The organism is Caballeronia sp. J97, assembly GCF_905220305.1.
Lineage (GTDB): Bacteria > Pseudomonadota > Gammaproteobacteria > Burkholderiales > Burkholderiaceae > Caballeronia.
In genome coordinates this window covers 338,742-451,325 of record NZ_CAJMZL010000002.1, presented here as the reverse complement: position 1 = coordinate 451,325, position 112,584 = coordinate 338,742, and the positions used below count along the sequence as shown (strand labels likewise).

Here is a 112,584-nt window from a genome sequence, read left to right as displayed (position 1 = left end):
GGCGGCGACCAATAGTCGGCTTGCGCCGCCTCTGGCGCGGCGCAACATCGAAATCCCCACGTTGCTCTCGCACGAATGTGCGATGACAGACGGAGCCGGCAGGCGCCCGTTGCGTACATTTTTGCTAACGATCGAAACCGCTTAGACGGGCAACGATCGGTCATCCGAAGAAAAGAGCAAGGGCCACCCGCTTAGCCACAAAAATATGCGCGGGTGAACGGGGTGCCTGAACGGCGCGCGTGTCCGATGTCGGGACCCTGCGCCGTATGGCCGAGAGGAAGACCAGAAAATGAAGAAGAAAAACGAGACCAAGGGCAGCCTTTTGCCCTCGGCGATGGCGGATGTCGAGCTTCAACACATCGAACGCGCGCTCGCGCAACTCCGCACGATGCACAAACAATCTTCCGGCACGCTCAACGTCGAATACTGGCGCGAGCGGCTTGCTGCCGTGCTGAAGGGCTACGCGCTCGTGCCGGCGCAAAAGCAGCGTATCGAGGCGCTGCGCATCGCCCTCGACACGGTCGACAGCGGCCCGCGCGACGGCTCCGGCAGCCGCAGGAAGTCGACCAACAGGCTTTGGGCGAAAGCGGCCTAAATCACCGCTTTCGCCGCTCGCGCCACGGCGCGATTCCCTCGTTCACGCCCGTGTCTCGCGACGAGCCGGGCGCGCAACGGTCTTTTGAACTTCCGACGATTCACGGCACGCGCGCAGTTCGAACGCGTTCGCCTCGCCGCCAGGCACCGTTCATGCTCGAACTCAGTTTTTCGATCATGCCGGGAGCTTGTCATGTCCTCTCATCGTCACGACCACGCGCGCGCGTCGCGCCGGCCCTGGCCGATGCTCGCGAATGCGATCCTCGCCAGCCTCATCGCGGCGTTCAGCACATACGGCGTCGCGCAGATCACGAACGACGGTGGCTCCGGACGCCAGGAAAGCCGCCAGTCCGATTCGAGCGCGCGCGCCGATCCGTCGGGCACGGCGGTGGTGGAGTCGCACAAGCCGCAATCGAAGGATGCCGCGCAGGGCCGCGCCGCGAAGGCGGACAAGCATCACACGCCGGAAGGCAGCAGCGGCTTCAACAATGGGCTGTACGGCACGGGCGCGGGCACCAACAAGTGATGCGCCGCCCGCTCATTCGCGGCGCTCTCGCGACACGCTCATGATCTCCGGCGCGATGGCCGCATGATTGACGATCGCGACGAGCGACACGCCGCCGATCACGTTGCCGATGAACGTGGGCACGAGGAACACGAAGAAGTAGTCGGAGACGCCGGCCGCGCCGATCATCACTGCGTACGCCGCTTCGACCGATCCCGCGATCACGTGCGTCAGCTTGCTCACGGCGACGGTATAGGTCACGAGCAGGATCGTCAGCAGACGCGCCGAACGCGCGCTCGGCAGCAGCCACACCATCAGCGCGATGAGCCAGCCGGAAAACACGCCGCGCACAATTGTCACGCCGAAGTCGGCGGAAAGCGGCGTCATCGCGACGCGGGCGAGCGCCTCGCTCACCTCCGGCGAAAAGACCCCGCGAATCTGCAGGATGGCGGCGAAGATCGTCGTGCCGATCAGATTGAAGAAGAGCACGATCGCCCAGAGCCGAAGCGCCTTGAACAAGGTCGTGCGATCGCGCCGCGTGAGCACCGGGAGCACCGCGGTCAGCGTGCTCTCCGTGAAGAGTTGCTGACGTCCGAGGATCACGAAGACGAAGCCGATCGTGTACCCGAAGCTCGATATCAGCCCGCGCCAGTGCGTCATCGGCAGCGCGCTTTCGAGAATCGACTGGACGAGAAAGGAAAAACCCATCGAGAGGCCCGCGGCCAGCGCCGACCACATCAGCGCGGCGAAGGTGCGTTCCATCGCGACTTCGCCTTCCTCGCGCACGATCTCATGGATCACGAGCGGATGCGGCGCGGAATGCTCGGCGGCCTGCTGCTGTTCGGCGCTATCGAGGTGCGGCGACTCCGCACCGGCTTGCGGCTCGTTCATGATCGTTCTCCCTGAACGCCGCTCGATACGGAAAGTGGATGAGCGGCTGGCGCATCCACGAAGCAGGAAGAATGCCCGAAGGCTTATCGGACGATGCCGCCATCGAGGGACTCGTAACCGCGCCACTTGTAGATGAGCGCGGAGACGATCCAGCACGCGGCGAAGATCGCGACGATCGCGTAGCCGAGCATCCCGAAGTGCTCGGAGAGCGACGCGGCCACGTCCCACAGCCCGCCCTTCAGTTGCAGCCGGTCCGCGATCAGCCCGAGCGCCTCGATGCCGCCGACGAGCACCGCGATCAGCACCGACACGAGCGTGACCGTGAGGTTGTAGTAGAGCTTGCGGACCGGCCTCATGAACGCCCAGCCGTACGCGCCCGTCATCAGCAGGCTGTCGGCGGTGTCGATGAGCGACATGCCCGCCGTGAACAGCACCGGAAACACGAGAATCGACCACACCGGCATGCCGCGCGCCGCTTCCGCTGCCGCGATGCCCATCAGGCCGATCTCGGTCGCCGTGTCGAAGCCGAGACCAAACAGGAAGCCGAGCGGATACATATGCCAGCTCTTGCCGATCAGCCTGAATAGCGGCCGCGCGATGCGCGCGAGCGGGCCGCCGCCGAGCGCGAGCATGTCGATGTCCTCGTCGCGGCAGATTTCGCCGCGTCGCACGCGTCTGAATGCGCGCCACACGCCGCGCAGCACGAACAGGTTCATCGCCGCGATGGCGAACAAAAAGAGCGACGACACCGATGTGCCGATGAGCCCGCCGGTTTCGCGATACTCGGCGAAGCGGCCCTGCACGGCCATCGCGGTCGCGGCGATGAGCGCGGTGGCCGCGACGACGATCGTCGAATGCCCGAGCGAGAAGAAGAACCCGGCGCAGTGCGGCCGCTTGCCTTCCTGCATCAGTTTGCGCGTGACGTTGTCGATGGCGGCGATATGGTCGGCATCGACCGCATGACGCAAGCCGAGCGAATACGCGAGCAGCGACGTGCCGAGCAGCAGCGGATAGTGGCGGAACGCGACGAGCGCCCAGAGCCACGCGAGCACGTTGAGCGCGATCAGCCCGGCGATGAGACGCGCGGATTTGCGCGGCAGGAAGCGATGCGCCGGATTCGGCGCGGAAGCGGGCTCGATCGGTTCGGTCATGTGCGCGCGCACGCGTTGAGGGAGGGACCAAGGATACCGTACGCGCGTGCGTGGCCAATAATCGGCCGCGCCGCGAAGCTTATTGCGCCGATCGCGAAATCCTTAGCCGGATTCCTTGGTTGGGACGCATGGCGCGCGCCGCTACGATGGCGCTTCGCCTTTATCGAAGTCCGCCATGCCCCGCTATCTCGACGACGCCCAACGCCAGGAACTCCAGTGCCAGCGCGAAAGCTGGCGGTGGCGCAGCGAATGGCCGACGTGGGCGGTCATCGTCGCAATCTACGGCGGCTGGTTCGCCGTCGCGTTCAACGCGCGCGCGATCGGGCTCGTTCCGGCCATCGCGCTGCTCGCGGTGCTGTCGTGCTGGTACATGTCGCTGCAGCACGAGCTGATGCACGGTCATCCGACGCGCTGGCCGCTCGTCAACATGCTGCTCGGCATCGCCCCGCTCGCGGTGTGGTTTCCTTTCGAGGTCTATCGCGAATCCCATCTGCGTCATCACGACGATGCGCATCTGACCGAGCCGGGCCGCGATCCGGAAAGCTATTACGTGACGCCCGAACAGTGGGCGAACGCTGGGCCCGTCTTGCGCGCCGCGCTCGCCGCGCGCAATACCTTCGCGGGGCGCATGCTCATCGGGCCGTGGTTCTCAATTGCGGCGTCGTGGCGGGAAGCGGCGCAGGCCGTCGTCGAGCGGCGCTGGCGGATCGTCGCGAGCTGGGCCGTCCATGTCGCATCGCTCGTGCTGCTCGCGAGCTGGCTCGAAACGCGATGCGGCATTCCGTGGCGCGCGTTCGTGTTCGGCGTCGGCTATGCGGCGCTCGCGCTGGCGTCGATCCGCTCGTTCCAGGAGCATCGCGCGGCGGAGCGGGAAAGCGAACGCACGGTCGTCAACGAAGCCGCCTGGCCGTGGCGCCTGCTTTTTCTCAACAATAACTTCCACGCCGTGCATCACGATCTGCCCGGCGTGCCATGGTTCGCGCTCGGCCGGATCTATGCGCGCCGGCGCGACGCGTATCGCGCGAGCAACGGCGGCTTCGTCGTGCGCGGATACCGTGAGTGGGCGAGCCGCCACGCGTTCGCGCGGGCGGCGGAGCCGGTGCATCCGCTCGCCGCTCCGCAGGCGCGGGCCAGCCGGACACGGAATGCGCGCGGCGGGGATACGGCCAGCCTCGCGAGCTGACGCGCCGCCCTGTACGATTCGTCATCGACCTCCGCTGCCCCTCCGGATGCACTGGCTCGCCGCCCTGCCGATGTACAACGTCGCGCCCGCGCTCGCCGCCGACTGGCGCGAGTTGCTCGCGCATGTCCGCGAGCGGCTCGCGGACTGGCTGAGCGCGCGCGGCGATACGCTCGAGATCGTCGATCCCGGTTCTGACCTCACCGCCTTCTGGCTGCGCGACGATGTGCTGCTGTCGCAAACCTGCGGCTATCCGCTGGTGCATGCGCTCGCGAATCGCGTGCGGCTCATCGGTGCGCCGGACTTCGATGTGCCCGGCTGCGACAACGGCGCCTATCGCAGCGTGATCGTTGTCGGCGCGCATGTCGCCGCGCAATCGATCGAAGACTGCCGCGGTCTGCGCGCAGCCTATAACGACGACAATTCCAACAGCGGCATGAACTTCCTTCGCCACACCGTGGCCCCTTTGGCGCAAGACGGACGGTTCTTCGCCTCGGCGACGAAAACCGGCGCGCATCTCGCATCGCTCGCCGCGCTCGCCGATTCGCGCGCCGATATTGCCGCGATCGATTGCGTCACGTTCGCGTTCGCGCAGGCACATCTGCCAGAATTGGCGGCAACCGTGCGGCCGATCGGGACGACCGCCAGCGCGAGCGCACTGCCGTTCATCGCGTCGATGCTCGCGCCACGCGATTCGATCGACATCATTTTCGACGCGCTCGCCGGAGCGCTCGATCGCGACCGCGCGCTCGCCACACGGCTGAGGCTCAAAGGCATCGTGAGGCGCACGCAGGCGGACTACGCGTCGATTCTCGACTACGAACACGCAGCCATCGCGCGCGGCTATCCGCGCCTCGCCTGACCGAAGCGCGCCCGCCCGATCCGGCAGATTCTCCGGAGTTTCGGCACAATCGGCTTTTTCAGCGCGCGCCAGCGGCGCGGTGCTCATGCATCGCGATCCGGCACGCTTTCGGAAAGCCGCAATGATCCCCTTCTCGCTTCTCGACCTTTCGCCGGTTCCGCTCGGCTCCACGCCGGCCGACGCCTTCGCCCATTCACTCGATCTCGCCCAGCATGCCGAGCGCTGGGGTTATCTGCGCTACTGGCTCGCCGAACATCACAACATGACGGGCATCGCCAGCGCGGCGACGGCCGTCGTGATCGGCCATATCGCGGCGGGCACCCAAACGATCCGCGTCGGCTCGGGCGGCATCATGCTGCCGAATCACGCGCCGCTCGTGATCGCCGAGCAGTTCGGCACGCTCGCGTCGCTGTTTCCGGGACGCATCGATCTCGGGCTCGGACGCGCGCCCGGCACCGACCAGACCACCGCGCGGGCGCTGCGCCGCGACCTGCACGGCAGCGCCGAGTCGTTCCCGGACGATGTGGTCGAGTTGCAGCGCTATTTCGCCGATCCCGTCGAAGGCCAGCGCGTGCGCGCCGTGCCCGGCGCCGGGCTGCATGTGCCGATCTGGCTGCTGGGCTCGTCGCTCTTCTCGGCACAGCTCGCGGCCGCGCTCGGGCTGCCGTTCGCGTTCGCGTCGCATTTCGCGCCCGACTATCTGCTGACCGCGCTCGAGGTGTATCGCAAGCAATTCCGGCCATCCGCGACGCTGCAAAAGCCCTACGCGATGGTCGGCGTGAACGTCTTCGCCGCCGATACCGCCGACGAAGCCCGCTTCCACTTCACGTCGCTGCAACAGCAATTCATCAATCTGCGCCGCGGGACGCCCGGACAGTTGCCGCCGCCGGTCGAATCGATTGCGTGGAGCGACGCCGAGCGCGCGGGCGTCGAACATGCGCTCGCGTGCTCGGTCGTCGGCGCCCCTGCCGATGTCGAAGCCGGCCTGCGCTCTGTGATCGGGCAGACTCAGGCCGACGAACTGATCATCACCGCGCAGATCTTCGATCACGCCGCGCGCCTGCGCTCCTTCGAACTCGCGAGCCAGGCACGGGACGCCATCGGCGCAAGCGCCTGAGCAGGCGCACGAGCAGTCGCCGCCCGGACAATAAAATAAAGGGTCGCAAGGCTTCGTTGGGCCTCACGCTGGACGTGCGCGCTTTTGACAGGCAATAATGAGATACCGGAGGGCGGCGCTGGCCGCGACGCCTTTCGCGTCTGCCTTATTCGCCAAGCCGACACTTCGTAAATGCGTGCCCGAAATTCGTGCACGCTGGTGGTCGACGCGGCGAAACAACAACAACGACGTCGCAAGACGGGAGGAAGAATGTCGATGCCGAGAAGCGCCGCCACTGGCGCCATGACGCTCCTGACGGAATACGATGATGCCAGCGGACAGGAAGTGCGTTCGCTGCGCCTCGAACCGGCAGCGGACGGCAAGGCCGTACTGCTGATTGAAATCGACGAGCGCAAACCCGGCATTCACCGCGAAGTGCGTTATGAAATTACGCCCGCGGAACTGATTGCCGCCATTCGCGCGCACGGTGCGGAATTACCGGGGGAACAACACAGTCGTTAAAACGTTTTAATAGTTGCCGCAAGCAGCATACAATAGAGTTAAGCGAGGTTTTCGGCCACCATGTCGTATCGGCGGCACGGACTTCGCCATCGGTTCGTGGCTCCCCGACGTGACTTCCCGCGCGCTCCCCGACACGCGCGTCCGTCACGGCGATGCTCGGGCGGGCGAACGTTCGCATTCGTGGCAATGCCCACATTAAAGGCAAAGTCACCGGCGAATTAATAGGCTGCGGTAAATACACTAATTGACGCGAGGCACTCACTGCGTCACGCTTCATAAAACACATATATTCAAGTCATCGAACCGCCCCGGTCCGCGCGGGGTATCGGTTCGCCCTTTGAAAATCAAAAAGCTGAATCAGGAAAGCCGTGGACGAAAGAAAGCGAGACAGCATCATTGCGTATTTGCGCAGCCGAATGGCTGAGTTCGGCATTACGGAAAGAGCGTTGGCCGAAGCATTGGCCGAAGCGCCGGTGGTGAGCGCGCCACCGCCCTCCTTCACCAAGACCAACGGGGCTCATGGCGCGTCCAGGGCGAAGCGGCCGATGCCGCAATTGCCCTTGCTACCGCGTTCGGTAGAAGACGGCGCGCCGATATTCCGAAACGCGAATGGCGACACGTGGGACGGCCTCGGCGATATGCCCGAGTGGCTCAAGCGCGCGGTGCACGCCGGGCAGGACATCGAGTTTTATCGCGTTTGAACAGTCGTCGACGATTCACCGCGATCCGCTCGCGGCGGATGACGCACGCCGCCGATGGATGCGCATCGACATGAGGCGAGCCTTGCGCGCCGCAGCGAACACGCGTTGAAACGGACGCGCGCGTCATTGCGCGCCGCGTAGCGTTCGACGCGCTGCCCATCGCGTATTTAATGCCAATTGGCAGCTTACATAGGCAATTCACTGAGATTTATCAAGCCCAAAAAATTTTCGCCGATGGTTGCCCATCGCGCCTGAAAACGTTTATTGATACTTCTCTGTAAGTCGGCTCGCCAAGACGAGCCACGCATCGACCTCACGTCAAGCACGCCCGATCAAGTCCCGCCGTCTCCATTCGACAAGGGGGCACGCATGAACACATACGGACGCCGCAACGTTGCATCCAACGCTCACTCGCATCGACCGGTACGCCTACGAGCGCCGGGCGTCGGCGCCGGTTCGCGCCGCCGCGCCTGACGTCCTGGACGATCGCACGTAATCCGAACGATCGAGCGGCGCGCGCCATGCTCTCCCGTCCCGACACACTGCCGAGCGTCGTGCGACGCATGACGGCCGGACGCATGCTGCTCGATGGCGCATCGGTCGAGGCGGTGGCCGAGCAGTTGCATCTTTCCGTGCAGACGGTGCGGCGCTACAAGGCGATCGTCACCGAAGGCGGTCTGGACGCGCTCGCGAAGATGGGCGTGGGCGGGCGCGCGTCGGTGCTGGATCGCGAGGCGCTCGACTGGATCGCCGCTGCGCTGCGCGGACCCGCGCGCGAGCACGGCTTCGCGAGCGATACGTGGACCAATGCGCGTCTGCGCGAGCTGATCGAGCGGCGCTATGGCGTGCGTTACTCGCGGGTCTATATCTGGCAGATCGCAACGAACCTCGGGCTCGGACATTTGCTGTCGAAATCGCGTCGCTGAGCGCATCGAAAAGTTTTTCAACACGACACGGAGGCACTGCATGGTTCGCTCGTCAACTCGTCACTCGTATCGCTCGTTCACGCGCGTCATGATGTGCGTGGCGCTCTCGTTCTCGGCCATCGGCGGCTCGTCGGCGCAGGATGCCGCGTCGGAACCCGTGGCGCGCGGCGCGGCCGCGATCGCGCAAATACAGGCCCGCGTGGTCGGCATCGACCCGGCGACCAACAGCGTGTCGCTGCAAGGGCCAGCCGGGCGCGTTGAGGAAGTGGCGGTCGATCCGCAAATCGGCGATGTCAAGAAGCTGCAGCTCGGCGATATCGTGAACATCGAATATCGCAGCGCGCTGCTCGTGCGCGCGACGAAGGTCAAATCGAACGGGATACGTGAGCGTATCGACACGCAGGCGACGATCCCCGCATCGGGCGGCGTGGCGGCGCAGGCCCGGGTCGTCGAGGTGATCGGGACGATCGAGCGCGTCGACACGAAGAAGCGGCGTGTGACCTTGCGCGGGCCGAACCACACGGTGACGCTCGACGTAGCGCCGGACGTGTCGCTCGCGGGAATCAAGGCGGGCGATATGGTGCACGCGCAGTTCGAGTCGGCGACGGCCGTGCAGGTGATCCGGGGCGGCCAGGCGATCAAATGATGGTGTGCGGTTGTCCACAGATTTTGTGGAGAGCCTTGTGGATAGCCGTGGGAGCATCGACTCAACTCGCTGATCGGAAAGGCTTTTCCGTCATGCGTCGACAACGCGGCAAGTGCTGAAAAACGAAACGCCCCGAAGGGCGTTTCGTCATCCTCTCAGGTACGAAGCGAATTCTCGCTCCACCTCAGAAATTGAAGTTGTCGATATTCGCGGCGTCGAACGTAGTCGGCGGCCCGAGAATCACTTCCCCGCTCTTGCCGACCGTGCGCTTGCCCAGCTTGCCCGCATCGAACGAATCGCCTTCCTTGCCGGTGATCGTCCCCGACGCGAGATTTGCCGCGGCGAACGCGGCGAGATAACCCAGTTGACCCGGATCCCACAACTGGAACGCCTTGACCGTGCCGTTCTTCACGAACGCGCGCATCTGGTTCGGCGTGCCGAGCCCCGTGACCACGACCTTGCCCTTCGCCGGCGAGCTCGATATGTAACGCGCCGCTGCCGCGATCCCGACCGATGTCGGCGCGACGATGCCCTTCAGGTTCGGATATGCCTGCAACAAGCCTTGCGTCTCGACGAAAGACTTCTGATCGTCGTCGTTGCCGTAGGCGATCTTCACGAGCTTCATCTTCGAATACTCGGGCTTTTTCAACTCCTCCTGCATCCACTTGATCCAGGTATTCTGGTTCGTCGCATTGGGTGTTGCCGAGAGGATCGCGAATTCGCCCTCGCCGCCGATCAGCTTCGACAGCAATTGAATCTGCCCGCGCCCGATCGCTTCCGAGTCGGCCTGATTGACGAAGATCTGCCGGCCGTCGGGCGCCGTGTCCGAATCGAAGGTCACGACCTTGATGCCCTGCGACATCGCCTTCTTCAGATACGGCACGACCGCGTTGGCATCGTTCGCCGCGATCACGATCGCGTTCTGCCGCTGCGTGATGAGCGTGTTGATGTAACTCACCTGCGACGACGCGCCCGCATCCGACGGACCGACCACCTTGCCGTCGCCCTTCATCTCCTTGATCGCGGCCATGCCGCCGTCGTCGGCGATCACTTCGTAAGGGTTGTTGATCTGCTTCGGCAGGAAGGCGATCTTCAGGCCGCTCTTGATGTCGGCGGCGCTCGCGGAGAGCGCGACGGTCGCGGCGAGAAAGGCCGCCGCCAGCGCCGGGCCGCGCAGGAATCGATAGGTCTTGTTCATGTCGGAAAGTCTCCTGTCATTGCGCATGAGTGCGCTGGTTTTGAACGGACGCCACACTGGATCAAAGCGTCTGCGCCATCAGACGCTTCTCGCGCGCCGCCCGCCAGCGCGCGACGAGATTCGGTATCAGCACGGACGAGAGCAGCAGCGCGCCCGTGACGATGGTGAGCGTCTCGCTCGATACATCCGCGAGCGTCAGCGCATTGCGCAGCACGCCGATGATCACGAGCGACAGCAGCACGCCGATCATCGAGCCGCGTCCGCCGAAGATGCTCACGCCGCCGAACAGCACCGCCGCGATCACGGAAAGCTCGAAGCCCTCGCCGTTGTCGCCGCGCGCGCTCGTGAAGCGCAACGTGTAGACGATGCCCGCGAGCGCCGCCATCGCGCCCGACATCATGAAGAGCCTGAGCTTCGTCTTCGCGACGTCGATGCCCGAGAACTGCGCGGCCGTGGGATTCGCGCCGATCGCGAAGAGGCTGCGGCCGAAAGGCGTCGCCTGCAGCAGTACCGTGAAAACGATCGCGCCCGCAATGACCAGGACGAAAGGCATCGGCAGGAAGGTGTTGCCGACCGTGTCGATGCCGAAGGCCGTGTACGACGCGGGAAAATCCGCGATCGCCTGATCGCCGAGCAACACGTAGGCAAGACCGCGAAAGAGCGCGAGCGTGCCGATCGTCACCGCGAGCGAGGGCAGATTGAAGCGCACGATCACGAGTCCGTTGAGCAGGCCCGCAAGCGCGCCGAACAAAAGCACGAGGACGATCACGAGCGGCATCGGCAAGCCCATGTGCCACAGCACGCCCATCAGCGCGCTCGATGCGCCGAGCACCGACGCCACCGACAGATCGATCTCCGCCGCGACGATGATGAGCGTCATCGGCAGCGCGATCAGCGCGATTTCGGTGAAATCCGCGAGCATGTTCGAGATATTCGCCGCCGACAGAAAGAGCGGCGACAGCACGCGCCCCGCGACGAGCGAGACGACGAGCACGATCGCGAGCATCGCTTCCCATTGCAGGTGACGGCGCCTCGTCGTGGACAGAGCGGAGTCGGGTTTAGCCATGATCGCGTTTCCTCATCATGCGGCGCGCGACCGAGCGCGCGAGCAACGTATCGAGCGCGATCGCCGCAACGATCAGCGCGCCTTGAATCGCCTGCTGCCAGAACGGCGACACGCGCAACACCACCAGTGCGATGTTGATGACGCCGAGCACGAGCGCGCCGAGCGTCGCCCCGGCGATGGTGCCGACGCCGCCCGTGATCGCGACGCTGCCCACCACCGCCGCCGCGACCACTTGCAGTTCGATGCCCTTGGCCGTGCTGGCATCCACAGTCCCGAAGCGCGCGAGCCACAGCACGCCCGCGAGCCCCGCGATCGCGCCCGAGAGCAGAAAGCCGATCATCACGCGGCGATCCACGCGAATGCCCGCGAGACGCGCGGCCTCGGGATTCGAGCCGATCGCATAATGCTCGCGCCCGCCGCGATACTGCTTCAGATACACCGACAGCGCGATCAGCACGACGAGCGCGATCAGCACGAGATTCGGCACGCCGGCGAGCGAGCCGGTCGCGACGGACGCGAACGCGTCGGGCAGGCTCGTCGCGTTGATCTGGCCGCCGTGAACCCATGCGTAGTCCGCGCCGCGCACGATATAGAGCGTCGACAGCGTCGCGACGAGAGACGGCACGCGCCCGAACGTGACGAGCGCGCCGTTCACCGCGCCGATGAAGAGGCCGATGCCAATGCCCGCGAGCATCGCGACGATCACCGGCATGTGCGGGAACATCACGAAAAGGCTGCCGACCGCATACGCGCTCACGCCGACGACCGAAGCGACCGACAGATCGATATGCCGCATCAGCATCACGATCGTCATGCCCGCCGTCAGCAGGCCGATGATCGATACGTTGAGCAGCACGTCGCGCAGATTCTGCAGATTCAGGAAGTCCGGCTTCACCGCGGCCGTCGCGCCGATCAGCACCAGCAGCACGATGAAGAGCGTCAGTTCGCGGCTCTTCGCGATCGTGATCGCGAGACTTTCCCGTCTGGATTCGGCCGGCGGCATCGCGGGTAGCGTCGGAGAGTGTCGTGTCATCATGCTGCGCGTCCCAGTGAGGGTGGCGTCGCGCCGAGTGCGGCGCTCATCACGCGTTCTTCATTCGCATCCGCGCGGGCGATATCCGCGCTGATGCGGCCTTCGTGCATCACGAGCACGCGGTCGGCCATGCCGAGCACTTCGGGCAGCTCGCTCGAAATCATCAGCACGGCCATGCCTTCCTTCACGAGCTCGGCGAGCGTGCGATACACCTCCGCCTTCGCACCCACGTCGATGCCGCGCGTCGGTTCGTCGATGATGAGCACCTTCGGATTCGTCGCGAGCCATTTGCCGAGCACGACTTTCTGCTGATTGCCGCCCGACAGCGTGCCGACGGGCGCATCGAGATCGCCGGCCTTGAGGCGAAGCCGCTTGCCCCAGTCGGCGGCGAGCATGGATTCGCTTCTCGACGTGATGAGCCCGTGACGCATCAATCGTCCGAGCACGGTCAGCGATGCGTTGCGCGCGATGCTCAACTCCAGCGCGAGGCCCTGCGCGCGGCGATCCTCCGGCACGAGCGCGAGTCCCGCGCGCACGGCCGCCGCCGGCCGCCCCAGCGCGAGCTTCTTGCCGGCGATCTTCACTTCGCCGCCATCGACCGGATCGATGCCGAAGATCGCGCGCGCGACTTCGCTGCGCCCCGCGCCGACGAGCCCCGCCAGCGCGACGATCTCGCCCGCGCGCACATCGAAGGACACGTTCCTGAAGACGCCGTCGCGCGTGAGATTGCGCACCGAAAGACGCACGTCGCCGGGCGTCACATCGGCTTTCGGATAGAACGTGTCGAGATCGCGCCCGACCATTCTGCTCACGATCGCATCGATGCTCATGTCCTGCGTGAGCGCGTCGTGGACTTTCATGCCGTCGCGCATGATCGTCATGCGCTGCGTCAGCGCGAACACTTCATCGAGCCGATGCGTGATGAAAAGAATCGCGACATCGCGCTCGCGCAAGGCGCGCACGATCGCGAACAGCCGTTCGACCTCGGGCAGCGAAAGCGCGGCGGTCGGCTCGTCCATGATGAGCACGTTCGCATCGAGCGACAGTGCCTTCGCGATCTCGACCACTTGCTGATCCGCGATGGACAGCCCGCGCACGAGCCGTTGCGCGCGCAGATTCACGCCGAGCGACGCGAGCAGCGCATCGACCTCGCGATGCATCTCGTCGTAGCGAATCCGCCCGAGGCGATCGCGCGGCTGCCGGCCCATGTAGATGTTCTCGGCGATGGAGAGATCCGCGAAGAGCGTCGGTTCCTGATAGATCACGGCGATGCCCGCTTCGCGCGCCTCGGCGGGATTCGCGAAGCGGCGCGCGACGCCTTCGACGAGCAATTCGCCCGCATCCGGCTGATAGACGCCCGCGAGCAGCTTCACGAGCGTCGATTTGCCCGCGCCGTTCTCGCCGAGCAACGCGTGCACTTCACCGGGAAAGAGTTGCAGACTGCCGTCGCCGAGCGCGCGCACGCGGCCAAACGATTTGCTTGCATGTCTCAGTTCAAGACGTGGCGTCATGTCGTTCCTCAAATGCGGTAAATGCGTTCCGCGTTGCGCACGAAGAGCGCCTGTTTCTCGCTATCGCTCGCATCGGCGACGATCCGCGCATACGCGTTCCACAACGCCGTGTACGTGGCGAACAGGCGATCGACCGGAAAGTTCGATGCGAACATCGCGCGCGTCACGCCGAATGTATCGATCGTCTCGTGCACATAAGGACGCAGGCTCTCGATGGTCCAGTGGTGATCGAACATCGCGAAGCCGCTCAGCTTCACCGCGACGTTCGGGCAGGCGGCCAGCGTGCGCATGCCTTCACGCCACGCTCGATAACCGTGCGTCGAATCGCGATCCACGAACATGCCCGCATGATTGACGATGAACTGCGTATCCGCATGCTCGCGCGCGAGTTGCGCGGCCTCTTCCATCTGCGACGGATACAGTTGCAGATCGAACGACATGCCGAAGCGCTTCAACAATGCGAACTGCTTGCGCCATTGCGGCTCGCGCATGAAATGACGCCCGACGTAGTCGTAGCGCCTGTTTTCATGCACGTTGAGGATCTGGCGGATGCCGCGCGTATTGGCGAACGCCGCATGCGCTTCGAGCACGGCGGGCGCATCGTCCGCCGACAGATCCGCGCCCGCGACGATGCCGTTCGGCATGCCGCGCCCCGCTCCATCGGCAATGCCCTGCAGCCAGCGCGTTTCCTCGACGAAATCGGCGGGATCGTGATTCGCATCGACGTGCACGAGCTTCAGCACTTCGATGTCTTCGGCATCGCGCAGCAGATCCGCGAGCAGATAGTCGTGCTGCAAGTCCCGCGCATCGCCGACGAACGATGTCTGCGGATTCGCGAGCCAGGGGTAGTGATGCGTCTTGAGGTCCCACATATGAATGTGCGGATCGACGACCTGCATGATGGCGTTCCTCGCGAAAGAGGCGAACGTTTCAGGGAAGATGAAACACCTGTGCGAGCGGCACCGCGACGGGCGAGTGGTCCGCGTGCGTCTCCATCAGCTCGGCCATGAAGTCCCACCATTTGCGCATGATGGGCAGCGCCGGCAGCGCATCGGTCGTATGCGCGTCGGTGCGCTGATAGATGGCGAAGAGATGCCCGGTCGATTCGTCCAGAAAGATCCGGTAGTCGCGGATGCCCGCGTCGCGCAGCGCATCGGCCAGCACCGGCCAGATTTCGCGATGGCGCTTCTCGTACTCGTCGCGCATGCCCGGCTTCAGGATCATGCGAAATGCCACTGTCTCCATGGCGGGCCGCCTTCTTTTGATTGGTGAATCCCTGTGTTCGGGAGTCGTTGTGCTGCGACTATAATTCGCCGACCGATAACACGACAATCCGATTGCAGGATTGGCCGATCGCAAAAACGTATCGCTGCGCCGTATCTTCGCGCGGTTTAAAGCGGACTGTCGAATGAATCAGAACGTGTCCCCGAGTGTGTCGCCGAATGCGCTGGTGAATCGGCTGAAGTTCAAGCACCTGGCGCTCCTGGTCGCGCTCGATGACGCGCGCAATCTGCATCAGGCGGCCGAGACCATCAACGTCGCGCAGCCGAGCGCGAGCCGGATGCTCGCGGACATCGAGGAAGCGTTCGGCTTTCTGCTGTTCGAACGCAATGCGCGCGGCATGCAGCCGACGCCGCTCGGCACCGCCGCACTCGCCTACGCGCGCCGCTCGCTTGCGGACCTGACGCGCTTCGCCGACGATCTCGACGCCAAGCGCCGCGGCGGCCACGGTCAACTGACGGTCGGCGCGATCATGGGCGCCGCGCCCGACGTGCTGGCGATGGCCGTCACCGAACTGAAATCCGAACGCCCGCTGCTCAACGTGCGCATTCTCGGCGAGACGAGCGATCAGGTCGTGCAGTTGCTGCATCGCCGCGAAGTCGATCTCGCGCTCGGGCGTCTCACCACGCCTCTGCAGCACAACGATTTCGATTTCGAGCCGCTCGCGCGCGAGGCGATGCGGCTCGTCGTGCGCGCGGGGCATCCGCTTGCCGGGAAGACGGCGCTCACGCTGGACACGCTCGTCGGCTGGCCGTGGATTCTGCAGCCGATCACGAGCCCCGCGCGGGGCCTGTTCGAAGACGAACTCGCGCGCGCGGGCCTGACGACGCCCGCCGATATCGTCGAATGTGCGTCGATTTTCGCGACGCTGCAGTTGCTGCAGAACAGCGACGCCGTCGCGATGTTGCCGGAATCGGTCGTGCGCGACTATCTGCGCGCGCAATTGCTGATCGAGTTGCCGATCGAGATCGGCAAGAGCCTGGCGGGATTCGGCCTGCTGCGGCGAAAGTTCGAGACCTTGAGCGAGCCCGCCGAGTACTTCATCGCGCTGTTGCGCAAGTACTCGGCCTCGTCGCCCTGATGCCGCGCTATTGAAGGTTGACGAAGAGCCCGCCATCGACGAGCAGCGACGCGCCCGTCACGTAGCGCGCGCGATCCGACGCGAGAAACACGACGCACTGCGCGACATCGTCGGGTTCGCCGAGACGCCCCAGCGGGATGCGCTTTTCCATGTAGGCGCGCTTTTCCGTGTCAGACAGGTCGTCGGCGTTGAGGTCCGTCGCGATCGTGCCGGGCATCACCGAATTGCAGCGAATGCCGTAGGCCCCGAGCGCGATCGCGCAGGATTGCATCAGCGAATGAACGCCCGCCTTGGTCGGCGTGTAATGCGTCTGCATGCCGCCGCCGACGAGCGCGCTGATCGAACTCGTCGCGACGATCGCGCCGCCCGTGCCCTGCGCCTTCATCTGGTTCGCGGCGGCCTGCGTCACATAGAACGCGCCGTTCAGATTCACGGCGACCGTGGTTTCGTAGACGGAAGGCGGCATGTCGAGAAACGCGTGAAACGGACAGATGCCCGCGTTGCTCGACAGCACGTCGACGTGGCCGAAAGCCTCGACCGTGCGCCTGATCAGCTCGATGCCGGTATCACGCTCGGCCACGTCGCCTTCGACCGCGATCGCGCGCCGCCCGAGCGCCTCGATCTCGCCGACGATCGATTCCACCGCAGAGCCCTTCCCGTAGGATTTGTCGTTGTCGCCCCAGTAGTTGATCGCGACATCGGCGCCTTCGCGCGCGCTCGCGAGCGCGATCGCACGGCCGATGCCGCGCGAGCCGCCCGTCACCACGACGACCTTGTTTTCCAGCAGCATGAGAAGCCTCTTCAATGTGTGTAGGGCCGCGTCAACGCGCATTCCGGGTTCAGCCGCACGCCGAATCCCGGCGTCTCCGGCACCTTCATGCGGCCGTTGACCGGCACGGGCTCGTCGAGCAGCAAGGGCGTGAACATCGGTACGACCTGGTCGGCCTTGGGCGCCATCATCAGAAATTCCGCGAACGGTGAATTGTGGCGCGTCACGACGAAGTGATAGCTGTACACCGACGATCCGTGCGGCACGACGAGCACGTTGTGCGCGTCCGCGAGCGCCGAAATCTTGATGAGCTCCGTGATGCCGCCGCACCAGCCGACATCCGGCTGCACGAGATCCGCGCAGCCCATCTCGAACAGCATGCGAAAGCCCCAGCGCGTCGCTTCGTGCTCGCCGGTCGTGACCATCATGCCGCCGGGCACGGAACGGCGCAGTTCGGCATAGCCCCAGTAGTCGTCGGGAGGCAGCGCTTCCTCGATCCACTTCAGGCCGTGCTCGCGCGCCGCGTTCGCGAGGCGCTTCGCGTAGTTCAGGTCGAGGCTCATCCAGCAGTCGAACATCAGCCAGAAATCGTCGCCCACTTTCGCGCGCATGTCGGCGAGCTTGGCGATATTTTTCGCGAGCCCTTCCTCGCCTTCCGCCGGGCCGTGCTGCAAAGGCATCTTGCCGCCGATGAAGCCCATCTCCTTCGCGAGATCCGGACGCGCGCCGGTCGCGTAGAACTGAAGCTCGTCGCGCACCGGCCCGCCGAGCAGATGGAACACCGGCTCCTTGCGCACCTTCGCGAGCAAGTCCCACAGCGCGAGATCGACGCCCGAAATCGCGTTCAGCACGATGCCCTTGCGGCCGTAGTAGAGCGTCGCGTTGTACATCTGATCCCACATCTTTTCGATATCGGTCACGCGCTGCCCTTCGAGGAAGCGCGCCAGATGCTTCTCGACGATGAACGCGCCGATCTCGCCGCCGGTCGTCACCGCGAAACCGACAGTGCCGTCGCTCGCCTCGATCTCGACGACGAGCGAGCCGAGCACGTTCAGCCCGAACGACTGGCGGCTCGCGCGGTATTCGGGATAGCGCGCCATCGGCGTCGCGATGTGGTCGTCGATCCAGTGATCGGCGCCTTGGTCGTGATAGTCGGCGCCGCCGCCGCGAACGGTGAAGGCGCGCACTTGCTTGATGGTCGGCATGGACATGTCGTTGACTCCTTCTTCTGCTCAGGATGCGCCGGCGGTTTCGCCGCGCGTAATCGGATGACGTTCGGGCACACGCAGCAGCGCGAGGATGACGAGCGCCGCGAGCACGCTCGCCCCCGCCAGCACCATGAGCCCCGCGCTCGTCGAATGAAACGCGGTTTCGGCGGCGGTGCGGGCCATCGGCGCGAAGAACCCGCCGAGTCCGCCCAGCGAATTGATGAGCGCGATGCCCGCCGCGGCGGCCGCGCCGGTGAGATAACGCGTCGGGAAAGTCCAGAAGAGCGGCTGTGCGGCGATGAAGCCGCTCGCGGCACAGCACAGCGCGATGAGCGAGACGGCCGGCGAGAGCGCGATGCCCGAGACCGCGATCGCGACGCCCGACATCACGAGCAGCGCCACCGCGCACACGCGATGCCTGCCGGTGCGATCGGCGTAACGCGGCACGATCCACGTGACGATCACGGCGGCGACCCACGGCAGCGCCGTCACGAGCCCGACGCGAAAGCCGACCTTCGTGCCGAGCAACGCCGACACCTGTTGCGGCAGATAGAAGACGACGCCGTACACCGCCGCCTGAATCAGGAAGTAGACGCAGCACAGCACGAGCACGCGCGGATCGACGAGCGACGCGAGCACACTGCGCGGACCGTGCGACGAAGCGACGCGCGCATCGTCGTCGAGGCGGGCGACGAGCAGCGTGCGCTGTTCCTGCGTGAGCCATCGGGCTTTCGCGGGATCGTCGTCGAGATACCAGAATGCCCATGCGCCGACGATCGACGCGAGCAGCCCTTCGACCAGAAAGAGCCATTGCCAGCCGTTGAGACCGAATGCGCCGTGCAGGTCGAGCAGCAGCCCGGACAGCGGCGCGCCGAAGATGAACGCGAGCGGCGCGCCGAAGTAGAACACGCCGAGCGCACGCGCGCGCGACGATTGCGGAAACCACCGCGTCAGGTAATAGACGATGCCTGGAAAGAAGCCCGCCTCCGCCACGCCAAGCAAAAAGCGCAGGGTGTAGAACGTCGCGGGGCTATGCGCGAAGGCCATCGCCGCGGAGACGAGACCCCATGTCACCATGATGCGGCACATCCACAGCTTCGCCCCGACGCGATGCAACAGCAGATTGCTCGGCACCTCGAAGATCGCATAGCCGACGAAAAACACGCCCGCGCCGAAGGCGAACGCGGCGTTGGTCAGTCCGGTGTCCTGCTGCAGCGCCCTCTGCGCGAATCCGATATTCGCGCGATCCAGAAACGCGAGCACGTACATCAGCAGCAGAAACGGAAGAAGCCGGCGCATCACACGCGACGTGACAGCGCCTTCCGACTGTGCGGAATGGTTCATGTGACTCTCCCGATGGCGCGATCAGTACGTCGCGCGTCCGCCCGACAGATCGAATACCGCGCCGGTGCTGAACGCGCAGTCTTCCGACGAGAGCCAGAGGATCAGCGACGCGGCTTCCTCCGGCATCAGGAAGCGGTTCATCGGGATCTTGGAGAGCATGTAGTCGATGTGCTGCTGCGACATCGAATCGAAGATTTCGGTTTTGGCGGCGGCCGGCGTGACGGCGTTCACGAGAATGTTCTTGCCCGCCAGTTCCTTGCCGAGCGATTTGGTCAGCCCGATCAAACCCGCCTTCGACGCGCTGTAGTGCGACGCGTTCGGATTGCCTTCCTTGCCCGCGATCGACGCGATATTGACGATGCGCCCGTAACCCGCCTTCAGCATGTGCGGCACGACGGCGCGGCACGTCAGATACGGCCCGACCAGATTGACGTCGATCACGCGGCGCCAGACGTCGGGGGCCAGTTCCCAGGTCGCGCCGTTGCCGCCGGTGATGCCCGCGTTGTTGACGAGGACGTCGACCCTGCCGTGCGCGGCGAGGGACTTCTTCACGGCGGCGTCGACGGACGACTCCTCGGTCAGCTCGACGACCGCGTCGCTGACCTTGCGCTCCTTGTACTTCGCCGCGAGCTCGGCGCTCGTGCGCGCGAGCCGCTCGCCGTCGACATCCCAGAGCGACACATCGGCGCCGGATTCCAGCGCGCGCTGCGCCACCGCGAGGCCGATGCCGCGCGCGCCGCCCGTAATGATCACGACGCGATTCGCAAGGTCGATACGGTTCATGGATTCGTCTCCTTTCGTTGTTCGTGGCGTTGGGTTGTCATGCCGTGAGAGGCACTATAGTCCCGCGCCAATAGCGCAACAATTCGAAAGGGCGATCGTTCGATAGCAAAAGCGGATCGACTGGGCCGGTCGAACGGCCGAGCGTTAAGATTTCTCGATAAAATCTGTCGAATCGTGCGTGAAGTTATGATTTCTCGATAACCGTTATGAAATCTCGATGACGGCGATCGGTTATGCCCGTCTCATCGGGAGCCAGATTCTTTTTCCGAACAGCGTGGCCTTCGACGATACGCCTGTCGGTCATCTGGAGTTCGCGCTTCGCCACGAAGGCGTCAATCTCGAAGTCATCGACGCCGCATTCGAGCATATCGAGCCGGAGGAACTCATCGCCCGCTTGCGCGCGACGCCGACCGGCGAGCGGATCCGTCGTGCCTGTTTTTTGTGGGAATGGCTGACCGGCAAGGAACTCGATGCCGGCGCGACCGTTCGCGGCGGCTATGTCGATCTCTTTCCGGCGGATGTCTATCTTCGACGGCAACGGCCGCCTGCACCGATTTCTCATTCAGCATGTGCTCGCGCGCTCCGGGATGCTCGGCGCGGATACGGTCATTCCGGTGTCGGCGGTGATGGAGCGCAATCTTCCGGCGTATCACGCCGTGCTGACGGCGTTTTCGCGTCCGGTGACGCGTTTATGGAATTTACCGTCGCGTCGATATGGAGCCGCTCGTGCTGAGCGCGCCTTCGAGCCGCGCCTACCGGTTCTTCAATGCGGATCGCGAAGTGGCCTTTCTGCACGCGATGGTGAAGGAGGCCGTGCGCGAGGAAATTCCGCGGGAGATCGCCTGGTTACAGGGCTACGACGCCGCGTTCGCACAATTGAACGATGAATTCGATCTGCCGCGAAAGGATCGTTCGGCGCTGATCCGCATGGTTCAGTCGAACAAAGGCGTGTCGTCGGTGCATCGCAGAAAGCAATATCAGCACGTTCATCGCGCGGTGCTCGATCGCATCGAGGAGGAGGCACGCGAAGCGTTCGCAAACCACACGACGACGTCGGGAAATTAGGTTTTCTCGATGAGACGGCGCGAATCGCGTCGAAAATCAAGATTTCTCGATGGAAATTAAGGAATTTCGAGTCGCGAGCGGGTATCTGGCCAGCACTGCGCTTGTTTCACCGAAGCGGCCGTCTTGAGTGACCACCGAACTCCGAAAATGTCGGTCCGCGAAAAGAGCGAACGCAAAAAGCCCTGCTACGCCTATCGGGCAGATAAGAAAAGCAGCGACGAGCACGGCGACCTCCATTCGATGAAGCATCGCAGTGCATCGTGCATAAAACCGCTAATTGTCGTGAAAATTCACAATACTCCGTTCAACAATCGCGAACGCTTTTTTGAGTCGATCTGACGCGACGGTCCGTCCGTCGTTCAGGCACGAGCGTTGCTATTGGCTTCGGCCGTCAATCAAGACGTCCATTCAACTCAAAAAGCATGTTTACTCCGAAAGCCTGCACCGCAACCTGCGTTCTCGACGGATTGCCCGTCACATTGACCTATTTCCCCGACACCACCCTGCTTCGTATAACCGACGCCAACGGTCATTGCGTACGCGAAACGCGCTGGCCTGCACCGTGGCGCACCTTGCTCGCGACCTTGCGTGAATTCAGCGGACGCGACGCCGAGAGCCAGCTTTCGACCTTGCTCGACGAAATCCCTGCTGCATCCAGGCCGGCGCGCGAACGCGTATCGGCGCTGGCGTGAGGAAGCGGTCTTTCGAAATCGGGAACGACGCTTCGACGAGTGCGTGCCAGCGAACGGCAACGCGGGCACTTCGTCAATAAGATCAGCGCGTTGCGTGTGTTCTGACGAAGCATTTTGAGTGCGCGCACCCGCGCCATTTACAATATCGGATCGACTGCGCACACGCTGCCCGGCCCGCGCCGAACACGCTTCGCAGTCTCACTCTCACGCATCCGACTGGCTGTATGGTCACTGAAACGTCTTCCTCGGAATCCCTCGCCGTCGCGGAACGCGTGCGCGAGCTCATGGGCCGCCATGGCATCGGAAAGCGGCAGCAAACCGCCGAGTTGTGCCGCATTCTCGACCTGAGTTTCTCGCAGGGCCATCGCAAGCTGCGCGGCAACAGTCCGTGGACGCTCGCGCAGATTCGCCGCGTCGCCGACGCCTTCGACGAACCCGCGCTCAAGCTCTTCGATTCGATCAACACGCGCCCCGACGAAACCGAAGGCACCGCGCACGACGCCGTGCTCAAGCTCGGTTCGGTGGAAATTCCCTGCATGGCGTGGGTCGGCAACGCGCTCGACGCGGGCAGCCGTCCGGATTTCATCGCGCAGAAGCTCAACAATCGCTGGATCGTCACGAAGCATGAAGGCGTGCTGCTGCACGAGGCCAGCGACGTCCACAAGATCGAGATCCAGCCGCGCCGCCCCGACATCGACAAGCCGGTCATCGCCGTGGTCGACGACGACCACGCTTCCGCCGACAACCTGCACGACTATCTCGAAGCCACCGGCTTCACGGCGATGGCGTTCTATGGCCTCGACGCGTTCCTGGAATCGCTGCAGATGCAGGTGTTCGACGCCGTCGTGATCGACTGGCTGTTCGGCATGCATACGTCGGCGGACGCGATCCGCGCGGTGCGCGAGTCGGACAATCCGGACGCGCCGGTTTTCGTGCTCACGGGCGAATTGACCACGGGCAAGGCCAGTGAATCGGAAATCAGCCAGGTGATCCGCGACTACAACGTCACCTGTTTCGAGAAGCCCGCGCGCCTGGGCATCCTCGTCGCCGATCTTTCGAAGCGGCTGATGCGCAGCTAGCCGCGAGCCCTACGCCACGCGCCGGCGCACCGACACCGCGCGGTGCACGGCGCCCTTCAGCACTTCGTATCGCACCGGCTTCAGCAGATAGTCGAAGAACAGCACCGCCGCGCTCGGATCGACCAGTTCGGGCGCATACGCGCTCACCGCGATGATCGGCACGCTCGCGCCCGGCGCGCTGCGCGCGCGATATTCATTTGCGAACGAGTAGCCGTCCTTGCCCGGCATGTGCAGGTCGGCGAGGATCACGTCGGCGTCGTTCACGCGCAGCCACGCGAGCGCGCTGTCGACGTCCGGCACGGCGACGGCGTAATAGCCGAGATGGGTGAGCATCTCGATCAGCGAATCGCGGATCGACTCGTGGTCGTCGATCACGAGTACGCGCGACTTGCGCAACCCCGGCGCGTCACCTTCCTGTTCGCGCTCGGGCGCCTGATCCGCGGATACCGCGGGCAAGCTCACGCGAAACGCGGCGCCCTGTCCCACTTCGCTCGATACCTCGATCTTCCCGCCGAGCAGATCGACGAGCCCGCGCACGACCGCGAGGCCCATCCCGGCGCCGTCGAAACGCCGCGTGCTCGATGAATCGAGTTGCGTGAATTCCTGGAAGATGAGCGGCAACTGCTCACGCGCAATGCCCGGCCCCGTATCGACCACGGAAATATCGAGGCTCTTTTCCGTACGCGCGAAATGCACGTCGATGGAACCGGCTTCGGTGTACTTGATCGCGTTGGTCACGAGATTCGTCACGATCTGCCGCACCCGATGCGGGTCGGATTCGATCGGCCCGCGCTCGCCCACATAGTCGCCGCGCAAGGCCAGCGCCTTCGCGCTCGCGGCGGGCGTGTTCGCATCGACGATGGATTCGAGCAGTTCCACCGGATCGAACACGGCCATCCGAAGTTCGAGCTTGCCCGCGCCGAGCCGCGCGTAATCGGTCAGATCGCGCATCTGCGCTTCGAGATGGCGCGCGCCCGCTTCCAGACGTTGCATGATCTTGCGGTCTGCATCGCCGCGCGCGTTCAGTCCGAGCAACTCGACCGACGAGACGATCGCGTGCAACGGCGTGCGCAACTCGTGGCTGATCATGCCGAGAAAGGTGTCCTTCGCGACGCCGGCCTCGCGCGCCGCGCGCGTCGCCTGATACTCCGCCGCGAGCGCCGCGCGCTGCTGCTCGATCAGCCGTGTGCGCCGGTAGCCGTTGAGCAGCAGCAAGATCGTCGCCGCCGCGGACAGCAGCCCGAGCAGAATGCCGCCGTAGATCAGGTAGCGGCGCTTCGCCTCGACGTCGCGCACGATCGCCTCGCGCTCGGCGACATCCATGAGCCGCCGCCCTCCGGCCAGTTCCGCGACGACCGCCGCGTTCTGGCGCAACACGCCGATCACGCGCAAGGTGTGCTGATGTTCGACCTCGAGCCCTTCCACGTTTCCCTGGATGGAATCGAGCGCCGTCTGCAATTGACGCAAAATTTCGCGCTGCCGATTGAGCAACGCCTCGCGCCCCTCCGAGACCGCCGCCGACTCCGATACCTGCGCAAGCCGCGCGCGCAGCAGCCGATAGCTCGTGCGCACGGCGTCCGCGTCCTCGTCGATGCCGTTGCGGTACAGCAGCACCTGATTTTCGAAGCGCTCATAGGCCACCTGAAGCTGCGCGGCGTCCCAGTAGACGTCGTAGGGCACGACGAGCCTGTGCGTCTCGCGCGCGAGCAGCCCCGAGTACAACATGTAGCCGACCGCGCCGATGGGCGGCGCGACCGCGAGCGCGATCAACGCCGCATACCAGAGACGGCGAAGCCACGGTCGCGCGGCGTACGCGCGCAGGGACGGTTCGGTGCTGATGACGGCCATCCGCTACTGCAACGCTTCGATTGCCCGGGCCGCGCGTTCGGATGCGACCACGATCAGCTTCATCGTCGCCCGGGTCGCGCCGACGAAAATCTTGCGCGCGGCCTGTTCGTCGAGCGCTTCGAAATCGACTTCCGTGAGGATCACGCACGGCGCCGACTGCCCCTTGAAGCGATAGATCGATTCGAGCAGCACATCGCCCTCGCGATACTCCGGGTTGCCGAAGAGATCGTACGTTCCGGTGAAGGCGCGCAGCCGGTGAGGGCCGAGTTGATCGACGGCGGTGAGCGCCGAACCTTCGCGGCCCCGGAACGACAGCACCGCGATGTCCTGCTTGCGGAATCCGAGCGACAGCGCGTGCGTGATGGCGCGCTTGGTCGCCTCGATGATCTCCTCGGGATGCCCGTCCTCGTAGGTCGACACGCTCACGTCCGAGCCGTCGAAGGGACTGCCCGCGTCGAGCCGCACGTCCGGCCCGACGATCTTGCGGATGAAGCCCAGCAGATCGCGCGGGCTGCGATAGTTGGTCGTTTCGCGCAGGATCGTCCAGCCCGGCAGCGGCACCGGCTCGCGCAGATAGAGGTTCTGCATCGGATCTTCGAGCCACCACCACGCGCCGTCCGGATTCAGCAGGCGTTCGAGCGCATCGACCCACGCCGCCTGGAAGTCCTGACCCTCGTCGACGATCAGCACATCCGTCTTCCAGTGCTCGGGCACGGGCACGGCGGCAAAGCGCTCTTCGAGCGTCGCGAAGACATCGGGCTGACTGAAGTCGGGCGGACTGCCCGCATCGCGCGCGACGGCCGCGCTCAATTGGTGGTAGTTCGCGATCTTCGCCTCTTTCGGCGCGATCGAACGGATATGGTCGGCGAGCGGCCGGTTGAAGCACACGTAGAGCACGCTCTTGCCCCGCGCCAGCGCGTCGCGCATCACGCGCACCGCGAGTTGCGTCTTGCCCGCGCCTGCGGTCGCAATCACGCGCAGGCGAAACGGTTCGAATTCGAGCCGGCGCGCCCACGTTGCAAGCCCGCCCGACAGGCGCGTGACGAGCGTGTTCGCCGCGCCGACGAGCGCATTGGTATCGGGCGTGAGCGAGAGCTCGTCGGCGAGAAAATGATGAATGCGCGCCGCCGATTCGAAGCGCGGCTCGTCGGGCGGCAGAATGTCCAGCACGACGCGCGCGAGCCGGGACTTGCGGCTCGCATCGACGATGCGCGCGGGCGAAACACCCGCGATCGCCGCGTTCTTCACCGTGTAATCGGGGCAATACAGCAGTTCCTCGATCCGGTAGGTGCCCGCGCCGAATGCCGCCGTGAATCGCCGATGCAGATTCTCCAGCGTGCGCGCGAGCTGGATGGCGACGTTGCGCTCCTTCTGCAGATAGACCTTCACGAGACCCTGTCCGGTCTCGCGCAGGAAACCCGCCTTCTGCTCGATCATCAGCACGCGCCCCGACGGCGCGACCACGACGAAATCCGCTTCGCCGAACACCGAAAAGCCTTCGTTGACGCGCGTCCAGTGCACGCCGTGATAGACCGTGTAGTCGTCGGGCAGCGTCTCGAGGAGCGCGAGCGTTTCGAGTTCGCGCGCCGCCGCGCCGGTCGCTTCGAGATTCTTCCAGTCGTCGGGAACGATTCGGGCCATGCGTCGCCTTTGGCTGAGTGGTTGCGTGCGAGTCATTGTACGCAACGCGCCTCGCGTGCCGGCAGTCGGCCGAATGGCTAGCTCGCGTAGTCGTATCGCCCGCCGCGCTCGAGCGCGCGCTGGTAGGCCGGACGCGCGTGGATTCGTTCGAGAAACGCGCGGATATGCGGCATCGACTTCGCGCCGGCGCGAGCGCTGGCGGTTTCGAGCGGAAAGCTCATCTGGATGTCGGCGGCGCTGAACGCATCGCCCGCGAACCACGGCGACTTCGCGAGTTCCGCGTCGATATAGCCGAAGTGCAGCCGCAATTGCGGATCGATGAAACTGTTTTGCATCGTCTGCGCGATGCGCCGCGCGATCGGCTTCGCGAAGAACGGCATCTTCGCGCTCTCCAGCCGCCGCGCGACAAGCTTGAGCAAGAGCGGCGGCATCGCGGAGCCTTCCGCATAGTGCATCCAGTAGTTATAGCGCACGCGTTCGGGCGACGCGCCGGGCGGCGGCGCGAAACGTCCGTCGCCGTATCGGTCGACGAGATATTCGATGATCGCGCCCGACTCGGCGAGCGTGAGACCGTCGTCGGTGACGACCGGCGATTTGCCGAGCGGATGCACCGCCCGCAACTCGGGCGGCGCGAGCATGGTGCGCGGGTCGCGCTGATAACGCCTGAGCTCGTATTCGACGCCGAGCTCTTCCAGCATCCAGAGCACGCGCTGCGAGCGGGAATTGTTGAGGTGATGGACGGTCAGCATGCTTCGGCTCTTGTTCATGTTCGGCGATGCCACCCGCGGTACGCCCCTTGCATCTGGTGAACTTATGCGTGCCCGGGCGTCGAAGGGATAAGGCCCTTTCAGAAGGGCCACGCAACGATTTCTAGCACACAACGAAAAAGGAGAAGTCGATGACGTTGATCATTTACCTCGTAGGATGGCTGATTCTGATCGGCGGCGTGTCGTGGGCGCTCGTCGCGATGCACGTCGCGCAGCACACGATCATGATCGTCGCAGTCATCATGCTCGGCATTGCCGTCATTACGGGGGCCACACGGGCGCGCAACCGCGACCGGTCATAGCGTCCCGGGCCGCCGTTCGCCGGCGGCCCGAAATATCGACATCTCGCGTCAGTCAGATCACCACACGTGCGCCGGCCGCGTCCTGAATGAGCGTCACGAGTTCGTCGGGGTGCACGGGCTTCGTCATGAAATGCTGGAAACCCTCGCCGATGCTGCGTAATCGGTACTCGTCGCCGCCATGCCCTGTCAGCGCGATCGCGACCGAAGGCGGCAGATTGCCGCGTATTTCGTGATCCCGCAAACGCTGGATGAGATAGAAACCGTCCATCTCGGGTAGGTCGAGGTCACAGATCACCGCATCGGGAAGATGCTCGATCGCCGCTTGCGCGCCGTCTTCGGCGTCGGCTACGGCGACCACTTCGGCACCTTCTTCCTCCAGCAACATCTGCAGCGATGCTCTGCTCTCGGGATCGTCTTCGATGAGCACGATCCGCATATGCCCCAGTCTTGCCACTTCGTTCATGATGTTCTTTTCTGCTGCCAAAAACGGAATTCTCGCGTCGGTCTCCAACTGTCGCCGCCGCGCACGCTGTCGCGTGCATTGACTGACACGAAAACGCGGCGGGAATTCCGAACGCACCGTTATTTATGCCGCGTGTGCGCCGGTGCGGAACGCCTCGCGGTTTTTAGCCGCTCCGATGCAAATTTTGCCCGGTCGCGGCGTGCTCATAGGAGCAAAAACCGGACCGACTTGCACCATGTACGGGAATGCCGCATTGCGCAGGCGTGACGGCCGATGCACGCCTCGAGAAGTCACGATGCGCCCGCACGACCGTGTAATTCCGGCACCAGCCGTGCCCCGATTTCCCGTCAGACGTTTGCTTCCCGGCTGGAATCGGGGCGCGACACGCCCGCGGCGCCCGCCTGGAGCAGCGCCCGATATTCGCTCGGGGTAATGCCCACGGTCGCCTTGAACTGGCGCGTGAAGGCGCTGTGATCGGTATAGCCGCAGAGCGCAGCGACATCGGTGACTTTCTCGCGCGACACGAGCAGCGCGGTGGCCGCGTCCAGCCGCGTTTTCAACAGCACCTGGCGCGGCGTCAGATGAAAGACCTTGTGGAAGTACCGCTCCAGTTGGGCGATCGACATGTTCGCCATCTGCGCGAGCTGCCGCATGTTGAGCGGCTGAACATAGTTTTCCTGGATGTGCTGCACGACCGCCGCAAGCCGGCTGTACGCCGGATGCGTGCCTTCGGCCGCTTGCAGATCGCGCGAAATGCCCGCCAGTCCGACGATATTTCCCTGCGTATCGTGCAGCGGCTGCTTGCAGGTCATGCACCAGCCCGGCTCGCGTCCGGGATACAGATGCAGTTCGAGCTGATCGATCAGTTGATGGCCCTGCGCGATGATCGCCTGATCCTGCGCCGTGTAGATGCGCCCGAAGCGGCGCGGGAACACATCCTCCGCGGTCTTGCCGAGGAGCGCCGATTTGTCGTCCTTGTGGCCGCAGCGGCGCGCGAGCGTGCGATTGACCATCGCGTAGCGCGCGTCGCGATCCTTGACGAAGAACACGATGTCGGGCATTGCGTCGAATACCGGCGCAAGCAGCGCGAAATGCGCGAGCATGTCGGAGAGCGTCGATGCCGGAGGGGGTGCGATGGGCGCCGTGTGCGTCATGCGGATGAGATTGTTTTGCGCTCGAATGAATCAGGCGACCGATTATAGGAGCGCGCGCACGCGGACAAAATTGGCACTGGCCCCACTATGAAGCGGGCGTTTCCGTGCGCCGACCCGCTTCGATCAACGTGTCGATGCGCACGGGCGCCATCGGCGGGCGCCCCGCCGCGCGCGGCCACCCGAAGTAGACCGATGCCGCCTCGCCGCAGACGCGCCCCTGGCACGGCCCCATGCCGCAACGCGTGTGAAGCTTGGCGTCGCGCCAGTCCGCATGCGCGGCGACATCGCCGATCGACACATCTTCGCAGCGGCACAGCAAGGTGTCCGGCGATGGCATCGCGCGCGCGTCGACGCCGAGTTCGAACGCACGCGCCACCCGCCGCGCGAACGCACGCCAGCGATCGCGCTCACGCACGAGCCGCGCATCGATGACGACGCCGAGCGCCGCGTGCGCCGCGATCGCGCCCTCGACGCTCGCGAGCTCCATCCCGCCGATTCCCGTGCATTCGCCCGCCGCGAAGACAGCTTCCTGCGAAGTTCGCTGCGCGTCGTCGACGCGGATCGCGCCGTCGCGCTCGTCGATCCGGCAACCGAGTGCGAGCGCGAGCGTCGTGTTCGGCACGAGACCATAGCCGCAGGCGATGCGATCCACTTCCAGCGTTTCGTCGCGCCCGCGCGTTCGAACCGTGACTGCTTCCACACGCCCCTTCCCATGCGCTTTCACGACGACGCTGTCCGTTCGATAACCCGCGACGCCGAGCCTGACGGCTTGAGCCAGCTTGCCCGGCGTCAACGCCAGCAGTGCGACGAACCGGGCGACGCGCGCGCGCGGCGCCTGTTCGAGCACCGCGACGACCCGGCCCGCGTGACGGCGCGCGGTATCGGCGGCGGCGAGCAAAAGCGGTCCGCTGCCCGCCACGACGATGCGCTCGCCACGCACCGGCATGCCGCCCTTGACGAGCGCCTGCAGGCCGCCCGCGCCCGTCACGCCGGGCAAGGTCCAGCCTTCGAAGGGAAGAAAGCGTTCGCGCGCGCCGGTCGCGAGAATGAGCTTCGAATACGCGAGCACGAGCGGCGCGCCTTCGCGTTCCAGCAACAGCCGTTTGTCGCCTGGCGCTGCCGCGACCTTCGCCGCGCTCATCACGATGAGATTCGCATGCGAGCGCGTTTCATCGAGCCATCGGCGCAGTGGCGCAGCGGGCGCGACGTTCGGCCCTTGCCGCCAGATCTGGCCGCCGGCGCGCGGATTGTCGTCGACGAGCGCGACGCGCGCGCCCGCTCGTGCCGCGATCCGCGCCGCGCTCGTCCCCGCCGGCCCCGCGCCGACGATCGCGATATCGACTCGTTCGACGTTCATCGCATCGTCTCGATCGAGAGGCCGTCGCGGCACAGCGTCTGACAGCCGAGCACATGCGCGCGGCCATCGACCGTCACGCGGCATTCGTGACACACGCCCATGCCGCACAACGCGGCGCGCGGCTCGCCGGTGACGGAGCGCCGCGTGCCGCCGACCCCGCGCATCGCGATGGCGGCCGCGACCGTCGTGAACGCGGGCACGGCAAGCGGCTCGCCGTCGATGATCACGCGCACGCGCTCAGCCATCCGCGTGCTCCTGCGCGAATCGTCGCGGAGAGAAGGCGTTGACATCGGGCATATCGAACGGGATCGGTTCGCCGAGCATCTGCGCGGCGATGAGCTTCGCGGTGCCGAGCGATGTCGTCACGCCGAGCCCTTCGTGACCCGTCGCGAGCCACAGACGGTCGTCCGGAAAACGCGCCCGTCCGATCAGCGGCAAGCCGTCCGGCGTGGCGGCGCGAAAACCGGTCCACGCGCGAATCGCATGAAGCGCGCCGATGCCCGGCAGATAGTGCCTGGCGCGCGCGAGCATCGTGGCGAGCACATTCATGTCGACGGCGGGATCGAGCGTGCCGAATTGGCGCGACGAGCCGATCAGCACCTGCCCCGTCGGACGCGGCTGTGCGTTGAACGCCACCGACGTGCCGCGCGCGTGATGCGCGCTCTTGATGTAGCCGAGCTCCAGCACCTGATGATGGATCGTGCCCGGATAGCGATCGGTGATGAGCAGATGCCCCTTCTTCGCTTCGAGCGGCACGCCCGCGATCAGATCCGCCGCCGCGAGCCCGTTGGCGACGACGACATGAGACGCCGTGCGCCGCGCGCCATCGGCTAGCGTCACGCTCGCGTGCGTGCCGTCGGCATCGACCGCATGCACCGCGCAACCGGTCGATACGCGGATGCGCGCGGAACTCGTCAGCAGCCACTGCGCGGCGGCGGGCGCGTAGACGATCGCATCGTCGTCGATCAGCAGGCCGCCTTGCATCGCGTGGCTCACCGCCGGCTCCGATTCCCGCAGCGCGGCGCGGTCGAGCATGTGCGCGCGCACGCCCGCCGTCGCGAATACATCGCGCATCGCACGGGCGGCATCGAGTTCTTCATCGTCGTCGGCGATCCAGAGCGTGCCGCAACGCGAAAATGCATCGCGCGCGCGCAGTCGCGGGCCGAGCGAGAGCCACAATTCGCGCGAGGCACGCGCCAAAGCGAACTCGGCGGGCGAATCGTTCATCACCACGATGTGGCCCATGCCCGCCGCCGTCGCACCGCCGCCGATGCCGTGCGCGTCCAGCACATCGACCGTCAGACCGCACGCGGCGAGCTCGGCTGCGCACGCCGCCCCGACGATGCCGCCGCCGACCACGATCACATCCGCCTTCATGCGCGCGCGCCGAGCTCGATGCCTTGCATGAACGGATCGCGCTCGTCGAACACGAGGCGACCTTCGCCCATGACGTGCGCGTAGCCGGTGATCGTCGGGATGAGAGTGTCGCCGTCGATCGCGTAGCTGCCCTCGAACACGCTGCCGATGATGCTCTCCTGCCGCCAGACTTCGCCCGGCGCGAGCGCGCCGTCCGCCGCGAGGCACGCGAGCTTGGCGCTGGTTCCGGTGCCGCAGGGCGAGCGATCGTAAGCGCTGCCCGGGCACAGCACGAAATTGCGGCTATCGACGCCCGCGACGGGCGAATCCGCGAACAGCTCGATATGGTCGATGCAAGCGCCGTCCGCCCCGGTGATGCCTTGCGCCTGCAACGCATCGCGGATCGCCTCGGTGAACGCGGTCAGCTCGGCAATGCGCGCGGGCACGAGATCGCGCCCGTGATCCGCGACGAGAAAGAACCAGTTGCCGCCCCACGCGACATCGCCGGTGAGCGTGCCGTGGCCGGGCACGTCGACCGGCACCGCGCGCCGGTGCCGATACGCCGGCACGTTGCGCACGCTCACGCTGCCGTTCGCATGCAGCGTCGCGTCGACCGGACCGACGGGCGTGTCGATCCGATGCCGCCCCGGCGCGATCCGGCCCGCATGCGCGAGCGACGCGACGAGCCCGATCGTGCCGTGCCCGCACATGCCGAGATAGCCGACGTTGTTGAAGAAGATGACGCCCGCCGCGGCTCCTGGCACGTCCGGCTCGCACAGCAGCGCGCCGACCATCACGTCCGAGCCGCGCGGCTCGGTGACGATGGCGCGACGCCAGTGATCGTGGCGCGCGCGAAACGCGTCGAGCCGTTGCGCGAGCGTGCCGCTGCCCAGATCCGGGCCACCCGCGACGACGAGGCGCGTGGGTTCGCCGCCCGTATGCGAGTCGATGATGTCGATGGTTTTCATGCCGCCTATCGTAGAAACGCGGGCGACGAGCGTCTTGACGCGGCTGAATCGATTTGATGACGATATCGGCATAGCCGAAGATCGGCTGGACGGGCGCCCGGCGCAGCGCTTTCACGACGAAAAGGCTATGCCGAAATCGGCGCGCGGTGCGCGCGAAATGCGCAAGACGCACGATTTTTCGGTGCTTACACTGCCTGCCATCCAATCAATTTCGGAGAGCTGCCGTGACGCATATCTGGGAAGGCGTGATGCCCGCCGTGACCACCAAGTTCAACGCCGATTTCAGCATAGACCGTGCGTGGACCGCGAAGAATATCGACGCGCAGATCGAAGCGGGCGTGGATGGCATCATCGTGTGCGGATCGCTCGGCGAAGCATCGACATTGTCGCTCGACGAAAAACTCGAGGTGCTCGACATCGCCGTGGACGCCGCGCGCGGCCGCGTGCCGGTGCTGCTGACCATCGCGGAGAACAGCACGCTCGACGGGTGCCGCCAGGCCGAGCGCGCCGCGCGCCACGGCGCGGCAGGCTATATGGTGCTGCCGGGATTGCGTTATCTGTCGGACCGGCGCGAGACGCTCAATCACTTCCGCATGGTCGCCGACGCGAGCCCGCTGCCGCTGATGGTCTACAACAACCCGCTCGCCTATGGCGTCGATGTCACGCCGAAGATGTTCGCCGAACTCGCCGAAAACGAGAAATTCGCGGCGATCAAGGAATCGAGCGGCGACGTGCGCCGCATCACCGATCTCATCAACGAAACGGGCGACCGCTATGCGCTCTTCTGCGGCGTCGACAATCTCGCGATGGAAGCGATCCTGATGGGCGCGCACGGCTGGGTCGCGGGCCTCGTGTGCGCGTTCCCGCGCGAGACGGTGGCGATCCACAAGCTGATTCGCGCGGGGCGTGTCGAGGAAGCGCGCACGATCTACCGCTGGTTCGCGCCGCTGCTCGCGCTCGACGTGTCGCACAAACTCGTGCAGAACATCAAGCTCGCCGAGGCGATCGTCGGACTGGGCACGGAGCCGGTGCGGCCGCCGCGCCTGCCGCTCGCGGGCGACGAGCGCAAGGAGGTCGAAGCGCTGATTCGCCGCAGCATCGAGACGCGCCCGGCACTGCCGGCAGTCTGAACAACGCGCGGAAATGAAATATGCCGTCGGGTCGACCCGACGGCATTCATTCGTTCGCTGCTATCGACTTCAGGCCGCGATCTGCGCAGGTGCGGGGTCAGTGAGGCCGTCGCCCGAAGCTTCGCCTTCATCGTAGAGATGCAGCAGGCGATAACCGCTCTTGTAGACAGGTTGCAAGCGGAAATTGTTGACCGGCTCGATTTCCAGTGCGAGACGCAGGCGCGAAACATGGCTGTCGATGGTGCGCGTGGTTTCGCGGAACTCGCGGCCCCAGACCATCGCGAAGATATGGTCGCGCGACAGCACGCGGCCGATATTCGAGAAGAAAAGCTGCGCGAGACGGAATTGCGTGCCGCTCAACTGCACCGGCTTGCCGCGCACGGTGACGGTCTGCTGCCGGGCATCGAAACGATACGGCCCGACTTCGAGGCACGCGCTGGTGGCCGCGGGATACGCGCGGCGCAACAGCGCTTCGACGCGCGCGCCGAACTCGCCCGGGCGAATCGGATAAACGACGTAGTCGTCGGCGCCGGCCGTGAGCGCGCAGACTACGTTGTGCTCGGCGCCGTCCGGCGTCGCGAACAGAACCGGCACGCGCTCGCCGAAACTCGAGCGCACGGATTTCAGCAGATCCAGACCGCAAAGGCCCGTGGAATTCCAGTCGAGAATCAGCAGATCGACCGTGGAGCGGGACAGCGCCTTCGATAGCACGAGGCCATCGCCGAAGGTCACGCAGGTGTGGCCGAGTCGCTTGACGACATCGCTGATGAGATTTCGATAACTTGGGTCGGTTTGCAAAACGGCGACGCGCATGGTGTCTTACCTGATGAGTCCAAGGGACATGAGGCGGAAGCCGCATTGCGGGCGCCCGCCGGGCGTCTCGTCGCGGGATGAGACGAGGATATTCAAGCTGCGAATTCTGGGCAGCCGTGCGACCCTTTCCCATCGGACTCATCCGAATTGTCAACGCATGTGACTGCGCACCGGGTCGCCCCAACGGCGTCTGATGCGCGCAACCATCTCGAAAATAGAACGGGTTTTCGCTTTTGCGTCGGCTTTCGTCCTGTAACATGCCCCCTTTGGCTCAAAAGTTCCCGCTGGCGCCGTCTTACCGAGACGTTGCGTAGCACGCTGCGTCGCGACTGTCCGTCGCATCCCGCAGCGCGGATGACGGGCGGCGGCGTCGAATCCGCGCCCGCTGGTTCCTGGCCGGTTCGTTCCCGTTCCACGCCCGGGCCTTCGCTTCGCGTCCACCCGGCGCGTTGAGTCACTCCCGCAGGGCAAAGCCTCGTCCCACCGCGCGTCACGCGTGGCTTTTCCACTCACGGGTTCTTTTTTTCGATGCAGGCAACACCTCTGACCGACGCCCCGCGCGCGGCCGGCCGCGCGCTCACGCGCGGCGATTACAAGACGCTCACGCTCGCCGCGCTCGGCGGCGCGCTCGAGTTCTACGACTTCATCATCTTCGTGTTCTTCGCGCCGGTGATCGGCCAATTGTTCTTTCCACCGTCGATTCCGGACTGGCTGCGCCAATTGCAGACTTTCGGCATCTTCGCGGCGGGATATCTCGCCCGTCCGCTCGGCGGCATCGTCATGGCGCACTTCGGCGATCTGCTCGGCCGCAAGCGCATGTTCACGCTTTCGGTGTTGCTGATGTCCGTGCCGACGCTCCTGATGGGCCTCCTGCCGACCTACGCGTCGATCGGCCTGATGGCGCCCGTGCTGCTGCTCCTGTTTCGCGTGATGCAGGGCGCGGCCGTCGGCGGCGAAGTGCCGGGCGCGTGGGTGTTCGTGTCGGAGCATGTGCCGGGGCGGCATGTCGGCTATGCGTGCGGCACGCTCACGGCGGGTCTGACGGCGGGCATCCTGCTCGGCTCGCTGATCGCCACCGCGATCAACAAGACTTTCGCGCCGGCCGAAGTCGCCGATTTCGCGTGGCGTCTGCCCTTCCTGCTCGGCGGCATCTTCGGTCTGTGTTCCGTTTATCTGCGCCGCTGGCTGCATGAAACGCCGGTCTTCGCCGAGTTGCAGAAGCGCAAGTCGCTCGCGGCGGAACTTCCGCTGAAGGCCGTGCTGCGCGATCACGGTCGCGCCGTCATCGTGTCCATGCTGCTCACGTGGATGCTCTCCGCGGCGATCGTCGTCGTGATCCTGATGACGCCCACGCTGCTGCAGAAGCAGTTCCACATCGCGCCGGCGACGGTGCTCGTCGCGAACTGCGCGGCGACGCTGTGCCTGACGATCGGCTGCGTGCTGGCCGGCGCGATCGCGGGCCGCATCGGCGCGGGCAAGACGATCTTCGTCGGCGGCGCGGCGCTCGCCGTGTCGTACTGGCTGATGTTCCAGCGGGTCGCCGCCGATGCCGCCGTGCTGCTGCCGTGGTACGCGCTGACGGGCTTTTTCGTCGGCGTGATCGGCGCGATTCCGTTCGTGATGGTCAAGTCGTTCCCGCCCGCCGTGCGCTTCTCGGGCATCTCGTTTTCGTACAACGTCGCGTACGCGGTGTTCGGCGGACTCACGCCGATCGTCGTCTCGCTGATGATGAAGTCGAGCCCGATGGCGCCCGCGATCTACGTCGGCGCACTGTGCGCGGTCGGCGCGCTGACGACGCTCTTCATCAAGCAAGCGCGCTGATCCGGCACGAGCGATTTCACGAAAATGGCGCGCCGTCGATGCGGCGCGCCATTTTTTCATTCCGCTTTCACGTTTCAGCCCGCGCCGAAACTTCGCACGCGCGGCGCGCCTACGATGAACGGCATGAACTCGAACCTTTCCGCTTCCGAAACGCGCCTGTCCGCGCGACAGATGCTCGTCGTCACGGCGACGAGCGTCGGTTTCGTCGTCTCCCAGCTCGATGTCTCGATCGTCAATGTCGCGCTCGCGAGCATCGGCCACGATCTGCGCGCGAGCGTCGCGAGCCTGCAATGGACCGTCGACAGTTACGCGCTCGCCTTCGCCGCGCTGATGCTCTCAGGCGGCTCGCTGGGCGATCGCTTCGGCGCGCGGCGCATGTTCCTCGGCGGGCTCGCGCTCTTCGCGCTGGCTTCGCTCGCGTGCGCGTTTTCGCGCGATGCGGCGCAACTGATCGCCGCGCGTGCGCTGCAAGGCGTCGGCGCGGCGGCGATGCTGCCGAACTCGCTCGCGCTACTGAACGCGGCATGCGGCCATGACCGGCGTCTGCGCGCGCGTGCGGTCGGCCTGTGGACGGCGGCGGGCGCGGTGTCGATCGCGGCCGGGCCGATTTTCGGCGGCGTGCTGATCGCGGCGTTCGGCTGGCGCAGCATCTTCTGGGTCAATCTGCCGATCTGCGCGGCCGGCATCGTCGCGACCCTCGCGTGGATCGAAAAAGCGCGCGCCAACGATGCCGGTCATGCGCGCGGCATCGACCTGCCCGGCCAGGCGCTCGCGATCGTCGCGCTGGCGTCGTTCGTCGGCGCGGTGATCGAGTTGCGCCCGCTCGGGCCGGCGCATCCGCTCGTGGCGGGCGCGCTCGTGCTCGCGCTGGCGGCAGGCAGCGCGTTCATCGCGATCGAACGCAGAAGCCGCGCGCCGATGCTGCCGCTCTCGCTCTTTGCCGAGCGCACGTTCAGCGCGGCGGTGGTCTTCGGCATCGGCGTGAATCTCACCTATTATGGGATGGTGTTCCTACTGAGCCTGTATGTGCAGCGCGTGCTCGGCCACACGCCCTTGCAGACCGGCCTCGCGTTTCTGCCGCTGACCGGCGGCTTCCTGATCTCGAATCTGGCGAGCGGTCCTGCCGTGGCGCGCTTCGGCTCGCGCGGCCCGATGATCTTCGGCGCACTGCTCGATGCCGCCGGTTTCGCCGCCCTCGCTTTCGTCGATGCGACGACGTCCACCACCGCGCTGCTCGTGCCCTTCCTGCTGATTCCATCGGGGATGGGCCTCGCCGTCCCGGCGATGACCACCGCGTTGCTCGGCACCGTCGGCCAGCAACGCGCGGGCACCGCTTCGGCGGTGCTCAACACCGCGCGGCAGGCGGCGGGCGCGATCGGCGTCGCGGCGTTCGGCGCACTCGCGGCCCACGGCGATGGCGCCGCACCCGCCGCAGCCGTCGTCGATGCGGTGCGCTGGTCCGCCGGAATCTCCGTCGCGCTGCTGTTGTGCGCCGCGTTGATCGCGCGTCATGTGAACAACCCGGCGAGCGCGAAGACGAAGGAACCGAACCGCGCGTGCGGCCCGCTCCCGGACGAAGCCGAATGAGTGACGAGCAAAGGCGGGAACGCCCGTTGCGACGCTCCGGCGAAACGCGCTGGAAATCGCGTCAGCGCGCGCGCCACGAATTCTTTGAGGAGAACATCATGTCGACGATGCCCCGCTCCCCCGAGGAGCCGCTCGAACCGGACCCGGACAAGCTGCTCGACCCCGACGCTCCGCCGAATCCCGACGACCCGGACATGCCCGACGGCCCGGATTCCGCCACGCCGATGGTGCCCGCCGATCCGAAGAACGGCGAGCCGCGCATGTGACTCACTGAGCGATCATCGGGCGCATAAAGCGATGCCCGCGCGGCCGCATGCGCCGCGCGGGCATTTTTACGCGCGTGACGGGCAAAAAACGCTACAGGCTCGTCGTCTGCACGGCGCCGGTTTCCAGCGCGCGCTCGATCAGCGCTTCCTGCTGCGCCTTGCGCACGGCATCGGCGACGAGCGTAGCGGGCGCTTCCACTTCCGCCTTGATCGCGCCGATGATGCCATTGGCCTCGACGATCACGAGCGACTCCGCCGAATCCGCGCGACTGATGATGACGCGCGCCGGGCCGCCGCCTTCCGCGATGCTCGCGCAGAACTGCATCTTTTGCCCGCCGATCACTTGCTCGAATGTTTGAATCATCGCCGTCTTCCGCGTTGGTTGGACAAAAGCTGTGACGCAAGCCGCGTACCGCTCGCCACGCAGCCTGCCTTCTCATTGATCCGCACATTCGGACCAGGGTCAATTCTGTAAGCACGCGCGCAGCGACGCAAGCTCAACGTCCCGGTGCGGCGAGTTCGCGAAGAATGGCCGCGGTGGCATCGTCGGCGGGAAAGAAGGCTTCGATCGCAAGCTCCGACAAGGTGATATCGACTGGCGTGCCGAACACCGTCGTCGTGCTGAAGAACGACAGAACGCCATGCCGCGTACGCATGCGCAAGGGCACGACGACCGGATCTGTCTCGACGCACGATTCGTGCCGCGCATGCGCGGGCGGCGGATACGCTTCGAGTTCCGCAAGGAGCGCGACGAGCGTGGCATCGCCCGACACGTCGATCTGCCGGCGCAAGCGCGCGAGCAGATGCGCGCGCCATTCGTGCCAGTTGTCGATCGCATCGGCGAGACCTTGCGGATGCATCGACAGGCGCAGCACGTTGACCGGCGGCGCCAGCAGTTCCGCCCGTGCCGACGCGACGAGCGGCGCAAGCGCAGCATTGGCCGCGACCATCGTCCAGTGACGATCGACCGCGAGCGCGGGATACGGCTCGTGGCCCTTCAGCACCAGATCGACAGCGCGCCGCGCCGCGTCGAGCTGCGGATCGCCGAGGGCGCGCTCCCGATACAGCGGCGCATAACCGGCCGCCACGAGCAGCGTGTTGCGCTCGCGCAGCGGCACATCGAGTTGCTCGGAAAGCCGCATCAACATCTCCCGGCTCGGCAGCGAGCGGCCCGATTCGACGAAGCTCAGATGACGCGTCGAGACATCGGCGACGCCCGCGAGATCGAGTTGACTCATGCGTCGTCGCTGGCGCCATTCGCGCAACAGCGTGCCGACGCCCGATTGAACGACAGGGTGTGCGAGGGTCGAGTTCATGCGAGCGATGTTAGACGAAACATGTGCACGCGATCCATTACCCGCGACGTAATCGGCCGACACCCTCGAGCCTGCAGCGAACGAACGTAAGATTTACCCCGCAAACCTTTGCGCAGAAAAACTTGCGCGCGCCACCCTAAATCTCCGGCACTTCCGAGCCGATAAGCCCCACAACAAGCGAACAATGCGTCGCGAGCCGTGCGCGCCTCGATCCCGAGCACGCACGGCCCGCGGCGCCCGGACATTTGCGGAGAAAACATGTTTGTCATCATCGGTTGGGTGGTGGTCATCGGCTCGGTGATCGGAAGCTTCGTCGGCGTCGGCGGTCATCTTGCCGCGCTCGTGCAACCGTTCGAGCTGCTGTGCATTTTCGGCGCAGCGATCGGCGCGTTCGTCGTATCGAATCCGACGCCGACGCTCAAGAAGACGTTGCAATCCATCCCGAAGGCCTTCAAAGGCGGCGGCTACACGAAAGAGAAATATCTCTCGCTGATCGCCCTGCTCTACGAACTGCTTCAGAAAGCGCGCAAGGAAGGCATGATGGCCCTCGAAGCCGATGTCGACGCGCCCGAGTCCAGCCCGCTCTTTCAGAAGTACGAACACGTGATGGCCGATCATCATCTGCTCGATTTCATCGTCGACTATCTGCGGATGATGTCGGCGGGCAATGTCAATGCGCTCGAAATGCAGGACCTGATGGACGAAGAACTCGAAACGCATCACGCCGAAAGCTCGGTCGCCGCGAATGCGATCCAGAAGATGGCGGACGGTCTGCCTGCCTTCGGCATCGTCGCGGCGGTGATGGGCGTCGTGCACACGATGGGCTCGGTCGGCGCCGCGCCCGCGGTGCTCGGCGAGATGATCGCCGGTGCGCTCGTCGGCACGTTCCTCGGCATTCTGCTCGCGTATGGCTTCATCGGACCGCTCGCGGATCTGCTCAACGCGAAGGGCACCGCCGAAGCGAAGCCGTTTCAGTGCGTGAAGTCCGTGCTGCTCGCATCGATGAACGGCTATGCGCCGACCGTGGCCGTCGAGTTCGGCCGCAAGGTGCTCTTCACCGCCGATCGTCCGAGCTTCAAGGAACTCGACGACGCGGTGCGCGCGACCAAGATGCCGAAGTCGGCTTCCTGATGTTATCGGACACGCAAAGGACTTACGCTCATGGCTGAAAAACCGTCACGCGATCCGCTGCAATCCGTGCTTGCGCCGACCGTCGTCGTGAAGCGCAAGAAGAAGGGGCACGGCCACGGCCATCATGGCGGCGCGTGGAAGATCGCCTACGCCGACTTCGTCACCGCGATGATGGCGTTCTTCCTGTTGATGTGGCTGCTCGGCTCGACGTCGAAGTACGACAAGGAAGGCATCGAGCAGTACTTCAATACGCCGCTCTCCGCATTGTTCGGCAACGATGGCGGCGCTTCGGCGCATACGAGCGTCATCACGGGCGGCGGCAAGGATCTGTCGAGCACGCGCCCCGGTGAAGGCAACAAGAGTCAGACGCAACCGGTGCCGCAGTCGATCGCGCGCGCGGCCGTCGCGATGGAAGACTTGCAGAAGCTGCAGCAACTCAAGCAGAAGCTGATGGCGCTCATCGAACAGATGCCTGCGTTGCGCGCGTTCAAGGATCAGATTCGCATCGCGATCACGAGCGAAGGCTTGCGCATCGAGATCGTCGATTCGCTCAAGCGGCCGATGTTCGCTTCTGGCAGCTCCAGGCTCGAAAGCTATGTGACGACGATCCTGACCAACATCGGCGCGTCGCTGAACGATGTGGACAACCGCGTGTCGATCGCGGGGCACACGGATGCGGTGGCTTATTCCGGCAATCAGGCGGGCTATTCGAACTGGGAGCTTTCTAGCGAGCGGGCGAATGCCGCGAGGCGTGCGCTGGTCGCGGGCGGCATGAAGGAAAGCAAGGTGCTACAGGTTCGCGGGCTTGCCGACGTGCTGCCGCTCAACAAGGAAGTCGTCGATGAGCCGACCAACCGGCGGATCAGTATCCTCGTTTTGAACAAGGCGGCCGAGCAGGCATTCTTCCGCGACGGCGGACGGACCACGGTGGATGAAACGCGGCCTGTCGATACGGCGATTCCAGCGGCGGTCGCGGCCAAATCGAATGTGCCGGTGGCGGTGGTGAAGTAGGCAACGAGGACGGCTTTCCTGAAGCGCCATGCACCTGGAAAAGTGCATGGCGCACGTCATTTCAGCCGATCCATTCCGCGACCGTCTGCACCACGAGCCAGATATTCGCCGCGCTGATGACCACGAACAGCGCCCACGCGACGCACTTCATGTGCGGCTTGTTCGCGAAGATCCCCATCAGCCCGCGATCGTTCGTCATCCGAATCAAAGGATAAAGCGCGAACGGCAACTGCAGACTCAGCACGACCTGACTCGCGACGAGCAGCTTGCCGACCGCCCCGTTTCCCATCGCATACACGCCGATCAGCGCGGGCACGAGCGCGAGCGCACGCGTGATGAATCTGCGCTGATAGCAAGGAATTTTCAGTTGCAGGAATCCTTCCATGATCACCTGCCCTGCAATGGTCCCGGTGAACGTCGAGCTTTGTCCCGAAGCGAACAGCGTCACCGCGAACAGAATCGCAGCCAGCCCGGTGCCGACGATCGGCGCAAGCAGCTTGTACGCATCTTCGATCTCGGTGACTTGCGTATGCCCCGTCGCGTGAAAGGCCGATGCCGCGAGAATCAGGATCGCCGCATTGATCAGCAGCGCAAGAACGAGCGACACGATGGTATCAAGCCGCGAAAGATTGATCGCGGATGCAAGGCTCTTCGCATCGCGATGAACGACCCGCGTCTGCACGATCGACGAATGCAGATACAGGTTATGCGGCATCACGGTAGCGCCGAGTATGCCGATCGCGAGATAGAGCGGCTCGCGATCGCTCAACGCGTGGATCGACGGCACGAGTCCTGCCGCAACCGAAGGCCAATGCGGCTTGACGAGCACGAGCTCGACGATGTATCCCACGCCGATCGTCGCGATGAGCCCGAGCATGATCGCTTCGAGATCACGGAAGTTCTTCCCCTTCAGGCCGAGCACGATGAGCGTATCGAACGCGGTGAGCACGACGCCCCACATCAGCGAAACGCCGAACAGCAAATGAAACGCAAGCGCGCCGCCGAGCACTTCCGCGAGATCGCAGGCGATGATCGATAACTCGGCGAGCATCCATTGCACGTTCGCGACCGGCTTCGCGTAACGTTCTCTCGATAGCTGCGCGAGATCCTTCCCGGTGACGATGCCGAGCCGCATCGAAAGGCATTGCAGCACCATCGCCGCGACGCTCGACAACACGACGACGAAGAGCAGGCTATAGCCATATCGTGATCCGGCTTCGATGTCGGTCGCCCAGTTGCCGGGGTCCATATACCCGATCGAAATGAGCAGGCCGGGCCCCGCGAACTGCAGGAGCTTCTTCCAGAGCGGCGCGCCCGGCGCAACGGCGACCGAGCCTTTGACTTCCGATGGACAAAACGGCGCGGTGGCCGTGGTCGGCAGATTGAACGGCAATTTATCGGTTCCTGTTGCGATGTCGGGGACGCGCTTTCAGGCGCATCATGCCCGCGTACGATGTTCTTTTAACCGGCTTACAGACCGCCTCACGCGGGCGAGTCTATCACCGGCTGGATGGAATCACAGATGCCTCTTCGCTACGCTCTTTGCTCGTTCAGTCGACGCTCCAATCTGACCATACCGCCATCTGATCGCCAGCATGTCGTCACCGTACGACAAATAGAATTCAGTGGTGGCTGTGGTAAGCGTGCCGACGCTGCACATCGCGCAACCGCACGCCGCGTTCATCCTTCAAACGCATGAGGAGCACGCCATGAAACTGATCACACGCATTGCCGCCATCGCCCTTGCCGCCGCGCCGCTCGCCGCACTCGCTCAATCCGACGGCCTGACGCGCGCGCAGGTCAAGCAGGATCTGCAACGCGTCGAGCAAGCCGGCTATAACCCGTCCGAGCGCGACACGTTCTATCCGAACGACATTCAGGCTGCCGAAGCAAAGGTCAGCGCACAAAGCGCGTACGGCGCGTCGAGCGACGGCTCTTCGTCTTCCGGACGCACAATGTCGACGACGCCGCTCGGACAGACTCCGCAGTAACGCAACTACGCTGACACGCTCCTCGAACGAGACACGCACGGTTCCCGCAACACGCGATCGATCCCGCGCCGTCTCGCTCATGAGCTTGCGCCCGATGTAAAGCGTTACCCGTCCCCACGCCCCGCTATTCCCGCCCTGTTCAATGCAAGCGCGCGGTCCTGACCGCACGCTTTCGCAAGCTTGCTTTCAAATCGCCTAATCTGACATAAGCGCCATATTCACGCCATATTGTCGTTGGCACCCCGCCATTACCATTGCGACACGGATGGCGAACCGCACGCCTTGTTCCGTCATTGCGTCCCGCGCGCCGCGTCCGCCTCGTTCGCAGCGCCCTTCCCCAGCATCTTCCGAACGACCCAATGTGGATAGTCAACGTTGCGCTCAAGCGGCCCTACACGTTCATCGTGATGGCCATCATGATTCTGCTGGCGACGCCGTTCGTCCTCGTGACGACGCCAGTGGACGTGCTTCCTGAAATCGATATTCCCGTCGTCAGCATCATCTGGAACTACACCGGCCTTTCCGCGCAGGACATGGCCAACCGCATCACGTCGGTCAACGAGCGCAGTCTCACGACCACGGTGAACAACATCGAGCACATCGAGTCGCAGTCGCTGCAGGGCATCGCGATCATCAAGCTCTTTCTGCAACCCACCGCGAACATCCAGACCGCGATCGCGCAGACCGTCGCCGTCGAGCAGGCTCAGCTCAAGCAGATGCCGCCGGGCGCGACGCCGCCGCTCGTGATCAGCTATTCGGCGTCGAGCATTCCGGTGATCCAGCTCGGCCTGTCCAGTCCACGGCAATCCGAGCAGGACCTGAACGACACCGCACTCAACTTCCTTCGTCCGCAGCTCGTGACGATTCCCGGCGCGGCCGTGCCTTACCCGTACGGCGGCAAGACGCGCCTCATCTCCGTCGATCTCGACACGCGCGCGCTCCTCGCCAAAGGCCTGACGCCCACCGATGTCGTGCAGGCCGTCAACGCGCAGAACCTGATCCTGCCCACCGGCACCGCGAAGATCGGCCCGCGCGAATACACGATCAACATGAACGGCTCGCCCGCGACCGTGGCGGGCCTGAACGACATTCCCGTGCGCACGATCAACGGCGCGACGACGTATCTGCGCGAAGTCGCGCACGTGCGCGACGGCTTCTCGCCGCAGACCAACATCGTGCGGCAGGACGGGCATCGCGGCGTGCTGATCTCGGTGCTGAAGAACGGCAACGCGTCGACGCTATCCATCGTCAACACGCTGCAAGACCTCTTGCCGCAGGCGCGCGCGTCCCTGCCGCCGGATCTGAAGATCAGCGCGCTCTTCGATCAGTCCGTGTTCGTGAAAGCCGCCGTGCAGGGCGTGGTGCGCGAAGCGCTGATCGCCGCCGCGCTCACCGCCGCGATGATCCTGCTCTTTCTCGGCAACTGGCGCAGCACCTGCATCATCGCGATTTCGATACCGCTGTCGATTCTCTCGTCGCTGATCGTGCTGCACGCGCTCGGGCAGACCATCAACATCATGACGCTGGGCGGTCTCGCGCTCGCGGTCGGCATTCTCGTCGACGATGCCACGGTGACGATCGAAAACATCGAGCGCCATCTGCACATGGGAACGAACCTGCATGACGCGATTCTCGAAGGCGCGGGCGAAATCGCCGTGCCCGCGCTCGTTTCGACGCTGTGCATCTGCATCGTGTTCGTGCCGATGTTCTTCCTCACCGGCGTCGCCAAATTCCTGTTCGTGCCGCTCGCGGAGGCGGTCGTGTTCGCGATGCTCGCGTCGTACATCCTGTCGCGCACGCTCGTGCCGACGCTCGCGATGCTGTTGATGGGTCACGCGCACGCGCCCGATGCCAGGACGAAGCCGAATCTCTTCGTGCGCCTGCATCGCCGTTTCGATCGCGGCTTCGAGCGCATGCGCGGCGCGTATATCGTGATCCTGTCGAGCCTGCTCGTGAAGCGTCGTATGTTCGCTTCGCTATTTCTCGGCTTCTGCCTGCTCTCGGCGGGCCTCGTGTTTGTGCTCGGCGAAGACTTCTTCCCGAGCGTCGATGCGGGCGATATCCGTCTGCACATGCGCGCGCCGACCGGCACGCGCATCGAGGAAACCGCGCGTCTCGCGGATGAAGTCGAAAAGGTCGTGCGCCAGATCGTGCCGCAAGACGAACTCGCGACGATACTCGACAACCTCGGCCTGCCTTATAGCGGCATCAACCTGTCGTACAGCAATGCCGGAACGATCGGCACGCTCGACGGCGAAATCCAGGTCGCGCTCAATCCCGATCACGCGCCGACGCAAAAGTACATCGACGAACTGCGCGCGCTCCTGCCGCGCCGCTTCCCCGGCGTCGAGTTCTTCTTTCAGCCCGCCGATATCGTCACGCAGATCCTGAACTTCGGCCTGCCCGCCGCGATCGACGTGCAGATTCAAGGACAAAACGGTCAGGCGAACTTCGAAGTCGCGAGCAGGCTGATGAAGCAGATCCGCATGATTCCCGGCAATGTCGACACGCACATCCAGCAGAAGCTCGACGAGCCCGCGATCGATTTGCAGATGGATCGCACGCGCCTGCAACAACTCAATCTCTCCGCGAGCAATGTCGCGCAGAACGTGCTCGTATCGCTGTCGGGAAGCTCGCAAACCGCGCCGGGATTCTGGTTCAATCCGCGCAATGGCGTCGAATACAACCTCGCGGTGCAGACGCCGCAGTATCAGGTCTCGTCGATCGACGAACTGCTGCGCACGCCCGTGTCCGCGTCGATCAACGGACCGACGCAACTGCTCGGCAACCTCGTGCGCCTCTCGCCGCAGAATCAGTTCGCGGTGGTCACGCACTACAACATCCGGCCCGTGATCGACCTCTTCGTGAGCGTCGAAGGGCGCGATCTCGGCGGCGTCGCGCGGCAGGTGAATCATCTCGTCGACGAAGCGCGCAAGACGCTTCCGCGCGGCAGCCAGATCGTCGTGCGCGGTCAGGTCGAAACCATGCGCACGTCGTTCTTCGGCCTCGGCCTCGGTGTCGCAATGGCGATCGTGCTCGTGTATCTGCTGATCGTCGTGAACTTCCAGTCGTGGATCGATCCGCTCATCATCGTGAGCGCATTGCCCGCCGCGCTCGCAGGCATCATCTGGATGCTCTTTCTCACCGGCACGCATCTGAGCGTGCCCGCGCTCACCGGCGCGATCATGACGATGGGCGTCGCCACCGCGAACAGCATTCTGATGGTGTCGTTCGCGCGCCAGCGCCTGAACGCCGGCATGCCGCCGCTCACCGCCGCGCTCGAAGCGGGCGCGAGCCGCATACGCCCCGTGCTGATGACGGCCTTCGCGATGATCATCGGCATGATTCCGATGGCGCTCGGCCTCGGCGAAGGCGCCGAACAGAACGCGCCGCTCGGCCGCGCGGTGATCGGCGGTCTGCTGTTCGCAACGGTTTCCACACTCTTTTTCGTGCCGCTCGTGTTTGCGGGCATTCACGCGCGTCTCGCGCGCCGCGCCGCGCGCCGCGGCCAGACGCAGCATGAAGACGGCACCGGCCAACACTGACATCCAGGCATCCCGACGAACATGACCGAAAAGAACCACGCATCGCTTGCGATTCCCGCTCGCGACCCGAACGAAGGACCGGCGCTGCCGCCGCGCCATGTCGAATGGAAGCGCGCGAAGATCGCGCTCGTCATCGTGCTCGCGCTGCTCGCGATCGGCGCGGCGCGCACCGTCGTCACCGACATGCTGCATGGCCGTTCGATCGCCACGCGCACGCAACAGAACGCGCAGCAGTACGTGAACGTCGTCATGCCGACGCAAACCGACGGCGGCGGTGAAACGACCTTGCCCGGCACGCTGCGCGGCTTCGTCGAATCGCCGATCTATGCGCGCGCGACCGGTTATCTGTTGCACTGGTATGTGGATATCGGCGCGCGCATCAAGCAAGGCCAGGTGCTCGCCGACCTCGACACGCCCGAGATCGATCAGGAGCTCGCGCAAGCCGTGGCGCAACGCGATCAGACCGCATCGAGCCTCGGCCTCGCGAAGAGCTCGCTCGAACGCTGGCAGCAACTGCGTCAGCGCGACGCCGTATCGCAACAGGAGCTCGACGAGCGGCAAAGCACGTACAACCAGGACGTCGCGAACCTCGCCGCCGCCGACGCCAACGTGAAGCGTCTGCGTCAGCTCGAATCGTTCAAGCGCGTCGTCGCGCCGTTCGCGGGCGTCGTCACGCAGCGCAATGTCGATGTCGGCGATCTCATCGATGCCGGCAGCGGCACGAGCCGCGCGCTCTTCGCGCTCGCGCAGTCCGATCCGCTGCGCGTGTTCGTGCAACTGCCGCAGGCGTATGCGCAGAACGTGTCCGTCGGGCAGGATGTGACGGTCTCGCAGGCCGAGCTGCCGGGCCAGCAGTTTCGCGGCAAGATCACCCACATTTCCGGCGCGATCGACGTGCCCACGCGCTCGCTGCAGGTCGAAGTGACGCTGCCCAATCCCGACGCGCGCCTGCGGCCCGGCGCGTATGTGCAGGTCGCGCTGCCCGCGACCGCGCACGCGCGCCTGCTCGTGCCGGGCAACGCCCTGCTCTTTCGCGCCGAAGGCCCGCGCCTCGCGGTCGTCGATGCCGACGGTCACGTGCGTCTGCACAAGATCGTGATCGCCCAGGATCTCGGGCAATCGCTCGAAATCGAGAGCGGCATCGAGGCGACCGACAAGGTCATCATCAACCCGAGCGACTCGATCGCCGACGGCGACCATGTCGTGATCGCGCCGCAGCAGAAGCAAGCGCAGCCCGCATCGGGCAGCAAGGCGGCATCATGAAAGCCGTGCTCTCCATCACGCTGATATCGATGCTCGCGGCGTGCACCGTCGGGCCCGACTATCATCGGCCCGTCGCCGAAGCGCCGCCGACCTGGAAGACGGATTCGTACTGGCGCGTGGGCGAACCGTCGCATGCGCCGGTCGCGCTCGAATGGTGGCAAGGCTTCGGCGACGTCACGCTGAACGGCCTGGAAACGCAGGCGCTCGCGCAGAATCAGACGCTCGCCGCCGCGAGCGCGCACTACGCGCAAGCCCGCGCGACGCTCGCGCAAACGTCCGCGCTCGCGCTGCCGGAAATCGATCTCGGCGCGAACGCGTCACGCTCGCGCATTTCGAAGAACCGACCCGTCACCAACTACGCGACGCCGAACAGCTCGACCGTGCAGAACGATCTGAAGCTCGCGCCGACGGTCAACTACGACGTCGATCTCTTCGGCCGCATCCGGCGCGAAGTGGAAGGCGCGCGCGCCTCCGCCGACGAATCGCGCGACGATCTCGCGAACGCGCGTCTCGTGCTCACCACCGATCTCGCCAGCGACTACTTCTCGATGCGCGAGCTCGATGGGGAAATCGACGTGCTGAACCGCTCCGTCGATCTGCAGAAAAAAGCGCTCGATTACGTGCAGGCGCAACACGATCTCGGCGCGGTGTCGGGCCTCGATGTCCTGCAGCAACAGGCGCTGCTCGACCAGACGCGCGTGCAGTCGCAACTGCTGCTGAACCAGCGCGCGCAGTTCGAGCATGCAATCGCGGCGCTCGTCGGCACGCCGGCGCCGCAATTCTCGATCGCGCCGGAGCTGAACGACCAACCGCTTCCGTCGATACCACTCGGCGTGCCGAGCGACGTGCTGCAGCGCAGACCCGATGTCGCGTCCGCCGAGCGCGCGATGGCCGCGGCCAATGCGCAGATCGGCGTGGCGAAGGCAGCGTTCTTTCCGAGCCTCACGTTGAACGGCACGGTCGGCTGGGAAAGCACCGCGTTCTCCAGTCTGATTTCCGCGCCGAGCCTGCTGTGGACCATCGGCACGATGGCGAGCCAGGTCGTGTTCGATGGCGGCCGCCGCGCGGCGGCCGTCGACTTCGCGAATCAGGGCTATGTCGCGGCTGTCGCGAACTATCGGCAGACCGTGCTCGGCGCGTTCCAGCAAGTGCAGGACGGCATCGTCGGATTGTCGGTGCTGGACGGCGCGGCGAAGCAATCGCACGCGGCGGTCGTCGATGCGCAGCGATTGCTGTCGCTCGCGAACGATCGCTATTCGGGCGGGCTCGTCGCCTATCTCGACGTGATCACCGCGCAGCAGCAATTGCTCACGAGCGAGCGCCAGGACGTGCAGATTCGCGGGCAGCAGCGCACTATCTCGGTGGCGCTCGTGAAGGCGTTGGGCGGTGGATGGAACACGACCGACGCGGCAAACGAGAATCAGGAAGTTGCCGATGCGACCCGCTCTGGCGAATAGAAAACGTCAGCACGATGCTCGCGAGGCTCGTATAGTTATCAGTTGAACAATGCGGTAAACACACACTGAACGCGCACAGGTGCCAGGCATGAAAGTCCTGATAGTCGAAGACGAACACAAAGTGGTGGATTACCTCCGCTCGGGTCTGACCGAGCAGGGCTGGGTCGTCGATGTCGCGATGGACGGCGAGGAAGGCACGCATCTCGCCATCGAATACGACTACGACGTGATCGTGCTCGACGTGATGCTGCCGCGACGCGACGGCTTCGCGGTATTGAAGGCGTTGCGCATGCAGAAATCGACGCCGGTCATCATGCTCACCGCGCGCGATCACATCAACGATCGCGTGCGCGGGCTGCGCGAAGGCGCGGACGACTATCTCACGAAGCCGTTCTCGTTTCTCGAACTGGTCGAACGCCTGCATGCGCTCGCGCGTCGCACGCGCGCGCAGGAATCGACGCTGATTTCGGTCGGCGACCTGTATGTGGACCTGATCGGCCGCCGTGCGACGCGCGATGGCGTGCGGCTCGATCTCACCGCGAAGGAGTTCCAGTTGCTCTCCGTGCTCGCGCGCCGCCACGGCGACATTCTCTCGAAGACCGCGATCACGGAGCTCGTCTGGGAAGTCGATTTCGAGAGCCACACGAACGTCGTCGAAACGGCGATCAAGCGGCTGCGCGCGAAACTCGACGGACCGTTCCGCACGAAACTGCTTCATACCGTGCGCGGCATGGGCTACGTGCTCGAAGTGCGCGAAGCCCGCGACATGCGCGATACAAGGGAAGACGCGAGACCATCATGAGCACGCAGTGGGCATCGTCGCCGCAGCAAGATCCGCATGAACCGCGCACGCAGCGCTCCATATCGCGGCGCCTCGCCGTGATGTTCGCGCTCGTCGCGCTGTTCGTCTTTTCGCTCGTCGGCTCGGGGCTCTTTCTCGTGCTGCGCGTGCAACTGGAGCAGCACCTGCGCGACTCGCTCGACAATCGCGCGGAGATTGCACGGCTCATCGTCACGCACGTATCGACTCCGGACAAATGGAAGATCGCGAAAGAGAAACTCGCCGACATCACGCCGCGCGATGGCTCCACGCTCTTCGCCGTGTCCAGCAACGATCCGCGCTATGAATACGGCTCGCCGCCCGCGGGCCACGTCATCAGGCGCGTGATGGGCGGCTATGCGCGCTTCCGTCCGCAAGACCGCGCCTACGACATGCTGATGACCACGCTGACGATTCCGCCCAACGCGGACCGGCCGCCATTGCAGCTCTTCGTCGCAATCGACTGCGCGCCGAACGTCCACACGATGCGCGCGTTCGGTCTCGCGCTCGCCGCGTTCATGGCGCTGTCGACCGTCGCGGTGTTGCTGCTGAGCTACTCGGTCGCGCGGCTCGGCCTCGCACCGCTGACGCGTCTGACCCGCGACGCATCGAAGCTGAGTCCGAACAATCGCTCGCAACGCCTGAACACGCGCGCGCTGCCGATGGAGCTCGAAGATCTCGCGAAGTCCTTCAACGGCGCGTTGGAACGGCTCGATCACGCATATGGCCGGCTCGAATCGTTCAACGCCGATGTCGCGCACGAACTGCGCACGCCGGTCACGATTCTCATCGGGCAGACGGAAGTCGCGTTGACCCGCGACCGCTCGATCGACGAGCTGCGTCATACTTTGCAGTCGAATCTCGAAGAATTCGAGCGCGTGCGCGCCATCATCAACGACATGCTGTTTCTCGCCCGCGCCGATCAGGGCGAACGCGCGACCGGGCTCGTCGAGGTGTCGCTCGCGGCGGAAGTCAGCCGCACGCTGGATTTTCTGGAAATTCCGCTCGAGGAAGCGCAGGTCCGCGCGGTCGCGAGCGGCGATGCGCGCGCGTTCGTCAATACGTCGCTATTCGGGCGCGCGCTGTCCAATCTCGTGATGAATGCGATACAGCACTGCGCGCCGGGCGCGACCATTTCCGTGACGATCACGCGCGAGCATGGGCGCATCCGCATCGCGGTGGCCAATCCGGGCGAGCCGATCCAGCCGCCGGTGATGGAGCATCTGTTCGACCGCTTCTATCGCGCGGAAAGCTCGCGCACGAACAGCCGCGAGAATCACGGCCTCGGGCTCGCCATCGTGAAGGCGGTGGCGGAGATGCATCGCGGCACGGTGTCGGCAACGAGCGAGCGCGGCATCAACACGTTCTCGTTCTCGGTCGCGCGTTTCGGGAACGAGCCCCGCACCGCGGAGGACATCGCCCTGCCCGTGCCCGCGGTCGTCGAAACGAAGTCAGCCGCGACCTGACGCGCGCGCATCACTGACAGAAGTATTCGTCCGATGCGGGCATCGGCGCTTCGGCCGTGGCCGGCTTGAAATGACTGTACTTGCGATAGGTCTTGCCGTTCACCGTCACGGACTCGGCGGCTTCGGTTTCACCCGTGCCCGATGCGACCGCGCGGCTGTGCGCCTCGACGTTGCCGTTGCCCCAGTTGCCTGAACGCGCATACGATCCGCTCTTCGACGTATCGGTCTTGGTTTGTTGCGAGATCGAGCCGGTCACGGGATTGCCGAAGCTCGCCGTATCGATCGACGATGTCGGCGGCACGTAGCCCCACTTCGACGTGAGCGTGCTCATGTCGATGGCCTGCGGCTTCCAGCCGATCACTTTCGCGCCGATCGAGAGCGGCGACAGTTCCACCGCGACGATCTGCGTGCCGCGCCGCGCGACGAGCAGGCACTTGCCGCCCGACGTCTGCAAGGGCACATAGCCGCTCGACGGCAAAAGCGCGAGCGCCTGTGCATCGGGCATCGACTGCACGCCGACCGGGTTCGCGGCCCAGATCACGCCGGCGCTCGCATCGGCGTGCGCGTGCATCGGCATCATCGAGACCGTTGCACTCGCCGCGAGCGCGATGGCCGCCATTTTCTTGTGACTCTTCATCGCATGCCTCAGCGGGAAAACGAGGGTTGACTCTCCGGGACCAATTTCTCAAAGCCAACCCTTCAAAGGTAGAGGCGGCCCGATCGCTCGGGCGCATCTTTCGCTGCTCCGCGACGCCATGTTGTCACGGCGTCGGGTGCTTCCTCACTTCACCAGCGAGACTTCGATCTTCTCGCCGATGGGCGTGCTCGCCACTTCGACGCCGTTCGTGCCGTCAGCCTGATCGTACACGCGGGCCGCGACCGGCGTCGGCTGCGCGACTTGCTTCGCGGGGGCCGGCCGAGCCTGCCTGGCGTCGTCCTGCGCCTTCATGTTCACTTCCGGGTTGTTCGCGGCGGTCACCGGCAAGCCGAGACGCGCGCGGACCAGCGGATCGCGATACTTCTCGTCATCCGAGAGCACCGCGTCTTCGCCCGACTTCGCGAGTGGCGTGGTCGTGCCCGGGCACAGATGGCCCGTCGCTTCGACGGCGCGGCGGTTCGCCTCGCTCTGGCAGAGCAGCGCGAGCGCGACATCGGTCAGGCCCATCGCACGGAATTCGCGTGCATCGAGACGGCGCACACAAGCCTGATCGACGAGCGTCGTGCCGCCGGTCGCGCCGAAGCCCGTGATCGACAGGCCGAAGCTTGCCGAGCCCATGCAGGTGTCGGAGAGCGTCGTCGTCAGCGCGGGCGCGGCGATCGACGGCGTCGTGCGCACCGAGTACGAGCTCTGGTTGTAGTCGACCGTCGTGCGCGTATCGAACGCGCTCGTGCCGGGACCGGTGGATGCCTTGCCGGTCGCATCCGTGCCGCTCGCGTCCGTGCCCGAGTTCGTGAGCGACGGCATCGACAGCGAGATGTTCACGTTCGACGAGCCGCCCTGCGCGCTCGATCGGCCGCCGCTCGCCGTCGCGACGCCGAGGCCGCCCACCGACGAGGAATTGGAACGCGTGTTGGCCGTCGAATTCGCCGACGTGCCGATGTTGTTCAGGCTCGAGCCGCCGCCCTGGCCGATGCCCGTGGACGTCGAACCCGAAACCGAGCCCGACGACGAATTCGCGGTGGTGTCAGCGTGGGCGAGTTGCGCGGCGCAAAACAGAACGGCGCAGGCCAATTGCAAAGTGGTCTTGTTCATCTTGGTGCTCCGGAGGAAAGGGGAACGCCACGGCGCATGACGGTCCCGGACGACTTGGAGTTTTTTTATAGGTTCGGCAAAGGCGGTGTCCCGCGCGCACGCGGCTCGTCGTGACGCCACCCCTGCCTTGGCTCACAGACCAGCTTAGCGCCAGCCGCCGCCGAGCTTGCTCCACGCATTGGCCGCGGCATCCGCGCCCGAGGTGCCGCCCGCTTGCGCGTTGCCGTGACCGAAGCCGCTCACGTTCGACGTGTTGGTGTGGCTCGTCGTGGCATTGGTGGCGTTGCCCGTCACGCCGAACATGTTGCCGGCGATCGATTGCGCATTGCCGTTGGCCGTGCCGGAGTTGGTGGCCGTGAAGCGGCCGAAGCCCGAGACCGAAGCGGAGGTCGTGCCGCCCGAGGTCGAGGACGAGCTGGAGTTCGTGGTCGTGGCCATCGCGGCGACGGAGACGAACGAGAGCAGTACGGCAGCGATCAGAGTGCGTTTCATGATTTGCATTCCTTATCGAATGAGTAAGATTGGATTTCGTTTTTTGTTATTCGAACCACGGTCACATCGGTTGCGGAAGAGCGAACCCCGTTGCGGCGAAGTCCGCCGTCCGTCGCCGTGTGCTTAGCGCCAGCCGCCGCCCAGCTTGCTCCAGGCATTCGCAGCAGCGTCGGCGCCCGAAACGCCCGTTGCCGTCGAACCGCCGAAGCCCTTGCCGCCGACCGACGACGTGTTGATGTGGCCGGTCGTCGCGTTGGTCGTGTTGCCCGTCGTGCCGAAGCCCTGACCAGCCGTCGACGAAGCGTGACCGTTGGCGATGCCGGCGTTGGTCGCGGTGAACGAACCGTAGCCGAACACGGCCGCTGCGGTCGTGCCGCCCGAAGTCGAGCTCGAGCTGGAGTTCGTGCCCGTTGCGAAGGCAGCGGCGGAAACGAGCGAGAGGACGGCTGCTGCTGCGATCAGTTTGCGTTGCATGGTGAAGTCTCCAAGTGAAGGCGCACGGTCAAATCCGGCTACATCGACGCCGATATGTAGCGGGCACAACGAGTAAATTTTTTACTTAGCATTCCTATATCAAAGCCTTGCCTGAATTTCACGTTGATGAAGCAGCGTGAAACTCAGCGGGCGTTCGAGACAGGATGCGCGGCGAGCGCGGCCAGCGGATCAGAAGCGGGGCGAGCAGCGAACGTCGCGAGCTTCGCTCAGACGAAGTCTTCGTTCGTGCAAAAGGTCGATGGTGACTTGCATCGAGCGGATAATGACGCACTGGCCTTCCGCTCGATCGATTCGTCTTGCGTTCTTCTTCATCGCAATCCCCGCATTACTTTTTTAATGTTGTTGTCAGGCGTTTGTTGGTTTGTGCCTGTGTTTTGACGTGACTGTACGGAAGATGAATCGCCTCAAGCGTTGGGAAGCCAACACTACGTTTCACGTCGTAAGAATTCGTAAGAGATTTGGTTGGCGACCGCTCATTCGAGCATACCAATACCCGGAAACGCCCTGTTTTCGCGGGTTTTCGCGGTTGAGGCCGGCATGGGAAGACGGCTTGAAATAAAAAACGCGGGCGACAGGCGCCCGCGTCCGTGCGATACATCACGCAGAATTCAAACCGTGGAGAGGCGCGCCATCTCCGTTTCGACGATGAGCTTCTTCAACTCCGGCACGCACGATCCGCAGTTCCCGCCCGCCTTCAGACACGACGTAACCTCCGCGGCGGTTTTCAGTCCCTTGTCGCGAATCGCGGCGCAAATCGTATTGCGTCCGACGCCGAAGCACGAGCACACGGTCGGTCCCGTGTCCTCGCCCTTGCCGATCGGCGCGCCGAGCAGGAGGCTCGCGCGGTCCTCGTCGTCGAGCCGGTCTTTTTCGAAGAGTGTCGCGAGCCAGGCGCGCGCGGGCAGATCGGGCCGCTCGGAGATGAACACGCAACTCTCGATGCGCTCGTCCACCACATGCGCCGCGCGATATACGCCCGCGCTCTTGTCCTCGTATTCGATCCAGTCCGCGTGCGGGTCGTCGATGTGAAAGAGCGCCCGCGCCCAGTCGTGATGATCGCCATGCGAGGCATCGAAACGATTGCGCCCCGCCATCTCGTAGCGCACGAAGCGCGCGCCATGCACGCGCGTCCAGTGCGTGACCATGTCGAGATCGGGCGCGGCGCGCGAGAGCGAAAAGCCATGCCATGTCACGTGGAATTTCTCGACCGCAACCGGCGTGTGCTTGAACTCCGGTTCGCCCGACACCGGATCGACGACGGGATTCACCACCGCGCCGACACGCGCATCGGAGGCGACCTGATCGTTCCAGTGAATCGGCACGAAGACGCTGCCGCGTGGCATGCCGCCGCCGTGCTGCACGCGCGCGATCATCGAACCCCAGCGGCTCGACACGCGCGCGAGTTCGCCTTCGCGCACGCCGCATGCGAGCGCGTCTTGCGGATGCATGTCGATGAACGATTCGCTGATGTGTCCCGCGAGCTTTGCGGAGCGGCCCGTGCGCGTCATCGTGTGCCATTGATCGCGCACGCGGCCGGTGTTGAGCACGAGCGGATAGTCATCATCGGGGGCGTTGACCGGCGCGCGCGCAACGGTCGCGACGAAGCGCGCGCGGCCATCGGCGTGACTGAAGCGGCGTGTTTCGAAAAGCCTCGCCGTTCCCGCTTGCGCCGATGCAGGCAAGGGCCACTGCGTCGGCTGCAATGCGTCGTATTGCGCGCGACCGAGACCCGTCAGGCCACCGATATCGAACCCGCGATGCACGCCCGTCGATGCGTCGTTGCGATATGCGCTCAGGCGCGCGTGCTCGTCGAAGATTTCGTGCGGTCCCGTGAAATCGAAGCCTTCGAAGCCCATGCGCCGCGCCACATCGCAGATGATGCGCCAGTCCGCGCGCGCCTTGCCCGGCGCCGGAATGAACGCGCGCTGACGCGAGATGCGCCGCTCCGAGTTGGTCACGGTGCCGTCCTTCTCACCCCAGCCGAGCGCGGGCAGCAGCACATCGGCGAACGCGTTCGTATCCGTGTTCTCGATGATGTCCGACGCGACCACGAGTTCGCATCGCTCTAGTGCGCGCTTCACGCGGTCGCCGTCGGGCAGGCTCACGACCGGGTTCGTGCCCATCACCCACACCGCTTTCACGCGACCGGCGTCGATCGCATCGAATAGTTCGACGGCCTTCAATCCGGCACGCTGCGCGATCGCGGGCGCATTCCAGAACGTCCGCACGATCTCGCCGTGCAACGGGTCGCCGAACTCGAGATGCGCGGCGAGCGTGTTCGCAAGGCCGCCGACTTCGCGCCCGCCCATTGCGTTGGGCTGACCGGTGAACGAGAACGGCCCCATGCCCGGCCTGCCGATGCGCCCCGTCAGCAAATGACAGTTGATGATGCCGTTCACCTTGTCCGTGCCCGCGCTCGACTGATTCACGCCTTGCGAGTAGACGGTCACGACGCGCTCGGTGCGCGCGAACAGGCGGTAGAACGTCATCAGATCGTGTTGATCGAGCTTGCAGTCCTTCGCCGTCCGGGCGAGATCCGATGGCCCCGCCGCGGCGAGCGCGTCGTCGAAGCCGGTGGTATGCGCATCGACGAAAGCCGCGTCGATCGCGTCGTGCTCCGCGAGAAAAGCGAGCAGGCCGTTGAAGAGGCGCACGTCCGTGCCGGGCTTGAGCGGCAGATGCAAGTCGGCCATTTCGCAGGTCGCGGTATGGCGCGGATCGATCACGACGATCTTCATCTCCGGACGCTTCTCCTTCATCTTCACGATGCGCTGAAAGAGAATCGGATGACACCACGCGGTATTCGAGCCGACCAGCACGACGAGATCCGCGAGTTCGAGATCCTCGTAGTTCATCGGCACGAGGTCCTCGCCGAACGCGCGCTTATGCCCCGCCACCGACGACGACATGCACAGCCGCGAATTCGTATCGATGTTCGCGCTGCCGATGTAGCCCTTCATCAGCTTGTTCGCAACGTAGTAGTCCTCGGTGAGCAACTGGCCCGACACATAGAACGCGACCGCATCAGGACCGTGCTCCGCGATGATCCGCGCGAAGCCGCTCGCGACAGCGCCGAGCGCGTCGTCCCATGACACGTCGCTGAGCGCGCCCGTTTGCCGGTCGCGCAGCTTCGGGTCGAGCAGACGCCCTTCGAGCCCCACCGTATCGCCGAGCGCCGAGCCCTTCACGCACAGACGGCCGAAGTTCGACGGATGCGCTTCATCGCCGGCGATCGTCACCTCGGTGGCGCTCTTCGGCGACGCTTCCACGCCGCAGCCGACGCCGCAATACGGGCACGTCGTTTTGACGGACGCGGTTTGAATCGGAATGATGGGCATGCTCACGTTCAATTTCCCTGGCCTTGTTTCAGGCTTTACTTTCAGGCTTCACAAAGCGTCTTGCCGAAAAGGAGCTTGCCGCGCAGATGCGCGATGTCCGTGCGGTTCTGAATCAGATCGAAGTACCAGCCGCCGTCCTTCACGTCGCCGTACAGCACCGCGCCGATCAAGCGTCCTGCCTGCAGCACGAGACGTTTGTAGACGCCGCGGCGCGGATCGCGCAGCACGAGATCCTCGCTGCCCTCGCCGCCGACGAAATCGCCCGCGGAATACAGATCGACGCCGGTCACCTTGAGCTTGGTCGCGGTCGCGCGTTGCACATAACGCCGATGCCCCGCGCCCGCGAGATGCGCGCCCGCCACGCGCGCCTGATCCCAGATCGGCGCGACGAGCCCGAACGTCGCCGAGCGATGCTGAACGCATTCACCCACGGCATAGACGCGCGGATCGAAGGTCTGCAGCGTGTCGTCGACCACGATCGCGCGCTCGCAATGCAGCCCCGCCTCTTGCGCGAGCGCGATGTTCGGCCGCACGCCCGCCGTCATCACGACGAGATCCGCATCGATCTGCGTGCCGTCCGCGAAACGCACGGCGCGCACGCGGTCTTCGCCGACGATGTCTGTCGTCTGCGCGGCCATCGCGAAGTTGAGCCCCTTCGCTTCGAGCGAGCGCCTGAGCAACGCGGATGCGGTCGCGTCGAGCTGACGATCCATCAGGCTGTCGCTCGCATGCACGACCGTCACCGACATGCCTTGCCGCTGCAGGCCATTGGCCGCTTCGAGCCCCAGCAGGCCGCCGCCGATGATCACCGCGTGCCGATGATCGCGCGCCGCGTCGAGCATCGTCTCGACGTCCTGGATATCGCGAAAGGCGATCACGCCGGGAAGATCGCAGCCCGGCACCGGAATGATGAAAGGCTTCGAGCCGGTAGCGATCAACAGGCGGTCGTAACGCGCCTCGACGCCCTTCGCCGAGCGCACGATGCGCCGCGCGCGATCGATTTCGATGACAGCATCGCCCGCATGAAGCGTGATGCCGTTCGCGTCGTACCATTCGCGCGTGTTGAGAATGATGTCGTCGACGCTCTTTTCGCCCGCGAGCACCGGCGACAGCAGAATGCGGTTGTAGTTGCCGTACGGCTCCGCGCCGAACACGGTGATGTCGTACAGCCCGGGCGCGATCTTCAGTAACTCTTCGACCGTGCGCATGCCGGCCATGCCGTTGCCGATGACCACGAGCCGCTGGCGCGATGCGACGTCGCTCAGCGACGCCATGCCCGCAACCGCATATTCGGTCTTCATGCCGCGACCCACACCTTGCCGCCCGCGACCTTCACGCGATACGCGCTCACCGAAAGCTCCGGCGCTTCGAGGCATTCGCCGGTGCGCAGATCGAAGTGCTGCTTGTAGATCGGCGAAGCGACGACGAGCCGCTCGCCCAGACTCCCGACGATCCCGCGCGACAGCACCGCCGCCTGCGAATGCGGATCGTAGTTGTCGATCGCGTACAACTCCGCGTCTTCGCCCGCGAGATGAAACACCGCGACTTGCGTGCCCTTCACGAGCGCGCAAACGCCCGTATCGGGCACGATGTCGTCGAGCTCGCACACGGCGGTCCAGTCCTGTTCGATGCGGTCGTTCATGATGTGCTCCTTCTATTTGCGATGAATCAGACGGTTTCGACGACGACGGGAATATCGTTCAGCTTCGACTTGCGCTCTTCGGGCGTCGCGGGCCGAATCTGGCCGCGCTCCTCGACGAATGTCACGTTCGCATCGCCTTGTTCGCTGTTGACGAAGTGGCGGAAGCGTTTGCGCGTATGCGGATCGGTAACGGCCTTCTTCCATTCGTCCTCGTAGGTATCGACGACGAGCTGCATCTCCGCTTCGAGCTCGGCGGCGATGTCGAGCCTGTCGTTGATGATCACGTCGATCAGATAGTCGAGGCCGCCTTCGAGGTTGTCGCGCCAGACGCTCGTGCGCTGCAGGCGATCCGCCGTGCGCACGTAGAACATCAGGAAGCGGTCGATGTAGCGCACGAGCGTATCGTGATCGAGGTCGGACGCGATGAGTTCGGCGTGACGCGGCTTCATGCCGCCGTTGCCGCAGACGTAGAGGTTCCAGCCCTTCTCCGTCGCGATCACACCGACGTCCTTGCCTTGCGCTTCGGCGCATTCGCGCGTGCAGCCCGACACGCCGAACTTGATCTTGTGGGGCGCGCGCAGGCCCTTGTAGCGGTTCTCCAGCTCGATCGCGAGACCGACCGAATCGCCGACGCCATAACGGCACCATGTCGAGCCGACACACGACTTCACAGTGCGCAGCGCCTTGCCGTATGCATGACCCGACTCGAAGCCGGCGTCGATGAGCTCTTCCCAGATGAACGGCAATTGCTCGACGCGCGCGCCGAACATGTCGACACGCTGGCCGCCCGTGATCTTCGTATAGAGGCCGAACTTCTTCGCGACCTGGCCGACCGCGATCAGGCCATCGGGCGTCACTTCGCCGCCCGGCATGCGCGGCACGACGCTATACGTGCCGTCGCGCTGAATGTTCGCGAGGTAGTAATCGTTCGAATCCTGGAGGCTCGCGTGCTCTTTTTTCAGCACGAATTCGTTCCAGCACGACGCCAGAATGCTGGCGACCGCGGGCTTGCAGATATCGCAGCCGCGTCCGTTGCCGTGCTTCGCGAGCAGCGCGCCGAACGTGCGGTGCCCTTCCACGCGCGCGATGTGATACAGCTCCTGACGGGAATAAGGAAAGTGCTCGCACAGGTGATTGTTCACTGCGAGACCTTGCCGCTTCATCTCCGACTTCATCACCTGCGTGACGAGCGGCACGCAGCCGCCGCACGATGCGCCCGCCTTGCACGACGACTTGATCGCGCCGATGCTCGTCGCGCCCGCGCAGACCGCCGCGCAGATTTCGGCCTTGCTCACGTTGTTGCACGAGCAGATCTGCGCGCCGTCGGGCAATGCTTCGACGCCGAGTGCGGGCTTCGCCTTGCCATCGCTCGACGGAAGGATCAGGAACTCGGGCGCTTCGGGCAGTTCGATCCTGTTCAACATCATCTGCAGCAGCGTGCCGTATTCGGCCGCATCGCCGACCATCACGCCGCCCAGCAGGAACTTGCCGCAATCGGACACGACGATCTTCTTGTAGACCTGCTTGCGCTCGTCGCTGTACTGATACGTGCGGCTGCCGGGCGTCTTGCCGTGCGCATCGCCGATGCTCGCCACATCGACACCCATCAGCTTGAGCTTCGTGCTCATGTCCGCGCCCGCGAACGCCGCTTCCTCGCCGATGATCTGCTTCGCGACGATGCGCGCCATGTCGTAACCCGGCGCGACGAGGCCGAACAACTGGCCGCTCCACAATGCGCATTCGCCGATGGCGTAGATCGCGTCATCGCTCGTGCGGCAGGCGTCGTCGATCACGATGCCGCCACGCGCGCCGACCGTGAGACCCGCCGCGCGCGCGATGTCGTCGCGCGGACGAATGCCCGCGGAGAACACGATCATGTCGGTGTCGAGATGCGTGTCGCCGGCGAAATTCATGCGGTTGACGGCGCCCTCGCCGGCGACGATCGCGAGCGTGTTCTTGCCGGTATGAACCGTGACGCCGAGCTCCTCGATCTTCGCGCGCAGCACGCGCCCGCCGCCGTCATCGACCTGCACGGCCATCAGGCGCGGCGCGAATTCGACCACATGCGTTTCGAGTCCCATGTCGCGCAGCGCCTTCGCCGCTTCGAGACCGAGCAGGCCGCCGCCGACCACCGTGCCCGTCTTCGAGCGCGCGCCGAATGCCTGCATCGCTTCGAGATCCTCGATCGTGCGATACACGAAGCAGCCGTCGCGATCCTTGCCCTCGACGGGCGGCACGAACGGGTACGAACCCGTCGCGAGCACGAGCCTGTCGTAGGCGAGCACTTCACCGGTCGACGCCGTCACCGTGCGCGCCGCACGATCGATCGACACCGCGCGCGCGTTCAGCTTCAGTGCATAACCCGAACGCTCGAAAAAGCCTTCTTCGACGAGCGAGAGATCGTCCGCGCTCTTGCCCGTGAAGAATTCAGTCAGATGCACGCGGTCATACGCGGCGCGCGGTTCTTCGCACAGGACCGTCACGTGCAGCGCTTCATTGCCGCTCTCGGCGAGACATTCGAGGAACTTGTGGCCGACCATGCCATGGCCGATGACGACGATTTTCATGACGGTGACCTTCTCAGTTTGCAATGACGTTGTTGGCTGCGAGCGCGCTTTCGCGCAGTGCGGCTTCGCGCGCCTTGTGTTCGGGAGAGAAGCGCACCGCGAGTGCGCACAGCGCCGTGCCCGCGACGATCACGCCGAGCATCGAAAGCGTTGCCTGCGCGTTACCGAGGCCTTTCATGAGGAAGCCCGCCGCGACCGCGCCGACGTTGCCGCCCGCGCCGATCACGCCGGCCACACCGCCGAGCGCCTTGCGATCGATGAACGGCACCAGCGCGTAGGTCGCGCCGCACGCCATGTGCGTGAAGAGGCCGAACGCGAGCATGGCGACGATGGCGAGCCCGACGCCCGGCGCATGCGCGAACGCATAGAGGCCGACGCCTTCGCCCGCGATCAGTGCGAACAACAAGGTCGCGCGGATATCGAGGCCTTTCTTCGCGGCGGCTTTATCGGAGAGCCAGCCGCCGAGCGCACGGGCGAAGAGCGCGAGCAGGCCGAAGCTGCCCGCCGCCATCCCTGCTTGCGCGAGCGAAAGCCCGAAGTGATCGACGTAGTAGATGGCCGCCATGTTGTGGATGAACACTTCCACGCCGAAGCATGCGCCGTACGTGACGAACAGCATCCACACGCGATAGTTCGAGCACGCGGTCAGGAAGCTCTGCCAGCCGCCCTTCTTGCCGCCGTCGATCGCGATGCCCGCGCGTCGCAGCGTCGCGAAATCGCCTTGCGGGCAGTCCTGCGTGTAGCGCCAGTAGAAGAAGGCCATCACCGGCATCGCGATGCCCGGCACGATCAGCGCGACGCGCCATGCCGAAGCCTCGCCCGTGCCGAGCGCGATCGCGGCCGCGACGAAGAGCGGAATGATCGCCTGCGCCGCGCCCGCGCCGGCATTGCCCCAGCCGGCCGTCGTCGCGTTCGCGGTGCCGACGACATTCGGCGCGAACATGACCGAAGTGTGGTACTGCGTGATGACGAAGCTCGCGCCGATCGCGCCGATCGCAAGACGGCACCACAGGAAGCTGTCGTAGCCCGTCGAGAGCGCGGCGCCGATGACCGGCACCGCGCCTGCGAGCAGAAGCGCGCTATACACCTTGCGCGGGCCGAAGCGATCGCACATCGGTCCGACGACGAGTCGCACCAGAATCGTCACGGCCACGGCCGCGATGTTGATATTCGCGACCTGATCCGCCGTGAGGCCGTATTCACGCTTGATGAGCGGCATCAGCGGCGCGCATGCGAACCACGCGAAGAAGCACACGAAGAACGCCATCCACGTGAGATGGAAGGCGCGCATCGGCGCGCTGCGCATGCTGAAGAGATCGATCCGGGTGGCTTTGTCCATCGTCTTTCCGCAAAAAAGAAAGGCGTCCCGCGCATGCGGCCGGGAAGCCGATGCGGGGGACGCCGTTGTCCGATGCCCGCACGTTCTCACCTGCCGGGCGCTGTATTCAGGACGGATCGCCGTTGATCCGATGGCAGGTCATAAGGCAAGGGCTATGCCATGCGCGATGCATCGGCCCGAGAGTCTTGCCGCATATGGGTTTGCGCGATGCGTGCACCGCTCGCGCGCACACGGCTCGCGTCGCGTTTCGATGCAGGCGGGCACAGGGATGGTGCGACGCAGCACTGATGACGTGCGAGCGCGCGCAAACCGATTCGTCGAATGACGCGACTTTTGTACTATTCGGTTAGCCGAGAGGTTCACTCGAACGAAGCGCGCTTGCGCCGTGGCGGTGCCGCACCGGGCATTCGCGCACAACGACAGTGCCATAAACGTGGCTCGATACTCGTTTCACGCAATGGCCCGCTTATTGCATTGTCGAAAGCGCTGCGGGCAAAGGCGTTCGCGGCATCCCAAATCGAAGAGCAAGGACAAAGGCGTCCCCATCGTGCAGCGACACGAGCGGACGCTATCTGCGTTTGCCGCGCCGATGCGCCTCACATACGCAAACAAGCAGATCAGGAAGCAACGATGAGCACTGTCAAAGGCAAAGTCACTCTTTTAAGCGCAGGCCCCGGCGATCTGGACTTGCTGACCCTGCGCGCCGCGAAGGCGCTCGCCGCCGCCGACATCCTGCTCGTCGACGATCTCGCCAACCCCGACATCGTCACGCTCGCGCCGCATGCGCGGGTGATTCGCGTCGGCAAGCGCGGCGGCTGCAAGTCGACCCCTCAGGCGTTCATTCAGCGCCTCATGCAGCGTTACGCGAGGAAGGGACTGCATGTGGTGCGCGTAAAGGGCGGCGATGCATTGCTCTTCGGCCGTGCGGGCGAAGAGATCGCCGCCTTGCGTGAAGCGCGGATCACCGTCGATATCGTCAACGGCGTGTCGTCGGGATTCGCGGCGGCGGCGGGGCTCGGCATCTCGCTCACGCATCGCGATCACTGTCAGGGCGTGACCTTCGTCACCGCGCACATGCAGGATCACAGCCAGCCGGACTGGCGCGCGCTCGCCGCGACCGGCACGACGCTCGCGATCTATATGGGCATGAGCCGCATCGCGAGTCTCACGGCATCGCTGCTCGATGCGTTGCCTGCCGGCACGCCCGCGGCCGTCGTGCAGAACGCGGGATCGTCGCAGGAAAGGCGGCTCGTCACGACGCTCGACCGGCTCGCCGAAGATGCCGCCGCCGCCGGTCTCGGCAGTCCGGCGGTGATTCTCATCGGCGCGGCGATCGGAGAAGCGGCCGGATTTGCAGCGCTCGCTGAAGGCGCCGAAGGGTTGGCCCATGCCGCGTGACGCGGGTTTTCAAACGGCCTGCGGCGCGCTAAAGTCACAACAGCCGCTGTGGCCGTTCTTCGCATGACCCCTTCCGCTTCCCGCATGCTGCGCGTTCTTCTCGTCACCGACACCGACAAGCCCATCGGCGATTTGCGCGAGCAACTCGCGCGCATGGGCTACGACATGCTCGCCGAAGTGGCCGCGCCCTCCGCGTTGCACAAGGCCGTCGAGAGCCAGAAGCCCGATGTCGTCATCATCGACACCGAGTCGCCCTCGCGCGACACGCTCGAGCAGCTCGCCGTGATGAACAAGGCCGCGCCGCGTCCCGTGCTGATGTTCAGCAACGACGCCGATCAACAGTTCATCCGCGCGGCGGTCGGCGCGGGCGTCACCGCGTATTCCGTCGAAGGGCTCGCGCCCGCGCGCCTCGCGCCGATCATCGAAGTCGCGCTCGCCCGTTTCGCGCATGAAGCGCAGTTGCGCCAGCGTCTCGCGAAGGTCGAGGACGAACTGGAGCAGCGCAAGGTCATCGACCGCGCGAAGCGTCTCCTGATGGACAAGCGCGGCATGTCCGAAAACGAAGCCTACGCGGCGCTTCGCAAGCGCGCGATGGATCAGGGCGTGAAGGTCGCGGAGATCGCGCGCCAGCTTATTTCGATGGCCGATCTGCTGCGCTAGCCAGCGCATTCAAGAACCGATATGAACCCGCCCGACACGAACTTTCCCGCGCCCGAACGCACGCATCTGCGGCTCGGCTTCGTCGCCCTTTCCGATGCCGCGCCGCTCGCCGTCGCCGCGTTGCGCGATCTCGGCGCACGCTACGGCATCACGATCGAGCTATGCCGTCAGCCGTCGTGGGCCGCCGTGCGCGACAAGCTGCTGTCCGGCGAAATCGACGCCGCGCACGCGCTCTATGGTCTCGTGTACGGCGTGCAACTGGGCATCGGCGGGCCGCAGGCGGACATGGCCGTGCTGATGGTCCTGAATCGCAACGGTCAGGCGATCACGCTGTCGCGCCCGCTGGCCGATGCGATTCGAAGCGGCGCGAGCGTGACGGAAGCGCTGCATTCGCTCGGGCGGCCGCCGGTCATCGCGCAGACCTTTCCGACCGGCACGCACGCGATGTGGCTGTATTACTGGCTCGCGGCGCACGGCGTGCATCCGTTGCGCGAGATCCAGAGCATCGTGATTCCACCGCCGCGCATGGTCGATGCGCTCGTCGAAGGCGCGCTCGACGGCTTCTGCGCGGGCGAGCCCTGGCACGCGGTGGCCGAGGCGCGCAACGCGGGCAAGACGGTCGCGTATACGAGCGAGATCTGGCCGGATCATCCGGAAAAGGTGCTCGCATGCCGGCGCGAGTTCGCCGCGCTCTATCCCAACACGGCGCGCGCCCTCGTGCGCACGATGCTCGATGCCTGCGCATGGCTCGATGCGAGCGCGGCGCATCGCGGCGAGATCGCGGAGGCGCTGTCGTCGTCCGAGTTGCTCGGCGTGCCGAAAGCGCTGATCGAAGCACGCCTCGCCGTCACCGACGGCGGCGATGCGCGCGCGCTGCCCGTGCGCTTCTTCGATGGCGGCGCGATCAACTTTCCGCGCGTCTCGGACGGGCTGTGGTTCATCACGCAATACCGGCGCTGGGGCATGCTCGACACGGATATCGACGATGCGGGCATCGCGGCGAGCGTCAATCAGACGGCGATTTACCGCGATGCGGCGCAGGCGTCGGGCATCGCGCTGCCCGACGAGCGGCGCGCGGCGACCTTCTGCGACGGCCGCGCGTGGGATGGCGGCGATGCGGCGGGGTATCTCGCGGGGTTCGAAATGCGCGCCTAGAAAAGCGCCTACCATGGAGTCGTCAGCGCACCGGAGATCCGCCATGGAACTGCTCGCCATCGCCATCGACAAGCCCGAGGACACCAACTTCATCCTCGGTCAATCGCACTTCATCAAGACGGTCGAGGATCTGCACGAGGCGCTCGTCGGCGCGGTGCCCGGCATCCGCTTCGGGCTCGCGTTCTGCGAGGCGTCGGGCAAGCGGCTCGTGCGCACGTCGGGCACGGACGACGGGCTCGTCGAGATGGCCGCGCACAACGCGCAGAACATCGGCGCGGGGCATAGCTTCATCATCGTGCTCGGCGACGGCTTTTTCCCGGTGAACGTGCTCAATACCGTCAAGGCCGTGCCGGAGGTCTGCCGGATCTTCTGCGCGACCGCCAATCCGACGCAGGTGCTCGTCGCGCAGACGGACCAGGGGCGCGGGATCGTCGGCGTGGTGGACGGGCTGCCGCCGCTCGGCGTCGAAACCGACGAAGACGTGAAGTGGCGCAAGGATCTGCTGCGCAAGATCGGCTACAAGGCCTGAAACGCCCGCAAAAAATCCCCGAAAGGCCCGCCGCGCCTTGACTTGGCGGCGCAAATCGCGAGAATGAGGCCCGCCGCCGCGCGCCCGTCCGGGAGCGTTTTTCTGGCCGGGCCGCGACATCATGGAAAATATCGGGATACGGTATAAAGGCCGTTAGCGCTTTTGCGTGCTCTTTCGTGTCTTTCGGCGCGCCAGAAGGCCGCACGAACCGACAAATCCCGGCATCACCCCCGCCGACACGGCACCGAACACCGGCCACCCGCGCCGCCCGAGGATAGGGTCGTCCTCGCGCGGCCTACAGGAGCATCACATGACCGACATGAATCCAGGCTTTTTCGGCAGGATAGGCATTGCCTTCGGCGTCTTCTTCGGCGTTCTGGGCAATGCGTCGTTCGCGGGCCGCGTGCAGCGCCTGCGCGAAGCGCCGCATGCGCCCGAAGCCCCGCCCGTCGCGCCCGTTGCGCCGGAAGCGCCGAAGCCCGCCGCCGCGCCCGTGCAGCCGGCGCCGTCCGCGCTGAAGGAAGCGAGCCCGGTGGCCGCGCTGCAACTGCTCGGCCTTCTGCAGCGCGACGCGCGTTTCATCGATTTCGTCGAAGAAGACATCGTCAATTACAGCGACGCCGATATCGGCGCGGCCGCCCGCCTCGTGCATGACGGCTGCCGCGCGGTGCTGCGCGAACACTTCACGGTCAAGCCCGTGCGCACGGAAGCCGAAGGCAGCCGCATCACGCTGCAGGAAGGCTTCGATGCGTCAGCGGTGCGCCTGACGGGGAACGTCGTCGGCAAGCCGCCGTTCTCCGGCAGCATCAGCCATCGCGGCTGGAAGGTCGAGGACACGCGCCTGCCGAAGCTCGCGCCGTCCCATGATGCGAGCATCGTCGCACCGGCGGAGGTGGAACTGTGAGCGACATCCACGCGAATGACAATCAGGCGCGCTATTCGATCGGCGTCGATCTCGGCACGACGCACTGCGCGCTCTCCTACGTCGACCTGAGCGCGAGCGACGGCGAAAAGACCGCGCAAGGCGTGCTGCCGGTCGCGCAACTGACCGCGCCCGGCGCCGCCGAAGAGCGCGATCTGCTGCCCTCGTTCCTTTATCTGCCGCACGAGAACGAGCTCGCGCCCGGCGATCTCACGTTGCCGTGGACGCAGGAGCGCGCGTTCATCGTCGGCGAACTGGCGCGCAGCCGCGGCGCGGGCACGCCCATCCGCCTCGTCTCCAGCGCGAAAAGCTGGCTGTGCCATCCGGGCGTCGATCGCCGTGCCGCGATCCTGCCGTCCGATGCGCCCGAGGAAGTCGCGCGCGTGTCGCCGCTGGAAAGCTCGGTGCGCTATCTGACGCACTTGCGCGAAGCATGGAATCACGCACATCCCGACGCGCCGTTCGACCGGCAGGACGTCACGGTGACGATTCCCGCTTCCTTCGATCCCGCCGCGCGCGAGCTTACCGCCGAAGCCGCCGCCGCCGCCGGCTACACGCGGATGACGCTGCTGGAAGAGCCGCAAGCCGCGCTCTATAGCTGGATCCAGAAGTCGGGCGGGGGCTGGCGCAAACAGGTCAAGGTAGGCGATGTGATTCTCGTCGTCGATGTCGGCGGCGGCACGACCGACCTGTCGCTGATCGCGGTCGTCGAGCGCGAAGGCAATCTGGAGCTGCATCGCGTCGCGGTCGGCGAGCACATCCTGCTCGGCGGCGACAACATGGACCTCGCGCTCGTGCATACCGTCGCGCGCAAGCTCGCGGCGGCCGGCACGCAGCCCGATCCGTGGCAGTTGCGCGCGCTGACCTACGCGTGCCGCTCGGCGAAGGAGACGCTGCTCTCCGATCCGGCCGTCGACGCCGTGCCGCTCGTCGTGCCGAGCCGCGGCTCGAAGCTGATCGGCGGGTCGCTGCGCACCGAACTGACGCGCGCCGAACTCACGCAGATCCTGCTCGAAGGCTTTTTCCCGCAAGTCGATGCCGCCGCGAGGCCGGTTTCGCGTGCGCGCGTCGGCCTGACGCAGCTCGGCCTGCCCTACGCGCAGGATGCCGCCGTCACGCGTCATCTCGCGGCGTTCCTCGGCCGTCAGGTCAATGCGCTCGCGGAAGTCGACGGTCTGCAACATCAACAACCGCAAGGCGCGACGCTGCTGCATCCGACTGTCGTGCTCTTCAACGGCGGCGTGTTCAAGTCGCCGTTGCTCGTCGAGCGCGTCATGACGACGCTGAACGCGTGGCTCGCCGCCGAGAATGCGCCCGCCGCGCGTCTGCTCGAAGGCGCGGACCTCGATCTCGCCGTCGCGCGCGGCGCGGCCTATTACGGCTACGTGCGGCGCGGCAAGGGCGTGCGCATCCGTGGCGGCACGGCGCGCGCGTACTACGTCGCGGTCGAATCCGCGATGCCGGCCGTCCCCGGACTGGAGCCGCCGGTGCAGGCGCTGTGCGTCGCGCCGTTCGGCATGGAGGAAGGCACGGACGCCGAATTGCCCGCGCAGGAGTTCGGTCTCGTCGTCGGCGAGCCGGTGCATTTCCGCTTTTTCGGCTCGTCGGTGCGCCGGCAGGATCAGGTCGGCACGCTGCTCGAATACTGGCAGCCGGATGAATTGCAGGAACTCGAAGAGATCGAGGCATCGCTGCCGCCCGAAGGCCGCACGCCGGGCGAAGTCGTGCCCGTCAAGCTGCATGCGCGGGTGACCGAAGCGGGCACACTCGAGCTCGAAGCGATTCCGCGCGGCTCGTCGGAGCGCTGGAAGGTCGAGTTCGACGTGCGCGGCGGCGCGAACGCGGGCGTGGATCAGGGCATGGGCCTGTAAGTGTCCGCGCGCAAGAAAAGGGCGCCGGGCGCGCGGTTCAGCGTCGGCATCGATCTGGGGACGAGCAATACGGTCGTCGCGTATGCGCAGGCCGGATCGGACGATATCCGCGTGTTCGACATCGACCAGCTCGTCGGCGCGGGCGAAGTCGCGGCGCTTCCGCTCTTGCCGTCGCTGCGCTATCACTACGCGCCGGGCGAGCTCAAATCGGCCGATCTGCAACTGCCGTGGGGCGAGATGGAAGCGCCCGCCGTCATCGGCAGATTCGCGCGGACGCTCGGCGCGCAGGTGCCCGGACGGCTCGTGTCGAGCGCGAAGAGCTGGCTCTCGCACGCCGCCGTCGATCGTCTCGCGCCGATCCTCCCGTGGGGCGCGGGCGACGATGTCGACAAGATCTCGCCCGTGATCGCGAGCGCGAGCTACCTCGCGCACGTCCACGCGGCGTGGAACGAGCGCTTTCCGGATGCGCCCCTGGACACGCAGGACGTGGTGCTGACCGTGCCCGCCTCGTTCGACGAAGGCGCGCGGGCGCTGACGCTCGAAGCCGCGCGCATGGCGGGACTCGAACACCTGCGGCTGCTGGAGGAGCCGCAGGCCGCGTTCTACGACTGGCTGTTTCATCATCGCGAGACGCTCGCCGGCGAACTCGCGTCCACGCGGCTCGTGATGATCGTCGACGTCGGCGGCGGCACGACCGACCTCACGCTCATCCAGGTCGCGATGGAAAACGGCGAGCCGGTGCTCACGCGCATCGGCGTGGGCAACCATCTGATGCTCGGCGGCGACAACATGGATCTCGCGCTCGCGCATCTCGTCGAGAAGCGTCTCGCGGGCGACGATGCGCGGCTTTCCGCCGGGCGCCTGTCGCAACTGGTCGAGCGTTGCCGCGCGGCGAAGGAGCAATTGCTCGGCGAGCATGCGCCCGATTCCACCTCGATCACGCTGCTCGGCGCCGGCTCAAAGCTCATCGGCGGCGCGCGTTCCACCGATGTCACGCGCGAAGAAATCGAGCGAATCATCGTCGAAGGCTTCTTTCCGATGGTTTCCGCGAGCGATCGCCCCGGGCGCTCGCGCGGCGGCATCGTCGAATTCGGGCTGCCGTATGCGAGCGATCCGGGCATCACGCGGCACATCGCGGCGTTTCTCGGCCAGCACGCTGGCGAGGCCCGCAAGGCGCTCGGCCTGCCCGACGCGAGCGCCGAAACGAGCGCCATTCCGGACACCTTGCTGTTGAACGGCGGCGTGTTTCGCGCCGATCCGCTCGCGCGCCGGCTCGCCGACACGCTTTCGGGCTGGCGCGGCGAAGCGGTCAACGTGCTCGCCAACGCCAATCCCGATGTCGCGGTCGCGCGCGGCGCGGTCGCCTATGCGCTCGCGCGCGCGGGCCATGCGCCGAAGATCGGCGGCGGCTCGGCGCGCAGCTTCTTCCTGCTGCTCGAAGACGACGCCAACGCGATGCGCGGCGTCTGCGTCCTGCCGCGCGGCACCGAGGAAGGCCAGCCGATCCATCTCGCCGATCGCACGTTCGCGCTCACGCTAGGCGCGCCGGTGCGCTTTCACCTGGCGTCGTCGGTGTCCGAGACGGCGCACCAGGCGGGCGAGCTCGCGGACCTCGCGGCCGCATCGGGCGACTTCATTCGACTGCCGCCGATCGCGACCGTCGTCGATCCGCGCGCGGCGGATCACGGCCGGGCGCGCGAAACGCCGGTTCAACTGACGACCTCGCTCACCGAAGTGGGCACGCTGGAGATGCACTGCATCGCCGTCGACGACCCCAGGAAACGCTGGCTGCTCGAATTTCAACTGCGCCGCGAAGCGCCACAGCCGGACGACGCCGCGAGCGAATCCCATCCGGGGCTGCCGAAGGCCATCGAACTGATCGACCGCACATTCGGCGCGCGCTCGCAGGACGTCGGCCCGAAGGAAGTCAAACGGCTGCGCGCGCAGCTCGAACAGACGCTCGGCGCGCGCGACACCTGGGACATCGCGCTGTTGCGGGAGCTTTTCGGCGCGCTGTTCGAGCGGGCGAAAAGGCGCCGCCGCACCGCCGATCACGAGCGCCTGTGGCTCAATCTCGCGGGCTACTGCATGCGTCCGGGCTTCGGCCATCCGCTCGACGAATGGCGCGTCGAGCAGCTATGGACGCTCTTCGATCAGGGCATCCAGTACAGCAGCGAGAGCCAGATCTGGTCCGAATGGTGGACGCTCTGGCGCCGCGCGGCCGGCGGCTTGCCCGAAGCCGCGCAGTTGCGCCTGCTCGACGACATGGCCTTCGTGCTCCAGCCGCCCGGCACGAGCCGCTATCGGAAGGCGGCGGGCGCGGCGCGCGCGGGCTACGAGGACATGGTGCGGCTCGCGGCGTCGCTCGAGCGCGTGCCCGTCGAACGCAAGATCGAGGTCGGCGACTGGCTGCTCACGCGCCTGAAAAAGCCTTCGGAGAACGTGCAAAGCTGGTGGGCGGTGGGCCGCATCGGTGCACGCGCGCCCTTCTACGGCAGCGCGCACGGCGTGGTGCCGCCGGATGTCGCCGTCGCCTGGCTCGATGCGATCCTCGCGCTCGACTGGAAGAAGATCGATCCCGCCGCGTTCGCCGCCGTGCAGATCGCGCGCATGACGGGCGATCGCTCGCGCGATCTGCCCGACGACGCGCGCGCCGCCGTCGTGCAGCGGCTGGAGGCGATGGGCGCGGCGCAGGCGTGGATCGCGATGGTCCGCGAGACCGTCGAGCTCGATCGCGCGGACGTCGGCCGCGTGTTCGGCGAAACGCTGCCGGCGGGGCTGAAGCTCATCCACTGAACGCGGGCATCGGCCGAAATGCTTCGCTCTCAGAAGCTTTTTTCGCCGCCGCGTTGCGCGCGGGCCGCACGCGTCTTGCATACCGGCTGAGCGCATCCTATGGTTATCAATGTGTCGATATGGACACACACTGAAGGAGGTCAGCATGCCATCCCCACGCAAGGCTCAAGCGAGCCAACCCGCTGAAACGGAAATGTCGAGCCGCAAGAAAACGGCCGGCAGCAAGGCATCGCCCGCGAAAGCTGCAGGCGCGAAGGAAATGCAGGTCACGAAGCGCACCACCAAGGCCAAACCGAAAAGCTGAGCGGTTCTCGTGCAAGACCGCCCTCGTCATCGTGCGCGGGGCTTTCGATGTGGCTGTCCTTCGAATCGGCGGGCAAACAATCCCGCGCTCGCCGATCGGCTCCCTCCTTCTTCCCCCGCGCCTTTGCCGCAACCGGTCCGCGTCCGCCCGAAAAAGCAATAATTTCCGGTCAGAACGGCCGATTGCTAAAAAAAGGCGTATTTGTATGACCGCGTTGGCCTAAAGTAGATATCCCGATTCCACGAGCGAGCATGAAGATGGCCGTACCGCAACGCGCCGCCGGCTTGCGCAATCCAGGAATTCTTCTCGCGGCCGCCCGTGAGGCTGGCGCGAGTCTGGCGCGCAATCTGTCGATTCCGGCGCCGTTTTCCGATCCCGCGCTGGAAGCACAGTTTCTCGAAGACCACAGCCAGCGCTTTTGCGCGTTCCGGCGTGCGTCGACGCTGCTCGCGCTCGCCATCTGGACATGCTTCCTCTGGTGGGACTTCAGCTTCGCGCGCGGCAATCAGGCGCTCGACTCGCGCCTCTCCAGCATCCTCGCGCTGCGTTTCGCGGGCATCGCGCTGCTGTTCTTCGTCGGCGTACTGGTGCTGCGCCCCTCCTTCCGCTCGCACGCGACAGCGCAGCGCATCATTCTCACGGGCATCTACGGCCTCCTGTGCCTGATCCTCGCGATGGTGGCGATCACGCCCGCGCCCTATAACTACACGCAACATTTCATCGGGCTGTGTCTCGCGCTCTTCTTCCAGTTCAGCTTCTTCTACCTGCGCTCGCGCGTCGCGCTCACCGCCGGCATCATCACGATGGCGTCGATCGTCGTCCTGCAGATCACCATTCATCTGCTCAACACCGAGGATTTCTTCGCCGGGCTGTTCTATATGTTCAACGTCGTGGTCGTGGGGCACGGCGTCTGCACGCACGCGGAGCGCGTGTCGCGCGAGCGCTATAGCTCGGAGCGCGCGCTCGCGTCGCTCAACGACGAGCTGCGCGCCGCGAACGTTTCGCTCGGCCGCAAGAATCGAGAGCTCGAAGTGTCGAAGAAGGACCAGGAGAACAAGACCCACGCACTGCTCGCGCTGCGCGAGCAGCAGATGATCGCCGCGCAGACCGCGAGCCGCGACAAGTCCAACTTCCTCGCCGCCGCGACGCACGACCTGCGCCAGCCGATGCACGCGCTCAATCTGTTCCTGCAGGCCGCCGCCGAAGCCATTCGCAACGGCGAGTTTGATCAGGCAGGACGGCTCATCGACGAATGCGGGCGCTCCTCGGTGATTCTCGCGCGGCTTCTGAATGCGGTGCTCGATCTGTCGCGGCTGGAGTCGGGGCGCGTGGTGCCGCGCTATCACGTGTTCGACGTGCGGCAGATCGTCGGGGAAGCCGCCGAGCAACTGCGTCCGTTCGCGATGAGCCGCGGCGTCGATTTGCGCCTGCGACTGCCGAAGGAAGACGTCGTCTGCGTGCGCAGCGATGCGCACTGGCTCGGCCGCGCCGTCGCCAATCTCGTGTCGAACGGCATCAAGTACGCGGACCAGAACAAGTCGTCGAAGCCGACGGTGATCGTCGGCGTGGTGCGCTCCGCGACGCGCGCGCGCATCGACGTGCTCGATAACGGCATCGGGATTCCGGCCGATTATTTCGACGCGATCTTCCAGCCCTTCTTCCAGGTCGACAATCCCGAGCAGGATCGCGACAAGGGGCTGGGCCTCGGGCTGTCGATCGTCAATGCCGTGATGTCGATGCTCGACCAGCACCGCATCGAACTGAAGTCCACCGAGGGGCGCGGTTCGCGCTTCTCGCTCGAAATGCCGCTGTGCGGGCCGTCGCCGGACAAGCCGTCGGCGCGCGCGCCGGCGCGCTCCGAAGCGGCGGAAATGGCGCAACTCAAGGGGCGTTACGTGTTGCTCGTCGAGGACGACGGTCTCGTGCGCGCGTCCACGGAAGCGCTGCTGTCGCAATGGGGCGTGCTCTACGACTCCGCCGCGAGCTTCGAGGAATTCCAGACGATCCTCGGCGACATCGAGCGCTTCCCCGATCTCATCATCACGGATTTCCGGCTGCGCGATTCCAAGACCGCCCGCGAAGTGGCGATGCTCGGCGCCGCGAAACTCGGCCGGCCCTGCCCGTGTCTCGTCGTGACGGGCGAGCCGGCGGCGAGCATCGTGCCGCTCGCGTGCGACCAGGACGTGCTCTCCAAACCGGTGAGTCCGGCGGATCTGCGGCGCGGGATGCTCGCGCTGATCGCAGGCGAATGCACCGTCGCCGCATGAGCACGCACAAGATCATCTACGACACCGATCCGGGCATCGACGACGCCATCGCGCTCGTGTTTCAGGCGCGGCATCCGGATATCGAACTGGTCGGCATCACGAGCGTGTTCGGCAACTCGGACATCGACACGACGACCGCCAACGCGCTCTATCTGGCGTCGCGCTTCGCGCCGGGCGTGCCGGTCGCGCGCGGCGCGGCGGCGCCGTTGAAGCGCGCGGCGCCCGAGCCGATCCCGCATATCCACGGCCAGGACGCGCTCGGCGATATCGAACGCTCCGGGCGCGTGGATGCGCAAGCGGACGGTCGGGCCGCGCATCGGTTCATCGTCGACACGGTGCGGGCGCATCCCGGCGAAATCACGCTGCTCGCGGTCGGGCCGATGACCAATCTCGCGCTCGCGCTGGCGGACCATCCGGGCATCGCCGCGCTGGTGCGCGAAGTCGTCGTGATGGGCGGCGCGTTCGGCTTCAACGGCACGCTCGGCAATGCGACGCCCGCCGCCGAAGCGAACATGCACGGCGACCCGGACGCGGCCGATATCGTCTTCGGCGCGCCCTGGAACGTGTCGATCGTGGGGCTCGACGTCACGCACGAAACCGTGATGACGACGGCGTTTCTCGCGTCGTTGCGCGACCGCGCGGGGGATGCGGGCCGTTTCGTGTGGGACGTGTCGCGCTTCTACGAGCGCTTCCATGCCGACGACGGCATGTCGCGCGGCATCTACGCGCACGATTATTCGGCGGCGGCGTTCATCGTCGCGCGCGAGTGCTACACGACGCGCCGCGGCCCGGTGCGCGTGCTGACCGAGGGCATCGCGGAGGGCCTCACGATTCAGAAGCCGTCGTCGATGCTCGCGAGCGCACCCGACTGGGACACGCGCCCGCCCTGCGACGTGTGCATCGACGTGGACGCGGATGCCGTGCTCGAACTCTTCGCGAAGACCTTGAGGACCTAGGCCTTCAGCCGCGCGCCGAGCCACGCGCGCAGCGCCTCGACTTCCTCCATGCAGACCGAATGCGGCATCGGATAGGTGTGCCATTCGACGCTGCAACCCTGCGCGCGCACGAATTCGCATGCCTGCTCGCCGAGGCTCACGTTGAGCACGTCGTCGAAATCGCCGTGCGCGGCGAAGATCGAAATCGAGCGATTCGCCTCGGTGAGCGATTCGTCGATCAGCCCTTCGGACGGAATGTAGCCCGACAGCACGATCAGCCCCGCGAGCTTCTCGGGATGCGTGAGGCCGGCGTGATAGGTCATCGCGCCGCCCTGCGAAAAGCCCGCGACGAAGATGCGCTCGCTCGGTATGCCGCGCGCGTTCTGCTGCGCGATGAGCGCGCGCACGCGCTCCACCGAAGCGACGATGCCCGCCTCGTCCACGCGCCGGTTGATGCCCTCGACCGACAGGATGTCGTACCAGGCGCGCATCACGTAACCGTTGTTGGCGGTGACGGCGATCTCCGGCGCGTTCGGAAACACGAAGCGGATGGCGGGCGCATCGGCGAGGCGCAATTCGGGCACGAGCGGCACGAAGTCGTTGGCGTCGGCGCCGAGGCCATGCATCAGGATCACGGCGAATTGCGGATTCGGCGCGGTTTCAATTTCGATGGTCGAAGGCTGGTCGGTCATTTGCCCTTCACTCCTCTCGTCAGATGATGGGAACGAGAATCTGCACGATGCCGACGACCGACACCATCCACACCAGCGAGCGCACGAACGGCACGCCCGCCGCGTAGAGCGGCACGTAGACGAGACGCGCGACGAAATACGCCAGCGCGCCGGCATGCGTGAGCGCATTCTCGCGCCCCGTCACGTGCACGATCAGCACCGCGATGGCGAAGATCGGCAACGTCTCGAACAGATTCGCCTGCGCGCGCATCAGCCGTCCGGATAGTCTGCCGGGCGGCGGCACGGCGGCATCGCGCGGGCCGGCCTGGTATCGGATACCGACTTCGCGATTGCGCACGACTGCCGGGAGCAACACCTGCACCAGCGCGAGCACGAGCGTCCAGGCCAGCATCGTCAGTTCGAAACTCATGGCGTCTCCATGGTTGAAATGGCCGCGACGGACCGCGCCCATGATGCCACCACGCTGCGCGAGCGTGTAGTCTTGAATGCGATCCGGCCCGAGGCTTTCATTCATGCATGCGATGACCTTTCGTCTGTCACCCGGCGAGGACCTGCGCGCCGCGCTCGATCATGCTTTTCGCGCGCGCGGGCTGTCGGCCGCTTTCGTGCTCCAGGGCATCGGCAGCCTGAGCGTGGCCTGTCTGCGCTACGCGGGCCGCGCCGCCGCCGCCGAACTTCGCGGCGACCTCGAAATCCTCACGCTGGCCGGCACGCTCTCCGCGCAAGGTCCGCACCTGCACATGAGCATCGCCGACGCCGCTGGCCGGGTCGTCGGCGGCCACGTCGCGCCGGGGTGCATCGTGCGCACCACGGCCGAGCTCGTCATCGCGAATCTGCCCGGCGAACGTTACACGCGTGAGCACGACGCCGCGACGGGCTTCGCGGAGCTCGTCATCCGGACAGCGTGACGGCGACCGCGGGCTTCGCGCCGTCGAGCGCGAGCTCGTGGCGCGCGATCAATTCGAACACCTCGCTCGTTTCCGAGTAATCCCAGCGTTCGACCGTCGTCGCGCGCGCGCCGTTCTTGCCGCCGCTCGCGTCGTGACGAATCACGTTCACCGAATTGTCGATCGTGCCGCGCGTGCGCCACGACAGCGCCGTGCCCGCCTGCACCGCCCACATGCGGCGCGCGAGTCCCGCGAAGGTATCGTGCAGCGGCAACACATACGGCAAGTGAATATGGCCGCCGAGAATCAGGTCCGCGCCCGCTCGCGCCCAGCGCTGCACCGCGCGCTCGCGTCCGTGCAGCAGATTCCTTTCGTCCTGCGCGCGCGTGACGGCCACCGGCTGATGCGTGACCACGACACGCAATTGCGCCGCGCTCGCCGCCTCCAGCCGGGCGGCGACGCGCCGGATCTGCTGCATCGACACTTCGCCGTCCTTGTGGCGATAGGGACGCGTCGTATTCACGCCGAGCACGAGCAGTCCTGCCGATTCGAACCCCGGCTCGAGATCGGCGCCGAACACGCGCTGATGATTCGCGTACGGATAACACAGCCGCGCGAGCGGATTGAAAAGCGGAATGTCGTGATTGCCGGGGATGACGAGCGTCGGCGTCGGGCCGAGCGCATCGACGAAGGTGCGCGCCGACGCGAACTGCCGCTTGCGGGCGCGCTGCGTGATATCGCCGGATAGCACGACCAGATCGGGCGACAGCGCAGCGCAAAGACGCAGCAGCGCCGCGACGACCGGCGGCCGCTCGGTGCCAAAATGCGTATCGGAAATCTGCAACAGCAAGGTCATGAGCGATTGGCTTCGGCCACCGCCGGCTCGGGCTTGAGCAGGAAAAGCGGCGTGTCGGACACGCGGAATTCTAGCGGCATTTGCAGTTTGGCAATCTCGCCGTCGGTCGCGATCTTGACCAATCTGCGCTTCTTCGACGGATGCGTCACGGTGATGTGCCCGAACGTGAAACTCACGACGTGATCCGAGTCCGACAGACGCCCCGCCGCGCCGTGCAGCGACAGCCACAGATGCATGAGCCGCCCCACCGGCCGCGGCGCAATGGCGACGAGCAAGCCCTGTTCCAGTGCACGCGCTTCGCCGGGCATGCCGATTTGCTCCATCTGCAGCCGGTTGTTGCCGACGAAGAGCGTCGACGAGCGAATCTCGGTCCTGCTCCCCGCGTGATCGATATGCAGACGCAGATGGCGATGCGGCTTCAGCATCGTGTAGAGCGCCGACCACAGCGCCACCAGCCGGCTGCGGCCGAACTGCCGCTTGTAGATTTCGCGATCTTCGAGCAAGCGGGGATAAAGGCCCAGACTCGCGTTGACGAGGAACATGCGCGCGTTCACGAAGCCGACCTGCACCGGATACGCGCGCGCATCGAGCAGAAGTTTGGTCGATCGTTCGAGGTCGGCGGGAATGCCGTGATCGCGGCTGAAGTAATTGAACGTGCCGCGCGGCAGCACCGCGAACGGGCAACCGGCGTCATGGGCCGCGTGCGCGACAGTGCATAGCGTGCCGTCGCCGCCCGCGCCGACGAGCACGCCGTCCTGCGCGCACGCCGCCGCGGCGGCTTCGCGCGCGACGCTCGCGAGACGGCGCGGATCGTCCACGACGCGCAATTCGAAGCGCCGCCCCGCCGCCCCGAGTTCGCGCTCGAGCACGGCGCGCGTCGCGTCGGACTGACGTCGGCCCGAGCCGGCGTTCATCACGATGAAGAACGGCGCGTCGGCCGCGAGCGTCTTTGCTGTTTCGGCGGATGCGGCGGTCGGCGTCATCGGCGGCGCTCCTTCGTTTCTCGCGCGCGGGAGCGCACGACGAGCTTGACTCCCCGCTCGCGCGCGGAGCCTGCCGATTATAACGAAATGCTTACAGCCGGGACGCCTCGGCGGCGCTTACGTATGCTCGCCGCGAATGTAGTACTCGAGCTGCTGGATGGTGAACTGTTGCTCGGAGATGATGTTCTTCACCAGATCCCCGATGGAGATCATGCCGACCAGCTTGCCGTCGTCGATCACCGGCAGGTGGCGCATGCGCTTGTCGGTCATGAGCGCCATGCAGTCGTCGGTGGTTTGATCGGGGCGCACGTAGCGCACCTGCGACGTCATGATGTCGCGCACCGGCGTGTGCTTCGACACGCGATCCATCAGGACCACTTTGCGCGCATAGTCGCGCTCGGTCATGATGCCGACGATTTCGTCGCCCTCGGTGACGATCACCGCGCCGATATGCTTGTCGGCCATCATCTTGATTGCATCGAAGACCGACGCCGTTGCGGCAATCGTATAGACCGTCTGGTCGGGTTTCGAATTCAGTACCTGTGCGACTGTTGCCATCTAACGCCTCCGTTATATGCGGGGAACGTTGTTGCGCCTGGGCGACGGGTTTGTCTTGCGACTCTGTGCAGCGTAAAGCCTCGCGCGCGATGCCTTCATAGGCATTAACCCGACCATTCGAAAAAGTATAGATCAACGATGCCGCCCGCAAGTGCGGCGCGGCTTGCGTTTTGCGCATTGTCGAACGCACGCACTTCATTCTGCATGGCTTCAGTTTCGTCGATTAATGCCGCTAATCAGGCAACCGGTGGAAAGTCATTGCCACAGGCACATACACGACGCAACGCGGCGCGATGCACCGCTTAGAGGGAGAACGAAGTGAGCAGTTCACAACAGGATATCGAGCAGCGCGTGCGGCTCGCGGGCAGCAACATGTTCGAATTGCTTCTGTTCAGGCTCGGCGAGGCGCCGGGCTCGGAACAGCGGGAGCTTTACGGCATCAACGTGTTCAAGGTGCGCGAGATTCTCGCGATGCCGACGATCACCGCCGTGGCCGGATCGAGCGACGAGATTCTCGGCGTCGCGGATATCCGCGGACAGATCATTCCCGTGATCGATCTCGCGCGCATCACGGGCTGCAGGCCGAAGAACGGGCCGAAAATTCTGCTCGTCACCGAGTTCGCGCGCACCACGCAAGGCTTCGCGGTCGAGGAAGTCGACGATATCGTGCGGCTCGAATGGAATCAGGTGCTGTCGGCGGAATCGCACTCGGGCGGCAAGACCGTGACGAGCTTCGCGCGGCTCGACGGCAATGTCGACGGATCGCGGCTCGCGCAGGTGCTCGATGTCGAGCGCATCGTGCGCGACGTGCTGCCTTCGCAGGAGACCGACATCACCGAAGCGAACACCGGACGCCTGCAACTCAAGCCGGGCGCGCGCGTGCTCGCGGCGGACGACTCGGGCGTCGCGCGTGCGCTCATCGAACAGAGCCTCACCGCGATGGGCGTGCCCTTCGTGATGACCAAGACCGGCCAGGAAGCGTGGGACGTGCTGGAAGCGGCGCTCAGAAAGGCGCAGAAGGAAGGCACCGAAGTCGCGGATCACATCGCGCTCGTGCTCACCGATCTGGAAATGCCGGAAATGGACGGCTTCACGCTCACGCGCCGCATCAAGGCGGAAACGGGGCTGATGCACATTCCGGTGGTGATCCACTCGTCGCTGTCGGGATCGGCGAACGAGCAGCATGTGCGCAAGGTGGGCGCGAATGCGTATGTGTCGAAGTTCGAGGCGTCCGAACTCGCGGCCGTGATGCGCGGCGCGCTCGCGGCCTGAAAAAAAAGATCGGCGCCCGGTGAACGCAGACCTTTTGAGTCCGCGTCAGCGAGCGCCGAAGCAGTCCTTCAGCCGTTACGCCCGGCGGATAGGCCGGGCCAGCCGATTCGATTAGTGACCGAAGAAGACCGATTGCGGGTTATTGCCCGATTGCGTCGCACGATTGCCCGATTGAGCCAGCGTGTCGCGCGAGCCGCCGAACGCCGTCGAGTTCGCGCCATTGGCGTTTTCTTCAGCGGCGATCGCTTGTGCGCTCGGGCCTTGTTGCGACGTCGGCGCGCCGACGGCCGGACGGTAAAACGGAGCCGGACCGTAGCCGCTTGCGAAAGCGGGCGCGGCGAGCGTGGCGGAAGCGGCGATCAGAAGGGTAGCGATGAGATTGCGTTTCATGGTGAGCTCCAAAAACGGTTGACGTTCAATCAGAAAGCGCCGCAGCGGTCTTGCGAGAAACTGTCTGCTACGTCGATGAAGCGCAGTGTATACCCCTACTATCGCTTTTTTATCTCCATTAATTTCAATACAGTTTTCGCTCAGCGCCAACAATCGTTGGCCGCACAATCGTTCGAATTCATCTCGGATACCCGCCCGCTAAGGGTTTGACGGCGCCGCAGCGCAACCCGACGGGAAGCTTCTATTAGCAGGGGCAGAACAATTATTTAGCGAACGAGCGTGCGATGCGGAGTGAGGCTTCGTGGTCTCAGTGAAGGAGCCGCCCGATCAGACGGACAAGCTCGGCGGGCGGATTGCCCTTCTGGCAATAGCCGTCGAATCCGGAATGCACGGCCTCGGGCCGCACGATCTCCTCGCCGAGCGCCGTGAACGCGATGATCACCGCGTCGCGCGTTCGGGCGATCCGGCGCAGCACGCGCGCGGTCGCGTAGCCGTCGTGCTCGGGCATCGTGATATCGAGAATGACGACGTGCGGCACCCAAGTGTCGACCGCATGCAGCGCATCGACGCCGGACAGCACGAAGCGGGTGTCGAAGCCGTCCGCATCGAGCGCCGCGGAAAGGGCTTCGGCGCTATAGGCGTTGTCGTCGACGACGAGGATTCGCCACGGATCGCGATTCACGTCGACGCTACGGTTCGTCCACAGCGCGCAATGAGGGGAATGCAAGTGTACGGACATGGGCATTGGACGAAGGCACATGTCGGCGCTACAGCACGTTTCGCGCCTGCCCGTGCCTCTAAGCTCAGGCGTCGCTGTCCTTCTTGCTCTTGCGACGCTTGCCCGACGCACTTTGGCTTTGGCTTTGGCTTTGGCTTTGGCTTTCGCTTTCGCGCAGCCGCGCGTTCGCCTCGACGAGCGATGCCGCATCGCGCTGGCGCAACGCGAGATCGAGCTCGCCGAGCGCGCCGAAGAGCGCGGACTGTTCCGCCTCGTCGAGCGCCGCCGCGCCCTGCGTCGACACGCGCCGCGCTTCCTTGTCGAGCCGCTTCAGGAGCTTCGCGCCGAAGCGGGTGTCGATCGCTCCTTCGCGCGCGAGCCCCGCAACCACCGACGCGAGACGAACGAGCCCGCCCGCCGTCGATTGCGTCGAACCGTCCATGTCGTCAAGGTCTTCCACTGCCTTCTCCCCAAGGTTGGCGCGCGGCGCCGCACGTGCGCCCGTGTTGCGTGGCGCGATGATACGCCGACAATATGACAGTCATATTTGCATGGATCGGCGTGCTTCGGTCCATCGTTTCGCGCGCGTTCGCGCGTGACGAATCGCGATTCGGGGCGCGACCGGTGGCACACTAGCGCGTGGCGGCACGCGTGCCGAAGCGTCGGACCCGCGTCATCAGCAGACAAGCCGACATCCTCCGAATGCAACCGAATGCCCGCATGAATCCCGCTACCCTGAACAGACCGCCCTACGGCTCCGATTTCTCCGGCCTCGTCTGCGGCTTTCGATTTCACGTCGATCATCCGGGCGAGCCGATCGACGCCGAAACCGCGAGCGAGTGGCTCGCCCGCGACGATACGGCCAAGGAATTCGTCTGGCTGCACTTCGATCTCGCGAACAGTTCCTGCGAGCGGTGGATGCGTGGGCGCCTCGGCCTGCCCGACGCATTCTTCGACACGCTCAACGAGGGTTCGCACTCGACCCGCATCGAACACCAGGAGGGCGCGCTGTTCGCCGTCATCAACGACGTGATGTTCAACTTCGAGCTCACGCCCTCTGAGATCGCGACGCTGTGGGTCTACACACATCAGAAGCTGATCGTCACGGCGCGTCTAAAGCCCTTGCGTTCGATCGACTCCCTGCGCGAGTCGGTCAGGCGCGGCGAACTCTTCCGCTCGCCCGCCGAACTGCTCGCGCATCTGCTGCGCGACCAGGCGGATCTGCTCGTGCATATCGTGCGCCGCACGAGCGTCGAGGTCGACGGCATCGAAGACCGTTTTCTTTCGATGCGCGGCGCCGCGACCCGCACCGATCTCGGCGGGCTGAGGCGCGTGCTCGTGAGACTGCAGCGCCTGCTCGCGCCGGAACCCGGCTCCGTGTTTCGTCTGCTCGCGCGGCCGCCGCGCTGGCTGCATTCGCAGGATATTCAGGATCTGCGCGACGCGACCGAAGAGTTTTCGCTCGTGCTCAACGATCTCGCCGGCCTCGTCGAGCGCATCAAGCTCCTGCAGGAAGAGGTCGCGACGCGCATGGACGAGCAAAGCAATCGCACGCTCTTCACGCTGACGCTCGTGACGGTGCTCGCGTTGCCGATCAATATCGTCGCGGGTTTCTTCGGTATGAACGTCGGGGGTATCCCGCTCGCAGAGAATCACCACGGGTTCTGGCTGCTGGTGGTGATCGTCGCGACATTCACCGCGCTCGCCGGATGGTGGGCATTCCGCCGCCGCCGCGACAGCTAGCGACACCGGGCAGGCACGTTCGATGCGGCATCTTTCGACGAGGCCCATGCCTCGCAACCGTCGAAGGACAACATGGACAAGAACCGCATCGAAGGTACGGCTCGCCAGATGAAAGGCATCGTCCGCGAAGCCGTCGGCAAGGCCACCGGCAGCCGCAGCACGCAAATGCGCGGCACCGTCGAAAGGATGGCGGGCAAGATGCAGGCGAAGATCGGCGCCGCAGCCGACGCCGTGCGACGCGTCAAGAAGTAATCAGAAGCCGAGGTCGCTCAGGCCCGGATGATCGTCGGGCCGGCGGCCGAGCGGCCAGTGGTACTTGCGGTCCGCTTCCTTGATCGGCAGATCGTTGATCGATGCGTGACGATGCGTCATCAGTCCCGCCTCGTTGAACTCCCAGTTCTCGTTGCCATAGCTGCGATACCAATTGTTGGCGTCGTCATGCCATTCGTATGCGAAACGCACCGCGATGCGATTTCCCGTGAATGCCCATAGCTCCTTGATCAGGCGATAGTCGAGTTCGCGCGCCCATTTGCGCCTCAGAAATGCAACTACTTCGTCGCGCCCGTTCGCGAACTCCGCGCGATTGCGCCAGCGCGTGTCCACGCTGTACGCGAGCGACACGCGCTCGGGCTCGCGCGTGTTCCAGGCATCTTCGGCAAGCCTCACTTTCAGCCTGGCGGATTCTTGATCGAACGGCGGGAACGGCGGCTTGGATTCCATGGCGAGCCCTCTTTTTCGTGAGCGATGGGGTGAGTAGACAGGTCTGTCTACTCACCGCACTCTAGCGCAGGTAGACTAACCTGTCTACAATCGATTGCATGAATACTTCAGCATCTCCGGCCGATATCGCCGACCTCGCACCGGACGCGCGCATTCTGTACACCGCGCACGATCTCTTCTATCGCGACGGCATTCGTGCGACGGGCATCGATCGCGTGATCGCCGAATCGGGCGTCGCGAAAAAGACCTTCTATCGCTACTTTCCGAGCAAGGACGATCTGATCGTCGCGTTCCTGGATTTTCGTCACGACAACTGGATGGCGTGGTTCCGCGACGCGCTCGCGCGGCACGGCGGCACGCTCAACGCGCTCGTGCCCGCGCTCGCCGAATGGTTCGGCAGCGAGAGCTATCGCGGGTGCGCGTTCATCAATTCGGTCGTCGAAGTCGGCGCGACGCTGCCGCAAGCGGTGGATATTTCGCGCCGTCACAAACGCGACATGACCGCGGCGATCCGTGCGCTCATGCCGGCTTCACGCACCGCGAAAGCGGATGCGCAGGCGCTCGCGCTGGCGGTCGACGGCGCGATCGTCGCCGCACAGTTCGCTCAGTCGCCAGCCGATGCATTGAAGGCGCTCGCGCGCGTGGTCCGGGCGGTCAGGCGCGGCGCGGCAGATCACTAGCGCGAAAAGAAAACACCGGCGCGAGGCCGGTGCGAAAGGTTGAGTCGGGGATTTGACACAACCCGAGAGAACTTCAAGAGTGCGATAGAAAATCGCTCAAGTGAAATCAAGGATTTCAATCGATACGATTGATCTCAAAGGCAGGCCTCATGCCTGAGCGACCTGCACGGGCGTCAGCGCGCGCTCGATGACACCGGCGAGCCGGGCGAAATTGGGCGCGATATCGGCGTTCGGCACGCACGCATAACCGAGCATCAATCCCCGCAGCGCCTTTTCGCGGTTCATGAAGTAGTTGATCAGCGGACGCGTCACCACGCCCGCGGCCAGCGCCTCCGCCGTGACCGCGCGGTCATCGACGAACTGCGGCAGTTCGAGCACGAAGTGCAGGCCGGCTTCGTCGCCGCGCACGGCGAGCGTATCGCCGAAGCGCGCGCGGATGGCGTCGATCAGCAATTCGCGACGCTCGCCGTAGAGCCCGCGCATGCGCCGCACGTGCGAGGTGAGATGGCCGTCGAGGATGAACTCCGTCAGCACCGCCTGCTGCATCAGTTGCCCTTCCCGATACAGCTCCGCCACGCCGATCCTAAACGTGTCGACGAGCTCCTCGGGCACGACCATGTAACCCATCCGCAAGCCGGGATAGAGCATCTTGCCGAGGCTGCCGACGTAGATCACCTGCCCCGCATCGTCGAGCCCTTGCAGCGATGACAGCGGGCGGCTGCCGTAGCGGAACTCGCTGTCGTAGTCGTCCTCGATGATCCACACCTTGTGCTGCCGCGCGAATTCCAGCAGCGCGCGGCGTCGCGCGAGGCTCATCACCATGCCGAGCGGATATTGATGCGACGGCGTCACGAGCGCGATGCGCGGCGGCTCGATCATGTCGCGCGCGGCCGGATTCAGCCCTTCCTCGTCGACGGGAATCGGCACGAGCGTCAACCCCGACGACTGCAGCACGCTGCGCGCACCCCAGTAGCACGGCTCTTCGACCCACGCGCGGTCGCCGAAATCGGTGAGCAGACGCACGGCGAGATCGATCGACTGATGGATGCCCGTCGTGATGATGATCTGGTCCGGCTGACACTTCACCGAGCGCGCGACCCGCAAATAATCCGACAGCGCGCGCCGCAGCGGCCGATAGCCGCCGCCGGGCGCGTAGGTCAGCAGATCGGGGCTCGCGCGCTTCCAGAGACGCGCCTGCAGGCGGCTCCACGTGCGCGCCGGGAACTCGGCGACGTCCGGCACGCCGGGCATGAACGCGCCCCACTGCTTGGGCGACACGCCCGCCTGCGCGATCAACCGCTCGCCGCGGCGCGAAATCGCGCACGGCGTCTTCGTGCTGTCGGCTTTCGCCTTGGTCGCGGCGCCATCGCGCGGCGCGGTGTCGGCGACATAGGTGCCGCTGCCGGTCGCCGAGCTCACGTAGCCTTCCGCCGTGAGCTGATCGTAGACATGCAGCACGGTATTGCGGGCGATGCCGAGATCGTTCGCGAGCGTGCGCGAGCTGGGCAGCTTGGTGCCCGGCGCGAGCTGGCTCGTCAGGATGGCCTGCTGCATCAGTTCGAGCACTTGCCGGTACATCGGCTCGGCGGCCGTGCGGTCCAGCCGTGCGCTCAGCCAGTCCGCCAGGATGATCGTATCCATGATGTCTCGCATCGCGTGGAACCACTCGTCCAGACACGCTCAAGTGGTTCTATTTTGAATATTGAAATGGCTCCACATTGTAGAACCGTGGCAGTCTATAGTTATCGCAGGAAGTGGAAAAAATTTCCGGGCGTCGCAAGGCGTTCGGCGGTGTAAGGGGTTATCCGAAGGAGACACGGAAGATGAAATCCGATCAGGTGATCGTCAGCTTTCGCGGCGTTCGAAAGACGTACGACGGTGAAACGCTCGTCGTCAAATCGCTCGATCTCGATATCTATCAGGGCGAATTTCTCACGCTGCTCGGGCCGTCCGGCTCCGGCAAGACGACCTGCCTCATGATGCTCGCGGGCTTCGAGTTCCCGACCGGCGGCGAAATCTGGCTCGACGGCAAGCTGCTCAACAAGGTGCCGCCGCACAAGCGCGACATCGGCATGGTGTTCCAGAACTACGCGCTCTTTCCGCACCTGTCGGTGCAGCAGAACGTCGAGTATCCGCTCACGGTGCGCAAGATGTCTGCCGAAGAACGCGCGCACCGCGTGAACAACGCGCTCAAGATGGTGCGCATGGAAAGCTTCGCGAAGCGTTATCCGGCGCAGCTTTCCGGCGGCCAGCAGCAGCGCATCGCGCTCGCCCGCGCACTCGTGTTCGAGCCCAAGCTCGTGCTGATGGACGAGCCGCTGGGCGCGCTCGACAAGCAATTGCGCGAGCACATGCAGATCGAGCTCAAGGCGCTGCACGAGAAGCTCGGCGTCACCTTCGTGTACGTCACGCACGATCAGGGCGAGGCGCTCACGATGTCCGACCGCGTCGCGGTGTTCGACAAGGGCATCGTGCAGCAGCTCGACAGCGTCGATCATCTGTATGAAGCGCCGTGCAACGAGTTCGTCGCGAACTTCATCGGCGACAGCAATCGGCTGCGCGGCACCATCGAACAGACGCAGGGCGATTTCTGCGACATCCGTCTCGCCGACGGCACGCGCCTGTCCGGGCTCAATGTCGCGAACGCGAAGCCGGGCGCGCAGGCGATCGCGTGCATCCGCCCCGAGCGCATGAAGCTCACGCAGGGCAATGGCCATGCGAACGGCAACATCAATGCGCTGTCCGGCGAAGCGAAAAGCCTCATCTATTTCGGCGATCACGTGCGCATGCGCTGCGGCGTGCGCGAACAGGACGAATGCTTCGTCAAGGTGCCGCTCGGCACGGCGGCGCTCGACGGCTTCAGTCCCGGCGCGCCCGTCGCGCTGGAATTCGCGCCCGAGCATCTGCGCGTGTTCGCCTGAATACCGCAAAGCGTTGCGCTTCCCACCCGTAGGTCCACTGACAAAACCAAGTCGAAGAAGAGAGGAAACCATCATGAAGAAGTTCGCACTGTGTTCCATGGCGGCGGCGCTCGCATGCGCGTCGGCGATGTCGGGTGCGGCGGAAATCACCGTCGTCAACTTCGGCGGCGCGAACGGCGACGCGCAGAAAGTCGCGTTCAACCAGCCGTTCGAGCAGTCGTCGAAAAACAAGGTCACGGCCGTCGAGTACAACGGCGAACAGGCCAAGGTCAAGGCGATGGTCGAAGCGAAGCACGTCAACTGGGACGTGGTCGAAGTCGAATCCGGCGATCTCGGCCGCGGTTGCGACGAGGGTCTCTATGAAAAGCTCGACTGGTCGAAGATCGGCAAGAAGTCCGACCTCGTGCCCGAGTCGCCGCAAACCTGCGGCGTCGGCTTCTTCGTATGGTCGACGGCGCTCGCCTACAACGGCGACAAGCTGAAGACCGCGCCGGCGGGCTGGGCTGACTTCTGGGACACGAAGAAATTCCCCGGCAAGCGCGGCATGCGCAAGGGCGCGCGCTACAACCTCGAATTCGCGCTGATGGCCGACGGCGTCGCGCCGAAGGACGTCTACAAGGTGCTCGGCACGAAGGCGGGCGCGGACCGCGCGTTCAAGAAGCTCGACGAGCTGAAACCGTCTATTCAGTGGTGGGAGGCAGGCGCGCAGCCGCCGCAGTTCCTCGTCGCGGGCGATGTCGTGATGTCCACCGCGTATAACGGCCGCATCGACGCAGCGCGCAAGGAAGGCAAGAACCTGAAGGTCGTGTGGAACGGCAGCATCTACGACCTCGATTACTGGGCGATTCCGAAGGGCTCGCCGAACAAGGACGTGGCGCAGCAGTTCATCGCGTATTCGGTGTCGCAGAAGCCGCAGGAAGTCTATGCGAAGAACATCGCGTACGGCCCGGTGAACAAGGCCGCGATCTCCGCGCTCGACGCGAAGACCAAGGCCGACATGCCGAATTCGCCGGAAAACGCGAAGAACGCGGTGCTGCAGGACATGGCGTTCTGGACCGATCACGGCGACGAGCTCGAGCAGCGCTTCACCGCGTGGGCGTCGAAGTAAGCCTGATCAGGCGTCGGACGGTCGCGCTTCGTCGCGAGGCGCGACCGCAATGAAGGAGACTCAAGCGTGAACACCATGACGATCCCCGCGGACGAATCGCGCGAATCGAGCGCGCGTCTGAAGCGCGAACTGAAGATCGCCGATGCGAAAAAGCGCGCCATGGCGCTCGCGCTGATCGCGCCGCTCGCCATTTTCCTGTTCCTGATTTTCGTCGTGCCGATCGGCGCGCTGCTCACGCGCGCGATCGAAAATCCCGAAGTGGCGAATGCGCTGCCGCATACCGGCGCCGCCCTGGCGAAATGGGACCGCAAGACGCCGCCATCGGATGAAGCCTACGCCGCGCTCGCGCAGGACCTGACCGCGATCTCGGACGGCGAATCGATGGGCGCCCTCGCCCGCCGGCTGAACACCGAGATTCCGGGCTACCGCTCGCTCGTCGCGAAAACCGCGCGTGCGATGCCGCTCACCGGCGACGACGGCAAACCGCTCCCCGCCGCGCAGATCAAGTCGAAGATCATCGACCTCGACGAGCGCTGGAGCGATCCCGCCTACTGGCAGGCCATCGCGAAGAACGCGGGCCGCTATTCGCCGTTCTATCTCCTCGCGTCGCTGGATCACAAGCAGGACGGCTTCGGCAGTATCGTTCATGCGGACCCGGATCAATCCATCTATCTCAATGTCTTCGGCCGCACCTTCGTGATCGGCGTCGGCGTGACGCTGTTCGCGCTTTTGCTCGGCTATCCGCTCGCCTACTGGATTTCGACGCTGCCCGAGCGCCGCGCGAACCTCGTGATGGTGCTCGTGCTGATTCCGTTCTGGACGTCCGTGCTGGTGCGCGTCGCCGCGTGGATCGTGCTGCTGCAAAGCGAGGGGCTCGTGAACACTGCGCTGATCGGCGCGGGGCTGATCGGCTCGCCGCTCGCGCTGCTGTTCAACCGCGTGGGCGTGTACATCTCGATGACGCACATCCTGCTGCCCTTCATGATCCTGCCGCTGTACAGCGTGATGAAGTCCGTGCCGCCGACCTATCAGCGCGCGGCCGTCTCGCTCGGCAGTCATCCGTTCGCCGCGTTCTGGCGCGTGTACGTGCCGCAGACCTATCCGGGCATCGGCGCGGGCGTGCTGCTCGTGTTCATTCTCGCGATCGGCTACTACATCACGCCGGCGCTGCTCGGCGGCCCGAACGACCAGATGGTCAGCTATTACATCGCCTACTTCACCAACGTGACGATCAACTGGGGCATGGCGTGCGCGCTCGGCGCGCTGCTGCTCGCCGCGACACTGCTGCTCTACGTGGTCTACGGGCGCTTCACGCGCTCGAACGTGAGCCTGGGGTAAAGACTGATGAAACTCGCCAAACCGATGTTCGCGCCGCACACGTCCGCCGTCGAGCGCATCTGGTATTTCGCGCTGCGCATTCTCTGCGTGCTGACGCTGCTGTATCTGATCCTGCCCGTGCTCGCGATCGTGCCGCTGTCGTTCTCGTCGAGCACCTTCCTCGTTTATCCCATCCCAGGCTGGTCGATGCGCTGGTATCACAACCTCGTCATGTCCGACGAGTGGCGCATGGCTGCAAAGAACAGCTTCATCGTTGCGCCGTCGGCCACGCTCGTCGCGACGATCCTCGGCACGCTCGCGGCGGTCGGGCTGACGAAAGCGAACTTCGTCGGCAAGAGCCTGCTGATGGCCGTGCTCATTTCACCGATGATCGTGCCGGTGATCGTCGTCGGCGTGGGCATGTATCTGTTCTTCGCGCCCCTCGGCATCGCCAACACGTATTTCGGGCTGATCCTGGCGCACGCGGCGCTCGGCGTGCCCTTCGTCGTGACGACCGTCGGCGCGACGCTGCAAAACTTCAACTACAACCTCGTGCGCGCGAGTCAGTCGCTCGGCGCGAGCCCGCTCAAGACGTTCTTCCGCGTGACGCTGCCGGTCATCGCGCCGGGCGTGATCTCGGGCGCGCTGTTCGCGTTCGCGACATCGTTCGATGAAGTCGTGGTCACGCTCTTTCTCGCCGGCGCCGATCAGACGACGTTGCCGCGGCAGATGTTTACCGGCATCCGCGAAAATATCAGCCCGACTATTGCCGCGCTCGCCACAATCCTTATCGTGTTCTCGACGAGCCTGTTGCTCGCGCTCGAATGGTTGCGAGGCCGCGCGGCGGCGCGCGCGGTCGCCTGATTCCACCGGTCCGCGCACGAGGCTGCGGACTGGCTGGAACGCCCTGCCGGCGGTCGTTCAGCTTGGACCGCATCGCCGAACGCGTACCCGCGCGACGTGGTCTTGAATGACAAAACGCGCGTGTCTCTAACAAAACCTTGGTGAATCCGGGTGATTGTGGCCGACGATGCGGTTTGGGCCGGTCCGCGAAGCGCCTTACAAATCGCTTGAATGCTTGGCCAGCAAGGCACGAGGAGGGTTCTCGAGCAACCCGGCGCGATTATTCGTAAGAGCGGGATAGTGTATTCACTGATGCAGTATTTATCGGAATATGCTTAATGACGTACGTTCTAGGTCGAGTCAAAGCCTGGAACAATGCCATGACAGCTTTTTCAAAAAGAGCGGACCCGTGGTCACAGACGGTTCACCTGCTCGAGGCGATGCCCACGGACATCGCCCGCACCGCCCCTTCGCAGCGATCCGCGCGCGCCGAAAACGCGTTTCTCGAGCGACTGACCCGCGACTGGAATCGCACGCACCCACACCATTCGGATGATCGGCTGCCGTTTCCGCAAGCCATCGTGCGCGTGATCGAGCGTCCGAGCAGCGCAACGGCGCTCGTGTACTGGTCCGATCCCGGTACGTGTCACTACGGTTATCAGGGCTGGCGCGCGACGACGGCGACGGCCGAAGGCGTCTGCTCGCTCTCGGGGATGCCGATTCATCGCGGCGATCAGGTGTATCGGCCGTCGCAGCGCGATCCGAAGCCGCAGAACGCCTCCGCGATGATTCTCGCCGACGCGATGCCGAAAAACGCCGAGGAAATGGAAGTCGACCTGCACGGCTGAAGGCGCGGCGAAAGAAAACGGCGGCAGAACCGGCATCGACGGACGATGCCGGCTCTGCCGCCGCGCGCATTCAATAGCCGACCGTGATGCGCTGTTTGAGGTGGGCGCCGCGTTCGAATTCGTCGAGAAAAGCGATCGCGTAATCGTCGAACGAAATCCAGCTGCGGCCGCTGCCGTCGACGAGCAGTTCGTCCACGCCCAGCCGGAATTTTTGCGTGCGCGGGCCGGGCACGAATTCAGCCGACGGCGAGACGAAAGTCCAGTCCAGCTCGCGTTCCCGGCGCAGCGCATCGAGAAACACCGCGCCCGCCGTGGCTTCCGGCTTGTAGGCGGCGGGAAAATCGGGCAAATCCAGCACGCGCTGACCCGGCGCCGCGTAGAGGCTGCCCGCGCCGCCCACGACCAGCAAACGCCGGATGCCGGCGCGCTTCACCGGTTCGACGATCGCGCTCTCGGAAACCGTGGCGAAGCGCGTCGCGCTGAAGACGGCGTCATGTCCGGCAAGCGCGGACGCGAGCGCGTCGGCGTCGAGTACATCGACGTCTTGCGCGCCGAGACCGTCGCGCTTCTCCAGCGCGGACGTATCGCGTGCGATCGCCAAGACCGTGTGTCCGCGCCGCAACGCCTCTTCCTGCAGACGGCTGCCCACATTGCCCGTCGCCCCGATGATCGCGATTCTGCTCATTGCCACCTTCTCCTTTCCATTTACTGCGTTCGCACCGGCGTCGTCCAACCGGCCGGTTCATGATAAAGGGAAATAAACCACCGCATGACCGGACGTTTTCGATAGAGTTTGTTTCCGGATAAGACGGAATCGGAGAATCGATTGGCGCACGGTCATTATTAAAAGCATAACTAGCAACGCTATGATCATGCAATTTTCGGGCCGATTCCATTGCGCTGGAGCAATATCGACACACCATTGTCATAATGAAACTGAGCTTCCGCAAACGTTCGCCAACGTTAAACTAGAGGCCCCGCACTCTTTCGAGACGCGCGACAGTGGCGATTACCGGCGCGCCGCGCGCAGCAGTTTCGGAGCGAGTTTCCAAAACGAAGTCGCCAAAATGTCATGACATTGGTTTATATTGCAGTTCCTCGCCGCTCCATTACCGGAAGGAGTTAATCGTGAAGAATCCGCAATTGCAGGGTGCCATCGAAGGACGCGACAATCCGGCAGGCGAATCCGCCTACGAACCGATTCCGGTTCGCGCAGTCCCCAAGGAGTCAGCCGACGAACCCGGCTACTCCGATTCGCTGGACATCCCGCTCAATTACGGCATTGTGATGGACGCAGTCAGGGACGCGGTGCGCGCGAACCCCTGAACGTTCAAGACGTCATGCAAAGCGCCTCATTCGGGGCGCTTTTTTTTTCGTCCGTGCTTCGCGGTGCGACTGTCTCCGACCCGGTTTCATAAGACGAATCGACGTGTTGGCGCGTGTCATGTCCTTGCTGTTCCGACAAAAGTCAATCCGGACGAATCAGAGCGGAAACCGAGATTCATTGCATTAACGAGATGGTACACTGCCGCCTCCGCTGCGGCGGGGGCGCCGTGCATCGAGAAACTCGCCCGCCTGTCGAAATTTCGTCCATCCCCGTGACTGCCGAACGCCTGAATTGAGTCGTTTGCCACGTCCTGTTCGCCCGATTCGACAAAGCAATCCTTGCTAGTCTTTCTACTGGCGAAAAAAACCGCATTGAAGTAAGTTCAGACGTGTAACAGCGCCTGGACAAGCGTCCGGATCAATGCTCGCGGGCTCAAGAGATTCCCGTTGAGGACGTAAACAAGACCGATCAATCACGCGCTGCGGCGCGCGCCCCTGCCGAACAAAACATGGCCGCTATTTTCGATTACCTGTTGGACAGTCAGATTTCCAGGCAATGGCGCGGTCTTCTGGCCGCCCTGGCGGACGAATTCGAAGCGCAGATCGGGCGCAACGAACTCCGTCAGCTGATGCATCGCGTGGGCAGCCGCTTCGCCGAAGCCCGGCCGCTGCCGTCCTGCGATTCGACGTCGGCGCTCGCCGACGCGCTCAACGCGTTGTGGCACGACACCGACTGGGGCTTCGTCGAGCTTTCCGACGAACGCGACTATCTGAGCATCGTGCATTACTGCGCACCGCTGAGCGCCTTCGGTGAGCGCGCGCTCGCGTGGACGCCCGCGTTTCTCGAAGGCGCGTATCAACAGTGGCTCGCCGCGCTCGGCGCGCAGGGACTCGCGATCCGACAGGCGAGCGAGTTCGGCGACGACGCGGCCATCGAATTCAGGCTCGCGCGCGTCGCGGCCTGAAGCATCTCCGGCATTTTCCGACCGCCGCCTCGATGCGGCGGCATCGAGCGCCCCGACGGGCGGCTCAAGACAAGCGGCACTGGCCAGGCATCAAGAATAGGCACGACGAGGAAGCGGCATCATGAATACTTCGCGCGACATCGAGAAGCTGTTCGATCATTTCGGCGGCAATGCAGGCGACTATCAGGAAATCGGCCGGGAGAACGAGGCCAAGACGGCCCGCACCCGCTGGCCGCTGCTCGCCACGCTCGACTTCGCGCAGCCGGCGATTCCCGAAATCGCACCGCGCCGCGACGTGCAACCGAACGCCGCGCGGCCCAATACGGATGAGCCGTCCATCGAGACGCCCGAAAAGCCGACGCCGATTCATCGTGGCAGGCAACCGCTCTTCACGCGGCCGCATCGCCGTGCGATTCCGCCCGTCAATCCGCCTGCGGCCGAGTCGCTGAGCGCATTGCGCTTTTCGGTGCTCGGCGAAGCCGCGTCGAATGAAACCGGAACGATTCCGGATTCGGCGATATCGGCCAAGGCAAGCGTGCCGCCGGTTCACACGCCGGCCCCGCCCGTCGCCCCCAAGGCCGTGGCGAACGACGCGGGTACGGACAAGGCGGAAGCGTCGCGCCCGGCGGCCACGTTCGGATCGAGCTTGCTGGCGCGCCGCGCGCCCGCCCAGGTTGCGCCGGTGACGCCCGCCGCGCAGGCGCCGCGCGCTCCGGAGCCGACGCCCGCCGCGCCGCAATCGATCCTCGGCCAGCTCTTCCAGCGGCAAACGCAGGACGTCCCGAGCGCGCCCGCGGGCTCGCTCGACGCCGTGTTCGAGCGTCTTCGTCACGCCCGTCCGCAAGCCAGTGACTCCACGAACACTCAAACAAGCGCCGGCCAGGCTCGCGCGAACCGCCTCCCACGCTCATGAAAGTCATCACCGTAGTGTCCGCGAAAGGCGGTGTCGGCAAGACGACGCTCGCCGCCAATCTCGCTTCGGTGCTCGCCGCGCGCAGCCGCCGCGTGATCGTGCTCGATCTCGATCCGCAGAACGCGCTGCGCCTGCATTTCGGCATTCCGCTCGACAGCATCGACGGCATTTCGCGCGCGACGCTCGCGGGCGATCCGTGGCAAACCGTGATGTTCGACGGTGTCGACGGCGTGACCGTGCTGCCCTACGGCGCGGTGATCGAAGACGACCGCCGCCGCTTCGAAGCGCTCGTCGACAGCGATCCCGCATGGCTCGCTCATTCGCTCCAGTCGCTCGCGCTCGACGCCAACGACATCGTGATCGTCGACACGCCGCCGGGATCATCCGTCTACACGCGCACCGCGCTGACAGCGGCGAACTTCGCGCTGAACGTCGTGCTGGCCGATGCCGCGTCCTACGCCGCGATCCCCGGCATGGAGCGCATGGTCGACGCCTACGCCGCGCCGCGCGCGGATTTCGCGGGCCAGGGCTATGTCGTGAATCAGGTCGATCAGTCGCGTCAGTTGAGCAAGGACGTGCTGAAGGTGCTGCGCAACATGCTCGGCACGAAGCTCTTCCCGGGCGTGATCCATCAGGATGAGGGCGTCTCCGAATCGCTCGCGTGCGACACGACGCTCATCCATTACGATCCGCTGTCGCAGGCCGCCGCCGATCTGCGCGCATGCGGCGAGTGGCTCCTCGCCGCCGTCGATGCGATGGCCGCTTCGTCGAGGAAACTCGCATGAGTTCCGCCAAGATCCCCTCGCCCGAAACCGAGGTGAGCGTCGCGACCTCGCGCCTCGAACGTTTCGTCGATGCGGGCATCTGGGGCAGCCGGGTCGTCGTGATCCTGCTCACGCTCTTCGCCGCGTTCGCGCTCTACTTTGTGGTCACGGTGCCGCTCGCGTTCGGCCAGCAGCTCGCCTTCGCGACCATCTGCTTCATTTTCGCGCTCGGCTTTCGCCGCCTGCAGGGCCAGTACGCGACGCTCGTGATGATCATGCTGTCGATCGTCGCGTCGGGCCGCTACATGTTCTGGCGCCTCACCGAGACGACCTACTGGGAGCGTCCTCTCGATGCCGCCTGGGGCCTGTTGCTCGTCGCCGCCGAAGTCTACGCGACGCTCGTGCTCATGCTCGGCTACTTCCAGACCGCGTGGCCGCTCAAGCGCAAGCCGCTGCCGCTGCCGGCCGACCGCAGCCAGTGGCCGACCGTCGACGTCTTCATCCCCACCTACAACGAGCCGCTCTCGGTCGTGAAGCCGACGATCTACGCGGCACTTGCGCTCGACTATCCTTCGACGAAGCTCGCGATCCACGTGCTCGACGACGGCCGCCGTCCCGAGTTCAAGGCGTTCTGCGAGGAAGTGGGCGTCAACTGGACGATCCGCACGCACAACCGCCACGCGAAGGCGGGCAACATCAACGAGGCGCTGAAGATCACGAAGGGCGAATTCCTCGCGATCTTCGACTGCGACCACATCCCGACGCGCTCCTTCCTGCAGATCTGCCTCGGCTGGTTCCTGCGCGACAAGCTGCTGTCGATGCTGCAGACCCCGCACCACTTCTTCTCGCCCGATCCGTTCGAGCGCAATCTCGGCACGTTCCGCAAGGTGCCCAACGAAGGCGAACTGTTCTACGGCCTCGTGCAGGACGGCAACGATCTCTGGAACGCGACCTTCTTTTGCGGTTCGTGCGCGGTGCTGCGCCGCTCTATGGTCGAAGAGATCGGCGGCATCGCGGTCGAGACCGTCACGGAAGACGCGCATACGGCGCTCAAGCTGCATCGGCTCGGCTATACGACCGCGTATCTCGCGATTCCGCAGGCGGCGGGCCTCGCGACCGAAAGCCTCTCGGGGCACATCGGGCAACGCATCCGCTGGGCGCGCGGCATGACGCAGATCTTCCGCATCGACAATCCACTCACCGGCCGCGGCCTCAAGATCGGCCAGCGGCTGTGCTATCTCAACGGCATGCTGCACTTCTTCTACGGCGTGCCGCGTCTCGTGTTCCTCACCGCGCCGCTGTCGTACCTGTTCTTCGGCGCGCACGTGATCGAAGCGGCGGCGAGCACCATCGCGATCTTCGCGCTGCCGCACATGATGCACGCGAGCATCACGAACTCGCGCATGCAGCGCAGCTTCCGCCACTCGTTCTGGGCCGAAGTGTATGAATCGGTGCTCGCGTCGTACATCACCGCGCCGACGCTGCTCGCCGTCATCAACCCCAAGCTCGGCAAGTTCAACGTGACGGCCAAGGGCGGACAGATCGCGAAGGACTATTTCGACTGGTACATCTCGCGGCCGTATCTGTTCCTGCTGCTCCTGAACCTGCTCGGGTTCGTCGCGGGCATCGTGCATATCGTCATTTACTGGCATATCCGCAGCGAAGTGAACACGACCCTCCTCAACCTCTGCTGGACGGTCTACAACATGCTGATTCTGGGCGCGTCGGTGGCGGCGGCGAGCGAGCGCAAGCAGGTGCGCGCGACGCATCGCGTGACGATGAAGATGCCCGTGATGCTCAAGTTCTCGACCGGCCGCACGCTCGCATGCGAGACCATCGACTATTCGGAAGGCGGCGTCGGCGTCGCGCTGCCGAGCAAGATCGAAGTGCCGATGCACGAGCGCGTGACGGTCTCGCTCTTTCGCGGCGACGAGGAATACGCGTTTCCGGCGACCGTCGGTTATACCGAGCCGGGCCGTGTCGGCCTGCGCTTCTCGCAGCTGACGCGCGAGCAGGAGTACGACTTCGTCAAGACGACGTTCGCGCGTGCGGACGCCTGGACCGGATGGTCGGAAGGACGCCGTCCGGATACGCCGCTGCGCGGCCTGTCGCACGTGCTGCTCGTGGGCACGCGCGGCATCGCGGGATTATTCGAGCACTTGTACAGCGACCTTCGTACCTGGATGAACAAGCGCCCAGTCGATGTGAAGAAGCTGAAAACCAAAGACCAATAATGGGCATGGGTATGTCGAAGTTGCGCGTTGAAAAAGAAACGGGCGAGCGCGCGCCGCGTTTTCACGAAAGACCGCTGGGCCGCGCGCTGGCCGTTTTCATGGCCTTGCAGACGGCGTTCGCCGCACCGCTCGCCAGCGCGGCGACCGCGGTTGCGGCGGCGGCGAGCGCGCCCGCAGGCGGCGCGCAGCAGGCGACCGGCGTCGGCGCCGTGCCCGCTCCGAGTCCGGCCGTCGTCTACAACCCGGTCGCGGTCCAGCAACCGGCGCTCGCGATGCCCGTGCCGGCGTTTTCCGGCAAGCCCGAGAAACCGCTCACCTCGCGCATTCCGACCACCGCCGATCCCGGCACGCTGGTGCCCGGCGGGCGCCGCCAGACACTGACCTTCGCGGATTACGGCGCGCTCGATCCGCTGCAACTGCGCGGCACCGACGGCCAGAACGGCATCGCGTTCTCGGTGCGCGGCGACGAAGTCGTGACCGGCGCGATCCTGCATCTGATCTACAGCTATTCGCCATCGCTTCTGCCGTCGATTTCGCAACTGAAGGTGCTGATCAACGGCGAAGTGGCCGCGACGCTGCCCGTGCCGCGCGATCAGGCCGGTGTGCTCGTCGCGCGCGATGTCGCCATCGATCCGCGCTTCATCACCGAGTTCAACCACCTCAACGTGCAGTTGATCGGCCACTACACGCAGCAATGCGAGGACCCGTCGAACTCGACGCTCTGGGCGACGGTCAGCAACGCGAGCTCGCTCGATCTCACGTATGCGTCGATCGCGAGCAAGCCCGATCTCGCCGCGCTGCCGCAGCCGTTCTTCGACCGCCGCGACGTGCGCCGCCTCGAACTGCCGTTCGTGTTCGCGGGCAAGCCGGGGCTGCCGACGCTCGAAGCGGCCGGCATGGTCGCGTCGTACTTCGGCTCGCTCGCGGGCTATCGCGGCGCGATCTTCCCGGCGCAGACCGACAACGTGCCGCTGTCGGGCAATGCCGTCGTGTTCGCCGTCGGCGATGCGAAAGTCGCAGGCGTCGACATTCCGCCGGTCTCCGGCCCGACGATCGCGCTCGTCGAACGTGACGCCAACGCGCGCGGCCGACTGCTGCTCGTGCTCGGCCGCGACGAGAACGAGCTGAAGACCGCCGCGAAGGCGCTGGGCGTCGGCCAGAACACGCTGTCCGGCACGAGCGCGACGATCACGCAGTTCAACGACCTGCAGCCGCGCCGCCCGTACGATGCGCCGAACTGGCTGCCGACCGACCGTCCGGTGCGTTTCGGCGAGCTCGCGGAAGCGCGCGATCTGACCGCCTACGGCTACGACGCCGACGCCGTGCGCGTGAACCTGCGCGTCCCGCCCGATCTCTTCATGTGGCAGACGAAGGGCGTGCCGGTCGACCTCGGCTATCGCTACACGGTGCGTCCCGCGCCGGACCGCTCGTCGCTCAACATCAGCGTGAACAACGGCTTCGTGCAGTCGCTGCGCATTCCGGCGGTGTCGACGTCGACCTTCGATCTCGGTCACTACTTCAGCCGCGTGCTGCCGGACAAGACCGTCGCCGCGCGCCGCGAGATCTATCTGCCGCCGCTGCTCATCACGCCGCGCGCGCAACTGCGCCTGCACTTCTACTACGACATCCCGAAGACCGGAGAATGTCAGGGCCGCGTGCTGGACAACGTCGTCGGCGCGGTGGATCCGAATTCGACCATCGATCTGTCGGGCTTCCCGCACTACATGGCGCTGCCCGACCTCGCCGCGTTCGCGAACGGCGGCTTTCCGTTCACGCGCATGGCCGATCTCTCGCAGACCGCCGTCGTGCTGCCCAGCGAGCCGAACTCGGCCGACTACAGCCTGTATCTGCTGGAAATGGGCCGCATGGGCGCATCGACGGGATATCCGGTGACGGGCGTGACGGTCACGAGCGCGAACGATGTCGACCGCTTCGCCGACAAGGACCTGCTGATCCTCGGCTCGCCGGGCCGCCAGCCGCTCCTGCAGCGCTGGGCGAAGAACATGCCCTTCTCCGGCGACGGCGACGCGCGCACCTTCCAGCTCTCCGACGTCGCGTTCAAGCTCGTCGACTGGTGGCATGGCGAGCAAGGCCCCGAACGCTCGCCCGCGCGCGCGGACCTGTCGCTCGTCAGCTCGAACGGCGATGCGCTCCTCACCGGCTTCGAATCGCCGCTGAAGAGCGGACGCAGCGCGGTGGCGCTGATCAGCGCGGCCGGCCAGTCCGACGCCGATCTCTCCGCCGCCCTGCTCGACAACGACCTGCTGCCCTCCATCCAGGGCGCGATGGCCGTGATCCACGGCCGCACCGTGACGGTCACGTCGAACGGCGAGGCGTACTACGTCGGCCATCTGTCGCCGATGCATTACATGCGCTGGGCGCTCTCGTCGCATCCGCTTCTGCTGGTGTTCGCCGGCGTGTTCGCCGCGCTCATCATCGCGGCCCTGTTCTACCGTACGCTGCGCTCGATCGCCGCGCGGCGCCTGAGGGATTGATATGCGGGTACCCACCGCCAAGTTTTTCGCTGGTGCAATGATCGCCGCGTCCGCGGCAAGCGCGCAGGCGGCGCAGCAATGCGACTGGCCCGCCTGGCGCCTGTTCGTCGAGCGTATCGTGCAGGCCGACGGCCGCGTGATCGACCGCTCGACCGACGCGCAGCAAACGACCTCCGAGGGCCAGTCCTACGCGATGTTCTTCGCGCTCGTCGCGAACGACCGCGCGACCTTCGACCGGCTGCTCAACTGGACGCGGACGAATCTGTCGGCCAATCAGTTCGATGCGAGCAACCTGCGCCTGCCCGCGTGGCAATGGGGCAAGAAGCCGGATGGCTCGTTCGGCGTGATGGATCCGAACTCGGCGTCGGACTCGGATCTGTGGATCGCCTATGACCTCTTCCAGGCCGGCCGGCTATGGAAGGAGCCGATGTACACGAAGCTCGCCTACGCGCTCGCGACGCAGATCGTGAAGCAGGAAATCGTCGATCTGCCGGGCCTGGGGCCGATGCTTCTGCCGGGTCCGCAAGGCTTTCGCTCAGGCGACGCGACGCGGCTGAATCCGAGCTATCTGCCGTTGCCGCTCCTGCGCGGCCTCGCGCACGAAATGCCCGACGGCCCGTGGACGAAGCTCGCGCAGAACGCCGCGAAGATGATCAAAGTGACGTCGCCGCGCGGCTATGCGCCGGACTGGGCCGCCTATCAAAACGGGCAGTTCGTCGTCGATCCGAAGAACGGCGATGTCGGCAGCTACGACGCGATCCGCGTGTATCTGTGGGCCGGCATGGCATCGGCCAGCGATCCGCTCGCGCGCGCGTGGCTCGATGCGCTCGGCGGCATGCGCCAGAGCGTCGCGCAGACGGGTTTCCCGCCGGAGAAAGTGTCGACCCTCAGCGGCGCGGCGAGCGGCGAAGGTCCGCTTTCCTACTGGGGCGCGCTCGCACCGTACTTCAAGGCGCTGAACGACGAACGCGGCCTAGGCCTCGCGCGCGCGCATCTCGAAGCGCTGGTCGCGCCGCCGGGCGCGGGACGCGAGCCGGTCTACTACGACCGCGTGCTCGGACTCTTCGGCGGCGGCTTCGTCGACGGGCGCTATCGCTTCGATGAGAACGGCCGGCTCGTCGCGAACTGGAGAAGCGCATGCTGATCCGGACCAGAAAACGCGTGATCGCGGCGCTGATTTGCGCCGCGCCCGTCATGGCGTTCGCGCAGAGCGCCGCCGATCCGCTGACCGTGCTCATCGATCAGGGCAAGTACTGGCAGGCGCACAAGCGCGGCGACCTCGCGGAGCAGGCGTGGCAGAAGGTGCTGCGCATCAATCCGAAGCAGCCCGATGCGCTCTTCGGCATGGGCATGGTGCTCGCCGATCGCAAGGACGGCAGCGGCGCGCAGCAGTATCTCGCGCAGTTGCGTCAGGTCGCGCCGAACTATCCGAACATCGACGAACTGGGCCGCCGGCTCGGCGAAACCAGCTCGCGCGATCAGACCGTGAACGACGCGCGGCGTCTCGCGCAAAGCGGACAAAGCGCGTCGGCGGTGCAGGAGTACAAGCGCGCGATCGAAGGCAAGCCCGCGACGCCAGGGCTTCAGCTCGAGTATTACCAGGCGCTCGCCGCCACGCCGCAAGGCTGGGACGAAGCGCGCCGCGGCCTCGAACAACTGGCGCGCGAGAATCCCGACGATCCGCGCTATCAGCTCGCCTATGCGCAGCACCTGACTTATCGCGACACGACCCGCCGCGACGGCATCGCGCGGCTCGCGAGGCTGTCGGGCGACAGTTCCGTCGGCGCGGACGCGAAAAAGAGCTGGCGGCAGGCGCTGTTGTGGCTCGGCGCGCGCGCGTCGGATGCGCCGCTCTATCAGGCATATCTGCAAGTCTCGCCGGACGATGCCGCCGTGAAGGCGCGCTTCGATTCGATGGTGCAGCAGGACAAGTCCGCCCGCGAGCGCGCGCAGGCCGACGCCGTCGTCGACGCGCGCGGGCGCACCGTCGCGGAAGGCTTCACCGCGCTTGATCGCGGCGATCTCGTGACGGCGCGGGCGCGTTTCTCGTCGGTGCTCGCGAGCAATCCGAACGATGCCGATGCGCTCGGCGGGCTCGGCGTCGCGGCATTGAAGCAGGAGCGTTTCGCGGAAGCGCGCACGTATCTCGAACGCGCGTCGCGGGCCGGCAATCCGGCGCGCTGGAAAGACGCGCTCACGAGCGCGACGTACTGGACCTACACGAGCGATGCGATCGGCGCGCGCAGCAACGGCCAGATCGCGCAGGCGAAGGCGCTGTTCGAGCGCGCGATCGCCACCGATCCGTCCGATGTCACCGCGCAGGTGCTGCTCGGCGAAATGCTGCTCGCGAACGGCGATCCGCGCGGCGCGGAGCAGGCGTATCGCATGGCGCTGCGCCGTCAGGCCGACAATCCCGATGCGATCCGCGGACTCGTCGGCGCACTGGCCGCGCAGGGACGCGGCGACGAAGCGCTCGAATTCGCCAATCGCCTGAACACGGAGCAGCAGGCGAAGGCCGGCGGCATCAACAAGCTGCGCGGCGAAGCGCAAGCGGCACAGGCGCGCGCAGCGGAGGCGCGCGGCGATCTGGGCGCGGCGCGCAGTCTCTTCGAAGATGCGCTGCTCAACAATCCCGACGATCCGTGGCTGCGGCTCGATCTCGCGCGCATCTACGTGCGCCAGGGCGCGGTCGGCAATGCGCGCAGCATGATGGACGGCCTGCTCGCCACGCATCCCGACATGACCGATGCGCTCTACGCGAGCGCGCTGCTCTCCGCCGAAACGCAGGACTGGTCGGCGGGCCTCGCGCAACTCGAACGCATTCCGGCCGCGCAGCGCACGCCGGCGATGACCGCCCTGCAGCATCGCCTCTGGGTGCGGCAGCAGGCCGAGCTGGCGACGCGCACCGCCGCCGCCGGCCAGCGTCAGCAGGCGTTTGCGATCCTGCGCCGGGCCGAGCCGGTCGCGGCGGGCAATGCGGAACTGACGGGCGCGGTCGCGTCGGCGTATGTGAAGGCGGGCGATCCCGGGCGGGCGTTGTCGCTCGTGCGCGGCGCGATCGCCAATGCGCCGAACGACACCGGTCTTCTGCTGCAATACGCGGGGATTCTGTCGGCGACGCAGCAGGAAGCCGAACTCGGCTCCGTGATGCGCCGCCTGCAATCGATGCCGCTCACCACGCAGCAGCGCGCGGACTTCAATAATCTGAACGTGGGGATCGTCGTCGCGCGCGCGGATGTCGTGCGCCGTCAGGGCGATCTCGCCGCCGCCTACGACGTGATCGCGCCGTGGCTCGCCGCGATGCCCGACAACGCCGATCTGCAGGCGGCGCTCGGCCGCATGTACACATCGGCGGGAGACGATCGCAACGCGCTGACCTGCTATCAGAATGCGCTGTCGCGCCGCCCGGACGATATCGGCCTGCAGACGGCCGCCATGTCCGCCGCGAGCGGCGTGCGCGATTTCAAGCTGGCCGAAACCTACGCGAATCAGGCGTATGAAGCCGCACCGAACGATCCCGGCGTGCTCGCCGCGATCGGCCGGATGTATCGCGCGCAAGGCAAGCTCGATCTCGCCGCGCAGTTCCTGCAGCGCTCGCTTCTCGCAGCCAATACGCCCGTGCCGGCGGGGTCCGCTCAGGGTCGCGGCAATGTCCCGCCCGGCTGGGAAACCGCGATGAGCCGCATCGGCTCGAATCCGCTGCCCGGCACCAATCCGTTCGAAGGCAAGACGGCCGTCGATACGGCGTCGAACCCGGCGCTCGCATCGGGCGCGTCTTATCGCCAGGCCCTTCCTCAGAGTTATTCGCAGCCCGTGCCGAACTATCTGCCGCCTCCCCAGCCCGCGCCTTACACGACGCCCTATGTGGCGCCTTCCTCCGCTCCGGCGACGATGCGCAATGCCGTGCCGCGTTCGGCTCCGAGCGGCGGATACGGCCCCGACATGGGCGGGTCGGGGCAATCGGGTGCGCCGTTGCAGCCGTATCCGGGACAGGACGGCGGTTATCAGCAGGCGCCGGCGTATCAGCCGTATCAGCAGCAGCAGGCTTATCCGCAGCAGCCGGCTTATCCGCAGCAACAGCCGGGTTATCCGCAGCAGGCGCCCTACGCCGCGCAGGACCCGTATGCAGCGCCCTGGCCGATGTCGCCCGGCGCGCGCGATGCGCAAGCGAATGCGTACGCGCCGCCGCCGGCCGCCAGCGCGAAGAGCACGAAGAAGCAGGCGTCGTCGCGCAAGGCCACCGCGACGCGTCCCGCCGATCCCTACGCCTACGGCGCGCCGCCGCAGCAGCCATATGCGCAATCGCCGTATGGCCAGCAGCCCTATTATCCGCAGCCGCAACAGTACGCACCGCCGCAGTACGCGCAGCAACCGTATATTCCGCAGCCGCCCGCGGGCTATGCGCAGCCCTACTATCCGTCGCAGGCGCAGCCCGCGCAGCGCGCCGCCGCGGCCGCGACGATGAGCACGGGCGGCGTCCCCGTCGCGGTGGCGAATTCGCAAACGGCCGGCGTCGCGGAAGAACTCGCGCAGATCAATCGCGAGCAGGCGAGCACGGTCTCGGGCGGCCTCATCTTCCGCAGCCGCGACGGCGAGGACGGCCTCTCGAACCTGACCGATATCGAAGCGCCCATCGAAGGCCGCATCAAGGCGGGCAACGGCCATGTGATCGTGCGCGCGACGCCCGTCACGCTCGACGCCGGCACCGCGAGCAGCGAGGCCAACACGCTCGCGCGCTTCGGCTCCGGCCTGGGCGCGACCGCCACGCCGCCGACCAACAACTACGGCTCGCAGACGGCGACCGGCGTCGGCCTCTCGATCGGTTACGAGAACCGCAACTTCAAGGGCGATGTCGGCACGACGCCGCTCGGCTTCCGTGAAACCAATGTCGTCGGCGGCCTGCAGTATCAGAACGCGATCACCGACAAGGTGTCGTATTCGCTCGCCGTCGCGCGCCGCGCCGTGACCGACAGCCTGCTCTCCTATGCCGGCGCGCGCGATGAGGGCGCGAATCTCGAATGGGGCGGCGTGACCTCGACGGGCGCGCGCGCCGACCTCGCGTGGGACGACGGCACGAGCGGCGTCTACCTGAACGCGGCGTATCAGTTCCTCGACGGCAATCAGGTCGCGACCAACAACGCGGTGAAGGGCGGCGGCGGCATCTACACGCGTCTCTTCAAGGATGCGGACCAGACGCTGACCGTCGGCGCGAACACCACGCTGATGCACTACGACAAGAACCTGTCGTACTTCACCTATGGGCAAGGCGGCTACTTCAGCCCGCAGCAGTACGTGATCCTGAACTTCCCGGTCGAGTACATGGGCCGCACGGGACTCTTTACGTACGACCTGAAGGGCTCGATCGGCGTGCAGCACTATCGCGAGGACGCATCGAACTATTTCCCGACGAACGCGACGTATCAGGCGCGGGCCGCGAGCTCCGGAGCGACGCCGGATGCGGGCGCGGTGTATCCGGGCCAGAGCAAGACCGGTGTGTCGTACTCGCTCAGCGCAACGGGCGAATATCAGCTCGCGCCGCAGCTCGCTTTCGGCGCGACGGCCTCGTTCGGCAATGCGTATCAGTATCGCGAGTGGCTCGCCGCCGTGTACGTGCGCTATAGCTTCACGCGTCAGGGCGGCATGCAGCCCGTGTTCCCGCCGCAGGCGTTCAGCTCGCCGTATCTGTCGCTGTCGAACTGATGTTCTTGCGCGCGTGCATCGCTTGCGGCTAGGCTTGAGGCCACTGCCGCAAGCGGGCGCATCAGCACGATCCGTCGAATGAAAACGCAAAGCGCGCTCGTCGCGAACAACGACCAATTCCTGCGCGACTTGCAGTTGTTCTGCATCGTCGCGCGGCGTTCGAGCTTCATCGCCGCCGCCACTGAAACCGGCATCTCGCCGGCCCACGTGAGCAAGCGCATCGCGATGCTGGAGACGAGTCTCGGTGTCAAGCTCTTCACGCGCACGACGCGCCGCGTCTCGATCACGAGCGACGGCGAAGCAGCCTTTCAGTGGGCGCAAAAGATTCTCGACGACGTGCAGGGCATGGCCGATGCCTTCGCGGGCCTCGACGACCCGCGCGGCCTGCTGCGCATCGGCACGAGTCTGCGGCTCGGGCGCGAGCACGTCTCGCCCGCGCTCACCTTGCTCAGACGCCGTCACCCGGGCCTCGAAATCTGGCTCGAACTGCTCGACCGCCGCGTCGATCTCGTCGGGGAGAACTTCGATATCGACATTCGCGTCGGCGAGGTGCTGGAGCCGCATCTGATCGCGCACAAGATCGTCGAGAGCTTTCGCGTGCTCGCCGCCGCGCCCGCGTATCTCGAACGGCGCGGCGCGCCGAAAACGCTCGCCGAGCTCGCGCACCACGACTGCCTGCTCTTTCGCGGACGCGATCAGCGCTTCGGCGTCTGGCGCCTCGAAGGCCCCAATGGCGAGGAAAGCGTGAAGGTGACGGGGCCGATCGCGTCGAACCACAGCGACATCGTGCGGCAATGGGCCGAGGAAGGCTTCGGCATCGTGATGTGCTCGATCTGGGACGCCGCCGGCAGCCTGCAGAACGGCACGCTCGTGCCCGTGTTGCCCGCGTACCGGCAACGCGCGGACGTGTGGGCGGTGACGTCGGCGCGCTCGTCCCATTCGGCGAAAATCCGTGTGTGCATCGAGTTTCTCAGGCAGCAACTGACGAGCGGTCCCCATGCGCTCGTCACGTTGAACGTAGCCGGTTATTGACGCTGCCTCACCCACCTTTTTTTCGGCGGTAGCCGGTAAAAAAGCCATCCGGCACTTTTGTCCGCAATCGCCCTGCACCTCTTCCCCGATGCGCCGGCCAAGCGGCCACGCGGCGCCGATCCCTGTCCCATAAGCCATACGACGATCGTCTCGACGATGACGGCGACAAACCTTACAGAATCTTACGTTGCGCGGACGTCACAGAAACGGAATAAAGACCCGACCCCGAACTAGGAAATTTCCAAATGTTTCTGAGACATGTAATGATACTGATTCGCATTTAACCTGATCGCGACGATAGGCTGACTCAATGAAGCCTGCCGCGACCAGCGCGCGCTTTCAGGGCGCCGCCGCCGGTTCCTTCTCGACGACGTCGCCCGCTCCGCTTTGATCCCATTCGATCAACTTCGGCAGACGAAACCCGCTTCGCTGCCGATCCGGAATTCACTAACAAGCATCGGGGAAACGACATGTTGAGAAAGACGCCGCTTGCCGCGGCATTGGTGACTATTGCCGCCGTGCCCATGGCCGCGCCGCTTTATGCGCAGACCGCGCCGCAGTCCGCACAACCGGCGTTGCAAGTCGCGCAGCAAGCAGCGCCCGCCCAAGGCGCATCCACCGCCAGCGCCCCCGAAACCGCCGCCCTGCCCGCCGTCAAGGTGACGGGACAGGCCGACGCGCCCGACTTCCAGCCGGACATGTCGAGCGTCGGCGCGAAGGTGCCGACCGCGTTGCGCGACATTCCGCAGGCCGTGGTCGTGGTGCCGAAGGCGGTGCTGCAATCGCAGGCGGTGAGTTCGTTCTCCGATGCGCTGCGCAACGTGCCCGGGGTCACGCTCGGCGCGGCCGAAGGCGGTCAGATCGGCAACAACATCAACCTGCGCGGCTTCTCGGCGCGCACGGACATCTATCTCGACGGCTTCCGCGATCGCGGCCAGTACTATCGCGATACGTTCAACCTCGAATCGATCGACGTGCTGTACGGTCCGTCGTCGCTGTACTTCGGGCGCGGCTCGACGGGCGGCGTCATCAACCAGGTCAGCAAGCAGCCGACCTTGAAGCCGCGCGCCGATGTCTCGCTGCAGGCCGGCACGCACGACCGCTATCGCACGACGGTCGATATCGATCAGCCGATGACCGATACCTCCGCGTTCCGCATCAACGCGTTCGGCCAGTCGCTCGGCTCGACGCGCGACGAAATGATCAACAAGGACTACGGCGTCGCGCCCGAAGTGAAGTTCGGCATCGGCACGCCGACGCAGGTGACCTTGTCCGCGCTGATCCAGCACAACCGCGATCAGCCCGACTACGGCATTCCGCCGTTGAACGGCCACCCCGCGCCCGTCGACACGAAGACGTTCTACGGCTTCACCGACGACCGCACGATCCAGGATGTGCAGACGGTCAATGCGCGCATCGAGCATCGCTTCGACAACATGTTCACCCTGCGCAACCAGACGCAGTTCAGCCACTACAGCACCGAAGCGCGCGCCACCAACGCCGCGGCCGTGCTGACCGGGCCGCTCGGCACGTCGCCGGCGCTGTCGAACGGCAACTACACCACGCTGCCGCTGTCGTCGCTCTTCGTGCGTCTGCAAGGCAAGGACCGCAACATCAACGATCACTCCGTCTACAACACGACGGATCTGCAAGGCAAGTTCGCGACCGGCTTCCTGAAGCACGACATGCTCGCGGGCGTCGATCTGAGCCACGAAACGTACAGCAACCAGACCTTCACCGCGACCACGCCGGGCCTGCCGTCGAATACGCTCGCGATCGTGCCGCTCGTCGATCCGGCCTATGTGCCGCGTCCGGCGAACTATCGCGAAGTGGCGACCAATCTCGCGGAATCGAGCGCGAACGGCATCGGCGTGTACTTGAACGACACGATCTCGATCGGCGAGCACTGGAAGTGGATCGGCGGCGTGCGCTGGGACCGCTACGAGGCCTCGATCAACAACTCGATCAACGCGCCCGGCTATGCGACGCAGACGAACTACTTCACGAGCGTGCGCACCGGCGTCGTGTGGCAGCCGGCGGAATGGCAGTCGTACTACGTCTCGTACGGCACGTCGTTCGATCCGTCGCTCGAAGCGCTCACGCTCACGAACGGCCAGCAGAACCTGCCGCCCGAGCACAACAAGTCGTATGAGATCGGCTCGAAGTGGGATCTGCTGAACGGCGGCCTGTCGATCACGCAATCGCTCTTCAACATCGAGAAGACCAACGCGCGGACGCTCTCCTCGGACGGCAGCTACTCGCTCGATGGCGACGTCCGCGTGCGCGGCTATCAACTGGGCGTGGCGGGCCACATCACGAAGCAATGGCAGATGTTCGGCGGCTACACCTACATGGACGGCACGATCCTGAAGGCCTTCGACGGCACGCAAGGCAACACGCCCGCCAATACGCCGAAGCACATGCTCACGCTGTGGACGACCTACGACTTCACGCCCGCATGGCAGATCGGCGGCGGACCCTCGTATGTGTCGTCGCGTTATGCGGCGAACAACAATCTGGTCGAAGTGGGCGGCTACGTGCGCTGGGACGCGATGGCCGCGTATCATCAGAAGCGCTACGATATCCAGTTCAACGTGCAGAACCTGTTCGACAAGAAGTACTACGACGCCCTGATTCCATCGGATGGCGGGCGCGCGGTGCCGGGTCTCGGCCGCACGTTCATCGCGACGTTGAATTACCGCTTCCGTTGATGTGATGTGAATGCGCGCGCCGTGCAAAACGCGGCGCGCGTTCGCGAAGGCAATAACAATGATCCTCTCGATACCGAACGTGCTGAGCCCCGAAGATGCCGCCGCGATGCGCGCCCGGCTGGAGTCAAGCGACGCATGGGTCGATGGCCGCGCGACCGCGGGCTATCAGGGCGCGCCGGTCAAGCGCAACATGCAGATCGCGGAAGGCTCGCCGATCGCGCTCGAATTGGGCGATGCGATCGTCGGCGTTCTGGAACGGCATCCGCTTTTCATCAGCGCGGTGTTGCCCAATCGCGTGTATCCGCCGCTCTTCAATCGCTACGAGGGCGGCATGCAGTTCGGCAGTCATGTCGATGGCGCGATCCGCATCGTGCCCGGTCATGGCGCGCGCGTGCGCACTGATGTGTCCGTCACGCTGTTTCTCACGCCGCCCGAGGACTATGACGGCGGCGAGCTCATCATCGAGGATACCTACGGCGTGCAGGAGGTGAAGCTGCCCGCCGGGCATGCGATCGTCTATCCCGCGACGAGTCTGCATCAGGTGCGGCCCGTCACGCGCGGCGCGCGCGTGTCGAGCTTCTTCTGGGCGCAGAGCCTCGTGCGCGACGACGCGCAACGTGCGCTGCTCTTCGACCTCGACAACTCCATTCAGCGCCTGAACGCGACCAACGGCGATGAAGCCGCCAAGCGCTCGCTCGTCGGCTGCTATCACAACCTGCTGCGCATGTGGAGCGATACCTGATCTACGCGGCGCGCAGCACGTTCGAAGGCGACTGCGTGACTTGCGC

Annotated in this window: 105 protein-coding genes (2 of these 105 running past the window's edge); 59 read left to right on the top strand and 46 right to left on the bottom strand. The window is 65.3% G+C overall.

Annotated features, from left to right (window positions below; genetic code table 11):
• From U4Y90_RS06515 to U4Y90_RS06505, 3 genes are all read left to right on the top strand, one after another.
• On the top strand, window positions 1-15 hold the end of the coding sequence (locus tag U4Y90_RS06515) for a hypothetical protein (RefSeq protein ID WP_321793396.1). It extends 276 nt beyond the left edge of the window; the window shows 15 of its 291 coding nt (coding positions 277-291); its start codon lies beyond the left edge, outside the window; its stop codon occupies window positions 13-15.
• A 274-nt stretch (window positions 16-289) separates the two neighbouring features.
• The gene (locus U4Y90_RS06510; protein WP_321793394.1) at window positions 290-595 is read left to right on the top strand and encodes a hypothetical protein; all 306 of its coding nucleotides are present in this window, start codon (window positions 290-292) and stop codon (window positions 593-595) included.
• Between the two features lie 192 nt (window positions 596-787).
• Complete coding sequence (locus U4Y90_RS06505) at window positions 788-1,120, top strand: beta-xylosidase (protein ID WP_321793392.1); 333 nt, start codon at window positions 788-790, stop codon at window positions 1,118-1,120.
• Window positions 1,121-1,132: 12 nt separating this feature from the next.
• On the opposite strand, the gene U4Y90_RS06500 is transcribed toward U4Y90_RS06505, so the two are convergent.
• Window positions 1,133-1,990 (bottom strand): formate/nitrite transporter family protein, encoded by an 858-nt coding sequence (locus U4Y90_RS06500; RefSeq protein WP_321793390.1) that lies wholly within the window; start codon window positions 1,988-1,990, stop codon window positions 1,133-1,135.
• Between the two features lie 83 nt (window positions 1,991-2,073).
• On the bottom strand, window positions 2,074-3,141 hold the full coding sequence (locus U4Y90_RS06495; protein ID WP_321793388.1) for a HoxN/HupN/NixA family nickel/cobalt transporter: 1,068 nt from the start codon (window positions 3,139-3,141) through the stop codon (window positions 2,074-2,076).
• Between the two features lie 175 nt (window positions 3,142-3,316).
• Here U4Y90_RS06495 and U4Y90_RS06490 point away from each other — a divergent pair, with 175 nt between their 5' ends.
• From U4Y90_RS06490 to U4Y90_RS06460, 7 genes are all read left to right on the top strand, one after another.
• Window positions 3,317-4,324: a fatty acid desaturase gene (locus U4Y90_RS06490; protein ID WP_321793386.1), complete on the top strand. Its 1,008-nt coding sequence runs from the start codon at window positions 3,317-3,319 to the stop codon at window positions 4,322-4,324.
• A gap of 46 nt (window positions 4,325-4,370) precedes the next feature.
• Entirely contained in the window at window positions 4,371-5,183 is an 813-nt protein-coding gene (locus tag U4Y90_RS06485; RefSeq protein WP_321793384.1) for a phosphate/phosphite/phosphonate ABC transporter substrate-binding protein, read from the top strand.
• A gap of 121 nt (window positions 5,184-5,304) precedes the next feature.
• Complete coding sequence (locus tag U4Y90_RS06480) at window positions 5,305-6,300, top strand: LLM class flavin-dependent oxidoreductase (RefSeq protein WP_321793382.1); 996 nt, start codon at window positions 5,305-5,307, stop codon at window positions 6,298-6,300.
• Window positions 6,301-6,555: 255 nt separating this feature from the next.
• Window positions 6,556-6,801, top strand: coding sequence for a hypothetical protein (locus U4Y90_RS06475; RefSeq protein WP_008353523.1), 246 nt, complete (start codon window positions 6,556-6,558; stop codon window positions 6,799-6,801).
• Window positions 6,802-7,169: 368 nt separating this feature from the next.
• Window positions 7,170-7,502, top strand: coding sequence for an H-NS family nucleoid-associated regulatory protein (locus tag U4Y90_RS06470; RefSeq protein ID WP_321793380.1), 333 nt, complete (start codon window positions 7,170-7,172; stop codon window positions 7,500-7,502).
• A gap of 521 nt (window positions 7,503-8,023) precedes the next feature.
• On the top strand, window positions 8,024-8,428 hold the full coding sequence (locus U4Y90_RS06465; protein ID WP_321793378.1) for a helix-turn-helix domain-containing protein: 405 nt from the start codon (window positions 8,024-8,026) through the stop codon (window positions 8,426-8,428).
• Between the two features lie 40 nt (window positions 8,429-8,468).
• A complete protein-coding gene (locus U4Y90_RS06460) occupies window positions 8,469-9,074 on the top strand; it encodes a copper-binding protein (RefSeq protein ID WP_321793376.1) in 606 nt (201 codons plus the stop codon).
• Window positions 9,075-9,258: 184 nt separating this feature from the next.
• Here the strand turns inward: U4Y90_RS06460 and rhaS are convergent, their stop codons facing one another.
• The 6 genes from rhaS to U4Y90_RS06430 form a co-directional block, all read right to left on the bottom strand.
• Window positions 9,259-10,272: a rhamnose ABC transporter substrate-binding protein gene (gene rhaS / locus U4Y90_RS06455; RefSeq protein ID WP_321793374.1), complete on the bottom strand. Its 1,014-nt coding sequence runs from the start codon at window positions 10,270-10,272 to the stop codon at window positions 9,259-9,261.
• Between the two features lie 61 nt (window positions 10,273-10,333).
• Window positions 10,334-11,338 carry an ABC transporter permease gene (locus U4Y90_RS06450; RefSeq protein WP_321793372.1) on the bottom strand — a complete coding sequence of 335 codons (1,005 nt, stop codon included), beginning with the start codon at window positions 11,336-11,338 and terminating at the stop codon, window positions 10,334-10,336.
• A complete protein-coding gene (locus tag U4Y90_RS06445; RefSeq protein ID WP_415749304.1) occupies window positions 11,331-12,371 on the bottom strand; it encodes an ABC transporter permease in 1,041 nt (346 codons plus the stop codon). The genes U4Y90_RS06450 and U4Y90_RS06445 overlap by 8 nt, the downstream gene beginning before the upstream one ends.
• On the bottom strand, window positions 12,371-13,882 hold the full coding sequence (locus U4Y90_RS06440) for a sugar ABC transporter ATP-binding protein (RefSeq protein ID WP_321793370.1): 1,512 nt from the start codon (window positions 13,880-13,882) through the stop codon (window positions 12,371-12,373). Before U4Y90_RS06440 ends, U4Y90_RS06445 begins: the two co-directional genes overlap by 1 nt.
• Before the next feature lie 8 nt (window positions 13,883-13,890).
• A complete protein-coding gene (locus U4Y90_RS06435; RefSeq protein WP_321793369.1) occupies window positions 13,891-14,781 on the bottom strand; it encodes an amidohydrolase family protein in 891 nt (296 codons plus the stop codon).
• Between the two features lie 31 nt (window positions 14,782-14,812).
• On the bottom strand, window positions 14,813-15,127 hold the full coding sequence (locus U4Y90_RS06430) for an L-rhamnose mutarotase (RefSeq protein ID WP_321793367.1): 315 nt from the start codon (window positions 15,125-15,127) through the stop codon (window positions 14,813-14,815).
• A gap of 163 nt (window positions 15,128-15,290) precedes the next feature.
• Between U4Y90_RS06430 and U4Y90_RS06425 the strand changes: the two genes are divergently transcribed.
• Window positions 15,291-16,244, top strand: a complete 954-nt coding sequence (locus tag U4Y90_RS06425; RefSeq protein ID WP_321793365.1) for a LysR family transcriptional regulator — start codon at window positions 15,291-15,293, stop codon at window positions 16,242-16,244.
• 7 nt (window positions 16,245-16,251) lie between these two features.
• On the opposite strand, the gene U4Y90_RS06420 is transcribed toward U4Y90_RS06425, so the two are convergent.
• The 4 genes from U4Y90_RS06420 to U4Y90_RS06405 are packed head-to-tail and all read right to left on the bottom strand — an operon-like array spanning window position 16,252 to window position 20,348.
• The gene (locus U4Y90_RS06420) at window positions 16,252-17,034 is read right to left on the bottom strand and encodes an SDR family NAD(P)-dependent oxidoreductase (protein WP_321793363.1); all 783 of its coding nucleotides are present in this window, start codon (window positions 17,032-17,034) and stop codon (window positions 16,252-16,254) included.
• 11 nt (window positions 17,035-17,045) lie between these two features.
• Window positions 17,046-18,224 (bottom strand): L-rhamnonate dehydratase, encoded by a 1,179-nt coding sequence (gene rhmD, locus U4Y90_RS06415; RefSeq protein ID WP_321793361.1) that lies wholly within the window; start codon window positions 18,222-18,224, stop codon window positions 17,046-17,048.
• Window positions 18,225-18,245: 21 nt separating this feature from the next.
• A complete protein-coding gene (locus tag U4Y90_RS06410; RefSeq protein ID WP_321793359.1) occupies window positions 18,246-19,565 on the bottom strand; it encodes an MFS transporter in 1,320 nt (439 codons plus the stop codon).
• A gap of 21 nt (window positions 19,566-19,586) precedes the next feature.
• Window positions 19,587-20,348: an SDR family NAD(P)-dependent oxidoreductase gene (locus tag U4Y90_RS06405; protein ID WP_321793356.1), complete on the bottom strand. Its 762-nt coding sequence runs from the start codon at window positions 20,346-20,348 to the stop codon at window positions 19,587-19,589.
• Between the two features lie 217 nt (window positions 20,349-20,565).
• Between U4Y90_RS06405 and U4Y90_RS06400 the strand changes: the two genes are divergently transcribed.
• The 4 genes from U4Y90_RS06400 to U4Y90_RS06385 all read left to right on the top strand — a co-directional run bounded on the left by U4Y90_RS06400 (window position 20,566) and on the right by U4Y90_RS06385 (window position 23,184).
• Window positions 20,566-21,081 (top strand): hypothetical protein, encoded by a 516-nt coding sequence (locus U4Y90_RS06400; protein ID WP_321793354.1) that lies wholly within the window; start codon window positions 20,566-20,568, stop codon window positions 21,079-21,081.
• On the top strand, window positions 21,075-21,413 hold the full coding sequence (locus tag U4Y90_RS06395) for a hypothetical protein (protein ID WP_321793353.1): 339 nt from the start codon (window positions 21,075-21,077) through the stop codon (window positions 21,411-21,413). Before U4Y90_RS06400 ends, U4Y90_RS06395 begins: the two co-directional genes overlap by 7 nt.
• A 422-nt stretch (window positions 21,414-21,835) precedes the next feature.
• Entirely contained in the window at window positions 21,836-22,105 is a 270-nt protein-coding gene (locus tag U4Y90_RS06390; RefSeq protein ID WP_321793351.1) for a hypothetical protein, read from the top strand.
• A gap of 224 nt (window positions 22,106-22,329) precedes the next feature.
• Window positions 22,330-23,184 carry a helix-turn-helix domain-containing protein gene (locus U4Y90_RS06385; protein WP_321793349.1) on the top strand — a complete coding sequence of 285 codons (855 nt, stop codon included), beginning with the start codon at window positions 22,330-22,332 and terminating at the stop codon, window positions 23,182-23,184.
• A 9-nt stretch (window positions 23,185-23,193) separates the two neighbouring features.
• On the opposite strand, the gene U4Y90_RS06380 is transcribed toward U4Y90_RS06385, so the two are convergent.
• From U4Y90_RS06380 to U4Y90_RS06370, 3 genes are all read right to left on the bottom strand, one after another.
• Window positions 23,194-25,032 carry a hybrid sensor histidine kinase/response regulator gene (locus tag U4Y90_RS06380; RefSeq protein ID WP_321793347.1) on the bottom strand — a complete coding sequence of 613 codons (1,839 nt, stop codon included), beginning with the start codon at window positions 25,030-25,032 and terminating at the stop codon, window positions 23,194-23,196.
• Between the two features lie 3 nt (window positions 25,033-25,035).
• Window positions 25,036-26,673, bottom strand: a complete 1,638-nt coding sequence (locus U4Y90_RS06375) for an ATP-dependent helicase (protein WP_321793345.1) — start codon at window positions 26,671-26,673, stop codon at window positions 25,036-25,038.
• A 77-nt stretch (window positions 26,674-26,750) separates the two neighbouring features.
• Window positions 26,751-27,422, bottom strand: a complete 672-nt coding sequence (locus U4Y90_RS06370) for a glutathione S-transferase (protein ID WP_321793461.1) — start codon at window positions 27,420-27,422, stop codon at window positions 26,751-26,753.
• A 149-nt stretch (window positions 27,423-27,571) separates the two neighbouring features.
• On the opposite strand from U4Y90_RS06370, the gene U4Y90_RS06365 reads away from it, so the two are divergent.
• Complete coding sequence (locus tag U4Y90_RS06365) at window positions 27,572-27,742, top strand: hypothetical protein (protein WP_250477356.1); 171 nt, start codon at window positions 27,572-27,574, stop codon at window positions 27,740-27,742.
• Window positions 27,743-27,794: 52 nt separating this feature from the next.
• Here the strand turns inward: U4Y90_RS06365 and U4Y90_RS06360 are convergent, their stop codons facing one another.
• The 6 genes from U4Y90_RS06360 to U4Y90_RS06335 all read right to left on the bottom strand — a co-directional run bounded on the left by U4Y90_RS06360 (window position 27,795) and on the right by U4Y90_RS06335 (window position 33,049).
• Window positions 27,795-28,205 carry a response regulator gene (locus U4Y90_RS06360; protein WP_321793459.1) on the bottom strand — a complete coding sequence of 137 codons (411 nt, stop codon included), beginning with the start codon at window positions 28,203-28,205 and terminating at the stop codon, window positions 27,795-27,797.
• A 347-nt stretch (window positions 28,206-28,552) separates the two neighbouring features.
• Window positions 28,553-29,359: an AraC family transcriptional regulator gene (locus U4Y90_RS06355; RefSeq protein WP_321793340.1), complete on the bottom strand. Its 807-nt coding sequence runs from the start codon at window positions 29,357-29,359 to the stop codon at window positions 28,553-28,555.
• An 85-nt stretch (window positions 29,360-29,444) separates the two neighbouring features.
• On the bottom strand, window positions 29,445-30,716 hold the full coding sequence (locus U4Y90_RS06350) for an FAD/NAD(P)-binding oxidoreductase (protein WP_321793338.1): 1,272 nt from the start codon (window positions 30,714-30,716) through the stop codon (window positions 29,445-29,447).
• Window positions 30,713-30,961: a (2Fe-2S)-binding protein gene (locus U4Y90_RS06345; protein ID WP_238216796.1), complete on the bottom strand. Its 249-nt coding sequence runs from the start codon at window positions 30,959-30,961 to the stop codon at window positions 30,713-30,715. Before U4Y90_RS06345 ends, U4Y90_RS06350 begins: the two co-directional genes overlap by 4 nt.
• Window positions 30,954-32,093 (bottom strand): NAD(P)/FAD-dependent oxidoreductase, encoded by a 1,140-nt coding sequence (locus U4Y90_RS06340; RefSeq protein ID WP_321793334.1) that lies wholly within the window; start codon window positions 32,091-32,093, stop codon window positions 30,954-30,956. The genes U4Y90_RS06345 and U4Y90_RS06340 overlap by 8 nt, the downstream gene beginning before the upstream one ends.
• Window positions 32,090-33,049, bottom strand: a complete 960-nt coding sequence (locus U4Y90_RS06335) for a 4-hydroxyproline epimerase (protein ID WP_321793457.1) — start codon at window positions 33,047-33,049, stop codon at window positions 32,090-32,092. The genes U4Y90_RS06340 and U4Y90_RS06335 overlap by 4 nt, the downstream gene beginning before the upstream one ends.
• 215 nt (window positions 33,050-33,264) lie before the next feature.
• On the opposite strand from U4Y90_RS06335, the gene U4Y90_RS06330 reads away from it, so the two are divergent.
• A complete protein-coding gene (locus U4Y90_RS06330) occupies window positions 33,265-34,170 on the top strand; it encodes a dihydrodipicolinate synthase family protein (protein WP_321793332.1) in 906 nt (301 codons plus the stop codon).
• Window positions 34,171-34,239: 69 nt separating this feature from the next.
• Here the strand turns inward: U4Y90_RS06330 and U4Y90_RS06325 are convergent, their stop codons facing one another.
• Window positions 34,240-34,983, bottom strand: a complete 744-nt coding sequence (locus tag U4Y90_RS06325) for a response regulator transcription factor (protein WP_321793330.1) — start codon at window positions 34,981-34,983, stop codon at window positions 34,240-34,242.
• 528 nt (window positions 34,984-35,511) lie between these two features.
• On the opposite strand from U4Y90_RS06325, the gene U4Y90_RS06320 reads away from it, so the two are divergent.
• From U4Y90_RS06320 to U4Y90_RS06310, 3 genes are all read left to right on the top strand, one after another.
• On the top strand, window positions 35,512-36,804 hold the full coding sequence (locus U4Y90_RS06320) for an MFS transporter (protein ID WP_321793328.1): 1,293 nt from the start codon (window positions 35,512-35,514) through the stop codon (window positions 36,802-36,804).
• A 114-nt stretch (window positions 36,805-36,918) separates the two neighbouring features.
• Complete coding sequence (locus tag U4Y90_RS06315) at window positions 36,919-38,391, top strand: MFS transporter (protein WP_321793327.1); 1,473 nt, start codon at window positions 36,919-36,921, stop codon at window positions 38,389-38,391.
• A gap of 98 nt (window positions 38,392-38,489) precedes the next feature.
• On the top strand, window positions 38,490-38,657 hold the full coding sequence (locus U4Y90_RS06310) for a hypothetical protein (RefSeq protein WP_156903131.1): 168 nt from the start codon (window positions 38,490-38,492) through the stop codon (window positions 38,655-38,657).
• A gap of 91 nt (window positions 38,658-38,748) precedes the next feature.
• Here the strand turns inward: U4Y90_RS06310 and U4Y90_RS06305 are convergent, their stop codons facing one another.
• The gene (locus U4Y90_RS06305; protein ID WP_321793320.1) at window positions 38,749-39,021 is read right to left on the bottom strand and encodes a hypothetical protein; all 273 of its coding nucleotides are present in this window, start codon (window positions 39,019-39,021) and stop codon (window positions 38,749-38,751) included.
• Between the two features lie 133 nt (window positions 39,022-39,154).
• Window positions 39,155-39,973 (bottom strand): helix-turn-helix transcriptional regulator, encoded by an 819-nt coding sequence (locus U4Y90_RS06300; protein WP_321793318.1) that lies wholly within the window; start codon window positions 39,971-39,973, stop codon window positions 39,155-39,157.
• A gap of 258 nt (window positions 39,974-40,231) precedes the next feature.
• Here U4Y90_RS06300 and motA point away from each other — a divergent pair, with 258 nt between their 5' ends.
• Both motA and motB read left to right on the top strand, forming a co-directional pair.
• The gene (motA, locus tag U4Y90_RS06295) at window positions 40,232-41,104 is read left to right on the top strand and encodes a flagellar motor stator protein MotA (protein ID WP_321793316.1); all 873 of its coding nucleotides are present in this window, start codon (window positions 40,232-40,234) and stop codon (window positions 41,102-41,104) included.
• Window positions 41,105-41,134: 30 nt separating this feature from the next.
• On the top strand, window positions 41,135-42,115 hold the full coding sequence (gene motB / locus U4Y90_RS06290) for a flagellar motor protein MotB (protein WP_321793314.1): 981 nt from the start codon (window positions 41,135-41,137) through the stop codon (window positions 42,113-42,115).
• A 61-nt stretch (window positions 42,116-42,176) separates the two neighbouring features.
• Here the strand turns inward: motB and U4Y90_RS06285 are convergent, their stop codons facing one another.
• A complete protein-coding gene (locus U4Y90_RS06285; protein ID WP_321793313.1) occupies window positions 42,177-43,508 on the bottom strand; it encodes an Nramp family divalent metal transporter in 1,332 nt (443 codons plus the stop codon).
• Window positions 43,509-43,824: 316 nt separating this feature from the next.
• On the opposite strand from U4Y90_RS06285, the gene U4Y90_RS06280 reads away from it, so the two are divergent.
• The 6 genes from U4Y90_RS06280 to U4Y90_RS06255 all read left to right on the top strand — a co-directional run bounded on the left by U4Y90_RS06280 (window position 43,825) and on the right by U4Y90_RS06255 (window position 52,657).
• Window positions 43,825-44,106: a DUF4148 domain-containing protein gene (locus U4Y90_RS06280; RefSeq protein ID WP_321793311.1), complete on the top strand. Its 282-nt coding sequence runs from the start codon at window positions 43,825-43,827 to the stop codon at window positions 44,104-44,106.
• A 359-nt stretch (window positions 44,107-44,465) separates the two neighbouring features.
• Complete coding sequence (locus tag U4Y90_RS06275) at window positions 44,466-47,651, top strand: efflux RND transporter permease subunit (protein ID WP_321793309.1); 3,186 nt, start codon at window positions 44,466-44,468, stop codon at window positions 47,649-47,651.
• A gap of 21 nt (window positions 47,652-47,672) precedes the next feature.
• Entirely contained in the window at window positions 47,673-48,914 is a 1,242-nt protein-coding gene (locus U4Y90_RS06270; protein WP_321793307.1) for an efflux RND transporter periplasmic adaptor subunit, read from the top strand.
• Entirely contained in the window at window positions 48,911-50,371 is a 1,461-nt protein-coding gene (locus tag U4Y90_RS06265; RefSeq protein WP_321793305.1) for an efflux transporter outer membrane subunit, read from the top strand. Before U4Y90_RS06270 ends, U4Y90_RS06265 begins: the two co-directional genes overlap by 4 nt.
• An 88-nt stretch (window positions 50,372-50,459) precedes the next feature.
• Window positions 50,460-51,173, top strand: coding sequence for a heavy metal response regulator transcription factor (locus tag U4Y90_RS06260; protein ID WP_321793303.1), 714 nt, complete (start codon window positions 50,460-50,462; stop codon window positions 51,171-51,173).
• Window positions 51,170-52,657, top strand: coding sequence for a heavy metal sensor histidine kinase (locus U4Y90_RS06255; protein ID WP_321793301.1), 1,488 nt, complete (start codon window positions 51,170-51,172; stop codon window positions 52,655-52,657). Before U4Y90_RS06260 ends, U4Y90_RS06255 begins: the two co-directional genes overlap by 4 nt.
• A 10-nt stretch (window positions 52,658-52,667) precedes the next feature.
• Here U4Y90_RS06255 and U4Y90_RS06250 read toward each other — a convergent pair whose 3' ends face one another.
• From U4Y90_RS06250 to U4Y90_RS06210, 9 genes are all read right to left on the bottom strand, one after another.
• Window positions 52,668-53,294 carry a hypothetical protein gene (locus U4Y90_RS06250; protein ID WP_321793299.1) on the bottom strand — a complete coding sequence of 209 codons (627 nt, stop codon included), beginning with the start codon at window positions 53,292-53,294 and terminating at the stop codon, window positions 52,668-52,670.
• Between the two features lie 144 nt (window positions 53,295-53,438).
• The gene (locus U4Y90_RS06245) at window positions 53,439-54,410 is read right to left on the bottom strand and encodes a hypothetical protein (protein ID WP_321793298.1); all 972 of its coding nucleotides are present in this window, start codon (window positions 54,408-54,410) and stop codon (window positions 53,439-53,441) included.
• Window positions 54,411-54,554: 144 nt separating this feature from the next.
• Window positions 54,555-54,902 carry a hypothetical protein gene (locus U4Y90_RS06240; protein ID WP_321793296.1) on the bottom strand — a complete coding sequence of 116 codons (348 nt, stop codon included), beginning with the start codon at window positions 54,900-54,902 and terminating at the stop codon, window positions 54,555-54,557.
• Between the two features lie 123 nt (window positions 54,903-55,025).
• Window positions 55,026-55,376 (bottom strand): hypothetical protein, encoded by a 351-nt coding sequence (locus tag U4Y90_RS06235; protein ID WP_321793294.1) that lies wholly within the window; start codon window positions 55,374-55,376, stop codon window positions 55,026-55,028.
• Window positions 55,377-56,005: 629 nt separating this feature from the next.
• The gene (locus U4Y90_RS06230) at window positions 56,006-58,735 is read right to left on the bottom strand and encodes a molybdopterin-dependent oxidoreductase (protein ID WP_321793455.1); all 2,730 of its coding nucleotides are present in this window, start codon (window positions 58,733-58,735) and stop codon (window positions 56,006-56,008) included.
• Window positions 58,736-58,776: 41 nt separating this feature from the next.
• Entirely contained in the window at window positions 58,777-60,036 is a 1,260-nt protein-coding gene (locus tag U4Y90_RS06225) for an NAD(P)/FAD-dependent oxidoreductase (protein ID WP_321793292.1), read from the bottom strand.
• Window positions 60,033-60,377: a nitrite reductase small subunit NirD gene (gene nirD / locus U4Y90_RS06220; RefSeq protein ID WP_321793290.1), complete on the bottom strand. Its 345-nt coding sequence runs from the start codon at window positions 60,375-60,377 to the stop codon at window positions 60,033-60,035. Before nirD ends, U4Y90_RS06225 begins: the two co-directional genes overlap by 4 nt.
• Window positions 60,378-60,403: 26 nt before the next feature.
• Window positions 60,404-62,944: a nitrite reductase large subunit NirB gene (gene nirB / locus U4Y90_RS06215; protein WP_321793289.1), complete on the bottom strand. Its 2,541-nt coding sequence runs from the start codon at window positions 62,942-62,944 to the stop codon at window positions 60,404-60,406.
• Window positions 62,945-62,957: 13 nt separating this feature from the next.
• Window positions 62,958-64,283, bottom strand: coding sequence for an MFS transporter (locus U4Y90_RS06210; protein ID WP_321793287.1), 1,326 nt, complete (start codon window positions 64,281-64,283; stop codon window positions 62,958-62,960).
• A gap of 630 nt (window positions 64,284-64,913) precedes the next feature.
• On the opposite strand from U4Y90_RS06210, the gene cobA reads away from it, so the two are divergent.
• From cobA to U4Y90_RS06160, 10 genes are all read left to right on the top strand, one after another.
• Entirely contained in the window at window positions 64,914-65,681 is a 768-nt protein-coding gene (gene cobA / locus U4Y90_RS06205; RefSeq protein WP_321793286.1) for a uroporphyrinogen-III C-methyltransferase, read from the top strand.
• Window positions 65,682-65,765: 84 nt separating this feature from the next.
• Window positions 65,766-66,341 carry an ANTAR domain-containing response regulator gene (locus U4Y90_RS06200; RefSeq protein ID WP_321793284.1) on the top strand — a complete coding sequence of 192 codons (576 nt, stop codon included), beginning with the start codon at window positions 65,766-65,768 and terminating at the stop codon, window positions 66,339-66,341.
• A gap of 21 nt (window positions 66,342-66,362) precedes the next feature.
• On the top strand, window positions 66,363-67,496 hold the full coding sequence (locus U4Y90_RS06195; protein WP_321793282.1) for a CmpA/NrtA family ABC transporter substrate-binding protein: 1,134 nt from the start codon (window positions 66,363-66,365) through the stop codon (window positions 67,494-67,496).
• 43 nt (window positions 67,497-67,539) lie between these two features.
• Window positions 67,540-68,025 (top strand): adenosine-specific kinase, encoded by a 486-nt coding sequence (locus tag U4Y90_RS06190; RefSeq protein WP_321793280.1) that lies wholly within the window; start codon window positions 67,540-67,542, stop codon window positions 68,023-68,025.
• A 310-nt stretch (window positions 68,026-68,335) separates the two neighbouring features.
• Window positions 68,336-68,929, top strand: a complete 594-nt coding sequence (locus U4Y90_RS06185) for a DUF2760 domain-containing protein (RefSeq protein ID WP_321793278.1) — start codon at window positions 68,336-68,338, stop codon at window positions 68,927-68,929.
• Window positions 68,926-70,818, top strand: coding sequence for an Hsp70 family protein (locus tag U4Y90_RS06180; RefSeq protein WP_321793276.1), 1,893 nt, complete (start codon window positions 68,926-68,928; stop codon window positions 70,816-70,818). The genes U4Y90_RS06185 and U4Y90_RS06180 overlap by 4 nt, the downstream gene beginning before the upstream one ends.
• The gene (locus U4Y90_RS06175) at window positions 70,819-73,614 is read left to right on the top strand and encodes an Hsp70 family protein (RefSeq protein ID WP_321793274.1); all 2,796 of its coding nucleotides are present in this window, start codon (window positions 70,819-70,821) and stop codon (window positions 73,612-73,614) included.
• A gap of 145 nt (window positions 73,615-73,759) precedes the next feature.
• Window positions 73,760-73,918, top strand: a complete 159-nt coding sequence (locus U4Y90_RS06170) for a hypothetical protein (protein WP_157696177.1) — start codon at window positions 73,760-73,762, stop codon at window positions 73,916-73,918.
• A gap of 251 nt (window positions 73,919-74,169) precedes the next feature.
• Window positions 74,170-76,185, top strand: coding sequence for an ATP-binding protein (locus U4Y90_RS06165; protein ID WP_321793266.1), 2,016 nt, complete (start codon window positions 74,170-74,172; stop codon window positions 76,183-76,185).
• Window positions 76,182-77,141 (top strand): nucleoside hydrolase, encoded by a 960-nt coding sequence (locus U4Y90_RS06160; protein ID WP_321793264.1) that lies wholly within the window; start codon window positions 76,182-76,184, stop codon window positions 77,139-77,141. Before U4Y90_RS06165 ends, U4Y90_RS06160 begins: the two co-directional genes overlap by 4 nt.
• On the opposite strand, the gene U4Y90_RS06155 is transcribed toward U4Y90_RS06160, so the two are convergent.
• Together U4Y90_RS06155 and U4Y90_RS06150 are read right to left on the bottom strand one after the other, a co-directional pair.
• On the bottom strand, window positions 77,138-77,812 hold the full coding sequence (locus U4Y90_RS06155) for an alpha/beta hydrolase (protein ID WP_321793262.1): 675 nt from the start codon (window positions 77,810-77,812) through the stop codon (window positions 77,138-77,140). The genes U4Y90_RS06160 and U4Y90_RS06155 overlap by 4 nt on opposite strands.
• Window positions 77,813-77,831: 19 nt before the next feature.
• Window positions 77,832-78,221, bottom strand: coding sequence for an MAPEG family protein (locus U4Y90_RS06150; protein WP_321793260.1), 390 nt, complete (start codon window positions 78,219-78,221; stop codon window positions 77,832-77,834).
• Between the two features lie 103 nt (window positions 78,222-78,324).
• On the opposite strand from U4Y90_RS06150, the gene U4Y90_RS06145 reads away from it, so the two are divergent.
• On the top strand, window positions 78,325-78,720 hold the full coding sequence (locus U4Y90_RS06145) for a PPC domain-containing DNA-binding protein (RefSeq protein ID WP_321793258.1): 396 nt from the start codon (window positions 78,325-78,327) through the stop codon (window positions 78,718-78,720).
• On the opposite strand, the gene U4Y90_RS06140 is transcribed toward U4Y90_RS06145, so the two are convergent.
• From U4Y90_RS06140 to U4Y90_RS06130, 3 genes are all read right to left on the bottom strand, one after another.
• Window positions 78,704-79,555, bottom strand: a complete 852-nt coding sequence (locus U4Y90_RS06140; protein ID WP_321793256.1) for a metallophosphoesterase family protein — start codon at window positions 79,553-79,555, stop codon at window positions 78,704-78,706. The genes U4Y90_RS06145 and U4Y90_RS06140 overlap by 17 nt on opposite strands.
• Entirely contained in the window at window positions 79,552-80,538 is a 987-nt protein-coding gene (locus tag U4Y90_RS06135; protein WP_321793254.1) for a diacylglycerol/lipid kinase family protein, read from the bottom strand. The genes U4Y90_RS06140 and U4Y90_RS06135 overlap by 4 nt, the downstream gene beginning before the upstream one ends.
• Window positions 80,539-80,655: 117 nt before the next feature.
• Window positions 80,656-81,096, bottom strand: a complete 441-nt coding sequence (locus U4Y90_RS06130; RefSeq protein WP_061162300.1) for a CBS domain-containing protein — start codon at window positions 81,094-81,096, stop codon at window positions 80,656-80,658.
• A gap of 318 nt (window positions 81,097-81,414) precedes the next feature.
• Between U4Y90_RS06130 and U4Y90_RS06125 the strand changes: the two genes are divergently transcribed.
• Window positions 81,415-82,368 (top strand): chemotaxis protein, encoded by a 954-nt coding sequence (locus U4Y90_RS06125; RefSeq protein WP_321793249.1) that lies wholly within the window; start codon window positions 81,415-81,417, stop codon window positions 82,366-82,368.
• 111 nt (window positions 82,369-82,479) lie between these two features.
• Here the strand turns inward: U4Y90_RS06125 and U4Y90_RS06120 are convergent, their stop codons facing one another.
• The 3 genes from U4Y90_RS06120 to U4Y90_RS06110 all read right to left on the bottom strand — a co-directional run bounded on the left by U4Y90_RS06120 (window position 82,480) and on the right by U4Y90_RS06110 (window position 83,936).
• On the bottom strand, window positions 82,480-82,758 hold the full coding sequence (locus U4Y90_RS06120; protein ID WP_321793247.1) for a hypothetical protein: 279 nt from the start codon (window positions 82,756-82,758) through the stop codon (window positions 82,480-82,482).
• Window positions 82,759-83,065: 307 nt separating this feature from the next.
• On the bottom strand, window positions 83,066-83,497 hold the full coding sequence (locus tag U4Y90_RS06115; protein WP_321793245.1) for a response regulator: 432 nt from the start codon (window positions 83,495-83,497) through the stop codon (window positions 83,066-83,068).
• Between the two features lie 64 nt (window positions 83,498-83,561).
• On the bottom strand, window positions 83,562-83,936 hold the full coding sequence (locus U4Y90_RS06110; RefSeq protein WP_321793243.1) for a hypothetical protein: 375 nt from the start codon (window positions 83,934-83,936) through the stop codon (window positions 83,562-83,564).
• 260 nt (window positions 83,937-84,196) lie between these two features.
• Here U4Y90_RS06110 and U4Y90_RS06105 point away from each other — a divergent pair, with 260 nt between their 5' ends.
• Both U4Y90_RS06105 and U4Y90_RS06100 read left to right on the top strand, forming a co-directional pair.
• Window positions 84,197-85,219, top strand: coding sequence for a transporter (locus U4Y90_RS06105; RefSeq protein ID WP_321793241.1), 1,023 nt, complete (start codon window positions 84,197-84,199; stop codon window positions 85,217-85,219).
• 72 nt (window positions 85,220-85,291) lie between these two features.
• On the top strand, window positions 85,292-85,471 hold the full coding sequence (locus U4Y90_RS06100) for a CsbD family protein (protein ID WP_321793239.1): 180 nt from the start codon (window positions 85,292-85,294) through the stop codon (window positions 85,469-85,471).
• Here U4Y90_RS06100 and U4Y90_RS06095 read toward each other — a convergent pair whose 3' ends face one another.
• Window positions 85,472-85,939, bottom strand: a complete 468-nt coding sequence (locus tag U4Y90_RS06095; RefSeq protein ID WP_321793237.1) for a nuclear transport factor 2 family protein — start codon at window positions 85,937-85,939, stop codon at window positions 85,472-85,474.
• Between the two features lie 98 nt (window positions 85,940-86,037).
• Here U4Y90_RS06095 and U4Y90_RS06090 point away from each other — a divergent pair, with 98 nt between their 5' ends.
• Window positions 86,038-86,619: a helix-turn-helix domain-containing protein gene (locus U4Y90_RS06090; protein WP_321793235.1), complete on the top strand. Its 582-nt coding sequence runs from the start codon at window positions 86,038-86,040 to the stop codon at window positions 86,617-86,619.
• A gap of 147 nt (window positions 86,620-86,766) precedes the next feature.
• On the opposite strand, the gene U4Y90_RS06085 is transcribed toward U4Y90_RS06090, so the two are convergent.
• Window positions 86,767-88,260 (bottom strand): PLP-dependent aminotransferase family protein, encoded by a 1,494-nt coding sequence (locus tag U4Y90_RS06085; RefSeq protein ID WP_321793233.1) that lies wholly within the window; start codon window positions 88,258-88,260, stop codon window positions 86,767-86,769.
• Window positions 88,261-88,442: 182 nt separating this feature from the next.
• Here U4Y90_RS06085 and U4Y90_RS06080 point away from each other — a divergent pair, with 182 nt between their 5' ends.
• The 5 genes from U4Y90_RS06080 to U4Y90_RS06060 all read left to right on the top strand — a co-directional run bounded on the left by U4Y90_RS06080 (window position 88,443) and on the right by U4Y90_RS06060 (window position 93,656).
• The gene (locus tag U4Y90_RS06080; RefSeq protein ID WP_321793231.1) at window positions 88,443-89,540 is read left to right on the top strand and encodes an ABC transporter ATP-binding protein; all 1,098 of its coding nucleotides are present in this window, start codon (window positions 88,443-88,445) and stop codon (window positions 89,538-89,540) included.
• A gap of 73 nt (window positions 89,541-89,613) precedes the next feature.
• Complete coding sequence (locus tag U4Y90_RS06075; protein ID WP_321793229.1) at window positions 89,614-90,648, top strand: ABC transporter substrate-binding protein; 1,035 nt, start codon at window positions 89,614-89,616, stop codon at window positions 90,646-90,648.
• Between the two features lie 66 nt (window positions 90,649-90,714).
• Window positions 90,715-91,986 (top strand): ABC transporter permease, encoded by a 1,272-nt coding sequence (locus U4Y90_RS06070; RefSeq protein WP_321793227.1) that lies wholly within the window; start codon window positions 90,715-90,717, stop codon window positions 91,984-91,986.
• Between the two features lie 6 nt (window positions 91,987-91,992).
• Entirely contained in the window at window positions 91,993-92,829 is an 837-nt protein-coding gene (locus U4Y90_RS06065) for an ABC transporter permease (RefSeq protein ID WP_321793225.1), read from the top strand.
• Between the two features lie 359 nt (window positions 92,830-93,188).
• Window positions 93,189-93,656, top strand: coding sequence for a DUF3331 domain-containing protein (locus U4Y90_RS06060; RefSeq protein ID WP_321793224.1), 468 nt, complete (start codon window positions 93,189-93,191; stop codon window positions 93,654-93,656).
• Between the two features lie 70 nt (window positions 93,657-93,726).
• On the opposite strand, the gene U4Y90_RS06055 is transcribed toward U4Y90_RS06060, so the two are convergent.
• The gene (locus tag U4Y90_RS06055) at window positions 93,727-94,341 is read right to left on the bottom strand and encodes an NAD(P)-dependent oxidoreductase (RefSeq protein ID WP_321793222.1); all 615 of its coding nucleotides are present in this window, start codon (window positions 94,339-94,341) and stop codon (window positions 93,727-93,729) included.
• A gap of 443 nt (window positions 94,342-94,784) precedes the next feature.
• Here U4Y90_RS06055 and U4Y90_RS06050 point away from each other — a divergent pair, with 443 nt between their 5' ends.
• The 11 genes from U4Y90_RS06050 to U4Y90_RS06000 all read left to right on the top strand — a co-directional run bounded on the left by U4Y90_RS06050 (window position 94,785) and on the right by U4Y90_RS06000 (window position 112,538).
• Window positions 94,785-94,982: a hypothetical protein gene (locus tag U4Y90_RS06050; RefSeq protein ID WP_321793220.1), complete on the top strand. Its 198-nt coding sequence runs from the start codon at window positions 94,785-94,787 to the stop codon at window positions 94,980-94,982.
• Window positions 94,983-95,491: 509 nt separating this feature from the next.
• Entirely contained in the window at window positions 95,492-95,947 is a 456-nt protein-coding gene (gene bcsD / locus U4Y90_RS06045; protein WP_321793218.1) for a cellulose biosynthesis protein BcsD, read from the top strand.
• A gap of 121 nt (window positions 95,948-96,068) precedes the next feature.
• Window positions 96,069-96,860 (top strand): cellulose biosynthesis protein BcsP, encoded by a 792-nt coding sequence (gene bcsP, locus U4Y90_RS06040; RefSeq protein ID WP_321793216.1) that lies wholly within the window; start codon window positions 96,069-96,071, stop codon window positions 96,858-96,860.
• The gene (bcsQ, locus tag U4Y90_RS06035) at window positions 96,857-97,645 is read left to right on the top strand and encodes a cellulose biosynthesis protein BcsQ (protein ID WP_321793215.1); all 789 of its coding nucleotides are present in this window, start codon (window positions 96,857-96,859) and stop codon (window positions 97,643-97,645) included. The genes bcsP and bcsQ overlap by 4 nt, the downstream gene beginning before the upstream one ends.
• Window positions 97,642-99,858: a UDP-forming cellulose synthase catalytic subunit gene (bcsA, locus tag U4Y90_RS06030; protein WP_321793213.1), complete on the top strand. Its 2,217-nt coding sequence runs from the start codon at window positions 97,642-97,644 to the stop codon at window positions 99,856-99,858. Before bcsQ ends, bcsA begins: the two co-directional genes overlap by 4 nt.
• A gap of 98 nt (window positions 99,859-99,956) precedes the next feature.
• Entirely contained in the window at window positions 99,957-102,353 is a 2,397-nt protein-coding gene (gene bcsB, locus U4Y90_RS06025) for a cellulose biosynthesis cyclic di-GMP-binding regulatory protein BcsB (protein ID WP_415749300.1), read from the top strand.
• 37 nt (window positions 102,354-102,390) lie between these two features.
• Window positions 102,391-103,497 (top strand): cellulose synthase complex periplasmic endoglucanase BcsZ, encoded by a 1,107-nt coding sequence (gene bcsZ / locus U4Y90_RS06020; RefSeq protein ID WP_415749299.1) that lies wholly within the window; start codon window positions 102,391-102,393, stop codon window positions 103,495-103,497.
• Window positions 103,491-108,053, top strand: coding sequence for a cellulose synthase subunit BcsC-related outer membrane protein (locus U4Y90_RS06015; protein ID WP_321793207.1), 4,563 nt, complete (start codon window positions 103,491-103,493; stop codon window positions 108,051-108,053). The genes bcsZ and U4Y90_RS06015 overlap by 7 nt, the downstream gene beginning before the upstream one ends.
• Window positions 108,054-108,131: 78 nt before the next feature.
• Window positions 108,132-109,085 carry a LysR family transcriptional regulator gene (locus U4Y90_RS06010; RefSeq protein ID WP_321793205.1) on the top strand — a complete coding sequence of 318 codons (954 nt, stop codon included), beginning with the start codon at window positions 108,132-108,134 and terminating at the stop codon, window positions 109,083-109,085.
• Window positions 109,086-109,555: 470 nt separating this feature from the next.
• Window positions 109,556-111,796 carry a TonB-dependent siderophore receptor gene (locus U4Y90_RS06005; RefSeq protein WP_321793203.1) on the top strand — a complete coding sequence of 747 codons (2,241 nt, stop codon included), beginning with the start codon at window positions 109,556-109,558 and terminating at the stop codon, window positions 111,794-111,796.
• 58 nt (window positions 111,797-111,854) lie between these two features.
• Window positions 111,855-112,538, top strand: a complete 684-nt coding sequence (locus U4Y90_RS06000; RefSeq protein ID WP_321793201.1) for a Fe2+-dependent dioxygenase — start codon at window positions 111,855-111,857, stop codon at window positions 112,536-112,538.
• A gap of 1 nt (window position 112,539) precedes the next feature.
• Here the strand turns inward: U4Y90_RS06000 and U4Y90_RS05995 are convergent, their stop codons facing one another.
• Window positions 112,540-112,584, bottom strand: partial view of a LysR family transcriptional regulator gene (locus U4Y90_RS05995; RefSeq protein ID WP_321793200.1) — the 3' end only. 915 nt of this gene lie beyond the right edge of the window; only the last 45 of its 960 coding nucleotides appear in the window; its start codon lies off the right edge, out of view — the gene reads right to left on this strand; its stop codon occupies window positions 112,540-112,542.

Excerpts from the sequence above, each read along its gene's own strand:
- U4Y90_RS06310 (WP_156903131.1), top strand. The coding sequence starts at position 38,490 with ATGTCGACGATGCCCCGCTCCCCCGAGGAGCCGCTCGAACCGGACCCG.
- U4Y90_RS06270 (WP_321793307.1), top strand. The coding sequence starts at position 47,673 with ATGACCGAAAAGAACCACGCATCGCTTGCGATTCCCGCTCGCGACCCG.
- U4Y90_RS06160 (WP_321793264.1), top strand. The coding sequence starts at position 76,182 with ATGAGCACGCACAAGATCATCTACGACACCGATCCGGGCATCGACGAC.
- U4Y90_RS06075 (WP_321793229.1), top strand. The coding sequence starts at position 89,614 with ATGAAGAAGTTCGCACTGTGTTCCATGGCGGCGGCGCTCGCATGCGCG.
- U4Y90_RS06140 (WP_321793256.1), bottom strand. The coding sequence starts at position 79,555 with ATGACCTTGCTGTTGCAGATTTCCGATACGCATTTTGGCACCGAGCGG.
- U4Y90_RS06195 (WP_321793282.1), top strand. The coding sequence starts at position 66,363 with ATGAACCCGCCCGACACGAACTTTCCCGCGCCCGAACGCACGCATCTG.
- U4Y90_RS06255 (WP_321793301.1), top strand. The coding sequence starts at position 51,170 with ATGAGCACGCAGTGGGCATCGTCGCCGCAGCAAGATCCGCATGAACCG.
- U4Y90_RS06445 (WP_415749304.1), bottom strand. The coding sequence starts at position 12,371 with ATGACACGACACTCTCCGACGCTACCCGCGATGCCGCCGGCCGAATCC.
- U4Y90_RS06170 (WP_157696177.1), top strand. The coding sequence starts at position 73,760 with ATGCCATCCCCACGCAAGGCTCAAGCGAGCCAACCCGCTGAAACGGAA.
- motA (WP_321793316.1), top strand. The coding sequence starts at position 40,232 with ATGTTTGTCATCATCGGTTGGGTGGTGGTCATCGGCTCGGTGATCGGA.
- U4Y90_RS06375 (WP_321793345.1), bottom strand. The coding sequence starts at position 26,673 with ATGGCCCGAATCGTTCCCGACGACTGGAAGAATCTCGAAGCGACCGGC.
- U4Y90_RS06055 (WP_321793222.1), bottom strand. The coding sequence starts at position 94,341 with ATGAGCAGAATCGCGATCATCGGGGCGACGGGCAATGTGGGCAGCCGT.
- U4Y90_RS06245 (WP_321793298.1), bottom strand. The coding sequence starts at position 54,410 with ATGAACAAGACCACTTTGCAATTGGCCTGCGCCGTTCTGTTTTGCGCC.
- U4Y90_RS06450 (WP_321793372.1), bottom strand. The coding sequence starts at position 11,338 with ATGGCTAAACCCGACTCCGCTCTGTCCACGACGAGGCGCCGTCACCTG.
- U4Y90_RS06405 (WP_321793356.1), bottom strand. The coding sequence starts at position 20,348 with ATGAACCGTATCGACCTTGCGAATCGCGTCGTGATCATTACGGGCGGC.
- U4Y90_RS06410 (WP_321793359.1), bottom strand. The coding sequence starts at position 19,565 with ATGAACCATTCCGCACAGTCGGAAGGCGCTGTCACGTCGCGTGTGATG.
- U4Y90_RS06005 (WP_321793203.1), top strand. The coding sequence starts at position 109,556 with ATGTTGAGAAAGACGCCGCTTGCCGCGGCATTGGTGACTATTGCCGCC.
- nirD (WP_321793290.1), bottom strand. The coding sequence starts at position 60,377 with ATGAACGACCGCATCGAACAGGACTGGACCGCCGTGTGCGAGCTCGAC.
- rhmD (WP_321793361.1), bottom strand. The coding sequence starts at position 18,224 with ATGTCCATGCCGACCATCAAGCAAGTGCGCGCCTTCACCGTTCGCGGC.
- U4Y90_RS06510 (WP_321793394.1), top strand. The coding sequence starts at position 290 with ATGAAGAAGAAAAACGAGACCAAGGGCAGCCTTTTGCCCTCGGCGATG.
- U4Y90_RS06240 (WP_321793296.1), bottom strand. The coding sequence starts at position 54,902 with ATGAAACGCACTCTGATCGCTGCCGTACTGCTCTCGTTCGTCTCCGTC.
- U4Y90_RS06155 (WP_321793262.1), bottom strand. The coding sequence starts at position 77,812 with ATGACCGACCAGCCTTCGACCATCGAAATTGAAACCGCGCCGAATCCG.
- U4Y90_RS06425 (WP_321793365.1), top strand. The coding sequence starts at position 15,291 with ATGAATCAGAACGTGTCCCCGAGTGTGTCGCCGAATGCGCTGGTGAAT.
- U4Y90_RS06440 (WP_321793370.1), bottom strand. The coding sequence starts at position 13,882 with ATGACGCCACGTCTTGAACTGAGACATGCAAGCAAATCGTTTGGCCGC.
- U4Y90_RS06115 (WP_321793245.1), bottom strand. The coding sequence starts at position 83,497 with ATGTCCGTACACTTGCATTCCCCTCATTGCGCGCTGTGGACGAACCGT.
- U4Y90_RS06485 (WP_321793384.1), top strand. The coding sequence starts at position 4,371 with ATGCACTGGCTCGCCGCCCTGCCGATGTACAACGTCGCGCCCGCGCTC.
- U4Y90_RS06380 (WP_321793347.1), bottom strand. The coding sequence starts at position 25,032 with ATGGCCGTCATCAGCACCGAACCGTCCCTGCGCGCGTACGCCGCGCGA.
- U4Y90_RS06475 (WP_008353523.1), top strand. The coding sequence starts at position 6,556 with ATGCCGAGAAGCGCCGCCACTGGCGCCATGACGCTCCTGACGGAATAC.
- U4Y90_RS06490 (WP_321793386.1), top strand. The coding sequence starts at position 3,317 with ATGCCCCGCTATCTCGACGACGCCCAACGCCAGGAACTCCAGTGCCAG.
- U4Y90_RS06315 (WP_321793327.1), top strand. The coding sequence starts at position 36,919 with ATGAACGGCATGAACTCGAACCTTTCCGCTTCCGAAACGCGCCTGTCC.
- U4Y90_RS06305 (WP_321793320.1), bottom strand. The coding sequence starts at position 39,021 with ATGATTCAAACATTCGAGCAAGTGATCGGCGGGCAAAAGATGCAGTTC.
- U4Y90_RS06085 (WP_321793233.1), bottom strand. The coding sequence starts at position 88,260 with ATGGATACGATCATCCTGGCGGACTGGCTGAGCGCACGGCTGGACCGC.
- U4Y90_RS06225 (WP_321793292.1), bottom strand. The coding sequence starts at position 60,036 with ATGAAGACCGAATATGCGGTTGCGGGCATGGCGTCGCTGAGCGACGTC.
- U4Y90_RS06430 (WP_321793367.1), bottom strand. The coding sequence starts at position 15,127 with ATGGAGACAGTGGCATTTCGCATGATCCTGAAGCCGGGCATGCGCGAC.
- U4Y90_RS06355 (WP_321793340.1), bottom strand. The coding sequence starts at position 29,359 with ATGACGCACACGGCGCCCATCGCACCCCCTCCGGCATCGACGCTCTCC.
- U4Y90_RS06185 (WP_321793278.1), top strand. The coding sequence starts at position 68,336 with ATGACCGACATGAATCCAGGCTTTTTCGGCAGGATAGGCATTGCCTTC.
- bcsB (WP_415749300.1), top strand. The coding sequence starts at position 99,957 with ATGGCCTTGCAGACGGCGTTCGCCGCACCGCTCGCCAGCGCGGCGACC.
- U4Y90_RS06235 (WP_321793294.1), bottom strand. The coding sequence starts at position 55,376 with ATGCAACGCAAACTGATCGCAGCAGCAGCCGTCCTCTCGCTCGTTTCC.
- U4Y90_RS06465 (WP_321793378.1), top strand. The coding sequence starts at position 8,024 with ATGCTCTCCCGTCCCGACACACTGCCGAGCGTCGTGCGACGCATGACG.
- U4Y90_RS06360 (WP_321793459.1), bottom strand. The coding sequence starts at position 28,205 with ATGAACGAAGTGGCAAGACTGGGGCATATGCGGATCGTGCTCATCGAA.
- U4Y90_RS06065 (WP_321793225.1), top strand. The coding sequence starts at position 91,993 with ATGAAACTCGCCAAACCGATGTTCGCGCCGCACACGTCCGCCGTCGAG.
- U4Y90_RS06095 (WP_321793237.1), bottom strand. The coding sequence starts at position 85,939 with ATGGAATCCAAGCCGCCGTTCCCGCCGTTCGATCAAGAATCCGCCAGG.
- U4Y90_RS06385 (WP_321793349.1), top strand. The coding sequence starts at position 22,330 with ATGGTCACTGAAACGTCTTCCTCGGAATCCCTCGCCGTCGCGGAACGC.
- U4Y90_RS06275 (WP_321793309.1), top strand. The coding sequence starts at position 44,466 with ATGTGGATAGTCAACGTTGCGCTCAAGCGGCCCTACACGTTCATCGTG.
- cobA (WP_321793286.1), top strand. The coding sequence starts at position 64,914 with ATGAGCACTGTCAAAGGCAAAGTCACTCTTTTAAGCGCAGGCCCCGGC.
- U4Y90_RS06500 (WP_321793390.1), bottom strand. The coding sequence starts at position 1,990 with ATGAACGAGCCGCAAGCCGGTGCGGAGTCGCCGCACCTCGATAGCGCC.
- U4Y90_RS06370 (WP_321793461.1), bottom strand. The coding sequence starts at position 27,422 with ATGCTGACCGTCCATCACCTCAACAATTCCCGCTCGCAGCGCGTGCTC.
- bcsD (WP_321793218.1), top strand. The coding sequence starts at position 95,492 with ATGGCCGCTATTTTCGATTACCTGTTGGACAGTCAGATTTCCAGGCAA.
- bcsA (WP_321793213.1), top strand. The coding sequence starts at position 97,642 with ATGAGTTCCGCCAAGATCCCCTCGCCCGAAACCGAGGTGAGCGTCGCG.
- U4Y90_RS06015 (WP_321793207.1), top strand. The coding sequence starts at position 103,491 with ATGCTGATCCGGACCAGAAAACGCGTGATCGCGGCGCTGATTTGCGCC.
- motB (WP_321793314.1), top strand. The coding sequence starts at position 41,135 with ATGGCTGAAAAACCGTCACGCGATCCGCTGCAATCCGTGCTTGCGCCG.
- U4Y90_RS06420 (WP_321793363.1), bottom strand. The coding sequence starts at position 17,034 with ATGCTGCTGGAAAACAAGGTCGTCGTGGTGACGGGCGGCTCGCGCGGC.
- U4Y90_RS06165 (WP_321793266.1), top strand. The coding sequence starts at position 74,170 with ATGAAGATGGCCGTACCGCAACGCGCCGCCGGCTTGCGCAATCCAGGA.
- U4Y90_RS06230 (WP_321793455.1), bottom strand. The coding sequence starts at position 58,735 with ATGCCCATCATTCCGATTCAAACCGCGTCCGTCAAAACGACGTGCCCG.
- U4Y90_RS06350 (WP_321793338.1), bottom strand. The coding sequence starts at position 30,716 with ATGAACGTCGAACGAGTCGATATCGCGATCGTCGGCGCGGGGCCGGCG.
- U4Y90_RS06280 (WP_321793311.1), top strand. The coding sequence starts at position 43,825 with ATGAAACTGATCACACGCATTGCCGCCATCGCCCTTGCCGCCGCGCCG.
- bcsZ (WP_415749299.1), top strand. The coding sequence starts at position 102,391 with ATGATCGCCGCGTCCGCGGCAAGCGCGCAGGCGGCGCAGCAATGCGAC.
- U4Y90_RS06435 (WP_321793369.1), bottom strand. The coding sequence starts at position 14,781 with ATGCAGGTCGTCGATCCGCACATTCATATGTGGGACCTCAAGACGCAT.
- U4Y90_RS06105 (WP_321793241.1), top strand. The coding sequence starts at position 84,197 with ATGAATCCCGCTACCCTGAACAGACCGCCCTACGGCTCCGATTTCTCC.
- U4Y90_RS06325 (WP_321793330.1), bottom strand. The coding sequence starts at position 34,983 with ATGCGCGTCGCCGTTTTGCAAACCGACCCAAGTTATCGAAATCTCATC.
- U4Y90_RS06300 (WP_321793318.1), bottom strand. The coding sequence starts at position 39,973 with ATGAACTCGACCCTCGCACACCCTGTCGTTCAATCGGGCGTCGGCACG.
- U4Y90_RS06365 (WP_250477356.1), top strand. The coding sequence starts at position 27,572 with ATGACGTTGATCATTTACCTCGTAGGATGGCTGATTCTGATCGGCGGC.
- rhaS (WP_321793374.1), bottom strand. The coding sequence starts at position 10,272 with ATGAACAAGACCTATCGATTCCTGCGCGGCCCGGCGCTGGCGGCGGCC.
- U4Y90_RS06010 (WP_321793205.1), top strand. The coding sequence starts at position 108,132 with ATGAAAACGCAAAGCGCGCTCGTCGCGAACAACGACCAATTCCTGCGC.
- bcsP (WP_321793216.1), top strand. The coding sequence starts at position 96,069 with ATGAATACTTCGCGCGACATCGAGAAGCTGTTCGATCATTTCGGCGGC.
- nirB (WP_321793289.1), bottom strand. The coding sequence starts at position 62,944 with ATGAAAATCGTCGTCATCGGCCATGGCATGGTCGGCCACAAGTTCCTC.
- U4Y90_RS06400 (WP_321793354.1), top strand. The coding sequence starts at position 20,566 with ATGACGGCGATCGGTTATGCCCGTCTCATCGGGAGCCAGATTCTTTTT.
- U4Y90_RS06480 (WP_321793382.1), top strand. The coding sequence starts at position 5,305 with ATGATCCCCTTCTCGCTTCTCGACCTTTCGCCGGTTCCGCTCGGCTCC.
- U4Y90_RS06000 (WP_321793201.1), top strand. The coding sequence starts at position 111,855 with ATGATCCTCTCGATACCGAACGTGCTGAGCCCCGAAGATGCCGCCGCG.
- U4Y90_RS06320 (WP_321793328.1), top strand. The coding sequence starts at position 35,512 with ATGCAGGCAACACCTCTGACCGACGCCCCGCGCGCGGCCGGCCGCGCG.
- U4Y90_RS06190 (WP_321793280.1), top strand. The coding sequence starts at position 67,540 with ATGGAACTGCTCGCCATCGCCATCGACAAGCCCGAGGACACCAACTTC.
- U4Y90_RS06390 (WP_321793351.1), top strand. The coding sequence starts at position 21,836 with ATGTTTACTCCGAAAGCCTGCACCGCAACCTGCGTTCTCGACGGATTG.
- U4Y90_RS06100 (WP_321793239.1), top strand. The coding sequence starts at position 85,292 with ATGGACAAGAACCGCATCGAAGGTACGGCTCGCCAGATGAAAGGCATC.
- bcsQ (WP_321793215.1), top strand. The coding sequence starts at position 96,857 with ATGAAAGTCATCACCGTAGTGTCCGCGAAAGGCGGTGTCGGCAAGACG.
- U4Y90_RS06120 (WP_321793247.1), bottom strand. The coding sequence starts at position 82,758 with ATGAAACGCAATCTCATCGCTACCCTTCTGATCGCCGCTTCCGCCACG.
- U4Y90_RS06130 (WP_061162300.1), bottom strand. The coding sequence starts at position 81,096 with ATGGCAACAGTCGCACAGGTACTGAATTCGAAACCCGACCAGACGGTC.
- U4Y90_RS06250 (WP_321793299.1), bottom strand. The coding sequence starts at position 53,294 with ATGAAGAGTCACAAGAAAATGGCGGCCATCGCGCTCGCGGCGAGTGCA.
- U4Y90_RS06150 (WP_321793260.1), bottom strand. The coding sequence starts at position 78,221 with ATGAGTTTCGAACTGACGATGCTGGCCTGGACGCTCGTGCTCGCGCTG.
- U4Y90_RS06200 (WP_321793284.1), top strand. The coding sequence starts at position 65,766 with ATGCTGCGCGTTCTTCTCGTCACCGACACCGACAAGCCCATCGGCGAT.
- U4Y90_RS06210 (WP_321793287.1), bottom strand. The coding sequence starts at position 64,283 with ATGGACAAAGCCACCCGGATCGATCTCTTCAGCATGCGCAGCGCGCCG.
- U4Y90_RS06345 (WP_238216796.1), bottom strand. The coding sequence starts at position 30,961 with ATGGCTGAGCGCGTGCGCGTGATCATCGACGGCGAGCCGCTTGCCGTG.
- U4Y90_RS06080 (WP_321793231.1), top strand. The coding sequence starts at position 88,443 with ATGAAATCCGATCAGGTGATCGTCAGCTTTCGCGGCGTTCGAAAGACG.
- U4Y90_RS06060 (WP_321793224.1), top strand. The coding sequence starts at position 93,189 with ATGACAGCTTTTTCAAAAAGAGCGGACCCGTGGTCACAGACGGTTCAC.
- U4Y90_RS06505 (WP_321793392.1), top strand. The coding sequence starts at position 788 with ATGTCCTCTCATCGTCACGACCACGCGCGCGCGTCGCGCCGGCCCTGG.
- U4Y90_RS06260 (WP_321793303.1), top strand. The coding sequence starts at position 50,460 with ATGAAAGTCCTGATAGTCGAAGACGAACACAAAGTGGTGGATTACCTC.
- U4Y90_RS06090 (WP_321793235.1), top strand. The coding sequence starts at position 86,038 with ATGAATACTTCAGCATCTCCGGCCGATATCGCCGACCTCGCACCGGAC.
- U4Y90_RS06460 (WP_321793376.1), top strand. The coding sequence starts at position 8,469 with ATGGTTCGCTCGTCAACTCGTCACTCGTATCGCTCGTTCACGCGCGTC.
- U4Y90_RS06265 (WP_321793305.1), top strand. The coding sequence starts at position 48,911 with ATGAAAGCCGTGCTCTCCATCACGCTGATATCGATGCTCGCGGCGTGC.
- U4Y90_RS06145 (WP_321793258.1), top strand. The coding sequence starts at position 78,325 with ATGCATGCGATGACCTTTCGTCTGTCACCCGGCGAGGACCTGCGCGCC.
- U4Y90_RS06135 (WP_321793254.1), bottom strand. The coding sequence starts at position 80,538 with ATGACGCCGACCGCCGCATCCGCCGAAACAGCAAAGACGCTCGCGGCC.
- U4Y90_RS06495 (WP_321793388.1), bottom strand. The coding sequence starts at position 3,141 with ATGACCGAACCGATCGAGCCCGCTTCCGCGCCGAATCCGGCGCATCGC.
- U4Y90_RS06340 (WP_321793334.1), bottom strand. The coding sequence starts at position 32,093 with ATGAAGGCGGATGTGATCGTGGTCGGCGGCGGCATCGTCGGGGCGGCG.